The sequence below is a fragment of the Sphingobacterium daejeonense genome (genome assembly GCF_901472535.1).
Taxonomy (GTDB): domain Bacteria; phylum Bacteroidota; class Bacteroidia; order Sphingobacteriales; family Sphingobacteriaceae; genus Sphingobacterium; species Sphingobacterium daejeonense.
In genome coordinates, this window is record NZ_LR590470.1 from 344,917 (window position 1) to 460,259 (window position 115,343).

The window sequence follows — 115,343 nt, forward strand, 5'->3', positions numbered from 1 at the left end:
GAGAGATCTCATTTGCTAAAGATGGCAATATCAATATGAATCTTACAGCAGACGAGTTAGAGAAGATTCTTGCGGAAGAACTGTAGTTTACTGAATATTATTTTTAGTTATCTGTTTTTTAGTGAACAAATGTTTTTGTTTGATAAATTTTAGATAACTTTATTCAAATTATAATACTAAAATTATTGTTATGCATTTCGACGAGAAAAAACCTATAGATATAGTGTTGAATGATTTGTTTGACCATTACCGTGAGAACGTTTCAGATGTTGATAAAATAACTGCAGCTCTTTTGGAACGTGGTGTCGTTCAATCCCAATCAGATATTGTTAATGATCATATTGCATTTAGAACCCTTGGTGTACCCAATCTAGGAATCAATTCCTTCGAAAAGATATTTTTATCCTTTGGTTTCAAGAAAATGGACTATTATTATTTTGAGGGGAAGAAATTAGATGCTTATTGGTATGCTCCACCGAGTGATAACTATCCTCGAATATTCGTTTCTCAGCTTCGGGTTTCAGAATTGAGTCAAGCAGCACAAGATATTATTCTGAAATATACAGCACCTATTGTTTCAGACCCTGTTGATGATTTGGACCTGAACAATGGGCAGCAAGTTGCGGATTTTTTACAGAAGCCTTTATGGGATTTGCCGACATCGGAGGAATATGAAACTCTTTTGGCAGAAAGCGAATATGCCGCATGGGTAATCTATAATCGATATTATTTAAACCATTATACCATCTCTATCCATGAATTAAAGGATGGATATAACACCCTTGAAGAGTTCAATGCATTTTTGGAAAGCATTGGCGTCAAATTAAATACTTCTGGCGGGAAAATAAAAACGAGTGAGGACAACTTACTAAGACAGAGCAGTACTGTTTCTGCTTTGTATGAAGCAAAATTCGCTGATGGGAGGTCCTTAGAGATTGCAGGAAGTTATGTTGAATTTGCGGAACGAAGTGTATTGCCCCAATTTAAGGATATCGCAAAGGAAGATATAAAACGAGAACATCGCCGTGATGGTTTTGAAACCAACAATGCGGATAAAATATTTGAAAGTACATATACCTCACAAATTAAAGGATCATAGCTTATGGAAGAGCAGTTAACCCTGCTTTCAGAACAATTAAGTGGTGAGTTATTTTGGGATGAGAAGATGCGTCTGTTATATTCAACAGACGCTTCTGCTTATCGAGAAATGCCACTAGCAGTAGCTTATCCAAAAGATAAGCAAGATCTGTTGTTGCTTATTAAGTTTGCAAAAGAGAATAAAACGTCCTTAATACCAAGAACTGCGGGCACTTCTCTTGCTGGGCAAGTGGTAGGTAAGGGTATTGTTGTTGATGTCTCAAAATACTTCACTGAGATTTTGGAGGTCAACGAATCCGAGTCCTGGGTTCGCGTGCAACCTGGTGTTATTCGCGATGAACTTAATATGTACCTAAAGCCTTATCAATTGTACTTTGGGCCAGAAACTTCCACAGCTAATCGCGCAATGATTGGCGGAATGGTTGGGAACAATTCCTGTGGCTCCAATTCTTTAATCTATGGAAGTGCAAGAGAGCATACCTTAAAAGTGCAAGCTTTGTTAAGCGATGGATCTGAGGTGGTTTTTAAAGCATTGAGTTTTGATGAATTTGATTTCAAATGTCGCCAACAGGATTTAGAGGGGAAAAATATATCAGCAGATTCGAAGTATACTGAGTAATTTCCAAAATCAAGTTGAGATAAGAGAGAATTTTCCTAAACCTTCCATTCATCGACGTAATACTGGCTATGCGGTTGATATGTTGTTGGAAACAGATCCATTTACTGCAGGAACAGAACCTTTTAATTTCTGTAAGTTAATATGTGGGTCAGAAGGAACCTTAGCTTTTATAACAGAGATAAAACTTCATGTTAATCCGTTGCCAATCAATCCTAGTGGTTTATTGTGTGTACATTTTCATTCACTTGAAGATGCTTTAAAAGGGAATCTTATCATTCTAAAACATAGGCCATTGGTAAGCGAACTGATGGACCATTATATTTTGGAATGTACAAAGAATAACCTTGAGCAATCAAAAAATAGGTTTTTTGTAGATGGTGAACCAGCCGCCATATTAATTGCTGAATATGACGGTAAGGATCAGGAGGAAATATTGGCTAGAGTAAAGTTGGTTGAGGAGGATTTATTAGCCCATGGCTTGGGTTATCATTTTCCATTGGTACTTGGAGAGGATAAGAAAAAGGTTTGGAATTTGAGAAAAGCTGGATTGGGTCTATTGAGCAATGTCCCTGGAGATGATAAGCCGGTTGCAGTAATTGAGGACACAGCAGTAGATGTTGAAGATTTACCAAGCTACATCAATGATTTCAATCAAATATTAAAGAAATATAATCTGTATGCAGTTCATTATGCGCATGCTGCAACTGGAGAATTACATCTCCGTCCAATTATCAATTTAAAAACTGAAGAAGGGAATAAGCTGTTTCGAGAAATTGCAACAGAGATTGCCCATTTGGTTAAGAAATATAGAGGTTCACTGAGCGGAGAACATGGGGATGGGCGTCTACGTGGGGAGTTTATACCTTTGATGATTGGAGATCATAATTATAAATTATTAAAGGATATAAAAAACACTTGGGATCCTCAAGGGATTTTTAATCCCGGAAAGATAGTTGATACTCCTGGGATGAATACTTTTTTGCGGTATGAACCAGGACAAAAGGAAAGGCAAATAAAAACTGTTTTCCGGTATCCCAATCAAACTGTTCTTCAGCATGCAGAACAATGTAATGGATCTGGCGATTGCAGGAAGACTCATTTGTCTGGAGGGACCATGTGCCCTTCTTATATGGCAACAAAAAACGAAAAGGATACTACCAGAGCTCGAGCGAATATTTTAAGGGAAATGCTGACGCACTCAGATAAAGCGAATCCATTTGACCATGAAGAGATCAAAGAAGTTATGGATTTGTGTTTGAGTTGTAAAGCCTGCAAATCAGAATGTCCATCGAGTGTTGACATGGCAAAGTTAAAGGCTGAGTTTTTACAAGGCTATTATGACAGCCATGGAGTTCCTTTTAGATCCAGGATGATTGGGCATGTAGATTCAATGACTGAGTTGATGCAACCTATCGCTGGATTGTACAATTTAGTAGTTGGGAATAAGTTCACAGGGGACATCGTCAAGAATATTTTAGGATTTGCTCCAAATAGGAATATCCCGAAAATTTCATCTACTACACTAAGGAAATGGTTCCAACAAAAAGATAAGCCGTTTTCTGGAAATAAAAACCGCTGTAAAGTCAGTTTATTTTTTCTGTGATGAATTCACGAATTTCAATGATGTTGAAATAGGGAAAAAAGCCATTCTTTTATTGGAAAAGCTAGGTTATGAGGTCTTAATGGTGCCGCATGCATTTTCAGGAAGAGCTTTATTGTCAAAAGGTTTGTTGCGGGATGCCAAAAAATTGGCCAACAAGAATGTAGAGATTTTCAAAAATCGATTGAATGCTGATACTAAACTTGTGTCCGTAGAACCATCTACCATCTTGACATTTCGTGACGAGTATGTTGATTTAGTAGATGAACATTTGCTTGCGGATGCTGAAAGGATTGCCCCCCTGGCATTGACCATTGAAGAATTTATCTGGGAAGAATATTTATCTGGCAATATTTCTTCGACCCAATTTGTAAATCAGGAGGAGCAGATATTATTGCATGGACACTGTCAACAAAAAGCTTGGGGGCTTATGCCAATTGTCTCTAAGGTTTTGGAGATTCCTGCTAATTATAAGGTGAAGAATATTCCATCAGGATGTTGTGGTATGGCGGGTTCTTTTGGGTATGAGAAGGAGCATTATGATATTTCGATGAAGATAGGAGAATTAGTGTTGTTCCCGACCGTTAGGGAAAAGTCCGATTCTACCCTTGTTGCAGCTCCTGGCGCAAGCTGTAGGCATCAAATTATGGATGGAACGGGTGTAGCTTCAAAACATCCGGTTGAAATCCTTTATAAGGCTTTGAAATAGGTCAATTAAAATTGTCATTCAATAAAAAACGGGCATCATTAATACAATGCCCGTTTTTTTATTATGAATGTTACTTCAATTATTTTTTAGCTGCATTTAAAGCTTGAGTATTTAGTTTTACGTATTCTTGGTTATTAGCTGCTTTAGCCATTGCTAATCCTTCTTCTGCTGCTTTAATAGCACCAGCTTTATCTCCAGCTTTAGCAAGTACTAAGGATTTCCAATATTTTACGTGTGGAGCCTTTGTGTTGCCTTTATCGGCTTCCTTCATCCATTCAACTGCCTTTTGCATATCTAAATCATTTGCAAAATAGTACATGGCAGCCTGGAAATAAGGTTTTTTCTGTCCTTTCATTGCCTCGTCGATACTTGCAAGGATTTCTTGCTTTTGATCAACAGCGATATTGAAAGACACTTTTGTTTTTTCCCAGCTCAATGAAAGATCCAATGCTTGTTCATGAACATTGTCAAATTCAATGGTAAACGTTTCTACATGAGACGGCAGAGTTTGGGGCTTTACCTTTACTCTTAATACATCATCTGCTTCTTCATAGGTATATGCACCCCCATTGTTTAGCATTGTTGTTAAAGACAATTGTCCATTCATCTTTTCCAGGGATAGTAAATAGGGCATAAGTTCCAGCAGGAAGTTTTTTGTCCTTCAATTGAAACCTCGGATTGAAAAGTAATATTCGTGGCATCGTTTGCACCAGTACGCCAGATTTGATCGTAAGGCACTAAATCACCGAATACGGTCCTGCCTTTAGCACTTGGGCGTTGATAAACAACACTTACCTGTTCTATTCCCAAATCTTGAAGGATGAATTGTGTGCTACTCGGCTGCGGTAACTTTAACTGAGCTTCTGCTTGAGAAGAAGTGAAAACAAGCCCCGCCGCAACAAGGATAGTTAATGCTAATTTTTTCATAATCATTTTAATAGAATATCCGAAGATAAGAAACTCCCCTAAAAAAACAATGGAGTTAGATAACTAACTCCATTGTTAAGCTTTATTTTAAGCATTTGTTTTCTTTCTGACTTTATGCCCTGCGACTGCATAATATAAGATGTACAGGTAACATGGTAATGCGATCCAGTATGCTTGATGAGAATTGGTTGCGTGTGCCAATTGACCGTACAACAACGGAATAACAGCACCACCGGCAATACCCATTACTAAGATTCCTGATGCAGCACTAGTGAATTTACCAACACCTTTCAATGCAAGAGGCCAAATTGCTGGCCATACTAATGAGTTTGCCAATCCTAATAGACCAACTAATGTCAATGACACCATTCCATCTGTAAAAGCAATACCCACAGTAAGGATAATTCCTAGAATAGCACAAAGTTTTAATGCAGTTTCTTTGTGCTAGGTATTTAGGGATAGCGATAATTCCGATGATATATCCGACTACCATTGCTCCCATTGTAAATGAGGTAAAGAATTTAGCAGTATTTAAAGGTATTCCCAAATAAGTTCCGTATGCAATAATAGTATCACCCGCCAAAACTTCAACTCCTACATAAGCGAATAATGCGATGAAACCAAGTAATACGTGAGGGAAATCAAATATACTATGTTTAGATTCAGTAAGATTATGGTGAGTTTCGTCTTCCTCTTCATCACCTTTCACTTCTGGAAGGTTAGATTTGGAAATCCAAAAACCCAAAAGAACTAATACCACCACTATACCGATATAAGGATTTACCACTTGGAGTGCAATTTTACCCAAAGCAAGGCTAGACTCTTCTGGTGTCATGCTTGCCAATTGGTTTTTCACGGCATCAGCTTCATCAAGTTTTAAGAAGTAACCCAAAATTATGGGAGCTAGTGCTCCTGCAAATTTGTTACATATCCCCATGATACTGATTCTTTTAGCTGCGGTTTCAACCGGCCCTAAGATTGTGATATATGGATTTGATGCTGTTTGTAGAATTGCAAGTCCACCCCCCATGATAAATAGTCCCAATAAAAATAGGATATAGGTTCTTGAATATGCAGCTGGAATAAACAAAAGTGCCCCAACAGCCATGATGCCTAAGGAAACAGCCATTCCGTTTTTGAAACCAAACTTGTTAAGTACCCAAGTAGATACTGGGGCCATAACCAAATAAGCGATGTAAAAAGCAAAAGTTACAAAATAGGATTGTACCTCAGTTAATTCACAAGCTATACGTAAATAAGGAATCAATAAAGAGTTTAACCAGGTCGCAAAACCAAAGATAAAAAACAAGGATCCAATGATGATCATAGGTCCTACGGTAGATTGATTATTTTGAGTTGTCATAAATTTGATTTACAGATTAAAAATAAGGTAGCCACAAGGCTAATAAAATAATTCGATATTTTAAAACGGAATTTGAAAGGCAATCGATTGCATTTGCTGTAAAAAAAGAGACACTACTAGCGTAATGTCTCCATAAAACCTAAACCGTATCTTAAAACCATATAGATATGATATTTGTTCAACACATGTTACAACAAATTGTTTTTAGATTTTCGGCTTTTTTATAACTGCAATGGTAAGTCTTGATATACAAACCAATTGATTTCTTTCATTGTGTATCTGAATATCCCATACATGGGTCGTTTTTCCGATATGATAAGCTTTACATGTCGCTCTAACGACCCCTTTTGTAACTGGTCTCAAATGATTGGCGTTGATTTCCAACCCTACTCCGGCGAATTCTTCAGCATCAATGACCATGTTTGATGCAATGCTACCTACCGATTCTGCCAGAACACAAGATGCTCCACCATGTAAAAGCCCGAAAGGTTGTTTTACTTTTTCGTTGACTGGCATTTCAGCAACCAAGGCATCAGGGGTGATCGACACCGCTTTTATCTCTAAAAAGCCGGTCATGTTAATTGCGAATAGACTATTGATTTCCTCTAAACTGTATTCTCTATACCACATCGTCGTTCAATTTTTGGTCTTTTAAGTAGCGTGCTTTTAAAATGATTACATGATGATTTAAATGTCCTGCGATAATATAAAGGAATGCTCTAACACTGATTAAACGGTCTGAAGCCATACCTTTTCTGTTTAATTCTGTTTCATCAAACGAATTGAACAGGTACATGTTTGCTTTGCGAAGGTGAATAAATTCTTCCGCAATATCAGCCAATTTGCGTTCATTATGTCTGCCATTGGCAACAAATTCATCTTGTTCAAATGGAGAAAGTGCCGTCATGTCATTTCTTCCAAATCTTAATGCCCTATAGGTCATGATTCTTTCACAATCAAGGATATGGCATAAAACTTCTCTGATGGTCCATTTTCCATCTGCATAGCTGAATGAACCCAATTCTTCAGGGATTGATGCAATAAATTCGGGGAATGTTTCGATTTGATCGTTTAGTTCTTCCATTACATCACCCGTTATGGTTTCGATGTAATCATTGAAAATGGCTGGATATTCGTCAGATTTGAGTGGGTTCATAGCGTAAATTACTTTTTAATACAATTCTAAATGTTGTACCTTTTCCTATTTCGGATTCTTTAACAAAAATTTGTCCTCGATGATAATATACCATTCTCTTAGTCAAACTAAGTCCTAATCCCCATCCTCTTTGTCTTGTGGTATATCCTGGTTGGAATATGGTTTCCCAATTGGACCTTGGGATTCCCTTTCCCGTATCGCTAATGTCTATAAAAATTTCTTCTTTTGCAATGTTTTCAGAAATGTTCACCGTTATCTTTCCTTCTCCTTCGATAGCATTTACGGCATTTTTCAATAGATTTTCAATGATCCAATCAAAGACTTGCACGTTCAATTTTGCCTCTACTTGTTGGTCCCCTGTTAATTCAAATGTCACTCTTTTACTTGTTCTAACTTTGAAATAGTTGACATAATCCTCGACGATCTCGTAGATCACTTGGGTAGAAAGTGATGGTGTTGATCCGATTTTTGAAAATCGGTCTGCAACAATTTCGAGACGTTTGACATCTCTTTCCATTTCATCCAATAATGAGTTGTCTCTGCCTTCATAAGTTGCCCTGGCTAACTCAAGCCAACCCATCATTGACGAAATGGGGGTACCGAGTTGATGGGCAGCTTCCTTAGCCATTCCTACCCATACAAGGTTCTGCTCTGAGTCCCTGATGGAATTGAAAACAGTATAGGCTACTATTAAGAAGACTGCAATTAATGACAATTGGATATAAGGGAAAATCCTTAATTGACTTAAGGCTTTGGAATCATGGTAATATACGAGCCATTTTTCTCCATTGTCTAATGAAATCTGAATTGGGGGATGAGATTTCTTCATCCTAGCCAGTTGTTTTTCAAAATATGGTGGATCATAAACTAGATCGCTTGTTGAATCTTGTGTGGAAGGGTGAATATTTGTTTTTGCACTGTCGAGATCACGCCAGAAAATAATATCTCCGGATTCTTTGGTAATTATGGCTGGCAAGCTTAAACTATCTCTGACTGCATAGATAAAACTGATGAATTGATCGTCCACATCAGGCATCGAAACAATACTTTGCGTGCTCATTGCCCAAACTTCGGCTTTCGTACGTTCGGATTTAGACAATGATTTAACAAGATAATTGGTATAAAGAAGCGATGCTGCGGCGATTAATGCTGCAAATAAAAACAGAAAAAATTTCCATTGTTGTTTATTGTACCTGTACGGGTGCTGCTTCATAAATATTAAAGTGAACCAAAATAATCATTTTCAGATTGCTTCGAGAAAGAAAAGTAATAAATGCTTAATTTTGTGGTTATGAGTTCACAAAAAAACGTAAGGGTCCGTTTTGCGCCAAGTCCTACAGGCGGATTACATTTGGGTGGTGTCCGTACCGCTTTATTCAATTATCTTTTTGCTAAACATAATAATGGTGAGTTTATCCTTCGGATAGAAGATACTGACCAAACTCGTTTTGGTACCGGGTGCTGAAGAATATATAATGGAATGTTTAGCATGGTGTGGGCTTAATCCTGATGAAAGTCCCAATAATCCAGGGAACTTTGGTCCTTATCGTCAAAGCGAACGTAAGCCTTCATACAGAAAATATGCTGAAGATTTGGTTGAAAAAGGATATGCTTACTATGCTTTTGATACTGCAGAAGAATTAGAAGAACAAAGAAAAATTACAGCCAAACTTTAGATATGCTCATGATAATCGCATGAGTTTAAGAAATTCACTGTCTTTAGGGAAAGAAGAAACTGATCGTTTATTAGCTGAGGGGGCACCTCATACCATACGTATCAAGATGCCTCATAATGAGGTCGTATCTTTTGAAAGACATGATTCGTGGCCGTGTAAGTTTTGAAACGAGCTTGGTTGATGATAAAGTTCTTTTAAAAGCGGATGGAATGCCAACTTATCATCTGGCGGTTGTCGTGGATGATAGAGCTATGGAAATATCCCATATTTTTAGAGGTGAAGAATGGTTGCCATCTGCTCCAGTCCATATTCTATTATGGGATTATTTGGGATGGAAAGATGAGATGCCTAATTGGGCACACTTGCCTTTAATCCTAAAACCAGATGGTAATGGTAAGCTTAGCAAACGGGATGGGGACCGATTGGGATTCCCTGTTTATGCAATGAATTGGAAGGATCCAAAAACAGGAGATTTAACTACGGGTTTTCGTGAAAGAGGCTTTTTGCCAGAGGCATTTGTGAATATGCTGGCTTTATTGGGTTGGAACGACGGAACAGAACAAGAAATCTTTGGAATGGAAGAATTGATCCAGAAATTCTCTGTTGAACGTATCAGCAAAGCTGGTGCTAAATTCGATTTCGAAAAAGCAAAATGGTATAATCAGGAATGGATCAAACAAGCTCCAAATTCAGAGTTGATGCCAGAAATAAAGTCAGTTCTAGAAAAACACAATGTAGATGTGGCTGATTTTGGTGACAATTTTATAGAAACTATTCTTGATTTAGTCAAAGAAAGATTAACTTACATTGAAGATTTTTGGGAACAAGCTTCATTCTTTTTCCAAAAGCCTGAAACCTATGATGTTGATGCGGTTAAACCTAAGTGGAACGACGATAAGACCAAATTTTTTAATGAAGTGGCCAGCCTGTTTAAAGATCAACCGGTTTGGGAAGCATCTGTGTTAGAGCCATTATTTAAAAATAAGATTACTGAATCGGGCATGAAGATGGGTGAGTTGATGATGCCTTTCAGAATTATGTTGGTGGGAGGAAAATTTGGACCTGATGTATTTAAGATCACTGAAGCTTTAGGTAAAGATGAAGTAGTTGAACGAATTAAATTGGCAGTACCAAAATTTCAGAACTAAGAATCAACTTAAATCAAATTATATGAAACAACTAACTAAATTAATGCTAGGGTGCTTAGCGATTGCTATCGTGCTTTTCACATCCTGTTCAACTAATGGAAAGGTAAGTGCTGCAGGATCAACAAAGGCCAAAGGTCCATTCCCTGAAGAGAAACTGGGTTGGAAATTGGGTTCCCAAGCATATACATTTAGGCTTTTCAGTTTCGCAGAAGCCTTAGACAAAATCGCTAGTGCCAACCTTCGTTATGTTGAAGCATTCCCAGGGCAAACAATAGGTGCCGGAAGTACCGAAAAAATGACTTATGAGTTGTCTCCAGAAGGTAGAAAAATAGTAAAACAATTATTGAAAGACAGAGGAATTACAATTCATGCATATGGTGTTGTTGGAGCAAAAGATGAAGCTGAATGGGAAAAAGTTTTTCAATTTGCAAAAGACTTTGGAGTTCAAGTGATCAATTCCGAACCTTCTGAAGAACAATTGGATTATTTGTCCAAACTATGTGACAAATACGACATCAAGTTAGCTATTCACAATCACCCTGATCCTTCTCATTATTGGAACCCTGATGTAGTTTTAAAGGCACTTGAAGGCAGAAGCCCTCGAATGGGTGCTGCAGCAGATGTAGGTCACTGGATGAGATCTGGCTTAAATCCTATTGAATCACTTAAAAAATTGGACGGAAAAATCTTCCATGTCCACTTTAAAGATTTAAATGAGTTTGGAAACAAAAAAGCCCATGATGTAGTGTGGGGAACAGGAAAACTAGGTATGAAAGACGTCATTGCTGAATTGAAACGTCAAAATTTCAAAGGAATGCTTTCAGCAGAATATGAATATAATTGGGAAAACAGCCTTCCTGAGGTAACAGAAAGTGTAGTGAATTTTAGAGCAGCGCTTTAATAAGATTTAAAATTTGGAGAAGGGTGCTAATGGAAATTAGTGCCCTTTTTTCTTGAGTATTATTTTTCTGTTAATAATTTGAAATCCATTGTTTCAAGACTTTATTAGCTGAAAATGATTCTTTCCAGATTTCAATACGATATCTGTCGATAGGCATTTGATCATCAACACCTTGGTAAGCTTCATCAAGATTGTAAGAGGATGCCCTAACCCTATAACTGCCATTTTCTAGAGCTACGGTCTGGATAACAGAACTTAAAGGACAATCTTGAATTTCTAAAGTACCTGATTTAATTTCAATACTAGCTTCTACGATATGATCAGCATTTGGATCTTCGTTCACTGGTGGACTGTTTAATATTTCCAAATCCCCCATCACCGTGCAATAATCATTTTCAATTGAAATACCTAAAATTCCATTTTCACAAGCTAATCTTTCATGAAGTGCTGCATCACTCCAGAATTCTAAGTCGTCTGTTTCTCCATCGGTACCTTTGCCCACGACATAAAATTGGCCATATTGTGTGAAAAAATTTAAGTTATATATCATTCTTATATTGGTTATTGTTTCACTAAAATAAATAAATCCTAACTAATTACATTGAGTAATTGATAAAAAAATAAATAAACCGATATATAAAAATAACCTTTATTAAAAATATTAATCTTAGATATTATAATGTTACCCTAAGTAAAAAAATAGCGTAAAAAAGATTTTGTAATAATTAAGAATAATTAAGGTGGTTTTTTAAAATTTTATAAAAGGTGAAAAGAGAATAGCTTCACTAAAATGTTGCTTATTGTAGGTAACTAAAGAAAATTATTAAATAATTGATAATCAGTCTTGAAGATTGTTTTTTATGACATTTTTAACTGAAAAGCTCACTTATATCTTCTTTACTAAGAGATTTTACAAACCCTTCTTCAGTGGTTATTAAGGAACTAGCCAATGATTTTTTCATCCCTTGCAATGCTAAGATCTTTTCTTCGATCGTATCTTTTGCAATGAATTTATAAATAAATACGTTTTTGGTTTGACCTATCCTGTGGCTTCTGTCGATAGCCTGTTGTTCAACCGCAGGATTCCACCATGGGTCTAAAATAAAGACATAGTCAGCTTCCGTAAGGTTCAAGCCAACACCTCCAGCTTTTATAGAAATTAAGAAAACTTTTGTTTGTTCATTTTCTTTAAAATCTTTCACTGCGGTGTTTCTATCTGTTGTTGATCCGTCTAAGTATGCGTATTTGATTTTGTTTTTATCGAAGTATTCTCTGAAAATTTGCAGATGTCTTACGAATTGTGAGAATATTAATACTTTATTTCCTTCTTTTAGGATCGATTGCATTGTTTCGATGGCGGCTTCAAAACTTTCCAGAACCATCGGTATATTGGCTATCAATCATTAAAGGGTGATTTGCTAACTGTCTTAATTTTGTCAATCCTTGCAGCAGTGCGATTTGGGAAGCCTTACCGGAAAAGGCACCGTCTAAAAGGGCATTCCTATATTCTGATTTTACAGTTTCATAATATTCAGATTGTTCATCTGTCATGCTACAATAAAAAATCTGCTCTGATTTTGGAGGTAATTCCGTGGCTACCTGTGACTTTGTCCTTCTTAATACAAAGGGTTTTATGATGGCCTGTAATCTGCGGGCCTTCTCCTCATCTTTTTTCTTCTCGATGCTGTGGACAAATTCCTTTTGAAAATAAGTGTAGTTTCCTAGTAAGCCGGGATTTACAAAAGACATTTGCGACCATATGTCTGCTACTGAGTTCTCTACAGGAGTACCGCTCAAGGCTAGTTTATTCTTGCCTTTGATATGTTTGATCGCAGAATAGGATTTGGACCTAGGGTTTTTTAATATTTTGGCTTTCATCTAGAATGACATAGTTGAAATAAAACCCAGATAACAACTCTTCATCTATGCGTGCAACTCCGTAAGTTGTGATAATAAGGTCGAAATGACTGAAAGCAAAGTTATCTTTACTTCGATAGGTGCCAGTATGTAATAGCACTCTCAATTTGGGTGTAAATTTCTCGGCTTCTTTCTGCCAGTTGAATATCAATGAGGTTGGAACGATCAGTAAAGATGTCTTAGGTTGGTCTGTTCCTGTTAGTTGTTCCTTTTGATGTTGTAAAAGAGCAAGCGTCTGAACTGTTTTTCCTAAACCCATATCATCAGCAAGTAATCCTCCAAAACGATATTCTCCTAGAAAATGAAACCAATTGTATCCTGCTTTTTGATAGGGTCTTAAGGACCCTTTGAAACCTACTGGAGTGTCGACATCGTTAATTTCGTCAAATTCGCCAAGTTTGTTGAGCTTGCGCTGCAGGGTTACTTGAGTGTGCTCTGAAATATCGTGTACTAAACCTATGTGAGCACGGCTTAATCTGATGCCTTCTTTTTGAGAAGAGAACTGGAATAAATGCTCATATTGAGAAAACCATTCTTGTGGAATGATTGCTATTTCTCCATTTGGTAATTCGAATTCCTGAATTTTATTTAAAATATGCTGACGTAAATTGATGAAAGGAATTTCATAATCGCCAAATCTTACAATAGCGCTGATATCAAACCAGTCATTCTTTTCTGAAACCTCAATGCTAATGCTGGTTTTTCCAATCAAGAATTTCTTGTCGCTATCGGTTTGAACAATATGAAAACCGGCATCCGTCAATTCTGATATATGATCATTTACCCATTCAATGCTAGAAGGACGCAATCCAGAAAGTGTTGATTTGGGGTGATAAGATCCAAATAGGGCATCAGCTTTTTCTAGGCCAAAATCCTCCAAAGTATCTGCTTTATTTTCTTCCCATTGTAAAGATCTTTTTATTCTAAAGAACTTGTGGGACTGATTTTCCTTGTCAAAGACATATCTGACAGTAACAGGGTGTTGAGCTCCAGCAGGGAAACAGTATTCTCCATATTGAAAAAATAACTGCAACTGCGCCTCCTGGTCTGGACTGTAAACAATTCGAAGTTGAGGAACTGCTTGCTCCCTATAATTGATAATGTCTAATCCTTCAGCATAGACATGGTGTTTTTCAATTAATGTGGTAACAAAAGTTTCGAAATATTTCTTTTCTGTATTTCGGGGAATTGAAATATATCTTTTATTTAAAAATGGAGTTAACTTTTTGCCTTCCAGCTCCTCATCAAAATGGTAAAGTACGTTTTCGAGCAATAGCCAAGCTTGTTGATTAACAATGACATCAGCATTTTTAAACATAAATTCCATTCTGTGACCATCGTATTTCAATGTTGGGAAATACCGAGTTTCATTTTCGTTCCTGCGGAAATGGAATAATATGCTGGTTGATTTTTCAGCAATCCTAAGTTCTTGCTCTGCAGGATAGCCATCTTTGCTCATTAAAAACAATGGTTTGTCACCAATGTTATTTAAGATCTTGAGAAGTCTATTTTCAATTTTAGGACGAATATGATCGAATAACTTGTCGTTGAATATTTTGCTGAAATAGTCTGCCGGTCTTACTGCTTTTTTATGAAAACGCTTGATGACTTGAGTCTGCTCAATCTCATCACATAGTCTGATTAATTCATAATCAACATCATCCAGAGCATTGGCAAATTCGTCGACTGTATTGCTAAAAACTCTTTTGTAGGAGAGGGAATAGGAGCCATTTTGATTTAAATGGACAATATGAGGTTCGATAAGATAACCCAAATAGGGATGTTTCCCTAATGAGTAGACTAAACGGTAAGAAGTTAGAGTATCGACCTGCTGCATCCTATTATTCCTGCTAAGAAAAGCTACTAATATACGTGTATTAGGTCTTTTTCTCCAAAATTAAGCAGGTTAAATTATTATGAAATATTGATTTTTCCTTCAAATACTTGAATTGCAGGTCCGGAAAGATAAACATTGCTAAAATGATGACCTTTTTTATGAAAAGAAATTTCAAGTTGGCCGCCAATAACTCGGATAGGGATTGTAAAGTCGCCGTCTTTCCCGGATTGTAGGGCAACACTCATGGCAGATGCTACAGCACCAGTTCCACAGGCATAAGTCTCATCTTCAACACCACGTTCAAAAGTTCTTACGAAATAACCCTCACCTTCTTCTTCGATGAAATTAACATTGATTCCTTTTTCACCATAGGTAGAATTGTTTCTAATAGCATAGCCATCTTGGTAAACATTTTTGCTTGCTAAATCTTTTACAAACTCTACATAGTGAGGTGATCCCGTATTTAAAACAAAGGCATCTCCGTCCATGCTATATTCTTGAACGTGTATCATGCCAAGATTTACGGTATGGTCTTCAATACTAGCTTCATGCCTTCCGTCAACTGCCAAAAAGACAGTATCGTTCGTGATGATCCCGAGGTCTCTTGCGAAAGCAACTAAGCAACGGCCTCCGTTTCCGCACATAGTACCCTCTTTTCCATCAGCATTGAAGTACAACATTTGGAAATCATAATTATTTATATTTTGAAGGAGCATCAATCCATCACCACCAATTCCAAACCGGCGGTCACACAGATTTTGAATTAAATGATGGTTATTGCTATCAAATTCAGAATTTCTGTTGTCGATTAGAATAAAATCGTTGCCTGCTCCTTGGTATTTATAAAATTTGATTTCTTTTAACATTTTGTTGGGTTTCTGCTGTAAATTTAATATTCTTGTTACAATTAACCGAGCTTTTGTTAAATCATGTTAAATGTTTGACAAAGCAGCATCCTGTTAACATTTTTTAACTGACAAAACTCGTTTCTGCAAATCGAATGGTATTACATTTGACTTAACAAACATGAATTAAAAATAGTTAGATTAATTATATATATGAAAAAAATAGGAGCAACATTATTAGCAGCCATCGTGGGAGGAGCCATAGCCGTGGGAGGGTTTAAGCTCTTTGAAAACAAACAGATGGACAACATGACGTTCGAAGAGCGTCAAAAAGTATATTATGCAAACAACCCAGGGGAGGAGATACTTTCTTCTACTGGAAATCCAGATTTTACACAAGCAGCAGCAGCAGTTACTCCCGGTGTTGTGCATATCCAAGTGACCATGACTAGTCGTGGCTCTCGTGGTGGTGGCAGCGGTTCTCCTTTCGATATGTTCGAAGAGTTCTTTGGTGTACCACAACAACGTGGACAAGCGCGTCCGCAAACTGCATCTGGATCTGGTGTAATTATCTCGCCTGACGGTTATATTGTAACAAATAACCACGTGGTTGAGGAAGCAGACAAAATCGAAGTGGTTTTGACTGACAAGCGTAAGTTTGAAGCAAAGGTGATCGGTAGAGATCCTAACTTTGACTTGGCGTTAATAAAAGTGAATGCGAACAACTTGCCTATTGTTAAACTAGGAAATTCTGACAATGTTCAGATTGGAGAGTGGGTTTTGGCAGTAGGGTATCCACTAGGATTACAGTCTACCGTGACGGCAGGTATTATCAGTGCCAAAGGACGTAGGATAGGAATTCTAGATGAGCCGACTCAAGGCCGTGGTTATGGCAATATGGGTCAACAAGAACAAATGATTAGCAACGCTGTTGAGTCGTTCTTGCAAACTGATGCTGTTATTAATAGAGGTAACTCAGGTGGTGCATTGGTAAATGCAAGAGGTGAATTGGTAGGTATTAACTCTGCTATCGCATCTCCAACCGGAACTTATGCTGGTTATGGTTTTGCAATTCCAATCAACTTGGCGAAGAAAATCGTTGACGACTTCAAAGAATTCGGTAGTGTAAAACGTGGTTATGTAGGTGTAACATTTACTGAGATCAACGATGCATTGCGTGCTGAAAAAGGAATTGATGATGTAAACGGACTTTATGTACGTGATGTGTTGAAAGGTGGAGCTGCGGAAGCTGCAGGACTTAAACCAGGTGATATCTTGACTAAAATTGAAGGACGTGTGATTTATAGTACTCCTGATCTTCAAGAATATGTGGCAAGATTGCGCCCTGGCGATAAAGTGAAAATCACCTATAAACGCGATGGCAAAGAGAAAGATGTGTCATTGACTTTGAAAGGCGAAGAAGCAAAAGCAAAAACTGAAGATGATAAACCTAGTGCATCAGCTACAGAAATCTTCAATAAATTAGGAGCTAGCTTTGTGCCTGCATCTGATGCTCGCAAAAAAGAACTTGGAATCAACTCAGGTGTTGTAGTTTCTCAAGTGCACAGAGGTGGTGTTTTTGAATACTTCGGTGTAGAAAGAGGCTTGGTAATTACTGAAGTTAATGGAAAACCAGTAAATAATGTTGATGACGTTGAGTCTGCTTTAGGAAGCACTCGAAGAGACATCGTCAGAATAACTGGAGTGCCAGAAAAAGGAAGTACAGTACAATTCAATGTTCCATTGAGGTACTAAAATAGAAATCAATAAAAAACGGACTGCCCATAGCAGTCCGTTTTTTTATTGATTGCGATATGAGTATTGAGATATGAGATATCAAAACGCTATTTGCCTTAATATCACATATCACATATCTCACATCTCAATACTAATTACTAATTCCTATATTTGAAACCATGAAAATATTAATGGTGTGTTTAGGGAATATCTGTCGTTCTCCTTTGGCTCATGGTATTATGGAGTTTATGGTTAAGGAAAATGGCCTGGATTGGGAGATAGATTCGGCAGGAACTGGAGACTGGCATGTTGGTCATGCTCCGGACAAAAGATCGGTACAAGTGGCAAAAGATAGGGGTATTGATATTTCCGGTCAACGAGCACAATTGTTTGATCCAGCATTCTTTTCAAGCTATGACCGTATCTTGGTTATGGACAGACAGAATTACAATGATGTTGTGTCAATGGCGGGTTCACAGGAAGAAAAAGAAAAGTAACATTGTTTTTGGACAATGATATTGTTCCTGATCCATATTACGATTCGAATATGTTCATTCCAGTCTTTGAATTGATAGAATCCCGTTGTAAGCAACTAATTAAAGACTGGGCATAAAAGGATAAAATCAGATGCAGGCTGCAGAAATAAATAAGAAGTGGAAAGCGTTACAGGAAGCTGTAGCAGAAAACTTTGATATGGACATCCCTGATATTAAGGTGATGCTCTTTTTAATCGGAGTTCAAGAATTGGGAAAAGGGCCAAAAGAATTTTCTAAGCGCGAGAAGGAGGAATTGATGCACATCGCAACATGCAGACTCTTCAGCAGTTTGGGTTTTTATGAACTGGAAGGACAAGATGAGCAAGGATGGCCACATTGGAAACTTGTCAAACCTATTCCAAATTATACCTTAATGGAACAGGAAATGATTATCAAATCCCTGATAATTGATTATTTTGAAGAATTAAATTTCATTTAATATATGAGAAGAATTGTATTATTGTTCGCCTTTGTGATGGGCTTGAGTTTTGTTTATGCACAAACTCCTAAAAACTATTATGTTGAAGTAAAGACCGGTAAAGGCAACGGTATCATAAAACTTTATAATGAAACAAGAAAACACAGAGACAACTTTGTCAATCTTGTAAAAGAAGGATATTTCGATTCTTTATTGTTTCACCGTGTGATCCATAATTTCATGATTCAAGGTGGTGACCCGGATTCTAGGTATGCCGCAAGCAGACAGAAATTGGGAAATGGTGGACCAGACTATAAGGTCCCAGCAGAAATTCAAACAGGATTGATCCATAAAAAAGGTGCCTTGGGTGCTGCTCGTGACAATAACCCAGCAAAAGAATCCTCAGCATCACAATTTTATTTAGTACATGGTCGTGTGTTTAGCGAAACAGCACTAGATTCTTTGGAAAGATTCAGACTAAAAGGTAAAAAACTAAGCCCTCAGCAGAGAGAAACTTATTCCACAATTGGCGGTGCTCCACATTTAGATGGAGAATACACTGTGTTTGGAGAATTAATCGAGGGTATCGGAGTAGTTGACAGTATTGCAGCAGTAAAAACTGATGACAATGACCGACCTTATAATGATGAAAGGTTTGCTATGAAACTTTTGGATAGAAGACAAGCGTTAGATCTTGAGCGCAAATTGCAAGGTCTTCCTCCTAAAAAAGGATTCTTTACCAAGCTTTTCGATTCAATGAAATCAAGAACCTATAAACTTCCATAATCATGAAGATTATAACATATAATGTAAATGGTATCCGAGCAGCCTTAAAGAAAGGGTGGTTAGATTGGTTTAAAGCTGAAAGTCCTGATGTTATTTGTATACAAGAGATCAAGGCTTCACCTGACCAAATACCGGAACTAGTCTTATTAGAAGAGATGGGTTACGAGCATTATTGGTACCCAGCTCAGAAAAAAGGCTATAGTGGAACAGCCATATTTACCAAAATTACCCCAAATCATATTGAATATGGTTGTGGCCATGAGGATTATGATTTTGAAGGGAGAGTGATTAGGGCAGATTTTGATAAGGCATCAGTGATGAGTGTGTATTTTCCTTCGGGAACTACTGGAGATGTTAGACAAGATTTCAAATATAAGTTCCTGGACGATTTTCAGCTATATAGCAATGAACTATTGAAAGAAAAGCCAAATCTTGTTGTTTGCGGCGATTTCAATATTTGCCATAGAGCAATTGATATCCATAACCCGAAATCAAATGCGAATAGTTCCGGATTTCTTCCGGCAGAAAGAGAGTGGATGGAGAATTTCATTAATTCAGGATATATAGATTCTTTCAGACATTTGAATCCTGATCCGCACCATTACACGTGGTGGTCCTACAGAGCTGGAGCTCGTGGCAGAAATCTGGGATGGCGGATTGATTACAACATGGTCTCCAACAACCTTAAAGACAATATAATTTCCTCAAGAATAATTCCCCAAGCAGTGCACTCAGATCACTGTCCTGTTGAATTGATTCTAGGATAGAGAAGAAAAGTAGACTGAATAAGTCTACTTTTCTTGTTTTATTCCTATATTTAAGTATGGGAAGGAAAACAGCAATTTTCTTATTAATAGTTACCTACTTAATGTTGGTTTGGTATGCTGTAGCTATTTTTCAAGATTATAAAACGGGGCAACTTTCCTATAAGCTTTTTTTGACACCTATTTCATTAATGCTCACAGCTTATATTTTCCATTCTCAATTGCATCGACCCACAAAGCAAGACTAGAAATCCCAATTCCAAAACAAATTTGAATTCATAATATTCAAACAAAGGTTCTGTTTATATTATTATATTTATCTTTAAATATTGTTAATAATTTTGCAATGTTTAAATCAATTTTTGATTAATTCCTAAAATGAAAAAACCTATACTCGTCATAAAGTTTGGTTCCGCTGCTATAACAACCGATGGTGAAATTGATGAAAGAATCGTTCTGGAGATAGCTAGACAATGTGCTCAGTTGCAACCTAAGTACAACATTGTAATAGTGTCTTCTGGAGCCGTCGCAGCCGGCAAAAAATATATTCCTAAATATGCAGGAACTTTGGCTCAGAAAAAAGCTGCCGCTGCAATAGGGAATCCTCTATTAGTAAGAACATATGGTACATATTTTAAACCTTTTAAAATTGCGTTAGCCCAAAGTCTTTGTGAAAGACATCACTTTGCAAATCGGGGGCAGTTTCTACAATTGAAAAGTACTTATGAAACGCTATGGAAAAATAATGTAATTCCAATTGCCAATGAGAACGATGTGGTAAGCAATAAGGAACTCAAGTTTTCTGACAACGATGAACTCGCAACATTAATTGCAGTTGGATTTGGAGCTGAACAAATCCTCTTCAGCACTTCAGTTCCTGGAGTTTTGGATGAGAATAATTCTGTGATTCCCGAACTTAAGGTCATTGATAAAAATGCATTGGCACTAGCTAGATCTGAAAAATCAACTGTGGGATTAGGTGGTATGATTTCGAAACTGAATTTTGCCAGGTTAGCAAATCAGATGGGAATTAAGGCTGTCATTTTCTCTATGAAAACAGAAGATGGAATTCTTAAAGCTGTTGCTGGAGAAACTGGTACAGTATGTCTAGCGCAAGAGAAAAAAGTATCTTCCCGAAATAAATGGCTGGCCAGTGGAAGTCTGATTACGGGTCTTGTTCAGGTTGACAAAGGTGCTATTGCTGCTTTAAACAAACGGAAAAGCCTCTTGGCAGTAGGTGTTAATAAAATAATCCAAGACTTTGAAGTAGGAGAAGTATTTCAGATTGCTGATGAAGATCACGTAATACATGCCGTGGCTAAATCCAAGATTGATTCAATATCATTAAAGTCGAAATCCGAAAAGAAGAATATTGAAATTGCACATGCAGATGATATTGTGCTATTATAATGGATAAAATGGAAAAAACAATATTACCTCAATTAGAAAACAGTAGGATAGCGAAAAGAGCGATTTCCAAGCTAAATATTTCTCAAAAGTCACAAATCCTGAATGCTATTGCAGATGCGTTGCTGAAGAATTTAGAAGAAATTCTTATCGAGAATAAAAAGGACTTAGAAAGAATGGACCCTCAAGATGCAAAGTTTGACAGATTGAAATTGACGAAAGCTAGAATTGAAGATATAGCTGAGAGTGTTCGTTCGGTGTCCAAGCTAGAAGATCCTACAGGCAAAATGTTGAATACTAAGATTTTGCCAAATGGCTTGTTGGTTGAGAAAAAGACTGTCGCATTGGGGGTAGTGGGTGTTATTTATGAATCTAGACCCAATGTAACGATTGATGTTGCGGTTCTGTGCATTCAATCTGGTAATGTCTGTTTATTGAGGGGAGGTTCAGATGCCTGGTACAGCAATACCTATTTGGTAGGATTAATCCAAGACGTATTGGAAATTTTTGGTACTGATCCTAATATCGTCCAATTGTTGCCAGCAGATCGCGAGTTGGTTACAGAATTATTAACTGCCGTTAAATACGTAGATATTATCATTCCTCGAGGTTCACAAAGTCTGATTGATTTTGTTCGTGAAAATGCTAAGGTTCCGGTAATAGAAACAGGTGCAGGAGTTTGTCATACGTATATCGATCATACCGCTGACCTTCAACAGGCAGCTAAAATAGTAGCTAACGCTAAAATATCAAGGCCCTCTGTTTGTAATGCTCTAGACAGTATTCTGGTTGATAAAGAAGTATTGGATGAATTTGTTCAAAGACTTGCCCCGTATTTTGAAGAGGCTGAAGTGAAAGTATTGGCAGATGAGAAATCTTATGCTGTATGGAAAAACCAGAACTTCAAAAATCTGGACAATGCTGAACAAGATGATTTCGGACGGGAATTTTTGGATTTAATCTGCTCAATGAAAGTGGTTAATGGGCTTGACGAAGCTTTAGACCATATAGCAAGGTATTCGTCCAAGCATTCTGAATGCATTGTTTCTTCGGATGCAGGAAATATTGCGAACTTTATGAATTCAGTGGATGCTGCTGCAGTTTATTCAAACGCTTCTACTAGATTTACTGATGGAGGTGAATTTGGGTTAGGCGCAGAGATTGGGATATCCACACAAAAATTACATGCAAGGGGACCATTTGCACTAGAAAAACTAGTCACAGAAAAATGGTTCGTCACAGGCGATGGACAAATAAGATAATTATGGGAATTAGATTTGAAAAGGATACAATACTGAATTGGGTTAATGATATGGCCAAATATTTAAGGCTAGTGGTGGATCATTATGAACATTTTGATAAAGAAAAAGAAACGCTGGATATTGAAAAGGGATATACAGAATTCTTTAAAAAAGAAAGGTCATTTTTTCAATCCTCAGATACCTCAGAGATAGAAAAATTCATTAGTTCCTTGGAGCCGGAACAGCTTAGACCTTTAGCTCAATTACTTATGTATGACGGAATAATCCATAAAGATAAAGCGCTTTTGAAAAACGCAAGGTATATTTTTGAGTGGAATATGAATAAAACCAATTCATTTTCTTTTGATGATTATGGATTTTTGGCAATGATTGATAAAGAATTGTAAATAACCCTTTGATTCAACAAAATGAAGGATACAATTAATGTATTATAAATTGAAAGAAGCAGCAGTAATACAATTTACTGCTGCTTTTTTTATGAATTTGAAATATGTCTAGTTTATATCCAATTAGGATGTGAATAAATCAATCTCATTTTTTATTGATTGATATGAAAATTTGGCAATGATTGATAATATTTAATGAAAATTATATTTATAAATCATTTATTTGTTAAATAAATGGCAATTTTTGATAAATTAAATATAGTAAAATGGAGTTTTAAGCTCCATTTTTTTTGTTTGTGGAATCTTAAAGACAAAAACACCTCCCTATGTTACACGAATTATTGAAATTCCTTAAAAATTGAATTATCTAAGTCCTTCAATTGTAATTTTTTAGCTAAAATATTATCAAAGATTAAAATTAGTTGTATAATTTATCCTGTTTTTGCAAAAAATCTGTTATTATTGAAAAATTAAGCTAATTATTATAGGTGAGCTGACCACTCACTTAGAAGTACAAAGCAATTATTCAACAAACAAACAATTTATTATGAAACACAATTTACTCAGCTTTGTTCTGCTGTTTATGCTCTCCATTGGTTTGGTAAACGCGCAGAATCGTCAATTGAGCGGAAGGGTAACAGATTCAGGAGATGGTTCTCCATTAGCAAATGTATCTGTAAGAGTGGTAGGTGCATCCACGGCAACCCAAACTAATGCTCAAGGAAATTACACCCTTACTGTAAGTGAAAACTCAAAAGTAGAATTCTCATTTATTGGTTACCAATCACAAACACAATCTGTAACAGGTAGGTCAACAATTAATGTTTCATTAGTTTCATCTTCAGATGAACTTGATGAAGTAGTTGTAGTAGCTTATGGTACAGTAAAAAAATCTGATTTTACAGGTTCTGCTACACAGATCGGGTCGAAAGAAATTGATAAAAGACCTATTTCAAACGTCTTGACCGCATTACAAGGTGCAGGTCCTGGTATTCAAACTAGTACACCTTCAGGTGCACCAGGTTCATCACCAACTATTCGTATTCGAGGTCTAGGTTCGTACTCTGCTGGACAAGGTGCATTAGTCGTTGTTGACGGAGTTCCATTTGATGGTGGAATGGCCAATATTAACCCTGCTGATGTTGAATCAGTAACTGTATTGAAAGATGCTGCTACAATTGCTATGTACGGCTCTCGTGGTGCAAATGGGGTAATCATGGTTACAACTAAAAAAAGGTAATGCCGGAAAATCAGAACTTAATGTCTCTGCACAGTATGGTTTTAACGAAAATGGTGTACCTGCATATAACACTGTAGACGCTGGCCAATATTATGAATTAATGTGGCAAGCATACACTAACAACCTTGCTTACGGATCAACTGCAATTCCGATCGATATCGCTAGACAACTTGGATCTGGTGTTCTGCCAAGAAATGATAAGGGTTTACAGTTATATAACGGTAAAACTTACCAAGATATCGTTCAATATTTAGGTAACTATAATGCATTTGATGTTAGCAATGAAACTTTAGTAGGAGTTGACGGTAAATTAAACCCGGCAGCTAAATTCAGATATGAAGGCTTTACTTCATGGGAAGATGAAGCATCTAGAAAAGGTAATCGTAATGAATACAATGTTAACTATTCAGGTGGTTTTAACTCAACAGATATCTACTCTTCATTAAACTATTTGAAAGATAATGGATGGGGATTACGTTCATCTAATGAAAGATTCCAAGGAAGACTAAACGTTAATACAAAAGTAACGGATTGGTTAAAAACTGGTATCAACATCAATGCAGCGACCATTAACTACAACTTTGCAGCTGATGGTGCTAGCAGTATCAATAACCCTTTCTATTTCTCTAGAGCAATTGCTCCAATTTATCCTGTTTATGTACATGATCCAGCTACTGGTAAATTAGTATATGATGAGTTTGGTGCAAAAAGATACGATTACGGTAACTTAGTTTCTGAATTCGGATTATCTAGACCTTTCAATAGTGGTCGTCATGCAATTGCGGAAACAATGTTTAATTCAAGCGCTGCAAATCGTGATTTCTTCGGTGCAAGAGCGTATATTGATATCAATATCCTCCCTTGGTTGACGTTTTCAACAACTTTCAGCCCAGATATTCAAAACTACAAATCTGAAGGTTATGAAAACACAATTGTAGGTGATGGTGCTCCAGCTGGTCGTTATAACCAATCTTGGAACAGACAACTTTCTTATACATTCAACCAATTGTTAAGAGCAAATAATACATTTGGAAACCATAATTTACAAACTGTATTAGGACACGAATTCTACTCTTATAAATATGAAAGTATTTATGGTATGAGAACTGGTCAAGGATTCCAAGGAGTTAATATTTTCGAAAACTTTACAGACATCAGTTCATTAACTTCTGGTATCAATGAAAATACTATTGAAAGTTATTTTGGACGTGTAAACTATAACTACAACAGCAAATACTATTTAAGTGCAATGATCAGAGCAGATGGAAACTCTAAATTCCCTTCTAACTTGCGTTGGGAAGAGTTCTGGTCATTAGGAGCTGCTTGGAGATTGGATCAAGAAGATTTCTTCAAAAACGATTATGTTAACTTGTTGAAATTAAGAGCTTCTTATGGTAAATTGGGTAACTCTGATGTGGGTTATTATCCTTACCAAAAATGGTTATGAAATCGGTTATAACAATGCTTCAACTCCAGGTTCAATCTTCGCATCTTTAGGTAGTGATAACCTAACTTGGGAAACTCAAAAACCTTTGGACTTCGGAGTAGACTTTAGCTTATTTGACAATAGATTATCAGGTAGTTTTGAATATTATTACAGAAACTCTGATGGTTTGTTATTCAGTGTAAACCAACCATATCATAATGGTGGTACTTGGGCTGGATCATTTGCTGTTCAACAGAACGTGGGTGCTATGACAAACAAAGGTATTGAAGCAACTGTAACAGGTAACTTAATAAGAAAACCTGAGTTTAACTGGAACCTTACATTCAATGTGACTACTGTAAAAAATGAAATCACTAAAATGCCAGTTGAAACTCCTGAAATTGTAAGCAGCCCATATAAACGTGCAGTTGGAAGATCATTATATGATTTCTATACTAGAACATATTATGGAGTTGATCCTGAAACAGGAGAAGCTTTGTACCTTGGTTTAGAAGATGGTGTAGAATTCGACCCTGATAACGCTACTCACCGTTTAATTGATAATGGAAATGGCAGAGTAGATACAGTTACAACTAACCAAAATGCTGCTAGACAGTCTTGGTTGAATAAATCAGCTCTTCCTCCAGTTTACGGAAGTATTATTAATGACTTCACCTACAAAAACTTCGACTTTAGATTTGTCTTAACATATAGTCTAGGTGGACATTTCTATGATGGATACTATGGAGGTTTGGTAAGTTCTGGACCAGCAAATGGTGCTAACTTACACCAAGATCTATTAAATGCTTGGAAAGAACCAGGTGATATTACAGATGTGCCAAGAATGGATGTTGGTAGAACAGCTCAACATGGTGCTACGTCTTCAAGATACTTAACAAAAGCTTCGTATTTGAATATTAGTGCAATCAACGTTGGGTATAGAATTCCTGAAGTATACTCTAATAGAATTGGAATTAAAAGAGCAAGAGTTTATGCAAGTGCTGAAAACTTGTTCTATTGGTCTGCTAAAAAAGGATTCAATCCACTAGGTGGAATTACTGGACCAACTGGTAACAGTTCATATACTCACGCAAGGACTATAAACTTTGGTATTAACTTCGGATTATAAGGAAATGAAAATATTAAATAATACAAATATAAAGCTGCCTGTTTTAGGGACAGTATTTACAGCACTCCTGTTGTTTACAGGGTGTAAAAAGGATGCTTTGCAAAAGGATCCAAGTGAAATGATTAACACTGAAATCGTATTTGCAACTACTGATAATGCATATTCAGCAATTAATGGTATGCACAGATTGATGTATTACCAATGGTATAGCAATCAAGCAGCAGGTGGACAATCAGGAAACATGATCTATATGGACGCGTTGGGTGAAGATTTTGTAATGACTGCCCAAGCTAATGGATGGTTCATTTCTGAATATAAATGGCAATCTCATAGAAGTGCAACTTCGTCGATTAACCAATTCAATTACGGCTTTTATTATGCATTAATTGGTAATGCCAATGAAATCATTAATAATATTGATAATGCAGTAGGACCAGACGAAGACAAAAACTTCATTAAAGGACAAGCTTTAACCTATAGAGCATGGTGTTATTTCCAAATGATCCAATTATTTGGAAACAGATATGTAAAAGGGGGTGATAATTCAGGGTTAGGTCTTCCCTTGATTCTGGAAAGAACAAAAGGGGCTAAACCAAGAAATACTGTAGAAGAAGTATATGGTCAAATTAACAAAGATTTGGATGATGCAATTGCATTATTTGGAAATGCAGCTTCTAGACCAAATGTATCCCACTTAAATATCGATGTTGCAAAAGGGGTAAAAGCAAGAGTTGCTTTGACTCAGCAAGATTATGTCGCTGCAGCAAAATTTGCTAAAGAAGCGCGTGCGGATTATACTTTGATGACCCAAAATCAATATCTGAATTCATTTGTTAATATTGATAATCCAGAATGGATTTGGGGTATACACCAAAGAGAAGATCAACCTACTTATTTCTATTCATTTTACGCATATGTTGGTAACTTTAGCTCAACCAATACTCGTGGTAACCCAAAAGCTATCAACTCTCTATTGTACGATAAAATCTCTAGTACAGATGTTAGAAAAAGATTATGGGACCCAACTGGAGCAGACAATAGCTTCCCATTAGCAGCAAGTGGAGTTCGTAAACCGTATATGACCAGAAAATTCACCCTTCCAAATCCTGGAAATAGTAATGGTGATTTGATGTTCATGCGTGCTTCGGAGATGTTTTTAATCGAATCTGAAGCTTTGGCAAGAACTGCAGGAATGGAAAATCAAGCAAAAGAAGTTTTGTTAGAATTAGCTAAGACTAGAGATGCTAACTACACCTTATCTACAAATACTGGTGCAAATTTAATTGAAGAGATCTTGACTCAAAGAAGAGTTGAGTTATGGGGAGAAGGTTTCAGATTTTATGATTTAAAAAGATTAAATCTGCCATTAAATAGAAATGGAGCCAACCATATCGCTTCTTTGGCAGTAGAATTCTCTGTCCCTGCTGGCGCTAAAGAATGGCAATTCTTAATCCCTCAAGGTGAAATCGACAGAACATTAGGTGTTGTTGTCCAAAATCCTTTGTAGGTAAAAATTAACAATACAATAAAAGCCGGGCAATTGGCCCGGCTTTTTGTTTTAGTCACTATTGTTTATTATTAATTATACCTTTTCTATCTCAAAAACTTCTCTTGCAATTACCAGTCTCTGAATCTCTGAAGTTCCTTCATAGATCTGTGTAATCTTAGCATCACGCATCAATCTTTCTACATGGTACTCTTTGACATATCCATAACCTCCGTGGATTTGTACTGCCTCAACCGTATGTTTCATAGCCACTTCAGAGGTATTCAGCTTGGCCATGGCAGCTACCTTTCCATAAGGTAATCCTTGGTCTTTTGTCCAAGCCGCTTTATAGGTCAGCAATCTGGCGGCCTCAATATCCACTTCCATGTCTGCCAGTTTAAATTGAATCGCTTGATGATCAGAAATGGGTTTTCCAAAAGTTTTTCTTTCTTTGGAATACGCTAATGCCAGGTCATATGCCCCAGCAGCAATCCCCAAAGCTTGTGCTGCAATTCCAATCCTTCCGCCATCCAATGTTTTCATGGCAAACTTAAATCCAAAACCATCTTCACCTATTCTATTTTCTTTAGGCACCTTGACATCAGAAAACATTAAAGAATGTGTATCCGAACTCCGGATCCCCAATTTATTTTCCTTAGGACCAATGCTGAAGCCTTCAGTTCCTTTTTCAACGATTAGGGCATTGATGCCCCGATGGCCTTTTTCTGGGTCCGTTTGTGCTATGACAATATAAATATCTGCATTCCCTCCATTGGTAATCCAGTTTTTGGTGCCGTTCAACAAATAATAATCTCCTTTATCTTCGGCCATGGTGTGTTGAGATGAAGCGTCAGATCCTGCTTCTGGCTCTGATAAAGCAAATGCGCCCAATTTCTCGCCAGAAGCTAGAGGCTTAAGGTATTTCTGCTTTTGTTCCTCAGTTCCAAATTCGTTTAATCCGTAAAGGACCAATGAATTGTGAGCTGACATAATAACTGCAGCGGAAGCATCAATCTTAGCAATTTCCTCCAACGCCAAGACATAAGCCATCGTATCCATTCCTGCACCACCATATTCCTCGGGAACCATAATCCCCATAAACCCCAATTCTCCCATCTTCTTTACAAATTCTGTGGGAAACTTAGCCGCTTCATCCCGTTCTATAACTCCAGGCTTAAGTTCTTGTGCAAATTCACGAGCAGCATCTCGAATCATTTTATGCTCTTCTGATAGTTCGAAATTCATATCATTGTTTATATGGTATAACCAAATATAATTAAATATTATTATGCAAGCATAATAAATTCAAAAAAATAAATGCTCATATCAAGAATTTTTTAAATTCTACTAAACCAATGTTCTCGCTTGAACGTTATATAGTTAAGTGTATTTTTTAGTAAAGAGAGTGTAAGATTTGAAGTTTCAAATTTTCAATTTTGCGTTTTTCAATAAAATCTACTATATTGGTAGAGTAAATAAATTTGTTCATTATAAACAATTAAGATATGAGTTTAAGATTAGGTGATGAAGCACCAAACTTTCAAGCTAAAACAACAGCAGGAGATATTGATTTCTACGATTATATAGATGGCAAATGGGCAGTGTTATATTCCCACCCTTCTGATTATACTCCTGTATGTACGACCGAACTTGGCAGAACAGCGCAATTAAAGTCTGAATTTGATAAAAGAAATGTTAAGGTTTTGGCATTAAGTGTCGATTCAGTCGAAGATCACAATGAATGGGTGAAAGATATCAATGAAACCCAAAATACAGAAGTTAATTTTCCGATCATTGCAGATGAGGATAGACATATTGCCGAATTATATGATATGATCCATCCGAATGCTTCCGCAACGGCAACAGTGCGTTCTGTATTTGTTATTGGTCCAGATAAGAAAATTAAATTATCATTGACCTATCCAGCATCAACAGGAAGAAACTTTAATGAGATTCTGCGGGTGATCGATTCTTTGCAGCTTACGGATCAATATCAAGTGGCAACACCTGCAGATTGGAATGATGGGGAGGATGTAATTGTGGTACCGGCAATCAAAACAGAAGATATTCCTGCGAAATTCCCTAAAGGATTTAAAGAAATAAAGCCTTATTTGAGAACAACGCCTCAACCCAACAAATAGTTATCCATTAAAAATCATTTAATAGAATATAATAAAGGCCAGCTGTGATCAGTTGGCTTTTTCTTTGAAGGGATTTTTCTTTTTCCGAGGTACGATGTAAGAAGTGATCAAAGCAATCAAAAATACCAATGAAACCTGTTTCAATAAAACAGAGTAATTAAGTTCAAATGTATTGTTTGATGAGAAGTATTGAAAAACCTGAATAAAAACAACCAGGGCTAAGAAAATGAAAAAATAGGTCCAGAAGGTCCTCATATATGATTTTATTAATTTTTATTAAATATACCGAATAAGTTGTTTAAAATCAAAGAGATATATTTTGTTTTGTTTAATTGTGCCGAAAACAAAAACGAGGTGCTACTTTTCGTAACACCTCGTTTGATACAAAAGTCCAATTTATTTTTAGTATACCTTCACCATGTAGATGTAGTCTTGCAACTTCTTGATCTGCTCAGTGCGCGGTAAATTTGATAGGCTGTTTTTATTGTTTAATACAATGTTTCCTTTTAAAGATTCCTCAGGGATTCTGTTCAATGTTTCGATCAGTGCTTTAGTTTTGATCGCAAAAGCTGCACCGTCTATACCTTTTTGTTTCCCGGAGATAATACCGATGATATTTCCGTTTTTATCCAATACAGGACCACCACTATTACCCGGGTTTACAGGAACAGAAATTTGATAGGCTGTGGTATCACCGCTATATCCAGTTGAAGAACTTAAATATCCCTCACCGTATACAGCTTCATCACGTGGGTAACCAATCGTATAGATTCCTTCACCTAAATCCATATTCTGCTTTTTGAATGTATATGGAATGTTTGGTGCTTGAGCTGCAAAACTAGAATCCGAAATATGTAAAATCGCTAAATCTTTTTCAGGATCTGTAAAGATTACTGAAGCTTTAAATGAATTTCCTTTACTGTTTTGTAGATGTATAGAATCCGCTCCACTAACAACGTGATAATTAGTTACTGCATAACCATCTTTCGTCAACATAAATCCTGTTGCTCCAAATTGTAAAGGATCCTTAGGCGTATTTTCTTTATTGTTGATATTGCGGATGGCATTGTTGTGAGCATTAACATTGCGTTTAACATTGTTAATCTCTCTTTTAAGCGCACTATAATCAGAATTGGTCCTACGCAGTGTCGAAAAGTATCCGGTTGAATACAGCGTAGCTAATGAAGAAAGAACAGCAACAGCCGCAGCTGCAACAGCATTTATCTTCAATTTCTTCCACATACGTACGATGATAGGGGCAGAAGGTTGTTCTTGTATAGTCGTAGCCAATTGATTCTTGAACTCAGCGCGGGCATCGTGACGCTTCATGGTCTGCACGAATTCTGCATGCGATAAGTATAAAGCATTCAATTCTTGGTCTTGATTGCACAATAATTCGAACTCCTCCCTTTCTTTAGGACTCATTTGCCCATTGAGGTAGCGGTCTGCTAATTCTAAAAATTCCTGCTGTCTCATGTCAACTATTGCTAATCAGATTTTTGATCAAAGAACAGTTTCTTCAATCGTTGTAAACATTTGTACTTCTGAGTCTTTGCATTATCAGTATTTGTGTAGCCAAATTTCGCGCAGATTTCGTTCATCGACTTATTACGAATGTAGAAATCTCTTAAGATAGTTTGGCAGGGTTCGCCTAATTGATTCATTGCAGAATCCATCTTGGCAAACTCATGTTCTTTTTGGAGATGAATCTGAACATCGCTCTCAACATCTGCAATTTCCAAACCATCGGAGTCCGAGGTACCCATTGCATTTTCTCTTTTGTTGATCTGCTTCAGCCATAATCTCCTGCTCACAGCATAAAGAAAAGTACTTAATTTGCTGCTTAATTCAAAGTTCTCATGAGTAACTTTGTCATACAATACCATAACCGCTTCTTGAAAAACATCTTTGGCTTCGTCTTCGGAACCATTGTTTCCAGTTATTAGATGCGAGACAGATGGATAACAAGTTTTGTATATGTAGGATATAACTGAGTTGTCCCCACTGCGTAAACCTTCTAGTAACTCCCTGTCATCGCGGGTTTTTGGTAATATTTGCCTTATTTTACTCACTTATTAATACCCTTATTTTCAAATAGTAACCCAAGAATCTTTATTTTTTTTCTTATTTACAATTTCGTTTCCAAACGTAAGAGATTTTTTATGGATTAACAATGCCATATGAAATCTATTAAAATTTTTTAAAAACAAAAGACACCTACCTATTCAGCGGGTGTCTTAAACAAGTTTTTATATCGTGGACTCTACAATCCTGAAAATAAACTGTTTATAATATTCCCCCAAAATTGGAACAGGCTTCTTATTTCCATTGGCAGCATTGATCACGCCAACAATCCATAATACGACCATCAAAATAACAACAACAATGGAAAGCAACCAACCTATTAGTGGGATATAGCGCAATATACCTCCTACAAATAAGGTTAAGAAGATACCCAATGACTGACGGATATGATAGGTCGCAAAATCATTACGCTTCTCGTTGTTCAATACAAAGGCAATAATAAGACCAATGATGGTGAGATAGGCGATTATGGCAATGTTTTTACCATCGTTCACAGAATTGCTCCCGCCATTCTCTAGAGGTGTTTGTGGATTTTCCATAAGATTAAGGTTATAATGTTGATTAAAATTAAGATAAAATTTTTGATTTTTCCCCAAAACCTATTTAGAAACAAAACTTAAACTATGTTTGTTGCTAATTATAAAAGGAAAATTATGGAGGAGAAAATTATTAAATACGATCACCCAAACGGGCAAATTACCGTTCTGTGGAGACCAAAAAAATGTATCCATTCTGCAGTATGTGTCAATATGTTGCCTGCAGTGTATGATCCAGGACCTAGACCTTGGGTAAAACCGGAAAATGCAACCACCCAAGAATTAGTCGATCAGATAAATCGATGTCCTTCCGGGGCATTGCAATATGAACTCCATAACAATTAAGGAGCAGCGATTTAAAAACCGATAAAACAAAAAAACCTTGAAAATTATCTTTTCAAGGTTTTTGTTTTTTGGCGGTCTGGACGGGACTCGAACCCGCGACCCCATGCGTGACAGGCATGTATTCTAACCAGCTGAACTACCAGACCAAAAAATATGTAATAAAGAACAAATTGAAGCTGTGCTTCATTTTAATTTTAGCGGTCTGGACGGGACTCGAACCCGCGACCCCATGCGTGACAGGCATGTATTCTAACCAGCTGAACTACCAGACCTAAAATCTTAAAATTAAAAAGAACTCTTTGAAGAAACGCTTCGCTTTTTCTAGCGGTCTGGACGGGACTCGAACCCGCGACCCCATGCGTGACAGGCATGTATTCTAACCAGCTGAACTACCAGACCCTTTCCCTTCTTTTTAGAAGGTGTGCAAATATAGTGTTTATTTCCTTATCTGCTAATAAATTTTTCAAAAATCTTACTCTACAGCGCCCTCTTTCATCTTTTCAGCATTCTCAGCAAACTGCAATGCATCGATAATCTCCTGAATATCACCATCCATAATAGACGGAAGGTTGTACATCGTCAATCCAATACGGTGCTCAGTCACACGTCCCTGAGGGTAGTTGTAAGTACGGATTTTTGCCGAACGGTCACCAGTCGAAACCATAGTCTTACGCTTGGCAGCAATATCCCCGTGTTTTTTCTGAACCTCAAGCTCATATAATTTGTTGCGAAGCATCTCCATCGCCAACTCACGGTTAGCAAGCTGTGAACGCTCTACTTGACAAACAACAACAATACCCGATGGCTTATGCGTCAACTGAACCTTAGTTTCTACCTTGTTCACGTTCTGACCACCAGCACCTCCCGATCGTGATGTTTGCATCTCAATATCTCCTGGGTTCAATTCTACGTCCACCTCTTCCGCTTCAGGCAAAACCGCAACAGAAGCCGCTGATGTATGAACACGACCCTGAGTCTCTGTGTCTGGAACACGTTGAACACGGTGAACTCCAGATTCATACTTTAATTGACCGTAAACATCTTCTCCAATGACCTTTAAGATGACCTCTTTATAACCGCCAGAAGTTCCTTCGGTGACATCCATAACCTCATTTCTCCAACCTTTCGTCTCGAAAAATCGAGTGTACATACGGTATAAGTCCCCAGCAAATAATGCAGCCTCATCACCTCCTGTACCTCCGCGAATCTCAATAATAGCATTCTTAGCATCCTCCGGATCCTTTGGAATCAACATTAAGCGAATCTCCTCTTCTTTCTCCTCCTTCTCAGTATATAAAATATCTAACTCCTCTTTGGCCATCTCCCTCAATTCCTGATCCTTCTCATTGATTAAAATATCCTTATTGGTGTCGATATTGCTAACCATATTCTTGTAAATATGGTATTGTTCCACAATCTTGCTCAAGTCTTTGTACTCCTTGTTCAATTTTGCAAAACGCTTCATATCGCTGATGGTATCCGGATTGCTTAACTCTCTTTCAACTTCTTCCCAGCGCTCTTTTATTGCTTGTAGTTTCTCTAACATAATTTTTGCATGTATATAGATAAACCAAAATGTGTTCGGTCACTATAATTAATCGACAAAAATAAAGATTTTTATGCGCTTTTAAAGTACTAATGCGAAGAAACTGCTTTTAACCCCACGATAGAACCAATCAAAGTCATAATAAAGAAGATACGCCAGAAATCTGTAGGCTCTTTAAAGAAGAAAATACCCATTAAAACAGTTCCTACGGCTCCAATACCAGACCATACGGCATAAGCAGTTCCTAAGGGTAATGTGCTGGTGGCTTTGATCAACAAACCCATACTAATAGTCACGCTAACCAGAAAGCCAAGGTACCAAAGATACATTTCATTGCCGGTCGAATCTTTCGCACGGCCAATACAATAAGTAAAGGCGACTTCAAATAGACCGCCTATAATCAATAAAATCCAATTCATGTTAAAAATAAATAAGAGGGGCAAATGTCCTCTTAATTTAAACAGAAACCTTTTACAAATGTTAAAAAATTATTTTTTTATCCCTCTAATTCGACTTAAGGTAACTTGAGAGATCCCTAGATAAGTGGCAATATAGCCCAATTTGATCCGATTGGTAATGTTGGGAGCCTTTTTTAACAGCTCTTCATAACTTTCAGAAGAAGATTTAAAAAGCCTTAACATCAATCTCTCCTCAATCATTAATGCTTCAATCTCTGCTAAGCGGCGACCCCAATTACAGATTTCATTATTAGATTTATATAATTCTTGAAGTTTCTGAGTTGAAATCCTGTATAATTGAGACTTCTCTAATGTTTGGATGGTCTCATAACCCGGTTTTCGATGAATATAACTGTTTAGTGAAATGAGAACTTCACCAGGGAAGGTGAAACCAAGGATAATTTCTCTTTCTTCCTTGTTATAATATATTCTGCAAATCCCTTCTTTTTGAAAATAGAGATAAGGACTTGTTTTGTCTGCATAAATAACGGTCTGTTTTTTTGGAACTTCAATAAGCTCAGAGATACCTTCCAAAAGTGAATAATGTTCATCATTCAAGGTGTAGACAGCATTTACTATTTCTCTGAATTCCATTTTTCAAGCTTTAATTCTTCACCATCCCAAACTGCATAGGTGTGAAAATTAATCCATTCTCCGAGATTAACAATCCTACTGTTGTTCTTGAGAGCTATATCATAAGGATAATGTCTATGACCAAAAATAAAATAATCATAATGCTGTTGCTCCAATATTTCTTTGGCATACACAATCAACCATTCATTTTCTTCCCCCAAAAACTGTTCTTCACTGTTGTTTGATATTCTGCTATGTTTTGACCATCGTTGGGCAATCCCAATGCCCAGGTTTGGATGTAGTCTAGCAAATAACCATTGACAGACCGGACTTCTGAAAACTTTCTTTAGAAATTTATACTTTGCATCACCAGGACCCAAACCATCACCATGATGGATATAGAATGACTTTCCGTTCAGATCTAAGATTTTTTCATTCGATACAATCTCAGCATTTAGCTCATTTTTCAGATACCCAAACATCCACATATCATGGTTACCCTTAAACAAGGTGATTTTTATCCCCAAATCAGCCAATTCAGCCAATTTTCCTAAGAATCGAATATAACCTTTCGGAACTACAGTGCTATATTCAAACCAAAAATCGAAAATATCACCTACCAAATACAGCTCAGATGCATCCTTTTTTATGAAGTCCAACCAAGAAATAATATGTTGTTCCCTAATCTTGGAATTTTCCATCGGGTAGGAACCAAGATGGAAATCAGAAGCAAAATATATTTTATTTCTTGTATTCATGCGAGTCAAAACTAACATTATAATTACTTATTAACAAGATTTGTAGATTTCGTAGAGTAAAATAATTCCTTAGTTTTGTTATGGACTAATTATATTATAATAATGATGAAATATTTAAGCCTTGGCGTGCTTGTATTCGGACTTACCGCATGTCAACAAGAAAAAGTAATTGAATCAAAAGCTGATATTAGTGTGAAACCGTATCCACAGACCAAAAAAATCGAACAAAAAGACAATTTCTTCGGAACTAATGTAGAAGACCCTTATAGATGGTTGGAAGATGATCTTTCCCAAGAAACCAAAGATTGGGTAAAAGCAGAAAATGAAGTGACGGAAGATTACCTTAGCCAAATCCCTTTCCGTGAAAAACATCAGAAAAAGACTCGAACATCTTTGGAATTATGAGAAAGTATCAGCACCATTTAAAGAAGGTGATTTTATTTATTTCTATAAAAATGATGGATTGCAGAACCAAAGTGTGCTATATCGTAAAAAAGGTGAAGAGGGAAAAGAAGAAGTATTTCTTGACCCAAATAAATTATCTAGTGATGGCACAACTTCATTAGCAGGGGTGTCCTTTAGCAAAGATGGTTCATTGGTAGCTTATCAAATTTCTGAAGGAGGTTCAGATTGGACCAAAGTCATCATCCTAAAGGCTGAAGATAAATCAATCGTTGGTGATACTTTGCAAAATGTTAAGTTCAGCGGCATGGCATGGCGTGGTAATGATGGTATCTATTATAGTTCTTATGATAAACCTAAAGAAGGGTCTGCTCTTTCTGCAATGACTGATCAACACAAACTCTTCTTCCATAAACTAAATACCCCCCAGAATACGGATGAATTAGTGTTTGGAGGGCCGGAAACACCTAGAAGATATATTGGAGCCGGATTGACAGAAGACGAACGATTCTTGGTCGTTTCTGCAGCTAACTCAACTTCCGGAAATGAACTGTATTTGAAAGACCTTTCAAAACCTGATTCAAAGTTCGTGACAGTTGTCGGTAATATGGAAAAAAAACAACTACATCTTAGATAATGATGGCGATAGATTGTTGATCTATACAGAACTGAATGCTCCTAATGGCCGTATTGTTGAAACAAATGTTGCAGCTCCAACTTCTGAAAACTGGAAAGATCTGATAGCTGAAACAGAACAGGTATTGAGCCCATCTTTAGGAGGTGGTAAGATATTCGCAAATTATCTTAAAGACGCAACTTCCCTTGTGAAACAATATGACCGAAATGGTAAACTTGAGCATGATATAGAACTGCCAGGTGTAGGTTCTGCCGGAGGGTTCGGAGCTAAGAAAGAGGATAAAGAATTGTATTATTCTTTCACAAACTATGTGAATCCTGGAACGATATATAAATATGATATTGCATCCGGAAAATCTGAAATCTACAGAAAACCAGAAGTACAATTTGATCCAACGAAATACGAATCTAAACAAGTATTCTATACTTCAAAAGATGGAACCAAAGTACCTATGATCATTACCTATAAAAAAGGAATTAAATTGGATGGTACCAATCCAACCATGCTATATGGCTACGGTGGTTTCAATATTTCTTTAACACCATCATTCAGTATCAGTAATGTTCTTTTATTGGAACAAGGTGGTGTTTATGCTGTTGCCAACTTACGTGGAGGTGGCGAATATGGTGAAAACTGGCACTTAGCAGGTACAAAACTCAAGAAACAGAATGTATTCGACGACTTCATTGCTGCCGCTGAATATCTGATTTCTGAAAAATATACATCCTCAGAAAAGTTAGCTATCTCTGGTGGTTCCAACGGAGGACTATTGGTTGGTGCATCCATGACCCAAAGACCTGAATTATTCAAAGTAGCATTCCCAGCGGTGGGTGTTTTGGACATGCTTCGTTATCATAAATTTACGGCAGGAGCTGGATGGGCATTTGACTATGGTACTGCCGATGACAATGCTGAGATGTTCAATTACCTGTTGAAATACTCACCATACCATGCACTGAAGCAAGGAACTGACTACCCAGCAACAATGGTAACAACAGCGGATCACGATGACCGTGTCGTACCAGCGCACTCATTTAAGTTCGCCGCAAGATTGCAAGAATACAATAAAGGCACAAATCCAGTCTTAATCAGAATCGATACCAAGGCTGGCCATGGCGCCGGAAAATCAACCGCAATGGTCATTGCAGAACAGACCGATAAATGGTCATTTATGTTCCAAAACATGAACGTTGGTTATAAGGAGGTGAAATAAAACAAAATGGCTCGGATGAAAATCCGAGCCATTTTGTTTTTAGACAATAGACATAAGACACAAGACATAAGAATTGGCATGGCGAAATATATTAAATAACAATTCTTAATTAGGTATGGCATGTTAGGCACAGGAAATACCCCTTCCTTCCACAATTAAATTCTATTCCATAAAATAAGGGCCATTATTGGCCCTTATTATCAATCATACAATTGTCTAATGTCTTATGTCTATTGTCTAATGTCTATATCAAACTATACCCTCCCTACCAAGTCGGTTCACCTTTTTTCATTTTTTCAAGGGTAGCTTGATATTCAGCTTTGCTAGCTTCATCAACAGCAGCAATAGCTTTTTCTTGCCATTCGATTGCTTCTTTAGTTTTACCTACTTTATGCAATAAATTAGCGTAAGTATCCATTAATGCTGGTTCTTGTTCGCCTTCCAATGATTTTTTACTCCAAGCTAGTGCAGATTCCACACATGCTGGATCATCACAGTTTTCAAAAATTGCCCATGCAAATGAGTTTAATTGACTAGGGCTAACTTTAGAAGGGTCAAGATTGATATACGCTTGAACTGCATCTCTAAATGCTGGCCAATTTTTCTTTCTAGCATAGTAGTTTGTCTTGAAACTTGCAGCAATGTTAGTAAGTTCCACGTTCGGGTATTTTTTGCTTACCTCATCGATAGTTTTATCAAAAATATCCTCTTCAGATTTTAAAACGATAGGAGCAACCTCATTGTTGATAACTGCAATAGCCAATACCTCATCAGCTTTGCCTGCACCAAGTTTTTCATCTACTTTAGCTTTGTTTTCAAGAATAGTATTGAATGCTTTAGAGCCTGGTTTGCCAATGTTTTTGGTAATTATGGCAAGCATATCATCAGCCATCAGCTCTTCAGGAGTAGAATTGTTGATCAATGATTCCACAGCTTTGGCTGTTAAGTCACGGTCATATGCTTTCACTGCTGCAGAAGCTGTTGCTTTAGCAATCGCCTTATCTCCAGGGTTTGCATTGAATTTCTTAACCAAGGTCTCATATTGAGTGTCAGGGTTTAGACCTTCTTTTGCCATAGCAATAAATTGATCGGCTTCTGCACCTCCAACAATACGGTGAACCAATTCTCCATCTGGATTGAAAATCAAGAACGTCGGATAGGCATTTACACGGTAGTCTTTAGCGAATCTCTTCGCTTCACTGCGCCATGATTTAACATCGTCATTGTCGCCTTCTGTCTCATCCATCTGGATCTTCAAGTTCACAAAATTCTCATTGAAGAAGGTACCCACTTTCTCCTGCGGAAAAATATTAGCAGCCATCCATTTACATGGACCACACCAAGTCGTAAAAGCATCAACGAAAATATGTTTGTTCTTTTTTTTAGCTTTTTCTTTAACCTTCGCCCAAGTCGTATTGTGCTCAAATGTTATTCCGGGTTCCTGAGCAACGGCCAAGAAGGGAATAGTGAATAATAATAAAAGTAGTTTTTTCATAATCAGTGTTTATAAACCAAGTATTCTAATAATACTAAGTTAATTATTTAAATGAAAAAGTCCCGATATTGTTCGGGACTTTTTAGGTTTTTTAATTAAGATTAAATTCCTAGCTGTTTTTGCATATTTTTATCCAAAGCCTTTTTGTGAAGCATTAAAGAAATGGTCTTGTATCTTACAAACTCTTTTGTAGCATACATGTAGCCTTGATAGTCATTGGATACTCCCCATGAGTTTTTCACGATATAATATTCCTTTCCAGTCTGGTCTTTTACGATTCCTACGATATGCATACCATGGTCATCAGTGGTCTCATAGTTGTCAAATGCCTCTTGTCTTTGTTCAGCAGTGACTTTAGCCTCTGGTTTTGGACCATTGAACAATACATCAATTTCTTCTTTCGTCATTTTTTCAATTGGTTTTTCTGGAACAAATGCAACTCCATTTTTCCAACTGAAGCTTTTTTCAGAAACGTCGGTTGCCCATGCTACTGTAAATCCTTTTTCTAGTGCGTGGTCAATAATATCTGTCAGATCATTGATCTTTACATTATAGAAGCTCTCAAATGACCAGTTGTCTGGAATCAAAAGCACAAATGGTTTATAGTATGCATGCTCCTCAAACGAAGAGATTCCTACATAATCATCTGGATTGATACCGATCACTTGATCAGCGAAAGTTCTTGGAGTATAAGTTTTGCCTTTGTATTCGAATGATTCTGGAACTTCACCTAAGTATGAATCCATAGCGCCGGTGAATGCTTTAAGCCAATTTTTGGTTGGTTTCTTGCTCTCGGCTACACTTTCAGTAATAGATTGCAAAATTGGGCTCATCTCGCTGAAATTATTCCTTGTCTGACCTTCCGGTAACCCAGTATAAACTTCATAAGGAACAGCACCATATTTCCTGAATATGGTCAATACATCATGTAATTGTCCGCCATCACCCTGCGCTTGCTTACCGTGCAGGCGTACGAAGTTCTTTGCTTTCTCAACATACGTGTTGCGTGCCGTATAAATCTGTGAAATCTCAACTGGCTGTTTGCCCATACGAATCATCTCTGATTCCAAAAAAGAGTTTCCTGAATATGACCAGCAAGTCCCTGATGACCCTTGGTCCTTGATTGAAGTCTTCCCTAAATTGATAACTTCTGTAAATTTGAATCCCTCTTTGCTGTTGTCGCTGGCATTGCCTTTTAGGGAGTTTATTAGGTTGTCTTGAGCTTGAACCTGTGTTGCTGCAAAGAATGCCGCAGCAATTAGAATAGATTTACTCCAATTCATATGATTTGTTTATTTTTTTTAATTGTGCACGAATTTATCAATTTATAATCTCGCACAAAGGCGGTTTGTGTAAAATTATTAGCACAAAAAAAAGAGGCCTCAACTTGAGACCTCAAAAATTTTTTGAAATTAAGCTTTGTCAAAATCCTGTTTCTTCGGAAATACCAAAGATGCGATGATACTCAAGGCCAGAATACCTACAATGACAATCAATGAGTGTGTAGTGGTGAAGCCCCAGTCTTTCAAATAACTGTGCAACAACATCTTTAATCCTATGAAAATTAATAGGAAAGCTAATCCAACTTTCAAATAATGGAATTTGTGGATAATATTGATCAATAAGAAGAACATCGACCTTAATCCCAAAATCGCAAAGATATTGGAGAAAAATACAATGTATGGGTCTTTAGTGATTGAAAATATCGCTGGAATAGAGTCTACCGCGAAAATTAAATCTGTAAACTCAATTACTAATAATACCAAGAATAATGGAGTCATGTATTTTTCACCATTCTCAATATGGAAAAATCTTCCTTGGTCAAGCTTATGGGTTACTTTAAAATGCTTGGAAGCAAACTTAACAACGGGATGGTTTTCAGGATCAACTTCTTCCTCCTTGTTGCGGTTTATGTACATGTTAAATCCTGTATACACTAAGAATGCTCCGAATACATAAAGAATCCAACCAAACTTCGTAATTAGGGCTGCACCAACGAAGATAAAGATACAACGCATGATGATAGCTCCAAGGATACCCCAAACCAACACTTTGTGATAGTATTTCTCAGGAATACCAAATGAGCTGAATAAAAGTACCATGACAAAGATATTATCCACAGAAAGCGCATATTCAACAACGTAACCTGTCAAATACTCAATGGTTAAGTTTTTGTTGTAAATCTGTAAACTGGCGGCAAGATCATTTTCATTAATGGTAATATTATGAAAATGCTTGGCGACGACTTCTTTGAGCCGAGCAATATCATGTACATTATGAAGTTCGTTTCCCCAATAATATAGCAAGAGAGCAAATAAAAGGGCAAAAGTTACCCATATTGCACTCATGATCGCGGCAACTTTTAAAGATACTGGTTTGTCACTTTTAGAAAATAGACCCAAATCTATTGCTAGCATCAGAATTATAAATATTATAAATCCGATCATAAAAAGTGCTTCGTGGCTCATGTTTTATTTTTTTCTTTCTGTAGTGTAACGTACTAATTGTTCTAATCCCTTTTTATACTCTCCCCCGTTAGGAATGGTATCTAATATATCAAATGCTTCTTGTTGATATTTCAGCATTTGCTCCGTAGCATAATCCAATCCGCCATTTATTTTGACGAAGTTGATAACCTCTGCTACTTTTTGTGAATCCTCGTTATGATTTTTAACAAGGTTGATAATCTTTCTTTTCTGACTCTTATCAACGATAGATAACGCATGGATCAATGGCAATGTCATCTTCTTTTCTTTGATGTCATTGCCTACTGGCTTGCCTACATCATCCAGACCAAAATCAAAAAGATCATCTTTAATCTGAAAAGCAATCCCCACTTTTTCACCAAACAACCTCAGTTTCTCAATAGTTTCCTGATCTGCACCTGCAGATGATGCTCCAATAGCACAACAAGAGGCTATCAAAGAAGCTGTCTTTTTCCGGATAATATCGTAGTAGATAGATTCTTCAATATCTAAATGCCTAGCTTTTTCTATTTGCAATAGCTCACCTTCACTCATCTGTTCAACCGCCTCAGATGCCAATCGCAATAAGTCATGCTCATTGTTTTTTACCGATAGAAGCAAACCCTTCGATAACAAAAAATCGCCTACCAAAACTGCAACCTTGTTTTTCCATAATGCATTGATGGAAAAGAAACCACGGCGCTCATTCGCATTGTCTACAACATCGTCATGAACCAAAGAGGCAGTATGCAATAATTCAACTAATGATGCTCCATGGTAGGTAGATTCAGTAATGGCTCCAGAAACTCCAGCTGAAAAGAAAACAAACATAGGACGCATCTGTTTTCCTTTTTGCTTAATTATATAGCGGGTAATACGATCTAATAAGGGGGCTGAACTCTGCATAGAAGCCTTGAATGTCTTTTCAAAGCGCTTGAGATGTTCTTTTATAGGCAGCTGTATTTCGTCTAATGTTAACATGTATTGGGTATAAGACCGTTAGTCCAATCTGAATCGCAATAAAAATACTAAAATTATGCTTTAGAAGCTAAGGTATTTTCAAGGTCTTGATACCATTTTTCCCCATATTCACGAATTAAGGGGTCTTTCAGAAATTTATAGACTGGAATTTTCAATTCTTGACCAAAACTGCATGCATCTTTACAGATATACCAGCGATCATAATGTAAAACATCAAACTCAGGATAATGCGTAGCTCGGATAGGATAGAGGTGACATGAAATCGGCTTCTTCCATTGAACATCGCCCATCTCATAGGCTTTTTCAATCCCACACTTGGTAATCCCATTTTCCCATGTCACATAGGCACATTCTTTATTCCCGTCAACACATGTCGTGGTTAGGTCCCCGTCTGCGTCAACGACCGAAGTACCCTGAGCCTCAATAGCCTTTATTCCAGCATCAGTCAAATATGGCTTTACCTTTGGATAGATATCAGCCAAAACCTTGGTCTCAGACTCAGTCAATGGAGCTCCAGCATCACCCTCAATGCAACAAATTCCCTTGCATTTACTCAAATTACATACAAAGTCATTGTTGATGATATCCTCATGAACAAGGACATTTCCTACTTCTATCATTTTTTATTTTGAATAACTAACTCGTTTCCCTAATGGGTATTTAAGGCCGTCGGCACTAACTAAATCCATCGTTACCGAACCAATTAAGATGTCAACCTGAGCCTTAACAGGAATACGATTGCCATCATTGGTAACCCAAAGATACAAACGACTATTCTTTTTAAAGATTCTTCCAGGAGAAATTTCTGGACTTAACTTGATACACTCCAATTCACCCAACACAGATTTTACCTTCTCAACACCAATATATTCTACGCCTAATTGTGCAACCTCATCATTTAAGAAATATGTAATCTTAAATTTATCCCCAGATTTTAAACCTGAAAAATCTAGGTTCCTAGAAAAATAATAGGCAGAAACTAAATCAAAGGTTTGCGCAGTAGGACTCTTAAAAGTTCCTTTCTTCCCCTTTACCTGTTTGATCTTATGATCAAAAGTCGCATATTCTACACGGCGATAATTGTTCTCGCGAATATTCTCCGTATATAAAATCGGCAAAAAATTTGATTGATCAATATATGAATCATACTGATTTTTAACGGTATAAAATTTTGAAAAGGCCCCAGAGGTCTGCCCAAAAGCAGATAAATGGATAGCATCGTTTACACCAAAACTATATTTGGACTTCTGTACAGAAAGAGTGCCTGTCGCAGCAGAGATAAAACCATATCTTAACTTGTATTTCAGGACCTCACCAGGTTGGAAAGTCGGATCTTTTAAATAAGGTAATGTCTGGGCAAAGCCAACCGTAGTCAGCATAATACTCAGAAGGATAAATGAAATAATTCTTTTCATACAGTTTTGACAGCAATTATAGAGGAAAGTTTAAGATTTTCGCTTGAATACTGGAACAGTGGAACATGGCTCTCCATACATCACACTTTTTGCAACTTTACTCAACTGAGTAGTAAATGTAACAAAAGCAGACTCTGGAACTGGGATATCACCACAACCTTTAACAACTATACGTTGATCTTGATATTGGCTGTAATCCAACGTCGATAGAGCATGATCGAATAAAGTCTTGCGGACATATTCTTCATCACCAAAATGAATAGATAAAGCATAATCAGCCAATTTAGTAGATAATAACATATAAGCCCAAGTAGGGACTATCGCATCAGCGGTACATACAATGCCAATGTGCTTATCCTTATATAGAGACCAATCATGGGTCTTAATAAATTCTCGGAAGTCCTTCTCCTTTAAAATCAAGCCATGAAATAAATTATCCTTGATGTCATAGATCTCAATCGGTGCCTTCGGAGCATGGTTGGCTAAATCAATAGTGATCAATCCACTTTGTGCAACCTTATTTATGATGTTTTCTTGAATGTCCATTTCTATAAAAATAAAAAAAGCTGGATAACTATTGTTACCCAGCTACAAATTTAGTGAATTCTATGTTAATAGAATTTAATGCGATTGTCAACAATCTTAGCATTGTCTTGTAGGGCTTTCAAAATTGTACCCCAAGAACGCTGAGCTTTTGCTTCTGTAATTTGCTTTTGTTGTGTCGTCAATTCCTCACCAGCTAAGGCTTTTGGATTAACAAAACCGTTTACTTGTACTGCATAAACACCTTGTTTTCCTTCAATCGTTTTTGATGGTTTGTTTGGTTGCAAACCAAATACAGTACCTACTACTGCATTTTCTACTGCAACACCTGGAATTACTGGGTTAGCTAATACAACGTTGTCTACACTTTGAACATTCTTGCCTAATTTCTGTGCTACTTGATCTATAGATCCCGCACCAGATAATGCATTGTTCATTTTCTCCTTCAACATACGCGCCTTAACCATATTCTTAACCACCGGCTCAATTAATGTCTTAACAGATTCTAATGGTTGGATACCTTTTGGTTGAACTCCTGTTACACGAGCAACAATAAAGTTATCGTTAGTTTCATAGATCTTATCGCTTACTTCTCCTTTTTCTGCTTCAAAAGCCCAACGTAATAACTCTCTTGGAACTTCAACACCACCAATCATATTGTCCATAGCAACTGTACGGTCATTTTTAAGAACCTCTACATTTTGTTGCTTAGCGATATCATTGAAATTGTCTTTGTTAACTGCTGTATAGAATTGATTTGCTTTAGAATAAGCGGCATCTGTAGTTTCTTTACCAGAGTGGATACTCTTGTCTACTATCGCCAATTTTGCAATAGGTGAGTTTCCAATTACTCTATTGATTTTTACAATATGAACGCCATAATTCGTTGAAACTACTTTTACATCGCCAGCAGCACTTTCGAATAAAGTCTCATCCAATTCTGGAACCATACCACGTGTAAGCGTTCCGATTTCACCAGCATTGTTTTTGCTGTTTGGATCTGCACTGAATTCTACAGCTAATGCCGCAAAGTTAGCACCACCTTGAATTAGGTTTTTGATAGAATCTGCTTTTGCTAAAGCTTTATCAACACCACCCTCAGTAGCTGGATTGATTACGATATGACTAGCATTTACAGAGTCAGGACTATTTTTAACAGAAATAACCTTAGCTATTTCGTAAACGTTCTGGGTAAGGAAAGGTCCTACAACTGTTCCAGGTGCAGTCTTGAAAACTACTGAATCCAATGCAGGACTCAATTGACCTTTGGTGTAATATCTTACAGGATATTTGTTCTCTGAATTGATCGTTACAAAACTTGAATCATTGGTTGAAGCCTGAAGTTCAGTTTTCAACTTCTGAATATCCCCTGATACCAATGCTGAATCTGCTGCGTTTGGTCTAGCATCAAATAAAACATACTCAATGGTGCGAATCTCTTCAGGATTTTTGAATGCGTTTTTGTTCTTGTCGTAATATTCTTTATAATCTGCGTCAGTCAATTTGATCTCTGAATCTTTAACTGATGCATAATCCAACATCACATACTTGAAGTTTGCCAGTTTGTTACGAGCGTTATAATCGTATTCAGCCTCTAATGAAGTTGTATAAATACTGTTGTTGATAAGGTTCGTATACTTTTGGTTCAAACGCTCGTTTTTCACATTTTGCAATAAACCTTCCCATTGTTGATTTACTTCTGGGTTAGTTTTTGCTTCTTGTTGTACACCTGCAAGGTAATTTCTGTCGAATTGACCCGTTTGAGGATTTGTGAAGGCTTGAACGATTTGAGGCGAAGGATTATTACCTGTCACCATGCTGTTCATCTCGTCACCACCAACTTGAAGACCAATTTTTTCAATCTCTTGGTTTAAAAGATTCTGAGTTAAAAATTGATTCCAAACTTGTTGAACTGCAAATGAACGCATTTGAGGTGAAGACTGTCCACCCATTTGTTGTTGATACATTTGGCTTGCTTGATCCACTTGACCATTGAATGTAGGGTAGTCCATGGCCTCGCCATTTACACTTCCCACCTCATTTTGGCTTCTCGCCCAAAATGGGGTACCAACATTGATGGCATCACCTAATAAAAATGCAACAATTGCTAAACCAATCACGAAAATGACTAAGCCCGCACGGTTTCGCAAAGAGGTCATTAATCCCATAACGATATTCTATAATTTTATGCTAATATTTTTAATAAATTGTTTTTTCGTAAAAACAAGGCGCAAGATACAACTTTTATAAAAAAAACAGTAAAAAATTTCTGCTAGTTCCCAAATGAAGGCAATTGTGAGTCCGAACTAGGATAATGAATTGCTGTACCATTCATAAAACGGATGTCATTAAAGTCTTCATTCGCAGTAAAGGAGGTCCCCTGTGCTGAGGTGCGACCATCGTTGTACTCCGCTGTAATTGGTTGGCTACCGTAATACTTCTTGTTGTTTTCGTCGTAAATCAACTCCTCCGTCTTAATAACAGTCCCATCAACCTTAGTGATCACAACATTGTTGCGGAATTCAGTCAATCCCTCAAGTTTCTTCTGCAAAGCATACTCCGAGGTTACCCGTTGCATCTCCTTGGCATGCTCATCAAAAAAGATGATCAAAACTCCTTTCTTAAATTCATAGTTCCCAGTGCTGTCATGATAAACACGCATCTCGGGTGCTTTCAACTCCGCCTTTACCTTCGCAGAATCACTATAAATAACAGTTACGTCCTTGGAGATATCAACAGCCTCCTCCGCCTTAATATTGGCCAAACGGTCAATATCCTTGGTGTCATTTTCACAGGCAATTGACAAGATTGCCCCTAGCAAAACAATTGTTAGGGGCAAAATTCTCGATATTTTTATGGGTGCAAAATGCATTTCTTAATCGTAACTTCTTCTGATGAACCAAGCATCATTGATCGTAAATCCTAAATTAATGTTAATATAACGTTCACGAACAAGATTGCTCTTCAAGGTTCCTTGTTGTCCAAACTCTGCCGATATGTTCACGTTAGAGAAAGTCCTGCCAAATCCTGTCTCAGGCAATGGCAACCCCAATCCAACAGTTACAGCCATATCATTTATGCGTTGTTGATTAACCGTCATGTGAGTTTTGTTGTACCTAAAACCTAAACGATAATCAATTACTTTTAAATAGTTCATCGACGTAGGGTCTGGTTTAAACTGACCACCAACGGCTACACCGATATTTTTGCCCAATGGCTCTTCATTCAATCTCACTTGGTACTTCGACCAATCAGCATATTTGAAATCCGCACCAATCATCCAGTTAACACCTTTGCTGAAAGTAAATCCAACGGCATGCTTCAATGGAAGATTTATTTTTCCATTAGAGATAATATCATTGGATGAAGTGTCAATCGGAACCTGTTCAGTAACATTGCCAGTAGGAGTTAATGTACGAGATACTATAGAAGTAATCTTACTGTTTACAGAGTTGTCCAAAGATCCCGAATAACCGATCGTCAGGTTTTTACGGTTCCCTAATGGTAAGAAATATTGAACACCATAATCATATGTAATACCTGTAACGCGTCTTGTATCTGTTTTTGCAGTATTGTAATAACCATAGCCAGATGGAAATTCGATTAATGACTTGTCATAGAGATTTCCGAATAAAAATCCAATATTGGCACCAATACTTAAGTTTCTTACAGGAGAAACTCCCCATCCTACATAAGCTTTATTCAAACCACCTTCACCAACTAAACGAGTGGTATAAGGGGTATTGCTAATATCTCTATTAGATGCGATGCTGTAACCCACATCGGAATAAGGCATTAAACCAAATGAAATACCTCCTAATTTTGGACCATTGTTTTTATTTAGTGAAAAGCCGAATGCAAAGTGGCTGAAAGCAAAATCCGCTGTATTATCTGCTCTATTGTTCTTTTCCAATTGTGTCATATTTCCATAAAGCCCAGCATCTAGAATGGTTCTGTTGAATCCAGAATAGGAAGCAGGATTGGAAATGTTTAAGATTGGAAGACCACCTTGAAATCTTACTCCAGATGAAATACCACCCATCGATCGGGTTTGAGGTAACAAATCTTCACGCATCTGGCCTAATCCAAATTGCGAATAAGGGGAATGTGATGTGGAGGATTGTGCAAATGCGCTCGTACTCGAAAGTAGGATAGAACTTATTCCAATTAAAATAAGTAAGGTCGTATTAGAGTAAAATAGTTTCAACTGTTCTAACATTTTAATTTGATTTAACTTCCTTATGATCTTAAAACCTAATCGTTGATAAATCATGCAAGTTAAATCTATTTTGATGGCTGTATTACCTGAATTTTTGCTACAAAACTATCTATTTTTTAAATATCACAAGCTTTTTAGTTGTTAAAAAAGGTTAAACACCTATTCTTCAACATCTTAGAAAAACTGAAAATAGATAATCGTTAACAAAATAACTATATATAGGGTTTCGTAAAACCATTTGAGTTTTGCATGGGTGAAAAAGTATGCTAAGTAAATCGACAACGGAGGAACACAAAGCAGAAAATGATTGACCGAACGTTCTTGATTGAGATAAAAAGAACCAAAAATCAAAACCAGCATTATAAATAATAGCTGAAAACTTTTTCTGATCTGAACAACGCTCTTAAAGAAATTGTCCTTCAGAATAAATAGGAATCCACCAATGGCAATAATAATAGGGATCAACACAAAATAATCATGGATGTCCATGTTTAATTTGGTTGGAAATGCATACGTAAATGGAAGAAAAATCTGGTAAAACTCATCCATTCTTTCTAACCAGAAATAGGCTACCGCCAATAAAAAGTAAACCGTAATAACTCCCAACAAAGGGGTTACCCATTCCCGCCAATAGAATGCCCTGAAAATGACCAAGCTGGACCAGATCAACAACAGCATAATGATAAATGGGAAATAAATAAGACTGCCTAGAGCAACTAATAACCCTAGATCAAACATGATCCCTTTAATATCAGCATGTTTGTAAATATTAAACAGCTTTGAGAGCATCCCGATGGTAATGAAATTACAGATTAACGTCGGTGACAGCACCAAGAATGGAATAAACAAGCTGACCAATGTCATAAACATCAGAGCTGTTAAAAAACTTGGTTTTCCCAATAGATTGAAATGATTGACAATCTTATTCAACGCAAAAGCTTGAATTAATGTCAAAACCAATGTAATCAATACATTGGATGAAGGAGAGAAATTTGCTCCAGGTTCTAGACCCAAAAGGCGACCCAAACCAGGCTCAAATAATACCGGAGTCAAGTTCTCCGGAAGATGCAAATAAGCACCAAGACATAATATGGTACCAACAAAAATAACAAGGAATACATTTAATCCCGATAATGATCGATGTTGGTTTATTAGCATAGAATCCTATCCTTATTTATCTTTTTCCAGTTTGTTGACCTTTTTGTCAATCGTAAATAGATAAATGGCAACAACAGTAAAGATTACCAACATAACTGCCACAACAACATATATTTTACCTTCAGCACGAAGTCCATCAGCCATTTCTACTTGGTTTTGTGCATGGGCTGATAACCCGATTATCAATGCTGCCAAGGTTAATAGAAAATTTTTCATCTTAAAAACTATTTATTTTATCTTCAATTATACGAATGCGATACCTTAATGATGCTATCCAACAGCCTATCAAGATCCAGCCAATAACAGCCGTGTAAAAAACAGGTCGCATGTAGTTGTCCATGTCCAAATCTCCAAATGTATTGTTACCACCACTGCCAGGGTGCAATGAATCATTCATTTTTGGCAAAATATAGATCAGAACAATCATTATTGGGAACGCAAAAAATATTATAGATCGCAGAGATTTTAGCACGTTTCTGCTCCTCCTCAAGAGCATTTCTTAATACCAAATAGGCTAAATACATTAACGTAGCGATCGCTGCACCATTCAATTGTGGGTCGTTGGTCCAAGGTGCTCCCCAAGTGAAATTAGCCCACAACATACCCGTCAATAATCCACAAAGACAAAATATAATACCTGTATTTACAGCCTCAACAGCCATAAAATCATATTCACGTTTGCCCGTATTCAAATATTTAATACTATAGATTAAGGAAATGAGATATAAAACCATCATCGTAAACCACATCGGAACGTGGAAGTAAACATTACGGATAGTTTCATTTAATATAGCCAATACAGGAACCGGCCCAAGAAGCCCCCCAATAATGGTAAGACCTACCATAACGACTCCTAAAATTTTCCACCAACTCTTTCTCATAAGAACAAAAAATCAATCTCGCCAAAGGTAAGGAAATAACAGCAAAGAAATGGCAACTGTAATGATATTAATTGCCAATAAAACAGCAATATCGCCCATGTTATCAACGATTGCATTGCCGTTTACAGCATTTTGTGAAAGCTTGATCAATACAATCAACAAAGGGATAATAACCGGAAAACTTAAGATCGCCATGATCGTACTATTATTGCCAGCTTTCGCACTGATAGCAGAAACCATCGTGAAAACTGTAGCAAAACTGATGCTGCCCAATAAAATCGCCAAGCAATAAACCAATAAGTTCTCAGCCTGGCTCTTAAATATTAAATTATAAATGATAAATGCGGTGCTAGACAACAAGATCATCAATCCCGAATTGTAAATAATCTTAGCAAGAATGATAGCTTTGGGGCTGACGATGGAATAGTAATAAAGGTGCCTGTGACCAGTTTCCTGAAGAAAACTTCGACTCATGGCATTTATTGCCGCAAAGAGTAAGATAATCCAGAACAAAGTGTTCCAAACGATAGTATCCACAGACTTGAATGATTGATAACATACAAATACTGTGGATACTACATAAAGTAAGATACTGTTGATGGCATATTTAGAACGCCATTCTAGGACAATATCCTTATATATTAATGTTTTTACTTGCTCTAGGAGATTCATGTCTTGCAAAGATACGAATCAATCTGTTGAGCAGGTATGCTCGCTCGAGAAATTAAGCGTTTTTAATTTCTGATTTAGCTTTATCAGCTATTTCTTCAGCTTTGTTACCTGCGCTATGTGCAGCGTCAGATGCTCTGTTAGCCCATTCGTTAGCCTTTGAAGATGCTTTGTCTAATGCATCACGGCCAGCATTTTTAGCGCGATCTTTTAAGTTCTCTAAATCTTCTTTAGCAGATTTAGCTAATTTTGATGCTCTCTTAGCTTCTTTTTTAGAAAGTTCTTTGATAGATTTTGTTAAACTTTTGATCCCGTCATTAGCACGGTCTAATTGTTTCTTTCCATCTTCAGTTCCTAATAAATAATATGCCGCTGTTCCAACTGCTAATCCTAGTAGGGCAAATGCCACTAATCCATTTCTATTTTTTTCCATGATTCTAAAAATTTTTTATCCTATTTAGTCTAATATGTTCTGTTGATTATAAACAAGGGATAAGCCAAAATGTTTTAAACCTACCTAAATTAACAAAAAATTAACTTTCAACCGCCTGGAGGGACTGCAAAGTATATAAATGACGGTACAAACCACTGTTTTTTTCCATTAATTCTTGATGGGACCCCATGTCTGAAATAATTCCATCTTCAACCACAATAATCATGTCAGCGTCTCGAATAGTGGACAGTCGGTGTGCAATTATGATCGAAGTTCTGTTCTTCATCAGTTCAACCAATGCTTGCTGAACCATCCGTTCGGATTCCGAATCCAATGATGAAGTCGCCTCATCTAAAATCAAAATAGCAGGATCTTTCAATAAAGCCCTAGCAATGGCAATCCGTTGTCGCTGACCTCCCGAGAGCTTCACGCCTCGCTCACCAACGACAGTATCATATCCCTCTGGAAAATCCATAATAAAATTATGCGCATTCGCACGTTTCGCAGCCGTGATGATATCTTCGGCTTCGGAATTCAGATTTCCATAGCTGATGTTCTCACGGATGGTTCCACCGAATAAAAGGACATCTTGAGGAACAATCGCAACCTGATTCCTGATATCTGTAAGTGCAAGCTCATTTGCGGGAATACCATCATATTTCAATTCTCCGCTCGAAGGTTGATAAAACTGAAGAATCAAAGATGCAATGGTTGACTTTCCTGTTCCACTTGGCCCAACAATCGCCAGTTTCTTGCCGGCTTCCACATGAAAGGAAATATCCTTCAAAATGGTCAGGTCAGGACGGGTAGGATAAGAAAAACTTACATGGTCAAATACAATATCACCATGCAATGCTATTTTGATCTCTTTATCTTCTTCATTGACCTGAATGTCCTCCTTAGGTTCATCTAAGATTTCCAACACACGCTCGCTGGCACCCAATGCTCGTTGCAAACTAGCATACAGTTCCGGAAAACTTCCCATAGAACCCGCAACAAACATAGAGTATAAAATATATGTCGTAAGATCACCTACTGAAATTTCATTGATGGAAACCAAAGACGCACCGTACCAGATTACAACAATCACAGCACCAAAAAATGGCAAATATGATAAAAGACGCAAAAATACCACGGTAGGTAGCTCCTTTAACCGCCAAAGCAACAGATTGATTTAATTTTTCAGCATATCGCTTGGACTCAAAAAACTCATTCACAAAGGCCTTCACATTGCTGATCCCCAACAGGGTTTCCTGAACAACAGAGTTGGATTCTGCTAGTTTGTCCTGCGATTCCTTGGATAACTTACGGATAAACTTCCCAAAAATTATAGCAATAACAATAATCACAGGAAGAATACATAAATTCATCAAGGCCAATTTTGGAGATACCCATACTAACAATACCACACCAAAAGATAGACTTATGGTCTGCCTCAGCATTTCTGCCAAGGTAGTCGTCATGGTATCTTGAATTTGGGAAAGATCAGCTGATAATCTACTGTTCAATTCGCCAACCCGACGGTTAGCAAAGAAATCGATAGGAAGAGTAATTAATCGATGATAAGTGTCTTTTCTAATATTGGCCAATGACTTTTCGGCAATCTCTACAAAAAGACGAATCCGAAAAAATGAAATAATGGATTGAAAAGAAAGGATAATTAAGGACAGGCTCCCAATAAACATGACGCTAGCTGGCAAAAATGTAAAAGTCTCTCTACCTTGGGCTGCATCGATCATAGCCCCTAAAAGAGCCGGAAATGTCAACATGCTCAAGCTGGAAAGGATCAGGAACACCATACCAATGACAAATTTCCATTTGAAAGGCTTGATGTAAGAAAAAATCTTTAATGCTTTCTTTAGAATTTCTTTATTCAGCTTCGGCTTGGGTAGATCCTCCGAATGCGCATCACCACTGTTCAATCTCGGTCTGGCCATGTATTATTTCTTTCTCTATTCGAGCAAAAGTACCAATATAAATAATCCTTCATATCACTATTCCGTCACTTTTTTGGGTTTGTGCCTGTTGTACTGATAAATTAACGCTATAATTAACCCTATAATGACTATAATGGAAATATACAGCATAATTCCACTCCCTCTATCCGTATTTTCCATGGATTTCAATTCCTCCCGGAGCTTGTCATTCTCATTTTGCAATTTGGTGATGGTCTTCATATAGGCGGATACTTGATTGTCATATTCCGCAGCCAATCGTTGATACCTTTCGCTCTGTGCATCTTTGAGGTCCAATAGCTTTCTGGTTTCTATAAATATGTTGTTGTCATTCAGCACCACCTGCCTTAAGATGTCAATTGACTTTTGCATGTCTTTTTTAGTCTTGAAAAGTCCGAAAACTCCTGTTTTCTTCTGCAATGACTCATCATATTCGCCGAATCGACGGCTGCGTTCATCCAACAAGTGGTTTACCCGCTCGCGTTGTGCCTCGAATGTCATAGAATCAGCTTTGACAATCGTACTGTCCTGCCCTTGACTAATCTTGAAAATACATAGCAAGAGGGGGATCAAAAGGATATGTTTCATCAGGTTGATGTTAAATATTTTAATAGGTGTTTTAAACATGAATATCTTTCAAGCAATTTTTCTGCCTTTTTTTGTTTTTTGATGTAGCATAATAAGAATAGTGTACGTCAATACAATAAGACCATTACACTAAATTATGAAAATTCAATTCCAAAAACTCAAAAACAGCTTACTGCTATTTCTGCCGTTGCTTTTTATGTTCGCATTCCTTGGATGCGATAAAATGGATGTTAAGGAAACTTACACCCTTAAAATCCCAATCTACAAAAAACTATGGGAAGTTCGCAAAATGGACATTGTCATGTCAAGTCCCCAACAAGTTCAAAATGCAGGAAAAATCTATCTCTACAAAGATCATCTGTTTATCAATGAACCAAACATAGGGATTCATATCTATGATAATTCCAATCCGGTTAGTCCGAAGTCATTGGGCATGCTTCCAATTATTGGGAATTTTGATCTAGGAATCCAAAACGATCTGCTCTATGCTGACAACATCGTCGACCTACTCACTTTTGACATCTCTAACTTATCAAAACCAGTATTGGTCGATAGGCAAAAAGATGTTTTCGCCATAAAATATAAATTAGGAGAAATAGAAAGATACGAATTACTAGACACCGATTTAATTCCCGTTAGTTACAGGGATTAATTGATTAACAGTGAGTATAAAGATAAATATACCCCTAAGGAGCCAGAGTTAATTTATTTAGAAAACTACAGTGCCTTAAATAATAGTGGAGGTGGCACAAACCAAGTTGGTCAAGCAGGTTCAACTGCTAGATTCGCTATCTCTAACAATGTATTGTTTGCAATCTACTTGAACAAAGTCAAAAATTTTGACCTGAACAACCCCCGTTCACCGAAAATGCTGAATGAAGTTGATCTAGGCTTCGGAATAGAAACATTGTTTCCATACAAAAAATCCTTGTTTGTCGGGGCTTTCAATGGCATGCACATCCTGGATATCACAAATCCCTATCAACCGAAACATATGACAACCTATGCTCATGTTGTTGCTTGTGACCCAGTTGTAGTTAACGATTCTTATGCATTTGTGACATTAAGAACGGGTACTATGTGTGGGGGAGTCCAAAATATTCTCGAAGTGGTGGACATCACAAACCTAAATTCACCTAAACAGGTTAAAGTATATCCTATGCAGAATCCACATGGACTTTCTCTAGCAGGCGATTATCTGTATGTCTCTGAAGGGGACTTCGGTCTGAAAAGTTTAAAGTCAATGATGTCAATGCAATTGATAAAAATATGGTGCAGCACCTCGATAAAATTAAAAGTACGGATATCATTGCTGGACCGAAATCATTGATCGTCATGGGGGAATGAAACAATCTGCCAATTTGATTATTCTAACAAAGCCAATCTGAAACAGTTGAGCTGTATAACCATAGGAAAATCCAAATAATATAGACTATGAAAAATACTTTTTTAATTATTCTAGTCTTGACTGGGATGATGTTCATCAGCGGTCATTTGTTAGCTCAACAAAACAAATTCCACTAACCACACTCAAGGCGGTCTAATAGCATATAACATCAATTTTGATGAAGTTGGTTGGTTCGTTCAGACCTTTAATGGTATGCGAATAAACTCAAACCTTGCCATCGGGGGCACGGCTGGTTTTGAGAAATTGTTTGTTAACAAGATTTTAAATATTCAATTATTCCTGTTGCAGTAGGTTTAAGGTATGATGTGCCGATTCCATCATTGCGGAGGGTCTTTGTTGGCTTGGATGCAGGATATGGATTTGCATGGGAAAAGGAACCGCCTCTTGAAGGGGAAGCAAAGGGAGGGATGCGTGTTAACCCTGAAATTGGTGTGAAGTTCGAGCTGGGTGAAGGGAAGACTTTTATGACCTTTGGACTAGGTTATCTGTTCCAGCAATTCCAAGACTGAATATACTCAAGGTTACTCTATTGGACCTGGAGAGACAGAATATATCATTTATTATCCTATTGAGGATTACCTGAATAAACAGGATATCAATGCGCATAGATTCACCCTTAAAATCGGCTTCGGGTTTTAAGAGCTGATATAAAATATTCCTAATAACCTTAAAATGGGTAAGGGTGGCAAGATAATGACTTGTCGCCCTTTTTTGATGATTGATTACGCTGATTAAATAATGAACTATAATTTTATGGAAAAACCTATCCCGTTTAATATCTCAAATCTCACATCTCATATCTCATATCTAATCACAATATCTCAAATCTCATATCTAATCACAATATCTCAAATCTCAAATCTCATATCTGTAACTCCTTCCACTCTCCTTCGTCTCTTGTTCGGACTTTGTTTGGACCTCGTTCGGAGCTTCTTCGGAAAACACCCGAACAAGGTCCGAACGAGGTCCGAATGAAAGAGGACTCAGAGTGGAACAAGAGTGGAAGGAGAGTGGAACAAGAGCAGAAAAAAATAAAAAAAGTCTCTTATCTATATGCTAAGAAATCATTGGAAAAGAAAATTGGATGATTAGAGATTTTGAGAACTAATGCTTTGGTTTCAATAATGTTGTATTTGAAAAAAAACGTGGAACATTGATAGAAAAAAGAATGGTTTCTATTTTTTATCTAGGAATTCGACAAGGATGGTTTCATCTTGATATAAACCCAGGAGTTGACTGGCGTGTCCTTTGTTGATTGCTATTTCGAGGAAATTACTGATGCCGAATAAACAGAGTTTTTTCACCTTCAGAAACTTCATTGTAATGCCAACTCAGGTTGCTGATGGTTTCGTTTCTTTTGAAGCGGAGGATAAAATCTCTTCCTTGCTGAACTTGGTTGAATAGATCCTTGCTGATGTTACTGATAACATTCCCGAAGGAATCGATAAAGGTAACATGCCCCTTGATGGTGTTGTTGTTGTAGATCGGTTGGAAGGTAACCTTTTGGACAGCGTTGTCCACCGGGATTCCGATTTCCTTTAGTTTTCCGCCGTTTGCTATATGGCAAGCTGCTTTGGTCAGGATATCAGCAAGAGGGAAATGCAGGTATCTCAAGTCTTGCATAATATTGATCTCGACCATTTCGGTGGGTTTGTCCTCGCCGGTAATAATGCTGAATATACCATTGTCTGCGCCAACGAAGAATTGACCCTTATATGCCATCGCTAGATATCTTGAGTCTTCTTGGAAAACAGTGTCGATGCCGATCAAGTGAACGGTGTTCTTCGGGAAATAAGGGTAAGCATTGTTGATAACAAAGGCAGCGTGTTGAATACTGAAGGATGGGATGTCATGTGAAATATCCACAAGTCTTACATTCGGCAACTGCGAAATGATGCTGCCCTTGAGTGCAGCTTGATAAAAATCGCGGTGACCTAAATCTGTGGTTAACGTAATTACTCCCATATTGTTCAGCAAAGCCTGAAGCTAAAAAATTTTACTGTTATTTTGTTAAGCGAATTACAAAAATAGAAAAACTAAACTGATTGCTAAATCTAATATTAATTATTACTTGCAATTGCTTTTATTTCTGCTCAATTAGTTTTGTATTTTTGATTCAACAAAGTGGATAAAAGGCATAATATTTTTGTTTTTTTGAATATCTTTATTCACACGCCACATGGACATGACGTGATTTAACAGGAAATTAATACTGAAATAATTTGAGCGAATTAGAAATCAATTTGGATGTTGTCAATTTGGTGACATTATGGGGAGCTCAGAATGAGAATTTTGAGTTTATTAAGAAAGCGTTTCCGAAGTTGCGTCTCGTAGCACGAGGAAGTACCTTGAAAGTTTTGGGTGAAGAAGGTGAAAGAACAAGGTTCCAACAGGTTTTTGATGATATTTTGGCTCATATAAATCAGTTCCAGACGTTGTCCCTATTAGAATTGGAAAGTTTGTTGGGGTCAGTGACTTCAGTGAAACCTAATCCGATTGCTGAAAAAGAGGATGGCGATCAAAAGGCGGCTGCATTTAAGGGAGAACCAATCGTTTACGGACCTAATGGTATTGTTGTCCGCGCTAGGACACCCAACCAAAGGCGAATGGTCGACAGTATCAACAAAAATGATATCCTTTTCGCTATCGGACCCGCAGGGACCGGAAAAACTTACACCGCTGTAGCATTGGCTGTAAGAGCACTCAGAAATAAAGAAATCAAACGAATCATATTGACAAGACCTGCTGTAGAAGCTGGTGAGAATTTGGGTTTTCTTCCAGGTGACCTGAAAGAGAAAGTCGATCCATATTTACGCCCATTGTATGATGCCCTAGATGATATGATCCCGGCCGAAAAACTGAAAGGTTATCTGGAGAACAGAACGATCGAAGTCGCACCATTGGCATTTATGCGCGGTAGAACCTTAGACAATTGTTTTGTGATATTGGATGAGGCTCCAAAATGCGACCGATATGCAGCTGAAAATGTTTTTGACTCGTATGGGGCCAACAGCAAAATTTATCGTCACAGGCGATATGACCCAAGTGGATTTGCCGAAAAAGACGCAGTCAGGATTGGTCAATGCTGTCAAGATACTTGATGGAATCGAAGGTATTGATATGATTTATTTAAGTGGCTCTGATGTTGTTCGCCATAAATTGGTGAAACGGATCTTGGAGGCTTACGGCGATATTTAAGAAATAAATTAGCGCGTCTCAGACGCAAACACAATGAATACAATAAAAGAAACAAATTTTAATTTTAAGGGTCAAACTGCATTTTATAGAGGAAAAGTTAGAGATGTATACAGTATCGGCGATGATTTTTTGGTCATGGTCGCTTCGGACCGTATCTCAGCATTTGATGTAGTATTGCCAAAGCCAATCCCTTACAAGGGTCAGGTTTTGAATCAAATTGCATCGAAGTTCCTTTCAGCGACTGAAGACATCCTGCCTAATTGGGTTGCCTCAGTTCCAGACCCGAATGTTACCATCGGAAAGAAATGTGAGCCTTTTAAAGTAGAAATGGTAATCCGAGGTTATGTTTCAGGACATCTTTGGAGAACTTATAGAGATGGTGGCCGTGTACTCTGCGGAGTTCAGTTGCCTGAAGGTTTAAAAGAAAACGATAAATTACCTACGCCAATCATTACTCCTTCTACAAAAGCAGATGTAGGACATGATGAAGATATTTCCAGAGAAGATATTATTGCTCGTGGAATTGTTTCAGAAGAAGATTATACGCAATTGGAGAAATATGCGCATGCTTTATTCCAAAGGGGAACTGAGATTGCTGCAGAGAGAGGGTTGATTTTGGTGGATACCAAATATGAATTTGGTAAGAAGGATGGTCAGATCTATTTGATCGATGAAATCCATACACCAGATTCTTCACGCTATTTCTATGCGGAGGGTTATGAAGACCGTCAAGCAAAAGGTGAAGCACAGAAACAGTTGTCCAAAGAATTCGTAAGACAATGGTTAATTGAGAACGGATTTCAAGGGAAAGATGGACAAAAAGTGCCAGAAATGACTGAAGAAATTGTAAAATCGATTTCGGAACGTTATATTGAGCTTTATGAACATATCACGGGTGAAAAGTTTCTTTATCCAGAAGAAGGAGATGTTTTGGAAAGGGTAGAGAAAAACGTTTCAAAAGCCTTGGATAATTTGTAGAATGTTAACACGCTATTAATCAATTTTAATATGAAATTTACGGTAGATAAGTATGATCGATATGTGGTGATAGAACCACTCAATGAAAAATTAGATGGAGAGACTGCCGCGAGTTTAAAAGGTGAGTTTATGCTCCGCAATACCGGTGGACAGCGTAATATTGTCTTGGATATGAATAATGTAATAGCGACAGATGAAACCGGTATCCGTACTGGGCTTTTGGCACGCAGATTATGTAAATCCCTAGGAGGATTGTTTATATTGACAAACCTGAATGAAGATGTTTTGAAATATATCAAGTCCCTAGGATTGGATAAATATTTTATAATTACGTCGAATATTGAGAAAGCCAAGGATTTGATTTTTGGCAATGAGATCAGATTGGATCTTAAGAAAGAAGAGCAGGCGTAATATGTTGCGGTTTGAGGTTTTAATATTAGGTAATAGCTCGGCGACACCCATGTTTGAGCGCCATCCTACATCTCAAGTTGTCAATTATAATGAGCAATTGTTCTTGATAGACTGTGGAGAGGGTACACAGATGCAACTTTCCAAATATGGTATCAAGAGCAATCGCATAGACCATATTTTTATCAGCCATTTGCATGGGGATCACTATTTAGGCTTGGTTGGTCTTGTATCTTCTATGCATTTGGTAGGTCGAAAGGCCGACTTGCATATTTACGGTCCTGCACCATTGCAGGAAATCCTCGAATTGCACTTTAAATACTCAGAAACAGTTATTCGCTATAAGATTATCTTTCATCAGACGAATCCTGACCAAGAGGAAGTATTGTTTGAGTCACGAATGTTGACGGTTCGGTCCTTTCCGTTGATTCATAGAATTCCTTGTACCGGCTTTAGATTTGATGAAGGTAAGCGTGCAGCAACCCTTATTCCAGAAAAAGTAGAAGCACTGAATATTCCTAAAGTATATTTTGCTGCGATCAAAAAAGGACTTGACTATGTCGACCCTCAAGGAAATGTATTTGCTGCCAGTGAATTAACGCTCCCGCCACCAGCCTCACGTAGTTATGCTTATTGTTCAGATACCGTTAGGCATGGGATCTACTTAAGTTCTATCGAAGGGGCAGATCTGCTCTATCATGAAAGTACTTTCTTGCATGAAATGGTAGACCGGGCAAAAGAAACTTTCCATACCACATCCATGGAAGCTGCGGAGATTGCCAAAGAAGCAAATGTAAAGAAGCTTCTGCTTGGACATTACTCCGCAAGATACCGAACACTACAACCATTGCTGGATGAAGCCCAGCTTGTTTTTCCTAACACAGAACTATCAGTAGAAGGGAAATGGTTTTTAGTTTAGTGTTTTTGTTAATTTTTAGCCATATTTACAGCTCGAAAATTTTTAGACTAATACAATGTCCTTCAACTTAACCGCACTGCTTCGAGATAACATCAAGAAACTGGTGCCGTATTCTTCGGCACGAGATGAATTCAAGGGAGAAGCATCCGTATTTTTGGATGCCAATGAGAACGCTTTTGGTTCTCCGCTTCCACATGATTACAACCGATATCCCGACCCTCTTCAGCATCGTTTAAAGGAAAAGTTATCTAAAATCAAAGGCGTTCCTGCAGAGAATATGTTCTTGGGGAACGGTTCTGATGAAGCAATCGATATTTTATATAGAGCATTTTGTACTCCAAAACTGGATAATGTCATATTAGTGCCCCCAACTTATGGAATGTATGAGGTCTCGGCTAACATAAATGATGTTGAAACCAGGAAAGTAAATCTTACTCCAGATTTTCAACTTGATTTGGACGGAATTGCTGAAGCATTGGATACTCATACAAAAATGATCTTTATATGCTCACCTAACAATCCTACCGGCAATAGCATCAATCCATTGGATATTGAAACGCTACTTGTAAATTTTAAAGGTTTGGTGATTGTAGACGAGGCATATATCAATTATTCATCTCAAAAGTCATTCACGCATTCCCTTCCAGAATTTCCAAATTTGGTGGTTTTACAAACATTGTCCAAAGCTTGGGGATTGGCAGCATTGCGTTTGGGGTTAGCATTTGCAAGCAAAGAAATCATTGAGGTGTTCAATAAAATCAAACCTCCCTATAATATTAATCAAGCGACTCAAGATTTAGTCCTTGAAGCGCTAGAAAATGTGGACGTTGTTAATGAATGGATCAAAACAACTGTAGCAGAAAGAGGAGAACTGGCGAAGAAATTAATGGCATTAGACCAGGTAGAGCATATTACTCCTTCTGACGCTAATTTTATTCTAGTAAAGTTAGATAAACCGAGAGAACTTTATGGTTATTTGGTAGAGAAAGGGATAATTGTTCGTGATAGGTCCAAAGTAGCACTTTGTGAAGGTTGTCTTCGTATTACGGTTGGGACAAAACCTGAAAACGAACGACTATTAGAAGAAATCCAACTATTTTATAAATAAGAAAAAATGGCTGATCAATTAAAAAGAATATTGTTTATTGACAGAGATGGTACTTTGATTTTGGAACCGGAAGACGAGCAGATCGATTCGTTTGCAAAATTAAAATTCTATCCTGGCGCATTACAATATCTACCTAAGATAGCAAAAGAATTAGATTTTGAATTGGTATTAGTGAGCAACCAAGATGGATTAGGGACTGCATCACATCCGGGAGGAGAACTTTTGGCCCGTTCATAAATTTGTGTTGGATACTTTCTCTGGAGAAGGTGTAACATTTGTCAAAGAGCATATTGACAAGACTTTTCCTCATGAGAATGCCGATACCCGTAAGCCAGGTATCGGGATGTTGAAGGAATACTTTGACAATGAAAAATATGACTTGGCCAATTCATTTGTGATAGGTGACCGTGTTAATGATGTGCGTCTAGCACAGAATCTGGGTGCTAAAGCAATCTGGTTGAGAAATAATGATGACCTTGGCAAACACGAAGGTGTTGAGTTTCTTGAAGATTCAATCGGTCTGGAAACCAAAGATTGGAAATCAATCTATGAATATCTAAAATTAGGAACACGCACCGGAGAACACCATCGCAAAACCAATGAAACAGATATCTATATCAAATTGAATTTGGATGGTAGTGGTGTTTCAGACATTGATACTGGTCTTCCATTTTTTGATCATATGTTGGACCAATTGGCTCGTCATGGAGCTGTGGACCTGACAATCAAAGCAAAAGGAGATTTGCATATTGATGAGCATCATACCATTGAGGATACAGGAATAGCCTTAGGGGAGATCTTTTTATCAGTATTGGGGAATAAAAGGGGAATTGAGCGTTATGCATATACTTTGCCAATGGATGATTGCTTAGCTCAGGTTGCCATTGACTTTGGTGGTAGAAACTGGATTGTTTGGGATGCTGAGTTTAAGCGTGAGAAAATAGGAGATATGCCAACAGAAATGTTCTTTCATTTCTTCAAGTCATTTTCGGATGCTTCAAAATCCAATTTGAACATTCAAGCGACTGGAGAAAACGAACATCATAAAATTGAGGCTATTTTCAAGGCATTTGCCAAAACAATTAAAAAAGCTGTTCGTAGAGATGTTGATAATATGCAACTTCCTAGTACAAAGGGATTATTGTAAAAACGAAATGGGATTTGCGGGGTTATACTATTAAGGTATTATGATTGGGATAGTAAATTACGGAGCTGGGAATATTTTTTCCATTACGGCAGCACTAAAGCGATTGAACATTGATTATGGGATGATCAATAAGCCTGAGGATTTTGATTTATATGATCGGATCATTATTCCTGGAGTAGGGCATGCTGGTGCCGCAATGCAGAAACTGGTAGAATCAGGTTTGTCGGAGACGATAAAGGGTTTGAAGAAACCAGTATTGGGGATATGTGTAGGGATGCAGTTAATGACGGATTATTCTGAAGAAGGCGATGTTGATCTGTTGGGAATTATTCCATTGAAGACGTTACATTTTAATGGTCGAGTTCAAGAAAAGGTACCACATATGGGCTGGAATAGTATTGAATTTCAAAATAACTGCCCACTTTTCAAGGATATTCCTAATAATTCCTATTTTTATTTCGTTCATTCTTATTACATTGAACACGAATTGACCTATGGGATAGCGACCTGTGCGTATGGATTGCCATTTTCGGCAGCAATATCTCGAGATAACTTCTGGGCAGTACAATTTCACCCTGAGAAATCAGGGCAAGTTGGGGAACAGTTGTTGCTGAATTTTAATGAGTTTTAATTGAATTTTTTTAGACTATGTATATTATACCTGCAATTGATGTTTTGGACAAACAGGTTGTCCGTTTAAGAGAGGGAAACTACGAAGATGTTACCACCTATCCTATTACTTTAGAGGAACAAATCGACAAGTATCATGCAAATGGTACCGAGATTGTTCATATCATTGATTTAAATGGTGCTAAAGGAGATTTCAGCAACCAAGAGTATTTGTTCGAGATCATCAGAAAAACTGAAATGAAAGTTCAGTATGGTGGCGGTGTTCGTAGCATTGAAAAAGTTAAGGAATTGGTTGATGCTGGAGTTTATCGCGTTATTGTAGGTACTCAAGCCATCACAAATCCTACATTTTTAGAGGAGCTGAGCAAATTGAACGAAGGCAGAGTAAAATATGCAGACCATATCGTGATTGCTATCGATGTACTAGATGAGGTAATCAAATATTCAGGATGGTTGGAAAGCTCGCCAATCAAATTGATTGAATATATCGACAAATGTCTAAGCCTAGGCTTCTATCGTTTCTTGTGTACAGATATCAGCAAGGATGGAAAATTAGGTGGAGCAGGCGTAGAGCTTTACAAGAAACTTTTAGATCATTCTCCAATCATCAAGTTAATCGGTTCTGGTGGAATTAGTTCTATGCAAGATATCGAGGAACTGAACAATTTAGGCAAGATGGAGTCAGTAGTTGTTGGTAAAGCTATTTACGAAAACAGAATTACTATTGAAGAGATCAAGGACTGGAATCTTAAAGCATTAATTAGTTTTTAAGGATGCTAGCGAAGCGAATTATTCCCTGTTTGGATGTTAAGGATGGTCGCACGGTAAAAGGGGTAAATTTTGTTGACCTTCGAGATGCAGGTGATCCTGTAGAATTAGCATGGCAATATTCGCAACAAGGTGCTGATGAGCTTGTCTTTCTAGACATTACAGCTACCCATGAGCGACGTAAGACAACAGTAGATCTTGTTAAAGCTGTTGCGAGCCAAATCAATATTCCCTTTACTATCGGTGGAGGCATTAATGAGCTTGCAGATGCAGATATACTATTAAATGCTGGTGCCGATAAAATTTCCATTAACTCAGCCGCGGTGCGCAATCCAAATTTATTGAATGAATTTGCAAAAGCATTTGGCGTTCAGTTTGTTGTTTTAGCGGTTGATACGCGATTGGTTGATGGAAAGAATTATGTTCACTTGCGTGGTGGCCGCGACATGACAGAAATTCAAACCGAAGATTGGATCAAGGAAGCTGAAGATCGTGGTGCAGGTGAAATATTATTGACCTCGATGGATCATGATGGGACGAAAAATGGATTTGATAATACGTTATTGAAAAAAATCAACGATTCCATCCATATACCTCTGATAGCTTCGGGGGGTGCAGGAAATCAGCAACATTTCGTTGATGTTTTTCAGCAAGCATCCGTTGATGCAGCTTTGGCGGCATCGGTCTTTCATTATGGGGAGATCTTGATCCCAGAATTAAAAGAAACATTGCACGCTAATGGTATTCCCGTTAGACGATGATAATACATATAACATGACTATTGACTTTAATAAAGGTGACGGGCTTGTTCCTGTAGTGATCCAAGATTATCAGACTCTTGAGGTTTTGATGTTGGGCTACATGAATGCAGAGGCTTGGGAGAAAACTCAAGGAGAACAGAAAGTCACTTTCTTTTCAAGAAGTAAAAACAGGCTCTGGACAAAAGGTGAAGAGAGCGGCAATTTCTTAAATGTCGTTGATACTGCTATCGACTGCGACCAGGATACTATATTAATCAAGGTTGACCCAGTTGGCCCAACTTGCCACACAGGATCCCGCAGTTGCTTTAAAACTGAATTCAATCAAAACTTCTTGTTGCAATTGGAAAGGATCGTTCAGTATAGAATAGATTTTCCGAGTGATGAATCTTATGTGAACAGACTTCGTTCAAGAGGTATCAATAAAATTGCTCAAAAAGTAGGTGAGGAAGCTGTAGAAACAGTTATTGCGGCATTGACAGAGACTGATCAAGATTTTATCAATGAGACCTCTGATCTATTATTCCACCTGATCGTTTTATTGAAAGAAAAAGGAATGAGCTTGGAAACAATCGCCAAAAACTTAGAAGGCAGACATCAATAGAAAAATTTGATATTTAAAAGATAAACTAAGGCTAATCTGAAAGGATTGGCCTTTTTATTTTGTGTTTGCAAAGGTATATTTGTAGAACATGAATCTAGAGAATAACGAAATCAACCTACTCGGTACCCTTACAGGTCATCAAAACCCAATCTTTGCTTTGGCAGTATCAAGCATCAATCCCGACACTTTATATACAGCAGGAAATGATAAAGGTGTTGTAGAATGGGATTTGAAGAGCATGAGCTTTAAACGATTATTGTGTAAGGTCGGAAGTTCTGTTTATTCTCTTCTATCTATTCCAGAAACATCTTTATTGACAATAGGTATGCGTTCTGGACAGCTGTTGGTGGTTGATACGGATACGCAAACCCTTAAGGCCAACTTAAAGACGGAGAGCGGAGCAATATTCTCAATAAAGACTATTCATGCCAAGAAAGAATTAATAGCCATTGGTGAAGAGGGAATGGCCTACGTTTGGAGCCTGGAAAATTTTGAGCTTCTTTATCGGTTTAAGGTTTCAGAAACAACGGTCAGAGTAATAGAAGTCCAACAATCAGGAAGTGTGGTAGCATTTGGGGACAAGAATGGTGAAGTTCATTTGTTCAATTCTGAGGATTTTCAGGAAATTCAACGGAAGAAAATCCATGAAATGCCAGTTACTAGCCTTCAGTTTGAACCTTCAGGCAACCTTTTTTCAGGAGGTAGAGATGCGAAATTATACAAATTGAATCCTAATCTAGACGTAGTTCAGGAAATAGTCCCCCATATGTTTACGGTCTATGGAATTGAGTTGAATAAGGAAAAGAACCTGATAGCAACAATTAGCCGCGATAAGACTTTGAAAATTTGGAACCTCGATGACCTGAAGCTGATCAAAAATATTTCAAGAGATCGAGGTTATGACAGTCATTATCTTTCTATCAATGCCTTTTTATGGGATGCTGACAGAATTATAACTGTAAGTGATGATAAATCCGTTAAGATATGGCAGGAGGTTCTTCCATAATGTTTGCTGCAATTCTTCGCCTTACCGTGCAACGATAGTAATTATAAGCGGTTAATATTCCTCCTACAGCCATGGCCATAATAAGATATGGTTTGATGTCGTAATTATCTGAAATTGGGTTTTGGCTGAACTTATAATAAACCCCATAAGATCCCCATGCTAAAACTGCAGAAACTGATGGCAAGAAATAATAATATGAATAAACAGCCATTGCAATAGTGACCAAGACTAGTATCAATACATTTAAATAGAAAAATAATTCTTCTCCAATATGCACCGAATTTTTAGATAACACCGCTGCGATATTAAATCCAAGGACAAACATTAACCATCCTGTATACACTCCAAATCCAAGACGTATAAAATATCGGGTAACGGAATTTGAGGTTAGCCTTTTGATGTTAATTCGCCTATTAATCATGAAAATAGTGACCAGGCACACTGTTGAGTAAAGTATGGACCACATAAAAAAATCATTATGTTTTAAGGTCATACTTAATCCTAATGCCATTTGATTTAATATCAATAAGTAGTCGATTTTCTCGACTTTTTTAACTGTATTTATATTGAGTTGAGTGTCTTGAGATCCTTGATACATCATATAAGCCGCCATGATCATAATAAATCCGACGAAAATCCAGATTTTGTAAGTGAATTTTGCTGGAGTTAAAAATGAAGGATAAAAAGCGATTGTATCGGTAAACGAGAAATTAAAAAAGTAACCATTCTCTAATGATGCTATCCAAACGAAGTTGAGAGCAACAATCAGTAGATTTAACAGAGAAAAAGTCCTTGGTGCCTCCATGCCTTGGTTAATAGTTAGATGTATTTGGTGGCACAAATATAATAAATTTTACTGAGATGTAAAGACTTCTAAAATGGCTATTAAGTATTTCTTGTCGATTAAGTCAAAAGAGTCCAGTTCTTGGCTATCAACATCCAATACTCCGATGCATTTGCCGTCTTTGATGATGGGAATTACGATCTCAGATTTTGATAATGAGCTGCAAGCAATATGGCCTGGGAATTCTTCCACGTTTGGTACAATAAGGGTTTCTTGCTGTGCCCACGCTGATCCACAAACACCACGATTATAAGCTATTCTAGTACAAGCAACAGGTCCTTGGAATGGTCCCAACACCAATTCATTGTTCTCCACAAGGTAAAATCCTACCCAAAAGAAGTTGAATTGCTCCTTTAACGCAGCACAGATGTTTGCCATGTTTGCAACAGCATTTGTTTCACCAGTTAATAAACCTTTAATTTGAGGCAACAGAGCTTGGTATTGCTGTTCTTTTGTTCCTTGGGATATATGTAAGTCTTCAGCCATTTTGGTAGTATTAAGTATTTGAAAAGAAGTATTTAGTATAAAGTATTTAGTATTCAGACTTGTGAAGTCTATGTAGTGCTATGATAGCATAAACCAATCTTGATACATTTAAATATTAAGTTAAAATTTATGTTTTGCTGATCGGTTTTATACCGATCTGAGCGAATTCAGAACCTCTAAATACTAACTACTAACTACTTTTTTTACAGTTTTTTCAACGCTGCTTTAATCATTTGTTCTACTGTGAGGTCAGGTTCTGTTGTGGAAATAGCTTGCAGGACTTTTTCTGCTTGAGCTTTCGGGAATCCCAACATAACAAGTGCCGTTAATGCTTCTTCTGAAGAAGAAGGTTTTGAAATCGGCAAAGGGATAAGCGCGTCTGGGCCTTGTTTTTTCAGTTTGTCTTGAAGTTCAAGGATTACTCTTTGCGCCGTTTTAGGACCGATTCCTTTTATTTTCTGGATGACATTGACCTGTCCGCTAACAATAGCCTGCTGAATTTCCTCAGGTGTAATTGACGAAAGCATCATTCGGCCTGTATTAGGTCCGATTCCTGAAACTGAGATCAAATGATGAAACAAGTGTCTTTCAGCTTCCGTAGCAAAGCCATATAAAGTTTGCGAGTCCTCACGGACCTGGAATGATGCATATAGTTTGCAGTCTTCTTGGTCTTTTATCTGACTGTAAGTTGTCAATGAAATATGTAGGTAGTAGCCGATCCCACTCACGTCTAGAACAACGTGAGTAGGAGCTTTGACTACTAATTTACCTTTAAAATATTCGTACATAAGCTAAGCTTATTTATTCTGTGATTCTTTTTCGTGTTCGATTGCATCAACTACAGCAATCGTTACCATGTTCACAATTTCACGTACCGAACTATCTAATTGTAATACGTGAACTGGTTTGTTCATACCTAAAAGTACAGGACCTACGGCCTCTGCATTTCCTACTTCTTGAAGAAGTTTGTAGGCAATGTTTCCTGACTCTAAGTTAGGGAAAACCAATGTATTTGCTGGTTCACCATTTAAAGTAGAGAATGGGAAGTTGTCTGCCAATAGATTTTTGTTGAGGGCAAAGTTGGCTTGGATTTCTCCATCAGCAACGATTTCTGGATGTTCTTTGTGAAGAATCTTTACCGCATCTCTCACTTTGTCAGAGATGTCTCCATCATTCGAACCGAAGTTTGAATATGATAACATCGCTAATCTAGGCTTAATATTGAAACGCTTCACTGCAGCATCCAATAGCACTGATATATCAGCAAGTTCCTGCGCATTAGGGTTTGCATTTACAGTCGTATCACCAAAGAACAAAGGTCCTTGACTAGTCAACATGATATACATACCTGCTACTCTGCTTCCTGGTTTTGCACCAATTACCTGTAATGCCGGGCGGATGGTAGAAGCATAATTACGCGTAAGACCTGAAATCAAGGTATCAGCTTCGCCGAATTCAACCATACTTGCTGCAAAGTAGTTACGGTTGGTCATTAACTTGCGAGAATCAAGTTTGTTGATCCCTCTACGCTGTCTTTTGTTATAAAGGTGGTCTGCATATTTTTCAAATCTGTCAGATTTGATTTCTGCTTGAGGATCAATAATTTGAACGCCGTCCAGCTCGAAACCATATTCTTTGATTAATCCATTGATTTTCTCTTGGTTACCCAAAAGGATAGGGAATGCGATGCCTTCTTCTTTAACGATTTGTGCAGCACGAAGGGTTTTATAGTTGTCAGCTTCAGCAAAAACAACACGCTTAGGGTTTGATTTAGCTTTAGCCGTCATTGTACGAACTAATCTGTCATCTTTACCCAATCTTTTGCGAAGTTCATCACGGTAAGCATCCCAATCTTCGATTACTTTACGAGCAACACCTGATTCAATTGCAGCTTTTGCAACAGCAACAGATACTTCAGTGATCAAACGTGGATCCGTAGGTTTTGGAATGACGTAGTCGATACCAAAACGTAGGTTATTTGTGTTGTATGCAATATTTACTTCTTCAGGGACAGGTTGTTTTGCAAGTTCAGCAATAGCTTTAACAGCTGCGATTTTCATTTCTTCGTTGATTGCTGTCGCTCTTACGTCCAAAGCACCGCGGAAGATATAAGGGAAGCCTAATACGTTATTAACTTGGTTAGGGAAATCCGAACGTCCTGTACCCATAATGATATCATCGCGAGTATCAACAGCTAATTCATAAGCGATTTCAGGATTAGGGTTTGCCATTGCCAAAACGATAGGTTTTGGAGCCATTGTTTTCAACATTTCAGGCGTCAATACGTCTGCTGCTGAAAGGCCGATAAATACGTCGGCACCATTTACAGCATCTGCCAAGGTATGGATATCTCTATTAGTCGCCCATTCTGCTTTAGTTGGGTCAAGGCTTTCTCTATCATTGCGAATAACACCTTTGCTATCTAACATCACGATGTTTTCTTTGCTCGCACCAACGGCCACATACATAGCAGTACATGAGATTGCTGCAGCCCCTGCACCATTAACAACGATTTTAACATCAGCGATGTTTTTTCCTTGCAATTCACAAGCATTGATTAAAGCAGCTCCTGAGATAATAGCAGTACCGTGTTGGTCATCGTGCATGACAGGGATGTTCATTTCTGCTTTTAATCGGCGTTCGATTTCAAAACATTCTGGAGCTTTGATGTCTTCTAGGTTCACACCTCCGAAAGTAGGCTCCAATGCTTTTACGATATTTACAAATTCATCAACATTTTTGGTATCCAATTCAATGTCAAACACATCGATGTCGGCAAATATTTTGAACAATAATCCTTTACCTTCCATCACTGGTTTACCAGCTTGCGCACCGATATCTCCAAGTCCCAATACCGCAGTACCATTACTGATTACGGCTACTAAATTTCCTTTAGCAGTATATTTATAAGCGTCTTCGTTGTTTTCTGCAATAGCCAAGCAAGGTTCAGCCACACCTGGAGAGTACGCTAAAGAAAGATCTCTTTGCGAACTGTGCGGTTTTGTAGGAACCACTGCTATTTTACCCGGACGCCCCATAGCATGGTAGTTTAAAGCGTCTTTTTTTCTGTTGATGTTACTCATTACAATTTAGTTTATACTTATTTTTCACGATTATCACCTAGTAATAATCTACTTTAATACATTTAATAATTTGAACATGCGCTGGCGCATCTCGCCCGCAGGTCCTTGATAATTGTTGACAAGCAAAGCAAAAGTATACTCTTGTCCATCACTTGATTTTTGATAACCCGTATAGCCCAATACTCCTCCAATAGTGCCGCTTTTCATGGAAGTTCCATTAATCGTAGGTAATGATTTCAGGAATTCATCGTACCAAGGTCTCGTTTTGGCATATTGCATGATCTTGCCCATTGCCAAAGTCGTAACTCTGTTTTGTGGAGAAAGTCCAGAACCATCAAAGGTGTTAATGGCACTTGGATCAATGGATAATTTGTTCTGCCAATATTTAGAAACCAAATCTGCAGCATCTTCAGTGTCAAAATCCATCGCTGAAATTCCGCCAATGATTTTCAAAAGTGACTCACCATAAAGGTTGATACTCTTTTGATTGAACCAGTGTACAATCTGACCTAAGGTTGGCGATTTTGTTGAAAGGATAATATTTCTATTTCCATTCATCAAAGATAATGAATCCATATTCATCAATCTTTTAGCTGTAATAATTGTATCAGCAATTAGGATAGAATCTTTGTTCAATGTTTCTGCCAATGCATATGCTAAATCCAGAGCTGGGTCTGGCACTGATATTTCAATTGTTTTCTTCAAGTCGGCTCCATAAGTTCCTCTTAGGAATACTTCTGTGGAGTAGGGTGCCGAGTATGCGTAAACGTTATCTCCGGAACCAACACTTCCAGTTTTCACTTCATTGATAAGCTTAAAGAAAGGAGGTGTGTTGACTGGGTTTAAGGTTGCAGGTTGGCCAGATTTTCCAACCGTGAAATTAACGCCCAATTTATTCTCTTTCCAATTCAATGCTGATGTGCCAGCTCCATAGTAGTTTCCAATATCAGTCCACATCCATGTACCTGGTACATCATAGCCATTGAACAGTTTATCATCAGCAATGATTTTCCCGTTGATGTTTTTGATTCCTGCTTTTTTAATAGCATCAGCCCACTTTGTAAGCATTACTTCAGGTTTTGTTTCAGCATATCTGTCGCTGCCTAAGGTAGGGTCACCTTTACCTTCAATGATAATGTTGCCATTCAATGTTCCCAAAGAATCAATTTCTCCAGTGTAAGAAAGGTCCGTTTGAAATGTGAAATCCGCACCTAGGAGGTCCAGCGCTGTGATTGAAGTGATTACTTTCAGGGTAGAAGCCGTTGGCATTCCAATCTGATTGTTACTGTCAAAAACGACTTCACCAGTTTTAGAGTTAATTACCGTCAAAGAAGCCATTCCGTTCTTAAGGGATGGGTTCTTACGAAAAGTTTCAAATGCCGTTTGAACTTTTGATTTTATTTCTTGTGCTTGAAGATTGTTAATGCCGGCTAGGCTTATAACAGCTATGAAATAAAAAAATGAAAAAAATCTTCCCATAGGTAGCAAATATCGTAATCTACTGCACAAGTAGTACATTAAAATTGTAAAATTTCAAATGTATGATGAAGTAAATGTATTAATTGTGAGAGTTTTTATAACTTGCGCGTATTATTAAAAATAACATAATGAAATACATCGAGAAATTAGCTTCCATCCGCCAAGAGATGAAAGAAAAGGGTGTAGATGCCTATATAATTCCTTCCTCAGACCCTCATATCAGCGAATATTTACCGGATAGATACAAATGTATAGCTTGGACTTCTGGCTTTACTGGTTCAGCTGGAACTTTGGCAATTACCCAAGATTTTGCTGGTTATGGACAGATTCTAGATATTTTGTTCAAGCTGCTGAACAATTGGAAGGAACTGGATTTGAACTGGTAAAATTGCAAGTTCAAGGAAGAGCAGAATATGCCACATGGTTGGCAAAGAACCTGGAAAAAGGTAATACCGTTGCTTTTGATGGCAATTTAGCTTCTGTTGCGGTAGCACAAGCCGTAAAGAATGAACTAGAACCCCTAGGAATAAATGTGAATGGTCATCTTGATCTATTAGACCCTATTTGGGAAGGTAGACCGGATTTGCCAAAAGATAAAGCCTATCTAATTGATGAAAAAACTACCGGTCAATCTACAACAGATAAGATCGCTGCCATCAAGAACATACTCAAAGATAAAAGAACAGACACACATTTTGTATCATCATTGGATGATCTTGCTTGGATTTTGAACATCCGTGGAAATGACGTAAACTGTAATCCTGTTGTTCTAGGTTTTCTTATGATTCAAGGTGATAAAAACACCTTGTTTATACAAGATGGGAAACTTTCCGCTGCGGATATTGCAACATTAAATGCTGCAGGTGTTGAGGTTGCTGATTATAGCAAAGCATTTGATGCTGTTAAGGGAATCTCCACTGAAAGAATTCTTCTGGATCCTAAAAAGACCTGTTTTGCAATTTATGATTCTGTGCCTGAAGGTGTGAAAATTGTCGAAGACATGAACCCTTCAACCGCCTTGAAAGCCATAAAAAATGAAGTGGAAATCGAACATACAAGGAATGCAATGGTGAAAGATGGTGTGGCTTTGACCAAATTCTTTAAGTGGGTAGAAGAGAACGTTTCTTCTGGTAACCTATCAGAAATTTCAATCGCTGAAAAACTTCAAGAATTGAGAGCTTCATCGGAAGGTTTTGTTGACATTTCGTTTGATACCATAGCAGGTTATAGAGAACATGGTGCATTGCCTCATTATAAAGCTACCGATTCAAGCAACTCGGCCTTAAAACCGGAAGGTTTGCTTTTGGTAGATTCTGGTGGTCAATACACTGATGGAACTACTGATATAACACGTGTTATCTCTTTGGGTAATATTACTGCAGAAGAGAAGAAAGATTATACCATTGTATTGAAAGGTACTATCGAAGGCTCTCAGGCAGTATTCCCAAAAAGGGACTAAAGGATATTCTATTGATGCTATTACGAGAAGGCCTATCTGGGAAACTTTCAGAAACTATGGTCATGGGACCGGGCATGGTGTTGGCTTCTTCCTGAATGTTCATGAAGGACCGCAAGTATTTAATATGGCCGCAATCGATATCCCTGTAGAAGAAGGGATGATTACTTCAATCGAGCCTGGACTTTACAGAGAAGGTGAATATGGTATCCGAATTGAAAACTTGGTGCTTTCCAAAGTTGTTGAAAGCAATCAGTTTGGTGAGTTTATGGACTTTGAAACCTTAACCATCTGTTATATTGCTACGGATTTGGTAGATAAGTCGGTGTTGGATAACAAGCATGTAGAATGGTTAAATAACTATAATGCTTGGGTATTTGAGAAACTGTCGCCGAAATTGGACGAAAACGAAAAAGCTTGGCTGAAAGAGAAGACGAAAGCGATATAAGACAATTTGGCCACTGTATAGGCAATCGCTCAACAAAAAATAGTTTCCTCATCTTGCGATGAGGAATGACACGATTTGTTGGAAAACATGGCGTTGGAGGAAAAAATAGAGGTTCGCAAAAGCGAACCTCTATTTTTCCTCCAACGCCTCTCATCTCCTAAGGGACGTGTTATTCCTTAGCTTTAGCTAAGGAAACCATTTTTTGTCGTAATTCAATTATGTATGTAGATCGACATTCCTTAGCTATTGCTTGTTAACCAATGCTTAATTCTACCTAGTTTCCTACCTTAGCCACCTTACTTCCTTTCCAACCAAAATTCTATTAAACAATATCGCCTGATCTGCTGAAAACTCAATTACTATTTCCTTTGGATTTGAAATTGTTATCTTTCCGTTGGTCACATCCAGAAACTCTTCTACATACCAGTTTCGTTTGGCTCAACAGTGACTTTTCCATTTGGTTTTGCCATGCTGGACAGAGAATTGTCCCCTTCTTTTATGGTCAGTTTAACGTCCTTTCCTGTCCCCATTATGGATGGAAGATTCTACTGTGTATTTTCCAGCTTCTGGGAGGTAGACTTTCCATTGTACTTTTCATTTGGTTTAAGGACAAGGTGGTCAGGTTTGTTCCGTCGAATGCTTTGAACTCGAGATTTTTTGTGGTTGTATTTTTGGCGTTTAATGAAAAACCACCAAAAGTAGATTCCGCAACGACTTCTTTATCTAATTGCAGATCGTTTAAGGTTACTTTTAGCACTGAAACATAGGGATCTGGCTGTTTTTCTGGAACTTTGATATGAAGGATTGGTCTGAATTGTTCAAACTTTACCTCTTGGGCATTATCTCCGTTCAAGACTTCGATCTTTTTGGGCTTACTGCTAATACCCGTAACGCGAAGGATTTTATCCAATGGCCAGTTGTAAACATGGAGAAAGAGTTCCTTTGTGTCATCATTGATCGTCATTTTCCCCCAATCATGTTGTGAGAAACGTATTGGCAACCCTTTATTTTTATACACTGACTTTCCATATTTCTGCAACCACTCGCCCATGTCTTCCAATCTTTGAACTCCTTCATAGGGGACAGATCCATCCGCCCTTGGACCGATATTCAAGGTATAAGACCCATTTAAGCTGACATTATTGATTAATGATTGAAAGAGTTGATTGGTGGATTTCCATTCATTTTCCAATGCATTGAATCCCCAAGAATGCGCGATGGTACCTGGAGTTTCCCAAATATGGTCTGTATATGCTGACCCGAATTGATTGTCGCCCAAAGTTTCGAAATCCACATGTTCATTTTCAATAGGAAACCCGAGTCTGGAGTTTATTAAACAATTGGATTGTAATTGGTGAATCATCGTTGCCAACTGATCCAATTGTTCTTTTTTGATAATGCTTTGTTGGTAAGGAATCCACATATCAAACCACATCATAGCGATATCACCATAGTTGGTTAAGAGTTCACGAACCTGTGGTATCACTTTTTCTTGCCAATATTGGTTGTATTGTTGGTCAGTGACACGACCGGTCACTTCTTGATTATGGCTCCAACCGTATGGATGTTGCCAATCAATCCAATGTGAATAATAGAAACACAGTTTTATTTGATGTTTTTTACAAGCATCGGCAATTTCTTTAATAACATCACGATTAGAACCACTCAGTTTTGGCAATGAATAATCTCCAACCTTAGTGTCCCAAAGAGCAACACCGTCATGATGCTTGGAGGTGATGATAATGTATTTCATGCCAGCTTTTTTGGCTAGTAATACCCACTCTTCAGGGTTTATTTTTGTCCCAGTCAAATCTTTTTGCCAATTCGCCATATTCTGCTTCTCCGATGCGGTTTCTATAGCGGATCCATTCTGCATAATTGTTGGGATGTCTTAAACGCTCGCCTTTCCATATTCCTTCTGTGGCACTGTACAAGCCCCAGTGAATAAACATGCCGAAACGATCGTCTTCAAGCCATTGGGCTCTGTTTGTTTGGGCAAAAGAAAATACGCAGCTAAAGAACATAAGTATAGCTATGAGAAGGTGCTTCATGATAATTTTATCTGATTTTTAACAATTAAATTGGGTTCACCCAAAGATAAGATTTTAGTTTAAGGCTCAAGGATTACATGCTTTATATTCTTTCGGTCGAAAGTATAAGTAATGTGTACTTTTCCTTTAGAATCCTGAAAGATGGTAGGATAGCTGTATTCCCCTTTATCTTCATTTTCAAGTTCCATAAATTTTCTCCCCAATCCATTCCGTCTGTTGAAGCTGCAATATTGAGTTTTGCTCTTCCTTCCCACCATTCCTTACCCGGAATGTCAGGGTTATAAACAATCCAATAATCTTTGCCAACGGCAATAGCATCTGTACCTGAATTTGGATTGACAAGATTCGTTTTCTCGAGATTAGACCATGTTTCTCCGTTATCCTTTGACCAAGATGAAATCACCGAACCCTCTCTGCTGCGGCATAATACTTGCAGACTATTATCTGGGTGAATCAACACACTTGGCTGAATTACATTGAATGAAGATTCATGGTTGATTGGGTATTTTTTCCAATTATTCATGTCCAGATCAGCGATTTCAACGTGAGCAATCCAACGGGTTTCAGATATTTCCTCACTCGAAGGAGCTATAATGGTTCCATTTGCCAATTGTTTAGGTTTGTTTTTGATTGGTCCTAAGATTCCTTCAGGAAGTTTCTTCGCCTCAGACCAGGTTTTACCATTATCGTCCGATTCCTTGACCATTCCCCACCATTCCCTAGGATTAGGCCCAACTTTATAGAAAAGATAGACTTTGGAATCTCCATTTTTTCTGAATAAGACCGGGTTCCAACACGGATAGGTTTTATCTGAAATTCCATCCGCCCAGATCTTTGGTTCGGACCATGAATCGCCATCATATACGGATCCCCAAATCTTAACATCTGGATTCCCTTCACGAGAACCAGCAAACCATGTAGCCAAAAGCTTTCCATCCTTCGTTTCTTCAATACTGGATGCATGGCATTGAGCGAAATGTTTACCTGTCTCGAAGATAAATTCTGATCTCAGAATTTTTGGAATAACAGATTGAGCAAACGAATTTGCCGTGACAGTGAGAAGGAAGAGGAGGCAAGTGACGGTTTTCATTTTTAATGACTTAGGGTTAGGAAACTATTGAGACTTTAAGATAAGAAAAAATGATTCTTTGGTTAATAACATTATAAAAAAAACGACCGAAATTACTTCGGCCGTTTTTTTTATTTGTTAGTGATTATTGTTTTTTAGCCCACCATAATGGAGTAAATATTTGATCTTCACCTCCTAAGAAAGTCACTGCCTTATCATAGTTTGCTTGATCAGCATTTTTAAATGAAGATGGATATCTTAATCTTTGTGGGAAGAAATTCAATTGATTTTTGGAATAATTTCCTGATGTAATTTGCGGCATTGTTGCAATAGGCTGTTCAACCGCTGGATTTTCAAAGAAAGGTAATCCTAATCTTCTATGATCGCTCCAAGCCTCTAAAGGTAAATAAGGAAAAGATGCAATGTATTTCTGGGTAATGATCTTTGTTAATTTGTCATTTTTAACTGTACCGTTTTTGTAAATTGTATTTGATGGATAAGCAATTTGAGCGGTACCATTAGCTCCAGTATATGCATCTTTGTATTTTACTGAAAAAGTTGCTGAAGGTTCAGTCGTATGATCGTATTTTACAGATGTTCCTACTCTATTGTAATTAGAAGAGGATAAATATTCTGCCAAATGAGCCTCAGCTCCCCAATATTCAAAATTCTGTTCTATTCCTTTTTCATAAGCTTGTTTGTCAGACATTGGAGTTGCCCAACCTTTCAAACCAGCTTCAGCAATCAAGAAATAGCTTTCCCAAGAAGCAAAAAAACAATCTTTTTTGAGTGCTAGTTCTAAATTTGTTAATCATCCCTGGTATTCTACCGTTTTGTCCTCTAAATACAATTGTTGAAGCTTTTCCGCCCCATGTTCCAGTTGAAAATGCATTCCAAGTGTATTTAGCATCGATTTCATCAGTTCTAGTATCAGAAACTTTAATGCTTGCAGCTTGATTGCTTGCTGCTGCCCAATACTGTGGATCTGATGTGTTTCCTGGTACAAAGAAAGCTTTATATGCTCTTGGATCCATTTTGTTAGGAAGACCGTCTAAATAATATCCTTGAGAAGGATCGTTAGACATTGTAGAGAAATTATTTAAATAGCGAATTCCTAAATCATTTTCATCTTTAATTTTAGCAATTAAATCAGGGTTATCAAATTGATTTTCAGTTTTTACACCACCTAATCCTATAAAAATATTATTTAGTGTTGCAGATAGAAGTTGAGTATTCCATCCTCTTGACATTACTCCAGTTAAAGGATCCCAACCATCCTTTTTCTTGAACACCAAAATTATGATCTTTATTTTCAATGAACTTATTAGTTGCTACGGCAGCTTCAAATTCAGATTTTGCTTTTGCGGCATCTACTTCTTGACATTCTCATAGATAATCTCATTCTCATAGAATTGGCATATCTTATCCAGTTTTCCCAATTAAATTTATACGCTGCGTCATAAGCTACAATATCTGTTGATGAGATTTTTTTCATCAATTTAGAAGTTGCATCTTTAAGTTCATCAAGCATAAAGTAAATACACATCTTTAACTGAATTAAACTCAGGATTTTTTCCCTGAAATGCAGCAACTGGAGCTGGTCCAAAATTGTCTGTTAATTCACTCATTAAATAAACTCGCCAAATTCTTGCTACTTGTTTTATGTTTTCATTATAAGGCTGAGCAGTTCCGTTTGCTGTTTGTTTATCTGCAATTTCAATTGCAGCATTAGCATTATTAAGCCATTCTGAAAGGTATCTCCAGTAATCGCCTGTATAGGAATCATCGTCAATTCCCATATTAAGGGAATTCAAGTAGTGTTGTCTAGCAGCCGTTTTCCAATAGATTACAAATACGCGTTCTGCTACATGAGGGTCTTGTTGGGAACCAATAATAGAATTATTTAGGAAATATTCAGGTTTTACCTGATTTTTCAGTCGCTGCCAGTAGGGCTAGTATTAATTTCTTCGAATTTACTGCATGATACTGAAAGTGTACCAATTAATAATCCTACTGTTATTTTAGATAATATATTTTTCATGATTTTCAGGATTAAAAGCCAACAGCTATATTAAAGAAATAAGATCTGGAGGTAGGGAAAGAAAGATATTCAAAACCAACTGCATTGGTGCTCAGAGCAAATGTCGACTCTGGGTCTACACCTTTTCCCATAGCTTTTCAACATTGCAAGATTGTTTAACTGAGAAACCAATTTTAGCACTCTTCACAACAGAAGATTTTAAAATATGAGATGGCAAACTATAATTAACCATTAGATTCCTGATACGAATATTTGTAGCGCTTAATAAATTTTGTTCAGTAATACCAAGATTCCCGTTTCCTGCTACTGCAGACCAATAGTCTTCTGGTGAAACTTCTTTGGAATTATATTTGAATAACCATTATTTTCTTGAATCACACCATCTACAACAAAGTTATTTCTTTCGCCATTTACGACAGTTTCAGCAGAATTACCATTTAATTGAATAGCACGATGTGTTCCCGCGAAAAATTTACCTCCAAAACGTCCATCAATTTGAAAGCTCAATCCGATGTTTTTTGTAAGAAAATGAATTCGTTTAATCCTACTAAGGCCCTAGCAGTTTGGTCCCCCAAAAAATAAGGGCCTCCGTCCGCTTTTTGAGGAAGTCCTGTTTGAGATGCAAGGATTAATTTCCCGAAATGTTTCAGAATTTTCATCCTCAACTCTTAAAAAATTTAGTTCCGTATATTGCACCGTATCTTTTACCAGCTTCAGCAAAAATTCTTACATCATCATATCCACCAAGGGTAAGGCGATCCACTTCTGAGTGCAACTCAATGATTTTGTTTTCATTTTTTGAAACATTAGCTTTCATATTCCATTTAAATTCAGTGTTTCTCAAGATATCCGCATTTAATACTACTTCAAAACCTTTATTTTCAATGTTTCCAGCATTTGCTTTAAAAGCAGTGTAACCAGAAAGATTATTCATTGGAATGTCAATCAACTGATTTGTTGAATTATTTTTGTAATAAGCAAAGTCTAATCCAATTCTATCATTAAAAAATCTTGTTTCGAAACCTACCTCAAAACTTTTTTGTAATTCATTTACTACTCCAGCATCATATTTAACATTTTGTTTAGATGCTGTCGTGTTGTTGTTAGGATCTACACCAATATTATATGTGTTGTATAATTGATAAGGTCCCATATCTCTACCAGTTTCAGCATAAGATGCCCTAATTTTTGCGAAACTAAACCAAGTTGGTAATTCACCAGTGCGTCGAATCAAATCTGAGACAATCAAAGATGTACTAACTGAAGGGTAGAAATAGGAATTATTGTCTGGATGTAAAGTTGATGTCCAGTCATTTCTTCCTGTCAATGTGATGTACCAAAAATTATCGTAATTGATATCTAAACTTGAATAGATTGAATTTATTTGTTTTTCAGAAATACTTTCAGATATTCCAGGATTTCCAATACTGTTTCCTAAGGTAAATAAATTAGGCACTCTTAAATTTCCCGCAGAAGAGTTCAAGGCATTTCTGTTTGTTTCCATTATTTGGCCAAACAATGAGATAGCACCACCCCATTTACCGAATAAATTGTCTTTTCTTGCATGTAGACTTGCGATATAATTGTTTTCGTAGAATTTGTCTACACCAGTAGAGTAAGAATTATTAATATGACTACCTGTATATGTTTTTGATTCATATTTAGTATTGTACATATCTGTTCCAAAATCTAACATCGGCGCTCAACCAGCTGTTGAAATCATATTTTACTGTTGCATTCATGAGGTATCTGTCACGAGTGTCAGTGCTCAATTTATTATTTACTGCCCAGTATGGATTTATTCCAGTGTCTTCTAAATACCAAGTTTGGTCAGCACCTAAAACGTTCATTCCATTTTCAAATTGAGTGATATCCAATGATCTTGGAAACAATAAAACTTGAGCATAATAGTTGCCATCATTTTGTCCACCTACGGCTCTATTATAAGCCATATTTTTCATGTATTGAACTTTGATGTCCGTACTCCATTGGTTTCTTTCGCCGAATTTCGCATTCACTCTATTAATCAAGTTTAACCTATTTAACTTCATTCCAGGAGTTTTACTGTTGTCATGCAAATAAGTGGCAGATGAGTACAAATTAACCTTGTCAGAAATCGCTTGCTGGAAATTGATGTTTTGAGTTGTGTTAAATCCAGTTTGAAAGAAGTTCGCCATATTGTCGTGAACAGACAGATTAGTTTTTGAACCATCCCACATATCAACTGATTGACCAGAGATTTTTTCACCCCAAGAAGTAGTTGCTAACCTTCCGTAAATTCCGCCTGCACCTTGTGAAAATTGGTCTTTGCAATTCAGGGATCATAAAAATGTTCTCAAAACCAGTAATTGTTGAATAAGATATACCAACACCTTCTTTTCGCTTTTCCTGATTTAGTAGTAATTAAAATTACACCGTTAGATGCTCTAGAGCCATAAAGTGCAGATGCAGCACCACCCTTTAAAACCGACATACTTTCTATGTCTTCAGGGTTTAAATCTCCTAAACCACTCCCCATATCCGCAGTTGGGTTCCAAAAATCATTATTTGATGCACCTACAAAGTTATCCATTGGAACACCATCCACTACGATTAACGGTTGGTTGTCTCCAGTTAATGAATTAAAACCTCTAAGGATAATTTTTGAAGAGGAAGCTGGACCTCCCGATCCTTTTACCACCTGTAAATTTGAAACTTTACCTGCAAGAGCATTGGCAATATTGTTTTCCCTTGCATCGGTTAATGTTGTTCCTTGTACCTCTTGGAATGAGTATCCTAGAGATCTCTTTTCTCTTTTTATACCCATTGCTGTTACTACTACTTCGTCGATGTTACTTTCATCTTCTTGTAGATTTACATTATGAGTATTTGAGCTAACTGTAATCTCAAGAGGCTGAAGTCCAACACTTGTAAAGCGAATTGTCTGACCATTCGATGCTTCAATTGTATAGTTACCAGCAGCATCTGTTTGAGCTGCTTTGTTGGTACCTACAACTGTCACGCTAACCCCTGGAATACCTGCTCCATTGGCGCCTGTTACTCTCCCCGTAACAGATTGTTGTGCAAATAACGTGGTTATGCATAGAAGCATAACTAAGGTTATACTGCAACATTTAGAGTAAAAATTGCTCATTTGTTGATAAATTAAATTAAGTAGTTTGTTATTATTCTGATACTAGTTGTTTGTAAATATTCTTATCCGCATTTAAAATGCAGATACAAGCTGAACCTAATAATTGGATATTTGCCGAGTCTGAAAACTCGATTAGTGTGTTTTTTGATAATCTTTGAATACTGAACTCTAAAATTGCACTTTGAATTTTTGGAAGTAAAACTTCCTTAGCTTTCGAACCTCGACCACTAATGACAACCATCTCAGGGTTGATAATATGTATGAGTGTTGAGATTCCTTTTCCGAGCATATAACCGATTCGATTTATTGCCTCCATAGCTAGTTGATCTCCCTCTGTTGATGCTTCTAAAAGTTGGTCACCTGTAATGAAGCCAAATTTTTGATATTCTCTTTGTAGAGAGGATACTTCACCAGATTTTAATGCTGAGGTTGCTGAGCCAACCGCTGCTAAAATGGATGCTTCTACTTCTAGACAACCTTTCTTTCCACAAGAGCATAATTTGTTTGAGTCAGAAAGAGGTATATGACTGAATTCCCCAGCATATCCTGAATGTCCACGGTATAATTCTTTGTCTAATATCATTCCAAGGCCTACACCCCAATTTAAGTTTACCACCATGACATCGGAAGTCGCTTTCGCTTTTCCGAATTTATGTTCAGCAATAGCAATTGCTGATGAGTCGTTCTCTACAAAAGTTGGAATGTGAAACTCATTTTGAAGGTTGGTTTTTAAATCGTAAAAATGAGAAGATTGATTGTAAGAATTATTGCGGCCAGTTTTGCTGTCCACAAAAACCTGGAATGGTAACGCCTATGCCATATATTTGGTTCACATCAATTTCCTTAATGGTTCTTTTAATCAATTCAATCACCATTTGAAATGAGCCATCCTGTTTTATGTCTATACTTTCTGTATTAATAGGAGATTTAAATTGATTTTTAAAATCAATTACAGCGACAGAGGTATAAAATTGATCGATAGCCACAGATAGGATGAATGGTAGTTGGTTTGGGTTTGGCACGAATTGAGCCGCACGCCTTCCTCCAGTTGAGGGAGCAAGACCATCTTGTTCCACAAGGTTTAGCTGTACCAATTTATTTACTGCGTTCGTAATATTGGGCACACTTTTTCCGATTGAAGAACTGAGTTCGGCAATCGATTGCGGATTTGTAAAATATAATCGCTTAAGTATCGATAATTTAAGGCTATCCAAGGCAATAAGAGTTGTTAATAATGAGGTAAAGTTATGTTAAAAATAAAGTAACATCCAAATACTTTTTAAAAAAATTAATAAGTCATGCAAATCATATTTAAAAACGCATATATGTTAGACGTTTTGGTGCGGTTTTATGCCATTTTAACCATTATCAATATTCTTATTTGCATTTTTCTGACTGTTTAATTGTAACTTCGATTGAATATAAATTATGAAACAGCGATATTATTCTTTAGATGTCTTTAGGGGAGCGACAGTTGCCTTAATGATCATGGTTAATAATCCTGGTACATGGTCGCATATGTTTTCACCATTGAAACATGCGCCATGGCATGGATGTACACCGACAGATTTGGTATTTCCTTTCTTTTTGTTTGCGGTAGGTAATGCCATGTCTTTTTGTAATTCCGCGATTGCAGGAGGCTGGAGATCAGGTTTTTTGGCGTAAGGTAATCAAAAGAACGATTTTGATATTCTTAATAGGACTAGGTTTGAATTGGTTTCCATTTGTCCAGTGGTCAGATGGAGCATTGCAATTCAGGGAATGGGTGAGCAGCACAGATCCTGACAAAGGAGTTCGAATATTGGGGGTTTTACAACGGATAGCAATTGCATATTTCTTTGCGTCAATACTTGCTTATTATTTCAAACCACGGACCCTGATTTATATCTCAGCAGCCATTTTAACTGGTTATTGGGGATTGTGTGCCTGGTTGGGTACCGGAGATCCATATTCTTTAGAAGGTTGGTTTGGTACTGCGATCGACAAACAGATATTGGGAGTAGCACATATGTATAAAGGTGAGGGTGTTCCATTTGATCCGGAAGGTTTAATGAGTGCAATGCCAGCAGTAATACAAGTAGTTTTTGGATATCTGGCAGGTGTCTTTATTAAGAAGCAAGGCTCTGTTGAATGGTTATGGACAAGAGTCCCGGCAAGTCATGAGCCACATTTCAAGTTGTTGTCTGGCATGTTTGTTACAGGATTTATTTTATTGGTATTAGCCTGGACATGGTCTTTGGGCTTCCCGATCAACAAAAAAATATGGACCAGTTCATATGTTCTTTACACCACGGGATTGGGTATTTTGACAATCGGTACCATGATATGGTATATTGAAGTGCAGGGAGTGAAGAATTGGTTGACTAAATTCTTTGATGTTTTTGGAAAAAATCCCTTGTTTATTTTTGTGTTGAGTGGTTTGTTGCCGAAAACATTAGGATTGATCCGGATTCCAAATGGTGTCAATGAATTGGGTGAGGAAAAGTTCACCACACCTTTGTCTTGGTTTTACCAAAATGTTTGTGCTAAGCTTCCTGGACCTCCGGAGTTGGGATCATTTGCATATTCATTGTGTTTCTTGGCATTTATGTGGGCCATCTGTTACTGGTTGGATCAAAGAAAAATCTATATCAAGGTGTAATTTAAGGTGCTGAAATATAGATTGTTTAATATTTGCAGAATATATTTCTTGTTTTGAATATAGAATGTTAACTTTGCACGCAATTAATAAAATTTTTAACGCTTTAATATTATTCACGAAATGTATTTAAGTAAAGAGTACAAAGCTGAAATCTTCCAAGAATTTGCGGGATCAGCAGAAAACACAGGTTCTGCAGAAGGACAAGTAGCTTTATTTACAAAAAGAATTGCTCACTTAACTGGGCACTTGAAATCAAACAGAAAAGATTTTAACACACAACGTTCACTACAAAAATTAGTAGGTAAACGTCGTTCATTATTAGCTTATTTGTACAAAAAAGATATCAACAGATATCGTGCTATCATCAAAGGCTTAGGCTTACGTGATATCATCAAATAAGCATCTGTAAAGAGCTTTATCAAAAGGGTTTTGACATGGTCAAAGCCCTTTTTTATTTTTTACCTCATTTTTTTGGGTCCAAAAGAGGTTTTACATGCAGTAAAATTTTGCTGTCATGCGGTTACGCAATAAATTTTTAATTACCTTTGTGCGATTAAAAATGTCAAAATTAAATTGGTGCATGTTATATTAGAGGCAAATGCATCACAAAGAAAACACAATGAGTTATAACGAAAAGAAAGTTACAATTGAAATGGGTGGCGGACTGGCACCTATTGAATTGTCTACTGGTAAATTAGCAAAACAAGCTGATGGATCAGTTGTATTAAAGCAAGGAGATACGATGTTGCTAGCTACGGTAGTATCTTCAAAAGAACCAAAAGCAGGAGTGGATTTTTTACCATTATCTGTAGATTACCAAGAGAAATACGCGGCTACAGGCCGTATCCCAGGAGGATTTTTACGCCGTGAAGCAAGATTGTCAGATTATGAAGTCTTGATTTCACGTTTAATTGATAGGGCTTTACGTCCATTGTTCCCAGAAACTTACCACGCTGATACGCAAGTAATGGTAAGTTTAATTTCAGCAGACAAAGAAATTATGCCAGATGCATTGGCAGGATTAGCAGCGTCTGCAGCAATTGCTGTTTCTGATATCCCTTTCAACGGGCCTATCTCAGAAGTACGTGTTGCAAAAATTGATGGTGAATTAGTCATTAACCCAACTGTTTCTGCATTAGAAAAAGCATCATTAGAATTTATCGTTGCCGGCTCTGCACAAGATATCGTCATGGTAGAAGGTGAAGCTAAAGAAATTTCTGAGGCTGAAATGGTAGAAGCAATTGCATTTGCACACGAGGCGATCAAAAAACAAGTAGCTGGTCAGATTGAATTGGCAAACTTGGTAGGTTCTCAAGCAAAACGTGATTTCAACCACGAGCCTTCAAACCCAGAATTGAAAGATGCAATTTACGCAGCAACCTATGATCAGGTTTATGCTATTGCAAAATCAAGATCTGCAAAACATGAACGTACTGATAAATTCGCTGAAATCGGAAAAGCATTCTTTGAGACTTTAGGTGAAGAGATCGATGAAGAAACTGAATTCTTAATGAAGAAATATTACCATGATGTTCAGTATGATGCTGTTCGTAACTTGGTATTAGATGAAGGAATCCGTTTGGATGGTCGTGATGTTCGCACAGTACGTCCTATTTGGACAGAGGTAGATTACTTACCTGCTGCTCACGGTTCAGCCGTGTTTACACGTGGGGAAACACAGTCATTGACTTCAGTTACATTAGGTGCTAAGGATGATGAACAAATGATCGATGGAGCATTCTTCCATGGTTACAACAAGTTTATCTTGCACTATAACTTCCCAGGTTTCTCAACAGGTGAAGTAAGACCAAACAGAGGTCCAGGCCGTCGTGAGGTTGGTCATGGTAACTTAGCAATGCGTTCATTGAAACAAGTTCTTCCTACAGAAGACAATCCCTATACTATCCGTGTTGTATCTGATATCTTAGAATCAAATGGTTCTTCATCTATGGCAACCGTATGTGCGGGTACTTTAGCATTGATGGATGCAGGTGTTAAAATCTCAGCTCCAGTTTCTGGTATCGCAATGGGATTGATCACTGATGAGAAAACCGGAAAATATGCTATCCTTTCAGATATCTTAGGTGATGAAGATCACTTGGGTGATATGGACTTTAAAGTTACCGGTACTGAAAAAGGTATCGTAGGATGTCAGATGGACCTTAAGATCAATGGTCTTAAATGGGAAGTATTGACTCAAGCTTTAGATCAAGCTAAAGAAGCTCGTTTACATATTTTGGGAGAAATGGCTAAGACTATTTCTGCTCCTCGTGAAGATTACAAACCTCACGCTCCACGTATCATCCAAATCTTGATCGATAAAGAATTTATCGGTGCTGTGATTGGACCAGGTGGTAAAATCATCCAAGAAATGCAACGTGAAACTGGAGCTACAATTTCTATCGAAGAAGTTGATAACAAAGGTGTCGTTCAAATCTTCGCTGATAATAAAGAGTCAATCGATGCTGCATTGGCAAGAATCAAAGCAATCGTTGCTAAACCAGAAATCGGTGAGACTTACGAAGGTAAAGTTAAATCTATCATGCCGTTTGGTGCTTTCGTAGAAATTATGCCGGAAAAGATGGTTTACTACATATCTCAGAAATTGATTGGAAACGTCTAGAAACTATGGACGGTGTATTCAAAGAAGGTGATATGGTTACTGTTAAACTTCTTGACATCGATAAGCAAGGTAAAATGAAACTTTCTCGTAAAGCTTTATTGCCACGCCCTCCAAAAGAAGACAAACCTAAGGAAGGATAATTATTTAGACACTAGACAATAGGTACTAGATATAAAAACAAAAAAGTCAGGGCATTTGCTCTGACTTTTTTGTTTTTTAAATGTTACGAGTATAGCGTGTTTATATTTTGTAACTTGATTAGATGAAAAACCTAATAAACCTATTCCTAATTATATTTCCTGTATTTGTATATGGTCAAAAGGAGGATATAAAACTTTGGTATCAACAGCCTGCAGCAAAATGGACAGAAGCACTGCCGCTTGGAAATGGGCGACTTGGAGCAATGGTTCATGGGCGAGTTGATCAAGAATTATTTCAATTAAACGAGGAGAGTGTATGGGCGGGCAGCAAAATCAACAATAACAATAAACAATCAGCTGCTCATCTCAAGGAAATCCAAGATGCCATTTTTGAAAGCAGATTCGATGATGCCAAGGAATTGGCAACAAAATATATGGTAGGAACTCCAGCAAGGATTCGATCTTACCAACCAATGGGAAACCTTAGAGTGATATATCCTTGGAGTAAATCAGATTCAAAGGATTATTCACGTACGTTGCTTTTGAATGAAGGTTTGCATACAACTTCTTTTAACATCAATGGCAATAAAATAGATCAAACTTCTTTTATCTCGGCTGTTGATGATGCCCTTTTTTTAGATTGGAAATCTGATGAGCCTATTTCATTTAGTATAGAATTAGATAGAGCGAGGGATGTAAAGGAATATGGAGCTTGGCAAGACGGTGCTTATTATGTAGGGCAGATACAGGATTCGGTCAAAAAAGACAGTGGTCCTGCTGGAAATCATATGAGATTCAGTGCGGGATTTAAAGTAATATCAATTGATGGAGAATTTGAGGTATTCAAGGATGAGGGTAAATCTGGAATTAAGGTTAAAAATATTAAGAATTTGAAGTTAGCTTTCACAGGTGCAACGGACTATAATCTAGATAAACTTGATTTTGATCCTTCAATTGATCCTTTAAAGAATATCGAAAGACAGCTAAGCGGATTGAAAAGCAATTCAAATAGAGATTTCTATGCTTTGCATGTAAATGAACACAGATCAATGTTTGACCGAGTTTCTATTTCCTTAAATGCTGTTGGAGAATCTGAACTCCCAACAGATCAGCGTTTAAAGGCGTTCTCCGAAGGGACAGAGGATTTTGGTCTACCTGTTCTATTTTATCAGTATGGCCGATATTTATTAATGTCATCCAGCAGATCTCCGGGTCGACTTCCTGCAAATTTACAGGGTATTTGGAACCAAGAGTATGAAGCTCCTTGGAATTCAGACTTTCATACCAACATTAACTTGCAGATGAACTATTGGCCTGCGGAATCAGGTGATTTGGGTGAGACAAGTCTGATATTGGCAAATTTTATGAAGGAAATCGTTAAACCAGGTTCAGAAACTGCTAAGGAAATGTATGATGCTAATGGTTGGACGATCCATCATCTCACCGATCCTTTCGGCCGAACCGGGGTAGCTGACGGAGTATGGGGAGTATCGCCAATGGCGGGACCTTGGATGACATTTCCAATTTATAGACACTATGCCTTTTCAAAAGATGAGAAATACCTTCGAGAAATAGCCTATCCTATATTAAAAGGTTCTTTGCTATGGGTTTTGGATTTCTTGGTTAAATCACCGGAAGGATATTTGGTAACTAATCCTTCACATTCTCCAGAAAATGAGTTTGAGACCGATGTAAATGGGAAAACAGTTAAATCTCAACTCTCTTATGCAAGTACTATCGATATTCAGATTATCCATGAATTGTTTGATAATTTTGAGCAGGCGGCGAAAAAACTTAAAGTAGATCAGGATTTAGTTGAAAAAATTGTTGCCGTTAGATTGCAAATGCCTCCAATTCGAGTAGGCAAATCTGGTGCTATTCAAGAATGGATTCATGATTATAAAGAAGTAGAACCGGGACATCGGCATATGTCGCACCTTTTGGGCCTGTATCCGGGTAATTCTATCAATCCAAATACAGTAGAATTATTTTCAGCAGCTAAAAAAACGATAGAAAACCGTTTGTCTGCAGGTGGTGGACACACAGGCTGGAGTAAGGCATGGATCGTTAATTTTTTATGCTCGGTTGTTAGATGGAGAGAAAGCTAATGCGCATTTAAAGGAATTGATTGGCAAGACCTGTTTGCCGAATCTGTTCAGCACGCATCCCCCATTTCAAATTGATGGTAATTTTGGAGGTGCTGCGGGATTTGCTGAAATGTTGATCCAATCTCAAAATGAAGATATTGTATTATTGCCTGCTATTCCATCAAGCTGGAAAAGCGGTTCAGTACATGGTTTAAAAGCTCGTGGTAATTATAAATTTAACTTTAATTGGTCTGAAGGCAAGATTCGAGATTTAGTAGTGAATTCAGATCAAACAGCTAATATTTCTATTAAATTCAAAGGCAATAGTAAGCGGTTTGAGCTTAAGAAGGGTGAAAATAGGTTAAGTTTTGATTAATTATTTAGGTGACTAAGTAGGTGTAAGGTCAAAAATATTTACTCATTGTATTTATAGGTTCACTCAATTTTCATAGGTTTTCACTCGTTTTGCTTGAACAAGTCTTTCATAATCAATTAGCTTAGTTTCATTAAATGATTTTATGAAATAAAACTAAAGATTATGAAAACGAAGATTTTAATGATTTTGTTGGCTTTAATTATTTTTGGAGCGGGTTCTTGTAAAAAGGGTGACACTGGCCCGATAGGTCCCGAAGGGGAAAAAGGAGATAAAGGAGATAAAGGGGATGTTGGTGATACGGGTCAAAAAGGTGCTGATGGTTCGATGTTTTACAGCGGTACAGTTGTTCCGGCAGCAACATTAGGAAAAGTCGGGGATTTCTACTTCAGAACCAATACTTATGATTTATACGGTCCCAAATCAGTAGCAGGATGGGGAAAAGCAACAAATATCAAAGGTGAAGACGGGAAAGATGGCAGAAACGGAACAAACGGAACAAATGGCACCAATGGTAAAGATGGATCACAATTTTTATCTGGTACTTCTATTCCTGCAGCTACGTTAGGTAAGGTTGGGGATTTCTATTTCAATACTGCTCAGATGGTTCTTTATGGACCAAAATCAGCAACCGGTTGGGGAGTGGGGACAAATCTCAAAGCTGAGGCTCGGGTTATGTATTCGGGATGGAAAACTGCCGTTCGTACAAAGGATTCCATCATGGATGGAACAGTCGTTCGTATCGCACATATCTATGCTCCTCAAATCACTGATGCTGTTATTGCTAATTCAGTTGTTATGATGTATCTAGATTATGGTGGTGGATTATTCCCATTGCCATATACAAGTAGAGCAGGAGGTAGAATGAGTACCATAACATTTAAGCTTAAGAAGAGCGAACTTGTTGTTTACAGAATGGTTTATGACGGAGGAGCTTTATTGAATTTAGGATCTTTCATAAAATATAGGTATGTTATCATTCCAGGGAATCTTTATATGGGAATGAAAGATCGGAATGTCGATTTAAGAGATCCAGTAGCCGTGGAAAAAGCACTTAAGGAAATGAATGAATAAAATAAGAGGGATGTCAATTTGGCATCCCTCTTATTTTTTTAAAGCATCATTACACCTGGTATTTCACCTACTTTTTTGTAGTAGTCTACTACCTCATCTGCACTGTTTACATAGTTCTCGATGGAGATAGATGTATACTTGCCACCTGAAGATTTTTTCTCAGAAAACTTAGCAGAAGCATGTGTAAATAAAGCTTTTACTTGCTCAGCTTGGTCAGAATCAGTTTTTACAATAAACTTGAACGTGTAGATTGTTGGAAACTGTTCTACTTCAATCAATTTCTCTTTAAAGTTTTTGTAGAAATCTTGATTGTTGCTGTCGTCTTGTATGTCTTTAATATTGATGTTATTGTTTAATTCACTCATTTTTATTTCTCTCCTTTCCCTTAGATATCAATAAGTGTACCCAAGGCCAATATATGACAAAACGCTATATTTTCAGATTTGTTTAGTTTTCCATGGAAGTTGGCAAAGATTTTTTCTGAGTTCCCAATTTCATGTTAGGCTTATCGCTCATTTGAAATTCCAGGGTTCCACCCTTCAACATATCCGCGTGCGTGATAAAAGACTTATTGTATTTTTCCCCATTTAGGGTTATGGAATTAATATATTTATTTGTCTTAGAATTGTTTTTGGCTACAATGGTAAATGATTTCCCGTTTGGCATGGTAATTTCCGCTTTATCGAGTACAGGGCTACCAAAAACATACTCTCCATTAACTGGAGAAGCCGGGTAAAGTCCCATCATTGACCATACTGCCCAGGCACTCATTTGGCCAGCATCTTCATTACCCGCATAACCATCTGGTCTTTCATGATACATGGAGTCAATAATTGCTCTCACTTTTTCTTGAGTTTTCCATGGTTTGCCTAAATATGAATACATATAAGCTATATGGTGGCTAGGTTCATTTCCATGCGCATATTGACCAATAAATCCACTAGCATCCGGTGATTTGTTCTCGCCAGTCATATACGATGGAGCTGTAAATAAAGTGTCCAACATTTTTTCCAAGCCATCTTTTTTAGGGAATTGCTTCGCAAGTCCCCTAACATCGTGAGGGACGAAGAATGAATGTTGCCAAGCATTACCTTCTATGTATTGACTTTTTGCAAAATCATGCTCAGAATAGAAAGGATCAAAAGGTTCTACAAAATTTCCGTTCTTTAACTTTGCACGCATAAAACCTGAATTAGGATCGAATAAATGGATGTAATTTTTAGCTCTTTTTGTAAATTCATCATATTCCTTTTTCTTGCCTAATTTCTTGGCTACTAAAGAAATGCAGTAATCATCAAATGCATATTCAAGTGTTGAGGTTACTGATCCTCCATAGACATCTTGAGGGACATATCCATACTCGATATAATCCGGAACTTGCCTGATCTGTTGATTTGCACTGGCCAACATCGCTTTGAAAGCTTTTTCTTGATCAATTCCTGGATCATCTTTTAATACTGCATCAGCCAATACCGCGATAGCATGATAGCCAGTCATCGTATTGGTTTCAAAAGTACTTAAATCCCAAACTGGCAAAAGGCCGTTCTCATCATAAAAAGCCAGCATGCTATTCATCATGTCTGTATAACGTTCTGGCTGCGTAATGGTGAACAATGGTTTCAATGCTCTAAATGTATCCCAAAGTGAGAAAAGGGTATAACGTTGGCCATTATTTGGCATTTTATGAAGCTCTCCTTTATAATTTTTATATCCACCATCTGCATCTGAATAAAGAGTGGGTGAAACAGCGGTATGATATAGCGCCGAATAGAATATTTTCTTTAGACTTTCATCTGATGATTCAACTTTGATCTTTCCTAATTCCTTATCCCATTTGCTTTCAGCTTGCTGCTTTACCTCGTTGAAATTCCAATGTGGAATCTCGTTTAAAGCTTCTAATGCTTTATCTGTAGAGGTGGTCGACAAGGCTACTTTTAAATCTACGGGAGAAGTGTGGGGAAATATAAATTGGGCATTGACTGCTTTAACCGGCCCTTTAGTATCTTGATTGACCTGATTTACTTGTTTGTCAAAGGTTTTTTGACCATTCAATAGATAAGATTTAAAAGATTGTTTAAATCGGATGGCAAAATAAATATGTTGTTTATTTGCCCAACCATATGAATACCTTTTCCCCACGACGGTGCTGTCATTTACAATTTGTATTTCTGTATCCATTGGTCTATCCCAATTATAGGCATGTGCGAGGTCCAAACGGATAGTAGGCGTAGAGTTTTTGGAAAATAGATATTGGTGGAGACCGACTCTTTCGGTCGCAGTTAAGCGGGCAAATATTCCATTATCTAATCTCACGTCATAATATCCCGGGCTAGCATTTTCATTGTTGTGCGAAAATTTAACTTTGGTGTCAAAGTCTTTCTTTGCAATAGGTTCATTAAGAGGCATGATGGCAATATCCAGCCAATCACCGATTCCAGTTCCACTCAGGTGCATATGGCTAAATCCTGCGATTGAATCCGCAGAAATATGATATCCACTGACCCAATCCCAGCCATTTTTCCCATTGTCAGGAGACAATTGAACCAGAGAAAATGGAACTGTGGCGCCAGGATAAGTGTGTCCATGACCACCGGTACCGATAAAAGGATCAACAAATTTCGTATATTGTTGGGCGGCAACTTCTGAAGTGTTACAAAACATCAATCCTGTTGCTGCAAAAATTATTGCAAGTGATTTATAATGTAAGTTCATAAATGTCGTTATAAATAGTGTACTTATACAAATGTACATTTTTAAACCTAATAAACCCTTTTAGCCAAATTTTTAGCATTATATTTAGCAAAGATTTGCTAAAATTTAGCCGAGTTTATATATTTGATAGATTTTGAATAGCAGTTTTATTAACCTAAGATGAGAAAACGTATATTAATTAGTGATATTGCCAAAAACCTAGGGGTCTCAGTAACTACAGTATCTTTTATTTTAAATGGAAAAGCAAAAGAGAAAAGAATTAGTGAGGGGTTGACTAAGCGTGTGCTAGATTATGTAAAAAAAGTGGGCTACAAGCCAAATCAATTAGCACAGAGTTTAAGAACAGGCCAATCGAAAATCTTAGGACTTATTGTCGAAGATATTTCAAATCCATTCTTTTCAAATGTTGCCAAATATATCGAGCGTATAGCATATGATAATGGTTACCATATTATTTATTGCAGTATGGATAACGATGAAACTAAAGCTCGTGAATTGATCCAATTATTTTATGACAGACAAGTGGATGGCTATATCATTACACTCCTGAAGGCTTGGATGACACGCTGGCCAATCTGATTAAAAATAATGTCCCATTGGTATTGTTTGACAGATACATACCACAATTTGGAAACCCATTATGTGGTGTTGGACAACTTTAACGGAGCATTCGAAGCAACAAAACATCTGCTTGAAAATCCGAACAACAAAAAAGTTGGCTTTGTTTCCTTGTATTCAAACCAAACTCAGATGCGCGACCGTCTTGAAGGTTATATGAAAGCAATCGATGATTTTCAGCAACAGGCTTTTATTAAGAAAGTGAAAATTGATGAAAATGAGGATTCCTCGATAGATCAAATCCATGAATTTATCAATGCCAATAATCTGGATGCTGTTTTATTTGCAACCAACTATTTGGCTATTGATGGACTGAAAGCGGTAAAGAAGTTTAAAATGAAATTACCTCAAATGGTAGCCTTTGATGACCATACCCTGTTTAAGCTTTATGAACCTGGGATCAGTGTAGTTACGCAAGATACATCGGCGATCGCAAATGAATTGATTCATACTTTGCTGAATGAGATAAAGGGTAAAAACAAGGAATTACAAAAGATTGTAATTCCAAGTGAGTTATTAGTTCGCGGTTCGTCAGTTATTTCTGAGGAGTCGCTGGAACAAACTTCATAGATATTGAATTGACACAATGCCTTGTGTTTTTTGGAGGTGAATCCTTCGCCTTCAAAAACATGCCCAAGGTGGGCCCCACATGCCGCACATAGAATCTCTGTTCTTCTTCCATCTGCATCAGTTTCTCTTTTTACAGCTCCCGGAATCTCATCGTCAAAGCTCGGCCATCCACAATGCGATTCAAATTTATCTTCCGATTTGTATAATGGTGCATCACATTGCTTACAAACATAAGTTCCTTTTTCTTTGTTATTCAAGAGTTGACCTGTAAATGGCCTTTCTGTTCCTTTATGTAAGATTACGTATTGTTCTTCCGCCGTTAATTTGTTGTATTTTTTGTCTTGTTCCATCTTATTATCAGTTGAGTTTGATTGTGAATGAGCACATCCAGATAAAATAATTAAAAATAATATGCAATAGATCGCTTTCATAGTGATGCTAATTTACGAAAAATAGATTGTTAAAAAATCAGGCTAATGTTAATTTGTAACGTGGTAGAGGCTCGATAACGGAGCTATTTAGAATGATTATAAATTGATAAATTAGGTCATCAAATTGTCAGGGATTGCTTAATAAGTTATACTTTTGTGCATTGTTTTGTACGGTATTGTGTACATGTACTGGAGAGTCAACAATTAATTATTACACATAAAATAGTATAAAGTGCTAAATATGAGAAATATCTCATCCGTTTTGGGAAGACTTGCGAAGTCAATATCAATCAGTTTGGTATTGTTATTTGCCGTTACTACTACCACGCAGGCGCAGGATGCTGCGAATGGTGCAGCGCTATTCAAGTCCAACGCTTGTAATTCATGTCACGCTGTAGGTAAAAAATTAACCGGTCCAGATTTGGCTGGCTTAGCAGAACGCCGTGATGAGGCATGGATTGTAAAATGGATCCACAACCCGCAAGGGATGATCGATTCAGGAGATGAGCAAGCTGTTGCTTTGAAAGCTGAGTATGCTACAACCATGGCTCCTTATGCAAACCTTTCAGAAGGTGACATTAAAGACATCATCGCTTATTTACAAGCTGAAGAGGTTAAATTAGCTGAAAAGAAGGCTGCAGGTGGTGCTGCTGGCGGAGGTGCTGGAGCTGCTAGTTCTGATGCAAATACCCTAATGATTATCGGGTTAGTTGCATTGTTCGTAGTTGCTGTTGCAGTTATCTTTGCTCTAAACAGAGTTACTAAAACTTTGGAACGCGTAATTGCAAACAACCACGCCGCGATTGCTGAAGCTCAAGCTAGAAATGATGAAGAAACAGAAAATGGTTCCGTAAAATTTGCTAAGGCATTCTTGAAGAACAAAAAACTGGTTTTCTTCGTAGTATTGATGTTTGTAGGTTTATTAGGTGTTGCTGGTTGGAAAACCATGTGGAACGTTGGTGTCCATGAAGGTTACAAACCTGTTCAACCTATTAAATTCTCTCACCAGATTCACGCGGGTGTTAACCAAATCGAGTGTCAATATTGTCACGGTGGCGCGTTCAAATCTAAGAATGCTTCTATTCCATCTGCTAACGTATGTATGAACTGTCACAACACAGTAACAGCATCTGATCACTACGATGGAAATATCTCACCAGAAATCGCAAAATTATATCGTGCGGTAGATTGGGATCCAGAGTCTAGAACTTACGGTACCAATACAAGACCAATCGAGTGGGTTAGGATTCACAACTTGCCTGACTTCGCTTACTTCAACCACTCACAACACGTTGTGGTTGCAGGAGTTGAATGTCAAACTTGTCACGGTCCTATCCAAGATATGGAAGAGGTTTATCAATACTCACCACTTACGATGAAATGGTGTATTGACTGTCACAAAGAGACATCTGTAAATACAGATAATGCTTATTACGATCAATTGATCGAAGCTCACGACAAATTGAAAAAAGGTGAGAAGATGACAGCAGCTATGATCGGTGGATTAGAGTGTGGTAAGTGTCACTATTAATAAATTAATTTAGAATAACGGAATCTTATATATAGCTTAAATGGAAAGCAATAAAAAATATTGGAAAGGTTTAGAGGAATTGAATCAAACTCCTGCTTTTGTTGACGGAAGCAAGAGTGAGTTTGCTGAGCCTATTCCCGTAGAAGATGTCTTAAATGAAGCTGGTTTAAGTACCAAGACACCTCGTCGTGACTTTTTGAAAGCTTTAGGTTTTGGTTTAGGAGCTGTAACATTGGCAGCTTGTAACCGTACGCCAATTCACAAGGCGGTACCTTATGTTATCAAACCAGAAGAAGTAACTCCAGGTGTTCCTAACTTTTACGCTTCATCTTTCAATGGTCAAAGTGTAATCGTAAGAACAAGAGAAGGTAGACCAATCTCATTGGAGGCAAACCCTAATGCAATCGGATTAAACCAAGGTACTGATGCTTCAACAGCAGCTTCAGTTCTTGATCTTTATGATATGTCTAAACTACAAAATCCACAAATCGGTGGTAAAGATGTAGATTGGGCAAAATTAGACCAAGCAGTAGTTGATGCATTGAATAAAGCGCAAGCAGCAGGAAAACAAATCACAATTGTTTCTAATACAATCAACAGCCCATCATCATTGGCTGCGATCGCTGCTCTAGCAACTAAATATCCTGCAACTCAACATATCCAAGTTGATGCAGTATCTTACAGCGGTATCATCGAAGCTAACAGAGCTTCATTCGGTAAAGCTGTTATTCCTTCATACCATTTTGACAAAGCGCAAGTAGTAGTGTCAGTAGCAGCTGATTTCTTGGGAACTTGGTTAGCTGGTGAAGAACATACACAAGATTATATTAAAAACCGTGACCATAAATCACTAAAAGGTGGTAAGATGTCACGTCATATTCAATTTGAATCTGGTCTTTCCATGACTGGTTCAAATGCTGACGTTCGTATTGCGATCAAACCTTCAGAAGAAGGAGCCGTATTGATCAGTTTGTACAATGCTATTACTGGACAATCAGTAGCTGGTGGTACAAACAATGCAAAAGCTAAAACAGCAATTGCATTGGCAGCAAAAGAACTAGTAAATGCTAGAGGTACTTCAGTAGTTGTTTCTGGATCGAACGATACAAACGTTCAAGCATTGACAAATGCTATCAACACAGCTCTTGGCGCTTACGGTTCTATCATTGATTTAGATAATTTCTCAAAACAATATCAAGGTTCGGATTCAGCATTCCAAGCTTTCTTGACTGCAGCGAAAGCTGGTCAAGTAGGTGTGGCAATTTTCTGGAACACAAACCCTGTTTATGATTACTTCAAAGCTGACGACGTAAAAGCTGCTATCGCAAAAATCGATTATACCGTATCTTTTGCTGATCGCGCTGATGAGACTTCTTCTGAGTTGAAGGCAATCGCTACAAACAGCACTTTCCTTGAGTCTTGGGGTGATGCTTCGGCTAAAGAAGGATTGTTCACAATCGTTCAACCGACTATCAATCCAGTGTTCAATACACGTCAAGCAGAGCAAAGTTTAATCAATTGGGCTGGTGTTAACAAACCAATCCATGACTTTGTGAAAGAAAACTGGGAAACAAACATCTTGGCAGGAACTGGAAAAGTTTGGAAAGATGTTTTACAACAAGGTTTCGTATTCAAAGGTTCAGCTACAGGATCGGCATATGCTGCAAACGTTGATGTGAATGCTGCAGCTGCGGCAATTGCAAACGACGCGAAGCGTGTTGCTGGTGGTGTTGAATTGAAAATCTATGAGTCTCCAAACTTAAGAGACGGACGTTGGGCAAACAATGCTTATCTACAAGAATTGCCTGACCCAGTTTCAAAAGTAACTTGGGATAACTATGCAGCTATCAACCCAGCAGATGCTGAAGAGCTAGGTGTTAAAGAAACAGGAAAAGTTACAGTAGAGGCAAACGGATATAAAGTTGATTTTACCAGTGTTGTTACAACCAGGTCAAGCAAGAGGAACTGTTTCTGTTGCAGTTGGATATGGTCGTACGAAAGTTGGTAAAGCAGGTAATAATGTAGGTGTTAATGCTTATCCATTTGCAAGTTTAGTGAATGGTACAATTCAGTTCGCATCAAAAGCTTTCAGTTTCTAAAGCTTCTGGTATCTACGAATTAGCTCAAACACAAACTCACCACACTATTGAAGGTCGTAACATTATTCGCGAAACTTCATTTGCAAATTATTTAAAAGATCCTAACTCTGAGTCTGGTCGTTTCGCTGATACGCACCAAACTTATGACTTGTGGAATAAATTTGAACAACCTGGTCACCGTTGGGTGATGGCAATCGATTTGAATGCTTGTACAGGTTGTGGTGCTTGTATCGTAGCATGTAACGTTGAAAACAACGTTCCGGTTGTAGGACGTGATGAGGTTCGCCGTCGTCGTGAAATGCACTGGTTGCGTATCGACCGTTACTACACACTAAATACAGGTGAAGGTAAATTAACAGAAGAGAAAGAGATTGCTAAGGCAGAAGGATTAGATTACGAAGATGTAACGGTTGTTCACCAACCAATGTTGTGTCAACACTGTGAGCACGCTCCATGTGAGACTGTTTGTCCAGTGTTAGCGACAGTTCACTCATCTGAAGGTCTTAACCACATGGCTTATAACCGTTGTTTCGGTACTCGTTACTGTGCAAACAACTGTCCATATAAAGTACGTCGTTTCAACTGGTTTAACTACTGGAATGATTCTCGTTTCGACAATTACTTGAACAACGAGTTCACTCAATTAGTATTGAATCCGGATGTGACTACACGTTCTCGTGGGGTTATGGAGAAATGTTCAATGTGTATCCAACGTATCCAAGCTGGTAAATTGCAAGCTAAGGTTGAAAACCGTAGAGTTAAGGATGGCGACATCCAAATGGCTTGTCAAGCAGCTTGTTCAGCAAATGCAATCATCTTTGGAGATGCTAACGATCCTGAATCAGAAGTTTCAAAAGCATTGCGCAATGAGCGTATATACTATGTTCTTGAAGAGATCAATGTTCAACCGAATATTGGTTACATGACGAAGGTAAGAAACACATTTGAAGCATAATTTATTCTAGACTGAAATAAAATAACTATGTCATCGCATAACGAATCAATATTAAGAGAACCATTAATCACCGGCAAGGATATCACCTATGCAAAGATTACAGATGATATCTTACTTCCGGTTGAAAATAAACCCAACAAAGCATGGTGGATCGGCTTCACCGTTGCCGCATTAGGCGCTATGTTATGGGTAATAAGTGTTGGATACACGTTCTGGACGGGTATCGGCGCTTGGGGATTAAACAAGACAGTAGGTTGGGCATGGGATATCACCGACTTCGTATGGTGGGTTGGTATTGGTCACGCTGGTACTTTGATCTCCGCAGTATTATTAATCTTCCGCCAGAACTGGCGTAACTCCATCAACAGATCGGCTGAGGCGATGACTATCTTTGCCGTTATCTTGTGCTGCGACTTACGTTGTTGCTCACATGGGTCGTCCTTGGTTAGCATACTGGATTTTCCCATTGCCAAATCAATTTGGATCATTATGGGTAAACTTTAACTCTCCACTTGTATGGGATGCGTTCGCGATCTCAACATATTTCACTGTATCATTAGTATTCTGGTACTGTGGTCTATTGCCAGATATCGCATCGGTTCGTGACCGCGCTTCTGGAGTTAAGAAAAGAGTATATTCAATTTTATCATTCGGTTGGAATGGTTCCGTTAAAACTTGGCAACGTTTTGAGATTGTTTCCTTGATTTTAGCAGGTATTTCAACTCCACTAGTACTTTCAGTACACACTATCGTATCCATGGACTTTGCAACTTCGGTAATCCCTGGATGGCACACGACGATCTTCCCTCCATACTTCGTTGCTGGAGCGATTTTCTCAGGATTTGCGATGGTACAGACCTTATTGTTGATCTTACGTAAAGTAATGAACTTCGAGGACTATATCACGATGTTCCACATCGAAGCAATGAACAAGATCATCATGGTAACTGGATCGATCGTAGGTATTGCTTATTTAACTGAGTTGTTTATTGCATGGTACTCAGGTTCAGAATATGAAATGTATGCATTTGCTAACCGTATCGCGGGACCTTACGCATGGGCATACTGGGCGATGATGACCTGTAACGTAATCTCACCACAGTTATTCTGGTTCAAGAAAATCCGTACAAGTATTCCTATCTCTTGGGTATTGTCAATTGTCGTGAACATCGGTATGTGGTTTGAGCGTTTTGTAATTATCGTTACTTCATTGCACCGTGACTACCTACCATCATCATGGGCGATGTTCTATCCTACTTGGGTGGATGTAGGTATTTTCGTAGGTTCAATTGGATTGTTCTTTACATTGTTCTTATTGTTCCTTCGTTTCTTACCAGGTATTGCGATCGCAGAGGTTAAATTGTTGTTGAAGAGCTCAAGCTTACAGCACAAAACTAAAACAGTTCAAGAAGGAGCTTTCCCTGAGGAGCAAGTTGAATTCTTCAGAAACTCTTTGGAGAAATATGATACAGTAACAGAAACGGATATTAAAGCATTACGTCAAAAATAAAAGCAATGAGCAATACAAAATATATAGTAGGTAGTTTTGCTGATCCTGATGATATGATGCACGGGATTGACAAGTTGCAAGCTAACAACATCAGCATTTATGATTGTTATACACCAATGCCAATCCACGGGATCGAGGCTAAGCTAGGTGTTAGACCATCACGTTTACCGATTGCAGCATTTATTTTTGGTGCTTTGGGTACAATTTTAGGATTCAGTCTATTGTTCTATACCATGTCATATGATTGGCCGATGAACATTGGTGGTAAGCCATCGATGCCATTGCCAAACTTTGTTCCAGTAACATTTGAGGTAACTATTTTATTATGTGCCTTAGGTATGGTAGCAACATTTTTCTATCGTAACCACTTATTCCCAGGACGTGCACCACGCGTTATGGATCTAAGAGCTACAGATGATCGTTTTATCATTGCTATTGATGCACAAGAAAACACAGATCATACGTTAATCGATGGTTTATTGAAAGAAGCCGGAGCAGTAGAAGTTAAATACAATGAAAGAAAATATGTTAGTTATGAATAAGAAGAATTTTCTTGGAGCTGTATGTGTTGCTGTAGCTTTAACAGCAGTTGTTTCTTCATGTGGAGATGGCACAACTCGCAGTGCAGGTTGGGAATTCTCAAGAAATATGTATGATCCGATTGCTTTTAACCCGGATCAACAAAACCCAAACTTTAAAAATAACAGTACTGCTCAAACACCTCCGCAAGGTTCAAACCCAATCGGTTTCGAACGCTTCGATTACGGAAACTCTGTAGAGGAATATGAGCGTGCAGGATTGGAAGTTAAAAATCCATTGATTGCAAATGCTGAAAACTTGAAACAAGGTGAAACCCTATTCCTTACTTACTGTGCAGTTTGTCATGGTAAAGAAGGAGCAGGAGATGGAACAATTACGAAAGATAGAGAAGTAGAGGATTCAAGAGGTAAGCGTGCATTGGAAAACTTCCCGCCGCCACCGTCATTCCAACAATCGGCAGGTACCCCTTCTTCTAGAGGTGGTCAAATGTCGCAATTGACTGATGGTAAAATTTACCACACAATCACTTATGGATACAATGCAATGGGCTCTCACGCTTCGCAGATTTCTCCAGAAGATCGTTGGAAAGTGGTAATGTATGTTCACGAATTACAAAAAAAATAATTTAACATCGATATTATAAATGGGAACTCACAATCATCATCACGATTATAATTTCAACGAGCAATTTAAATTCGCAGGTATCGCTAAGGTACTTAGTTTAGTTGCTATCGTTGTAGGAATAGCCGCAATAGCTTTTGGCTTATTATCAGGTGACCATATAATGGTTGAGCGTACATATGCCAATTTATTATTGATGGGATATTATTTTACTTGTGTATGTGCAGCTGGAGCATTCTTCGTTGCCCTACAGTTAGTAACTCAATCAGCTTGGTCTGCAGGATTAATCCGTATCCCGCAAGCAATGGCGAGCATACTTCCAATTGCATCAATCATCTTATTAGTAATTGTTGCTCTAGGTTTAACAACTCATAATTTATACCACCACTGGCATGCTGAAGGATTGACAGATCCTAACAGCCCTAACTATGATAAATTAGTTGCTGGTAAAGCAGCTTTCTTAAATGTACCAGGATTCTTGATCCGTCAAATCCTATTCATGGGAAGCTATAGCATCTTTGCTTACATCTTAGCTAAATTGTCATACAATGAAGACCTAGCAGGTGGCTTGAATTCTTACAAGAAAAGTTTTAAATTATCAGCTATATTCCTAGTAATCTTCGGATTCACTACTCCAATTTGGTCATTTGATACCATCATGTCTCTAGAGGCTCACTGGTTCTCTACTATGTTTGGATGGTACAACTTCGCAGCAATGTGGGTTAGTGGTCTTGCAGTTATTACAGTAATCCTGATCTTACTTAAGAAAGCTGGTTATATGTCATGGGTGAATGAAAACCACCTTCATGACTTAGGAAAATTAATGTTCGGTTTCTCAATTTTCTGGACTTATGTATGGTTTGCTCAATTTATGTTGATCTATTATTCAAACATTCCAGAGGAAACAGTTTACTTCTACAAACGTTGGGAACCAGAATATAAACCTTGGTTTTGGTTAAGCATTATTATTAATTTTGTAGCGCCATTATTATTATTGGTTGACCGCGATATGAAACGTAGAGAAAACCACATGTTAATCGTTGCGATCATATTATTGTTAGGTCACTGGTTAGACTATTATATCATGATTATGCCAGGTACTGTTGATACTCACAGAGGATTTGGCATTATCGAAATTGGTACTGCAATAGGATTTGCTGGATTATTCACTTTCTTGGTACTTTCGAAATTGAGCAAACACGCTCTGGTTCCGAAAAACCACCCATTCTTGGATGAAAGTTTACACCACCAGATTTAATAGAGATTAAGTTGAAAAAACGTTCAAACGTGTTATAAGAGATGAAGTTTAAATTACATAACAGATTTAAGTCCTTATTTGGAGGCTTATTAGCTATTAACCTATTGTTTGCTGCTCCTGCGATGGCGAGCATCCAGGAACAAGCGGCTGATACGGCTCAGGTTGAGCAAGCAGCACCAGCTGCAACTGCAGATTCAACTGCAGCAGTTGCTCCTGCTGACTCTGCAGCAACAACTACCGCTGCTACAGATTCTGCAACTGTATCCGAATCAGGAAATACAGGAAGTACGGTAACTCCTGCTGCTACAACAACTAAAGAAGAAAAGAAAATTGATCCTCAAGTCTATAAAAACTTGACTTATTATATCCTTCTTTTCCTAGTATTATGTACTGTTGTTGCAGTAATCGGAAAAGTACAATCAATCTATGTATTGACTAAGAAAGTAAATGGTAAATACAATCCATTGGCAAACAATACGCTTCAAGCGATTCTATTGTTCGTCTTCCTAGTTGGTTTCTTGGGATTTGTATGGTACGGATATGCTGTATGGGGAAGTTGGTCTTGGAGACCAGCTGCAACTGAGCATGGTAAAGATATTGATAGAATGTTTATCATCACTACGGTGATTATTACTATAGTATTGGTATTGGTGCATATCGCATTGCTTACCTTTACCTACATCTATAGAATGCGTGCTAAACGTAAAGCATATTTCTACCCGCACAATGATGCAATCGAAAGATTATGGACTATCGTTCCAGCGGTTGTATTAACAATTTTAGTATTATTCGGTTTCTTTACATGGCGTTCAATTACGAACATTCCTGAGGAATTGAAAAAATCAGCTTTGCAAGTTGAAGTTTTGGGTGAGCAGTTTATGTGGACTGTTCGTTACCCAGGAACAGACGGTGAATTCGGAAAACGTAATTACAAATTAACAACTCCTTTAAACTCATACGGTATTGATTACAATGATAAAAATGCTTGGGATGATGTGAAAGGTGATGAAATTGTAATTCCAGTTAATAAACCAGTTCGTTTCCACATCTTATCAAAAGATATTATTCACTCTTTTTATATTCCTGATTTCCGCGTTCAAATCAATGCTGTACCAGGTATGACAAACTACTTTCAGTTTACTCCGACTATCACTACAGATGAAATGCGTGATAAAATGAATGACCCACAATACAACTTCGTAATGTTATGTGCGAAAATCTGTGGTGAATCTCACTATAACATGCAGAAAAATGTAAGAGTAGTTACTGAAGCTGAATACAAAGAGTGGTTAAGTAAACAAGCTAAATTCTTCACTGAAGATCTTCAAAAAGAGTTCGCTCAAAACGAAGGTACCGAGAAGAATGATCGTATTGCGGCTTCAATCAATTAAATATAACAGAGAATTTTAAATAGAATATGTCAACTACAGTTATATCGCACGACGCAGCTCATCACGGTTCTCATGATCACCATCATGAAACCTTCTTGACGAAGTATATCTTCAGCCAAGATCACAAGATGATTGCTAAGCAATTCTTGATCACTGGTATCATTATGGCAGTTTTCGCCATGATCCTTTCGATCTTATTCCGTATTCAATTAGCATGGCCTGACCACGAGTTTCCAATTCTTGAGGTTTTCCTAGGAAAATGGGCTGAAGGTGGTCGTATCAGACCAGACTTCTTCCTATCATTGGTTACTATCCACGGTACGATGATGGTTTTCTTCGTACTAACAGCAGGTCTTTCTGGTACATTTAGTAACTTATTGATCCCTTATCAATTAGGTGCACGTGATATGGCATCGCCATTGATGAACATGTTATCTTACTGGTTCTTCTTTGTTGCCTGTGTTATCATGATTGCATCTTTCTTCATTGAAAGTGGCCCTGCATCTGCTGGTTGGACCATCTATCCTCCACTATCCGCAGTGCCTAAAGCTATCGCAGGATCTGGTTTGGGTATGACGCTATGGTTAATTTCCATGACTTTATTTATCGCTTCACAGGTATTGGGTGGTGTAAACTACATCTCTACCGTATTGAACATGCGTACTAAAGGTATGGACTTATGGAAAATGCCTCTGACTATCTGGGCGTTCTTCTTAACTGCAATCGTAGGTTTATTATCCTTCCCAGTATTAGTTTCTGCAGTAGTATTATTATTCTTTGACCGTTCAGTAGGAACCTCATTCTATTTGTCAGACTTAGTTGTTCAAGGTACGATCCTTCCTAATGAAGGTGGTTCTCCAATCTTGTTCCAACACTTGTTCTGGTTCTTAGGTCACCCTGAGGTATATATCGTAGTTATGCCTGCATTAGGTTTAACTTCAGAAGTAATCTCTACAAACTCACGTAAACCAATCTTTGGTTACCATGCGATGGTTTACTCATTGGTAGGTATTACTGTATTATCTTTCATCGTTTGGGGTCACCACATGTTCGTAACAGGTATGAGTCCATTCTTGGGAGGTGTGTTTATGATCACCACGTTGATTATTGCGGTTCCATCTGCAGTAAAAGCCTTCAACTATATTGCAACATTATGGAGAGGTAACATCCGTTTCACTCCAGCGATGATGTTTGCAATCGGTATGGTTTCGTTCTTCGTATCAGGTGGTTTAACAGGATTATATTTAGGGTAATGCTGCGTTAGACATCAACTTACACGATACTTATTTCGTTGTTGCCCACTTCCACTTGGTAATGGGTTCTGCATCGATCTTCGGTATGTTGTGTGGTGTTTACCATTGGTATCCTAAAAATGTTCGGCCGTATGATGGATGAGCGTTTAGGTTACTTCCACTTCTGGTTGACATTTATCGGTGCTTACTTGGTATTCTTCCCAATGCACTTTATGGGTATTGACGGTGTTCCTCGTCGTTACTATGCATTCACTGAGTTCCCTTTCATGGAGAAATGGGTATCAGTTAACTTATTGATTACTTGGGCTGCAATTGTTTCAGCAATTGGTCAAGTAGCATTCTTGTGGAACTTCTTCGCTTCAATTTGGTGCGGAAAACGTGCTCCACAAAACCCTTGGAATTCAAATACTTTGGAGTGGACTACTCCAGTAGAACATATTCACGGAAACTGGCCAGGAGAAATCCCTACAGTATACCGTTGGCCTTATGATTACAGTAAGCCAGGAAATGATGCTGACTTTATTCCTCAAAGTACACCACTTTTCACAAACAATGAGCTCAAACTTATTGCATGACTGGGATGGAAATGAAGCGGGTATTGAAGCTCAAAAGGCTTACAATCGTGAGCATAACAGAGAAGAAGAAGGGTAGGTTCATACCTACCTCTCTTTATACTTTATAAATGTAAAAGGAGAGATCTATGTATCCAGCAGCTGAAAAGCGTTTTTTACGGATAAACAAGATCACGATTATCGTTCTTTTCTTTAGTAATAACGGCAGGAGGTATTGTCCGGAGTACAGGTTCAGGAATGGGCTGCCCGGATTGGCCGAAATGTTTTCAACAGAATTATACCGCCAACAGATGTTTCGCAATTGCCGCAAGGCTATGAACAACATTATGTGGAAGGTAAGAATCAAGAAGAATGAGCGTTTTGCAAAATTGATCGAAGCCTTTGGCTATTCACATCTAGCAGACCAAATTCGTCACGATGAAACCATCGTTGAACATGAGGAATTCAATGCCGCAAAAACTTGGACTGAATATATCAATCGTCTAACTGGAGTTTTAGCCGGTTTCTGTATGCTGTTTACAGCAATATATTCTTTTACTTATTGGAAAAAGAAAAAAAGCCATAGCAATATGGAGCGTTCTTAATCTTATTGTCGTTGTGATACAAGCCTGGTTAGGGTCAATCGTAGTCTCTACGAATCTTACCCCTTGGGTGATAACCATTCACATGCTATTAGCACTGGTAATTGTTTGTATAGCTATTCAAACATATTATTGGGCAATTAAACTGAGAAACAATCAGTTCCTGAAAAATACCGATAGAAGTTTCACGTGGATAACGTTGATATCTCTCGTAATATTAGTTGTTCAGGTTGTGTTTGGTACAGATGTTCGTGAGATTATCGATCATCTCAATCAACAAGGTGTTCAACGTAGTGAATGGATTGATTCCATTGGATTACCATATCATACTCACCGAATCCTTGCATACGTTACTTTAGCTCTAGTCGTATTCTTATACTTCAAGCTGAGGTCTTCTGTTCTGGTAAATACTGTTCAGTTTAAATATGCTAAGATTTCATTGATATTGGTTTGTATTCAAATGTTATCAGGGATTATTTTGGCAAGGTTTCATGTTCCCGCTGTAGCACAAACGGTTCACTTGGTTGTAGCAAGCTTATTGGTAGGAGCGCAATATTATCTATTGTTGATCCTAAATAAACCAGAAAGCGGATTAACTCCAAAAGCTGTTTAAGGGAAATATTTTGATTATGAAGGAATTTATTTCAGATTTTAACAAACTTGTCAAGCTGAGGCTTACGCTTACAGTTGTGTTCTCCGCATCGATATCATTTTTGATAGGTGCAACACAGCAAGGTGATATCATCTGGTTTAATTGGGCGTTATTGACCATCGGAGGGTTTTTTGGTAACCGGAGCAGCAAATGGATTTAATGAGATCATCGAACGTGATCTTGATAAATTGATGAAGCGTAACCGAAGACAGACCACTTCCAGCAGGAAGAATGACCACAGGACAAGCTTTAATATTAAGCGTGTTCATGGGTATTGCAGGAACGTTGATTCTCGTAGAATTGAATTTTATAGCAGGATTACTTTCTGTATTTTCAATCTTCCTATATGCGTTTGTCCTATACTCCATTAAAACAGAAATCTCCAATTGCAGTTTGGGTTGGAGCAATCCCAGGAGCATTGCCACCACTGATCGGATATTATGCCGCTTTCCAATCCGCAGGATTTGGATTAGCATACGCCGAAGTCAGTGAAGCAGCAGTTGTTATAACTCCGCTAGTATTATTCACCATCCAATTCTTTTGGCAGTTCCCACCATTTTTGGGCTATTGCTTGGGTAACGGACGAAGATTACAAAAGAGCAGGATTTAGGTTGTTGCCAACGACGAAAACGGATAAATTATCAGCATGGTTTATTTTTATCTCATGCGTATTGATGATCCCGGTTGGTTTTCTACCGATGTACTTTGGTATAGGAGGATTGGTCTTCACGCTATTATCGTTAGCTGGAGGATTGTTGTTCACCTGGTACGGATTTCAACACTTACAGAAAATGGAAGTAAGTACAGCAAAGAAGATAATGTTTACTTCATTTGCATATTTGCCCCTTACACAATTGGTGTTGTTGTTTGATTTTATACCTTTTAAATAAAAAATGGATTTACAGATTGCAATGGATAAGCAAGAGTTGTATAATGAAGAACTACTAAAATCAAGAAAAGCAAAGAAATTTAATCTTTGGCTTGGGATGATTGGTATGTTCATGATGTTTGCAGCTTTGACGAGTGGATTTATAGTGTATACTGCAAGTGGTGTAGATAAAGGGATAAAAACTATTTTACCTCAAGTATTCATCTACAGTACAGCAGTGATAGTTTTGAGCAGCATTACCATGCATTTAGCTTATAAAGCGGTAAAATCTGCCCAATTATCAAAACAGAAAACATTTTTTACTGATTACTATTGTATTAGGTATTGTGTTTTTCTTTTTACAAGTAGAAGCGTGGTCAGTATTGTTCAACAGAGGGATTACTTTTGTCAACAGCAATGCATCACAATCGTTCATATTACGTATTTACAGGCTTACACTTGGCCCACATCATAGCCGGAGTATTGGTGTTGGTTAGATGTTATATCGGAGCGTTGAAAAACATTCCCTTGGATAACAACATTTTCCGGATGGAACTTGCCTCTATATTCTGGCATTTTCTAGATCTATTATGGATATATATTTATGTTTTCTTACTTTTGAATCAATAACAGTAAACAATGAGTACAACAGTATCGCAATTGGATAAGGTAAAAGAAGGACCTTGGAGCGGAGGTAAATCACCTTGGAACCTAGAGTATGGTAAAATCATGATGTGGTTTTTCCTAGTATCAGATGCATTTACATTCTCTGCATTCTTGATTTATTATGGTGCTCAGAAATATGCACAGCCTACTTGGATTGATGCGGATAAAATCTTCCAATCTATCCCTGGTATCGCTGAATCTGGTCAACCACTAGTTTTCGTAGGTATCATGACCTTTATTTTGATTATGTCTTCCGTTACGATGGTACTTGCCGTTGAAGCAGGACATCGAAATTCTAAACATGAAGTCGTAAAATGGATGTTATGGACAATCTTAGGTGGTTTGATGTTCGTTGGATGTCAAGCAATCGAGTGGAGCCACTTACATCATCAAGGATTTTGGTTTGGTCGTAACCCTGCAACTGGTCTGACAGATCCAAACGCAATCGTAGAGGCACTTCAACCTTACTTTACTAAAGATATTTCTTATACAGCAGCGCTTCAATTCTCCAATTTGTTCTTTACCATTACTGGTTTCCACGGATTCCACGTATCAATTGGTATCCTATTGAACATTATTGTATTGTGCATGACTTTAAATAATACCTTCGAACACAGAGGATCTTATTTAATGATTGAAAAAGTTGGTTTGTATTGGCACTTTGTGGATTTAGTGTGGGTATTCGTATTTACATTCTTCTACTTAATCTAATTATTAAGAAATTTTAAAACTATCGAACATGAGTAATCACGATCATATAGAAGGCCACGATGCGCACGCGCATGGCGAAGGAATGGATAAAAAACGTATCTGGACCGTATTTTTTATTCTATTAGCTTTAACAGCATTAGAGTTCTTAATCGCTTTAGGTTTTGTTCATCACTGGGGAATCATCCAAAAAGGAACAGTATTGAACATCATTTATATTATCCTAACGTTAATTAAAGCATATTATATTGTTGCATTCTTTATGCACTTAAAATTTGAAAAATCAGGTTTTATTTTGACCGTAGGGATTGTCTTTATCTTCATTATCTATTTCATCGTATTGATGATGATAGAAGGTGGACACCTAAACGATTCTTTTACACATCAACCGATTTTTCCTCATAAATAAACATATATGAAATGAGTAAAAATACTCGTTCAAAGAATATATCAAAATTAATAATCCTGGCACTCGTTCTATTTGTGCCAGGTTTTTTATATATACTGGTCAATAAAATGGGCTCCAATGAGTACCTTAAACTGCCAGTATTCGGCGAAAAGAAGCTGTCTGGTGAAATGAGGCGCGTGATGGGGAGAGAAATCCCCGATACGATATTTCATCAATTAAAGCCAGTAGAATTCATCAACTACGACAATAAGCCAGTAACACTTTTGGGAAATGATAGCTCGGTATCGGTAGTACATCTTTTCTATACCAGAGATCAAGGATTGTCAAAGCAATTGGTTCATGATATGAGCGCAATCGCGACGCGATTTAAAGAAAATCCCAAAGTACAGCTGTTCTCAGTGTCTGTAGACCCTCATGATACAGCTGAAGATCTCAAAAAATTCATTGAACCTTACAAAAAAGGGATGAGCTCACATTGGTATGTCGTAAACAAACCCAGTGTCGACATCTTTGAATTTGCCCGATCTTCCATGTTGATCGAAGCCATGCCTGTTGAAGGGGATAGCACCAAAATTTATCATCAGCAATCAATTTGTATTGTTAGACTCTGAAAAGAGGATTAGAGGCTTTTATGATATCAGCCTTCGTTCAGAGTTGGATAGATTGGAAGATGAAATTAAAGTACAATTAGTTGAAGAGGTTAGAAATAACCCCATTAAAAGTAGAGAGGAAGTTAACAATGGCAATGACCGAAGAAGAAAAAAAATATAAAGGGATTATCTGGACATTATCGATAATTATCCCATTAGCCGTAGCTGCATTATTTGGAATTAATTTGCCAAAAATGGGATATGATGTAGAACCATTAAGTTTTTTTACCTCCCATTTATGCCACGATCAATGGTTTGACAGCAGTTTGTTTAGTTATTGCAGTCTCAGCTATTAAAAGAGGTAATGTTAAATTGCACGAAAACCTGATTAAATTGTGCATGGTCTTCTCTTCTCTATTTCTGATTATGTATGTGGGATATCACATGACTTCAGAATCAACAAAGTTTGGAGGAGAAGGAGCCATTCGATATGTGTATTATTTCATTCTTGTGACGCATATCATTTTATCCATCATTATTATTCCATTCGTATTATTTACTTTTGTTAGAGGGATAGCAGGAGCGTATGAACGCCACAAAAAGTTAGCAAGAATAACTTATCCGATGTGGTTATATGTTGCTGTAACAGGAGTGATCGTTTATTTAATGATTTCTCCGTATTACGCTCATTAATAAATGGAGATATGAAAAAAGTATGGATTTATCAGGCTGATCGTTTTTTCACACAACCTGAACTACAAGAAGCACAAGCAAAATTAGATGCCTTTATCGAGGAATGGACTGCCCATGGAAGTCAATTGGCAGGAAAAGCTGAGATTAAATACAATCTGTTTTGTGGTATTGACAGTTGATGAAGAGGTTGCTCAAGTCACAGGATGTTCAATAGATAAATCCGTTCGCATTCTTAAAGAATTGGAAGAACAGCTGAACATAGGTTTGTTCAATCGCACATTAATCT

Annotated in this window: 122 protein-coding genes, 3 tRNA genes and 12 pseudogenes (2 of these 137 only partly in view); 72 read left to right on the plus strand and 65 right to left on the minus strand. The window is 37.5% G+C overall.

Features of this window, described 5'->3' with window-relative positions:
• From cdaA to FGL31_RS24240, 5 genes are all read left to right on the plus strand, one after another.
• Window positions 1–86: the 3' portion of a diadenylate cyclase CdaA gene (gene cdaA, locus FGL31_RS01670; RefSeq protein WP_171017517.1), read on the plus strand. The gene continues 709 nt to the left of window position 1, outside the view; 86 of the gene's 795 nt are visible here — the last part of the coding sequence; its start codon lies beyond the left edge, outside the window; it ends in the stop codon at window positions 84–86.
• 104 nt (window positions 87–190) lie between these two features.
• Complete coding sequence (locus FGL31_RS01675; RefSeq protein ID WP_138089519.1) at window positions 191–1,099, plus strand: DUF1338 domain-containing protein; 909 nt, start codon at window positions 191–193, stop codon at window positions 1,097–1,099.
• A gap of 3 nt (window positions 1,100–1,102) precedes the next feature.
• Complete coding sequence (locus FGL31_RS24230; RefSeq protein WP_232046178.1) at window positions 1,103–1,717, plus strand: FAD-binding oxidoreductase; 615 nt, start codon at window positions 1,103–1,105, stop codon at window positions 1,715–1,717.
• 79 nt (window positions 1,718–1,796) lie between these two features.
• Window positions 1,797–3,320, plus strand: a complete 1,524-nt coding sequence (locus tag FGL31_RS24235; RefSeq protein ID WP_232046179.1) for an FAD-linked oxidase C-terminal domain-containing protein — start codon at window positions 1,797–1,799, stop codon at window positions 3,318–3,320.
• 52 nt (window positions 3,321–3,372) lie between these two features.
• A complete protein-coding gene (locus FGL31_RS24240) occupies window positions 3,373–4,026 on the plus strand; it encodes a (Fe-S)-binding protein (protein ID WP_232046180.1) in 654 nt (217 codons plus the stop codon).
• A 79-nt stretch (window positions 4,027–4,105) separates the two neighbouring features.
• Here the strand turns inward: FGL31_RS24240 and FGL31_RS27340 are convergent, their stop codons facing one another.
• From FGL31_RS27340 to FGL31_RS01705, 8 genes are all read right to left on the minus strand, one after another.
• Window positions 4,106–4,606: a DUF2911 domain-containing protein gene (locus tag FGL31_RS27340; protein ID WP_262709018.1), complete on the minus strand. Its 501-nt coding sequence runs from the start codon at window positions 4,604–4,606 to the stop codon at window positions 4,106–4,108.
• Window positions 4,575–4,646, minus strand: coding sequence for a hypothetical protein (locus FGL31_RS29550; protein ID WP_394366173.1), 72 nt, complete (start codon window positions 4,644–4,646; stop codon window positions 4,575–4,577). The genes FGL31_RS27340 and FGL31_RS29550 overlap by 32 nt, the downstream gene beginning before the upstream one ends.
• Window positions 4,630–4,953, minus strand: a complete 324-nt coding sequence (locus tag FGL31_RS27350) for a DUF2911 domain-containing protein (RefSeq protein WP_394366115.1) — start codon at window positions 4,951–4,953, stop codon at window positions 4,630–4,632. The genes FGL31_RS29550 and FGL31_RS27350 overlap by 17 nt, the downstream gene beginning before the upstream one ends.
• Window positions 4,954–5,040: 87 nt before the next feature.
• Window positions 5,041–5,247 carry a hypothetical protein gene (locus FGL31_RS28675; protein WP_317130936.1) on the minus strand — a complete coding sequence of 69 codons (207 nt, stop codon included), beginning with the start codon at window positions 5,245–5,247 and terminating at the stop codon, window positions 5,041–5,043.
• Window positions 5,231–6,316, minus strand: a complete 1,086-nt coding sequence (locus FGL31_RS01690) for an MFS transporter (RefSeq protein ID WP_317130937.1) — start codon at window positions 6,314–6,316, stop codon at window positions 5,231–5,233. Before FGL31_RS01690 ends, FGL31_RS28675 begins: the two co-directional genes overlap by 17 nt.
• A 204-nt stretch (window positions 6,317–6,520) precedes the next feature.
• Window positions 6,521–6,946, minus strand: a complete 426-nt coding sequence (locus FGL31_RS01695; RefSeq protein WP_099372660.1) for a hotdog fold thioesterase — start codon at window positions 6,944–6,946, stop codon at window positions 6,521–6,523.
• Window positions 6,936–7,472, minus strand: coding sequence for a DinB family protein (locus FGL31_RS01700; RefSeq protein ID WP_099372661.1), 537 nt, complete (start codon window positions 7,470–7,472; stop codon window positions 6,936–6,938). The genes FGL31_RS01695 and FGL31_RS01700 overlap by 11 nt, the downstream gene beginning before the upstream one ends.
• Entirely contained in the window at window positions 7,453–8,685 is a 1,233-nt protein-coding gene (locus FGL31_RS01705; RefSeq protein ID WP_138089520.1) for a sensor histidine kinase, read from the minus strand. The genes FGL31_RS01700 and FGL31_RS01705 overlap by 20 nt, the downstream gene beginning before the upstream one ends.
• 78 nt (window positions 8,686–8,763) lie before the next feature.
• Between FGL31_RS01705 and gltX the strand changes: the two are divergent.
• Both gltX and FGL31_RS01715 read left to right on the plus strand, forming a co-directional pair.
• A pseudogene (gltX, locus tag FGL31_RS27355) lies at window positions 8,764–10,296 on the plus strand (glutamate--tRNA ligase).
• Between the two features lie 22 nt (window positions 10,297–10,318).
• A complete protein-coding gene (locus FGL31_RS01715) occupies window positions 10,319–11,197 on the plus strand; it encodes a sugar phosphate isomerase/epimerase family protein (RefSeq protein ID WP_138089521.1) in 879 nt (292 codons plus the stop codon).
• A 70-nt stretch (window positions 11,198–11,267) separates the two neighbouring features.
• Here FGL31_RS01715 and FGL31_RS01720 read toward each other — a convergent pair whose 3' ends face one another.
• The 5 genes from FGL31_RS01720 to dapF form a co-directional block, all read right to left on the minus strand.
• A complete protein-coding gene (locus FGL31_RS01720; RefSeq protein ID WP_138089522.1) occupies window positions 11,268–11,747 on the minus strand; it encodes a hypothetical protein in 480 nt (159 codons plus the stop codon).
• Between the two features lie 319 nt (window positions 11,748–12,066).
• On the minus strand, window positions 12,067–12,597 hold the full coding sequence (locus tag FGL31_RS28680; protein WP_317130938.1) for a DEAD/DEAH box helicase: 531 nt from the start codon (window positions 12,595–12,597) through the stop codon (window positions 12,067–12,069).
• On the minus strand, window positions 12,560–13,075 hold the full coding sequence (locus FGL31_RS28685; RefSeq protein WP_317130939.1) for a DEAD/DEAH box helicase: 516 nt from the start codon (window positions 13,073–13,075) through the stop codon (window positions 12,560–12,562). The genes FGL31_RS28680 and FGL31_RS28685 overlap by 38 nt, the downstream gene beginning before the upstream one ends.
• Window positions 13,047–14,951, minus strand: a complete 1,905-nt coding sequence (locus FGL31_RS01725; RefSeq protein WP_317130940.1) for an SNF2-related protein — start codon at window positions 14,949–14,951, stop codon at window positions 13,047–13,049. The genes FGL31_RS28685 and FGL31_RS01725 overlap by 29 nt, the downstream gene beginning before the upstream one ends.
• A gap of 77 nt (window positions 14,952–15,028) precedes the next feature.
• Window positions 15,029–15,817 (minus strand): diaminopimelate epimerase, encoded by a 789-nt coding sequence (gene dapF, locus FGL31_RS01730; protein ID WP_138089523.1) that lies wholly within the window; start codon window positions 15,815–15,817, stop codon window positions 15,029–15,031.
• Between the two features lie 192 nt (window positions 15,818–16,009).
• On the opposite strand from dapF, the gene FGL31_RS01735 reads away from it, so the two are divergent.
• The 12 genes from FGL31_RS01735 to FGL31_RS01790 all read left to right on the plus strand — a co-directional run bounded on the left by FGL31_RS01735 (window position 16,010) and on the right by FGL31_RS01790 (window position 28,394).
• Window positions 16,010–17,551 carry a Do family serine endopeptidase gene (locus FGL31_RS01735; RefSeq protein ID WP_099372667.1) on the plus strand — a complete coding sequence of 514 codons (1,542 nt, stop codon included), beginning with the start codon at window positions 16,010–16,012 and terminating at the stop codon, window positions 17,549–17,551.
• A 161-nt stretch (window positions 17,552–17,712) separates the two neighbouring features.
• Window positions 17,713–18,030, plus strand: coding sequence for a low molecular weight protein-tyrosine-phosphatase (locus FGL31_RS01740; protein ID WP_317130941.1), 318 nt, complete (start codon window positions 17,713–17,715; stop codon window positions 18,028–18,030).
• Window positions 18,031–18,160: 130 nt separating this feature from the next.
• On the plus strand, window positions 18,161–18,508 hold the full coding sequence (locus FGL31_RS01745; RefSeq protein WP_099372669.1) for a hypothetical protein: 348 nt from the start codon (window positions 18,161–18,163) through the stop codon (window positions 18,506–18,508).
• Window positions 18,509–18,511: 3 nt separating this feature from the next.
• On the plus strand, window positions 18,512–19,273 hold the full coding sequence (locus tag FGL31_RS01750) for a peptidylprolyl isomerase (protein ID WP_099372670.1): 762 nt from the start codon (window positions 18,512–18,514) through the stop codon (window positions 19,271–19,273).
• Window positions 19,274–19,275: 2 nt separating this feature from the next.
• Window positions 19,276–20,040 (plus strand): exodeoxyribonuclease III, encoded by a 765-nt coding sequence (locus FGL31_RS01755; RefSeq protein WP_138089524.1) that lies wholly within the window; start codon window positions 19,276–19,278, stop codon window positions 20,038–20,040.
• 375 nt (window positions 20,041–20,415) lie between these two features.
• Window positions 20,416–21,447, plus strand: coding sequence for a glutamate 5-kinase (gene proB / locus FGL31_RS01760; protein WP_099372673.1), 1,032 nt, complete (start codon window positions 20,416–20,418; stop codon window positions 21,445–21,447).
• Window positions 21,447–22,706, plus strand: a complete 1,260-nt coding sequence (locus FGL31_RS01765; RefSeq protein WP_138089525.1) for a glutamate-5-semialdehyde dehydrogenase — start codon at window positions 21,447–21,449, stop codon at window positions 22,704–22,706. The genes proB and FGL31_RS01765 overlap by 1 nt, the downstream gene beginning before the upstream one ends.
• Before the next feature lie 2 nt (window positions 22,707–22,708).
• Window positions 22,709–23,092 (plus strand): hypothetical protein, encoded by a 384-nt coding sequence (locus FGL31_RS01770; protein ID WP_099372675.1) that lies wholly within the window; start codon window positions 22,709–22,711, stop codon window positions 23,090–23,092.
• A 547-nt stretch (window positions 23,093–23,639) separates the two neighbouring features.
• Window positions 23,640–24,332: a TonB-dependent receptor plug domain-containing protein gene (locus FGL31_RS01775; protein ID WP_138089526.1), complete on the plus strand. Its 693-nt coding sequence runs from the start codon at window positions 23,640–23,642 to the stop codon at window positions 24,330–24,332.
• 100 nt (window positions 24,333–24,432) lie between these two features.
• The gene (locus tag FGL31_RS01780; RefSeq protein WP_138089527.1) at window positions 24,433–25,779 is read left to right on the plus strand and encodes a SusC/RagA family TonB-linked outer membrane protein; all 1,347 of its coding nucleotides are present in this window, start codon (window positions 24,433–24,435) and stop codon (window positions 25,777–25,779) included.
• Entirely contained in the window at window positions 25,724–26,887 is a 1,164-nt protein-coding gene (locus FGL31_RS01785) for a SusC/RagA family TonB-linked outer membrane protein (protein WP_138089528.1), read from the plus strand. Before FGL31_RS01780 ends, FGL31_RS01785 begins: the two co-directional genes overlap by 56 nt.
• A gap of 4 nt (window positions 26,888–26,891) precedes the next feature.
• On the plus strand, window positions 26,892–28,394 hold the full coding sequence (locus FGL31_RS01790) for a RagB/SusD family nutrient uptake outer membrane protein (protein ID WP_138089529.1): 1,503 nt from the start codon (window positions 26,892–26,894) through the stop codon (window positions 28,392–28,394).
• 75 nt (window positions 28,395–28,469) lie between these two features.
• Here the strand turns inward: FGL31_RS01790 and FGL31_RS01795 are convergent, their stop codons facing one another.
• On the minus strand, window positions 28,470–29,618 hold the full coding sequence (locus FGL31_RS01795; protein WP_138089530.1) for an acyl-CoA dehydrogenase: 1,149 nt from the start codon (window positions 29,616–29,618) through the stop codon (window positions 28,470–28,472).
• A 260-nt stretch (window positions 29,619–29,878) separates the two neighbouring features.
• Between FGL31_RS01795 and FGL31_RS01800 the strand changes: the two genes are divergently transcribed.
• Window positions 29,879–30,514 carry a peroxiredoxin gene (locus tag FGL31_RS01800; protein WP_099372679.1) on the plus strand — a complete coding sequence of 212 codons (636 nt, stop codon included), beginning with the start codon at window positions 29,879–29,881 and terminating at the stop codon, window positions 30,512–30,514.
• 402 nt (window positions 30,515–30,916) lie between these two features.
• Here the strand turns inward: FGL31_RS01800 and FGL31_RS01805 are convergent, their stop codons facing one another.
• The 3 genes from FGL31_RS01805 to FGL31_RS01815 form a co-directional block, all read right to left on the minus strand.
• On the minus strand, window positions 30,917–31,990 hold the full coding sequence (locus tag FGL31_RS01805; RefSeq protein WP_232046181.1) for a S1C family serine protease: 1,074 nt from the start codon (window positions 31,988–31,990) through the stop codon (window positions 30,917–30,919).
• Between the two features lie 11 nt (window positions 31,991–32,001).
• Window positions 32,002–32,502, minus strand: coding sequence for an RNA polymerase sigma factor (locus tag FGL31_RS01810; RefSeq protein ID WP_394366174.1), 501 nt, complete (start codon window positions 32,500–32,502; stop codon window positions 32,002–32,004).
• A gap of 261 nt (window positions 32,503–32,763) precedes the next feature.
• Complete coding sequence (locus tag FGL31_RS01815; protein WP_138089532.1) at window positions 32,764–33,138, minus strand: DUF4870 domain-containing protein; 375 nt, start codon at window positions 33,136–33,138, stop codon at window positions 32,764–32,766.
• 114 nt (window positions 33,139–33,252) lie between these two features.
• Between FGL31_RS01815 and FGL31_RS01820 the strand changes: the two genes are divergently transcribed.
• On the plus strand, window positions 33,253–33,480 hold the full coding sequence (locus tag FGL31_RS01820; RefSeq protein WP_138089533.1) for a (4Fe-4S)-binding protein: 228 nt from the start codon (window positions 33,253–33,255) through the stop codon (window positions 33,478–33,480).
• 69 nt (window positions 33,481–33,549) lie between these two features.
• Here FGL31_RS01820 and FGL31_RS01825 read toward each other — a convergent pair.
• From FGL31_RS01825 to FGL31_RS01855, 7 genes are all read right to left on the minus strand, one after another.
• A tRNA-Asp gene (locus FGL31_RS01825) sits at window positions 33,550–33,626 on the minus strand.
• A 52-nt stretch (window positions 33,627–33,678) separates the two neighbouring features.
• Window positions 33,679–33,752 (minus strand) — tRNA-Asp (locus tag FGL31_RS01830).
• 53 nt (window positions 33,753–33,805) lie between these two features.
• A tRNA-Asp gene (locus tag FGL31_RS01835) sits at window positions 33,806–33,879 on the minus strand.
• Between the two features lie 73 nt (window positions 33,880–33,952).
• Window positions 33,953–35,026 carry a peptide chain release factor 1 gene (gene prfA / locus FGL31_RS01840; RefSeq protein WP_099372685.1) on the minus strand — a complete coding sequence of 358 codons (1,074 nt, stop codon included), beginning with the start codon at window positions 35,024–35,026 and terminating at the stop codon, window positions 33,953–33,955.
• Window positions 35,027–35,115: 89 nt separating this feature from the next.
• Window positions 35,116–35,445, minus strand: a complete 330-nt coding sequence (locus FGL31_RS01845; protein ID WP_138089534.1) for a DMT family transporter — start codon at window positions 35,443–35,445, stop codon at window positions 35,116–35,118.
• A 69-nt stretch (window positions 35,446–35,514) separates the two neighbouring features.
• On the minus strand, window positions 35,515–36,078 hold the full coding sequence (locus FGL31_RS01850; RefSeq protein ID WP_138089535.1) for a Crp/Fnr family transcriptional regulator: 564 nt from the start codon (window positions 36,076–36,078) through the stop codon (window positions 35,515–35,517).
• A complete protein-coding gene (locus FGL31_RS01855; RefSeq protein ID WP_138089536.1) occupies window positions 36,060–36,815 on the minus strand; it encodes a UDP-2,3-diacylglucosamine diphosphatase in 756 nt (251 codons plus the stop codon). Before FGL31_RS01855 ends, FGL31_RS01850 begins: the two co-directional genes overlap by 19 nt.
• Before the next feature lie 102 nt (window positions 36,816–36,917).
• Between FGL31_RS01855 and FGL31_RS01860 the strand changes: the two are divergent.
• Window positions 36,918–39,067 (plus strand): annotated as a pseudogene (locus FGL31_RS01860) (prolyl oligopeptidase family serine peptidase).
• A gap of 265 nt (window positions 39,068–39,332) precedes the next feature.
• On the opposite strand, the gene FGL31_RS01865 reads toward FGL31_RS01860, so the two are convergent.
• From FGL31_RS01865 to FGL31_RS01945, 18 genes and pseudogenes are all read right to left on the minus strand, one after another.
• Window positions 39,333–40,562 (minus strand): thioredoxin family protein, encoded by a 1,230-nt coding sequence (locus FGL31_RS01865; RefSeq protein WP_232046182.1) that lies wholly within the window; start codon window positions 40,560–40,562, stop codon window positions 39,333–39,335.
• Window positions 40,563–40,663: 101 nt separating this feature from the next.
• Window positions 40,664–41,845: a C1 family peptidase gene (locus FGL31_RS01870; RefSeq protein WP_138089537.1), complete on the minus strand. Its 1,182-nt coding sequence runs from the start codon at window positions 41,843–41,845 to the stop codon at window positions 40,664–40,666.
• A gap of 129 nt (window positions 41,846–41,974) precedes the next feature.
• Window positions 41,975–43,030, minus strand: a complete 1,056-nt coding sequence (locus tag FGL31_RS01875) for a TerC/Alx family metal homeostasis membrane protein (RefSeq protein ID WP_099372691.1) — start codon at window positions 43,028–43,030, stop codon at window positions 41,975–41,977.
• 3 nt (window positions 43,031–43,033) lie between these two features.
• Window positions 43,034–44,008, minus strand: a complete 975-nt coding sequence (locus FGL31_RS01880) for a polyprenyl synthetase family protein (protein ID WP_138089538.1) — start codon at window positions 44,006–44,008, stop codon at window positions 43,034–43,036.
• A gap of 53 nt (window positions 44,009–44,061) precedes the next feature.
• Window positions 44,062–44,628, minus strand: coding sequence for a DUF3109 family protein (locus FGL31_RS01885; protein WP_099372693.1), 567 nt, complete (start codon window positions 44,626–44,628; stop codon window positions 44,062–44,064).
• Window positions 44,629–44,631: 3 nt separating this feature from the next.
• Entirely contained in the window at window positions 44,632–45,423 is a 792-nt protein-coding gene (locus FGL31_RS01890; protein WP_138089539.1) for a DUF3108 domain-containing protein, read from the minus strand.
• Between the two features lie 30 nt (window positions 45,424–45,453).
• Window positions 45,454–45,969, minus strand: a complete 516-nt coding sequence (locus FGL31_RS01895; protein WP_171017518.1) for a DUF2480 family protein — start codon at window positions 45,967–45,969, stop codon at window positions 45,454–45,456.
• Between the two features lie 65 nt (window positions 45,970–46,034).
• Window positions 46,035–48,134, minus strand: coding sequence for a peptidylprolyl isomerase (locus FGL31_RS01900; protein ID WP_138089540.1), 2,100 nt, complete (start codon window positions 48,132–48,134; stop codon window positions 46,035–46,037).
• Between the two features lie 104 nt (window positions 48,135–48,238).
• Window positions 48,239–48,838: an LPS export ABC transporter periplasmic protein LptC gene (gene lptC / locus FGL31_RS01905; protein ID WP_099372697.1), complete on the minus strand. Its 600-nt coding sequence runs from the start codon at window positions 48,836–48,838 to the stop codon at window positions 48,239–48,241.
• Window positions 48,839–48,841: 3 nt separating this feature from the next.
• Window positions 48,842–50,185 (minus strand): BamG family beta-barrel-assembly machinery protein, encoded by a 1,344-nt coding sequence (gene bamG, locus FGL31_RS01910; protein WP_138089541.1) that lies wholly within the window; start codon window positions 50,183–50,185, stop codon window positions 48,842–48,844.
• A 174-nt stretch (window positions 50,186–50,359) separates the two neighbouring features.
• The gene (locus tag FGL31_RS01915) at window positions 50,360–51,343 is read right to left on the minus strand and encodes a DUF6427 family protein (RefSeq protein WP_138089542.1); all 984 of its coding nucleotides are present in this window, start codon (window positions 51,341–51,343) and stop codon (window positions 50,360–50,362) included.
• A 12-nt stretch (window positions 51,344–51,355) separates the two neighbouring features.
• Window positions 51,356–51,559 carry a CcmD family protein gene (locus tag FGL31_RS01920; protein WP_138089543.1) on the minus strand — a complete coding sequence of 68 codons (204 nt, stop codon included), beginning with the start codon at window positions 51,557–51,559 and terminating at the stop codon, window positions 51,356–51,358.
• Between the two features lies 1 nt (window position 51,560).
• Window positions 51,561–52,224: pseudogene (ccsA, locus tag FGL31_RS01925) on the minus strand (cytochrome c biogenesis protein CcsA).
• Between the two features lie 12 nt (window positions 52,225–52,236).
• On the minus strand, window positions 52,237–52,896 hold the full coding sequence (locus tag FGL31_RS01930; RefSeq protein WP_138089544.1) for a heme exporter protein CcmB: 660 nt from the start codon (window positions 52,894–52,896) through the stop codon (window positions 52,237–52,239).
• Window positions 52,897–52,948: 52 nt separating this feature from the next.
• Window positions 52,949–53,326, minus strand: a complete 378-nt coding sequence (locus FGL31_RS01935; protein WP_099372703.1) for a YtxH domain-containing protein — start codon at window positions 53,324–53,326, stop codon at window positions 52,949–52,951.
• A gap of 100 nt (window positions 53,327–53,426) precedes the next feature.
• On the minus strand, window positions 53,427–54,416 hold the full coding sequence (locus tag FGL31_RS28690; protein WP_317130942.1) for an ABC transporter ATP-binding protein: 990 nt from the start codon (window positions 54,414–54,416) through the stop codon (window positions 53,427–53,429).
• On the minus strand, window positions 54,370–55,263 hold the full coding sequence (locus FGL31_RS28695) for an ABC transporter transmembrane domain-containing protein (RefSeq protein ID WP_317130943.1): 894 nt from the start codon (window positions 55,261–55,263) through the stop codon (window positions 54,370–54,372). The genes FGL31_RS28690 and FGL31_RS28695 overlap by 47 nt, the downstream gene beginning before the upstream one ends.
• 57 nt (window positions 55,264–55,320) lie before the next feature.
• Complete coding sequence (locus FGL31_RS01945; RefSeq protein WP_138089545.1) at window positions 55,321–55,869, minus strand: hypothetical protein; 549 nt, start codon at window positions 55,867–55,869, stop codon at window positions 55,321–55,323.
• 136 nt (window positions 55,870–56,005) lie between these two features.
• Between FGL31_RS01945 and FGL31_RS01950 the strand changes: the two genes are divergently transcribed.
• The 3 genes from FGL31_RS01950 to FGL31_RS01960 all read left to right on the plus strand — a co-directional run bounded on the left by FGL31_RS01950 (window position 56,006) and on the right by FGL31_RS01960 (window position 57,786).
• Window positions 56,006–56,521, plus strand: coding sequence for an LVIVD repeat-containing protein (locus FGL31_RS01950; protein WP_138089546.1), 516 nt, complete (start codon window positions 56,006–56,008; stop codon window positions 56,519–56,521).
• Complete coding sequence (locus FGL31_RS01955) at window positions 56,522–57,199, plus strand: LVIVD repeat-containing protein (protein WP_138089547.1); 678 nt, start codon at window positions 56,522–56,524, stop codon at window positions 57,197–57,199.
• 383 nt (window positions 57,200–57,582) lie between these two features.
• Window positions 57,583–57,786: a hypothetical protein gene (locus FGL31_RS01960; RefSeq protein ID WP_138089548.1), complete on the plus strand. Its 204-nt coding sequence runs from the start codon at window positions 57,583–57,585 to the stop codon at window positions 57,784–57,786.
• A 666-nt stretch (window positions 57,787–58,452) separates the two neighbouring features.
• On the opposite strand, the pseudogene FGL31_RS01965 reads toward FGL31_RS01960, so the two are convergent.
• A pseudogene (locus FGL31_RS01965) lies at window positions 58,453–59,242 on the minus strand (SAM hydrolase/SAM-dependent halogenase family protein).
• A gap of 257 nt (window positions 59,243–59,499) precedes the next feature.
• Between FGL31_RS01965 and FGL31_RS01970 the strand changes: the two are divergent.
• The 11 genes and pseudogenes from FGL31_RS01970 to FGL31_RS02020 all read left to right on the plus strand — a co-directional run bounded on the left by FGL31_RS01970 (window position 59,500) and on the right by FGL31_RS02020 (window position 68,801).
• A pseudogene (locus FGL31_RS01970) lies at window positions 59,500–60,475 on the plus strand (PhoH family protein).
• 33 nt (window positions 60,476–60,508) lie between these two features.
• The gene (locus FGL31_RS01975; protein ID WP_099372711.1) at window positions 60,509–61,453 is read left to right on the plus strand and encodes a phosphoribosylaminoimidazolesuccinocarboxamide synthase; all 945 of its coding nucleotides are present in this window, start codon (window positions 60,509–60,511) and stop codon (window positions 61,451–61,453) included.
• Between the two features lie 30 nt (window positions 61,454–61,483).
• Window positions 61,484–61,864, plus strand: a complete 381-nt coding sequence (locus FGL31_RS01980; RefSeq protein ID WP_099372712.1) for an STAS domain-containing protein — start codon at window positions 61,484–61,486, stop codon at window positions 61,862–61,864.
• A gap of 4 nt (window positions 61,865–61,868) precedes the next feature.
• On the plus strand, window positions 61,869–62,780 hold the full coding sequence (locus FGL31_RS01985; RefSeq protein WP_138094620.1) for a ribonuclease Z: 912 nt from the start codon (window positions 61,869–61,871) through the stop codon (window positions 62,778–62,780).
• Window positions 62,781–62,835: 55 nt separating this feature from the next.
• A complete protein-coding gene (hisC, locus tag FGL31_RS01990) occupies window positions 62,836–63,888 on the plus strand; it encodes a histidinol-phosphate transaminase (protein ID WP_099372713.1) in 1,053 nt (350 codons plus the stop codon).
• A 6-nt stretch (window positions 63,889–63,894) separates the two neighbouring features.
• Window positions 63,895–65,035: pseudogene (gene hisB / locus FGL31_RS01995) on the plus strand (bifunctional histidinol-phosphatase/imidazoleglycerol-phosphate dehydratase HisB).
• Between the two features lie 40 nt (window positions 65,036–65,075).
• The gene (hisH, locus tag FGL31_RS02000; protein WP_138089549.1) at window positions 65,076–65,666 is read left to right on the plus strand and encodes an imidazole glycerol phosphate synthase subunit HisH; all 591 of its coding nucleotides are present in this window, start codon (window positions 65,076–65,078) and stop codon (window positions 65,664–65,666) included.
• Window positions 65,667–65,683: 17 nt separating this feature from the next.
• On the plus strand, window positions 65,684–66,436 hold the full coding sequence (locus FGL31_RS02005; RefSeq protein WP_138089550.1) for a 1-(5-phosphoribosyl)-5-[(5-phosphoribosylamino)methylideneamino]imidazole-4-carboxamide isomerase: 753 nt from the start codon (window positions 65,684–65,686) through the stop codon (window positions 66,434–66,436).
• A gap of 2 nt (window positions 66,437–66,438) precedes the next feature.
• Window positions 66,439–67,194 (plus strand): imidazole glycerol phosphate synthase subunit HisF, encoded by a 756-nt coding sequence (hisF, locus tag FGL31_RS02010; protein ID WP_138089551.1) that lies wholly within the window; start codon window positions 66,439–66,441, stop codon window positions 67,192–67,194.
• Window positions 67,172–67,795, plus strand: a complete 624-nt coding sequence (hisIE, locus tag FGL31_RS02015; protein ID WP_262709020.1) for a bifunctional phosphoribosyl-AMP cyclohydrolase/phosphoribosyl-ATP diphosphatase HisIE — start codon at window positions 67,172–67,174, stop codon at window positions 67,793–67,795. The genes hisF and hisIE overlap by 23 nt, the downstream gene beginning before the upstream one ends.
• Before the next feature lie 88 nt (window positions 67,796–67,883).
• Window positions 67,884–68,801: a WD40 domain-containing protein gene (locus FGL31_RS02020; protein ID WP_138089552.1), complete on the plus strand. Its 918-nt coding sequence runs from the start codon at window positions 67,884–67,886 to the stop codon at window positions 68,799–68,801.
• Here the strand turns inward: FGL31_RS02020 and FGL31_RS02025 are convergent.
• The 5 genes from FGL31_RS02025 to dacB all read right to left on the minus strand — a co-directional run bounded on the left by FGL31_RS02025 (window position 68,773) and on the right by dacB (window position 74,693).
• On the minus strand, window positions 68,773–69,606 hold the full coding sequence (locus FGL31_RS02025; RefSeq protein WP_138089553.1) for a TspO-related membrane protein: 834 nt from the start codon (window positions 69,604–69,606) through the stop codon (window positions 68,773–68,775). The genes FGL31_RS02020 and FGL31_RS02025 overlap by 29 nt on opposite strands.
• A gap of 48 nt (window positions 69,607–69,654) precedes the next feature.
• Window positions 69,655–70,131, minus strand: coding sequence for a free L-methionine (R)-S-oxide reductase MsrC (gene msrC, locus FGL31_RS02030; RefSeq protein WP_138089554.1), 477 nt, complete (start codon window positions 70,129–70,131; stop codon window positions 69,655–69,657).
• Window positions 70,132–70,334: 203 nt separating this feature from the next.
• On the minus strand, window positions 70,335–70,919 hold the full coding sequence (ruvA, locus tag FGL31_RS02035) for a Holliday junction branch migration protein RuvA (protein ID WP_099372721.1): 585 nt from the start codon (window positions 70,917–70,919) through the stop codon (window positions 70,335–70,337).
• Between the two features lie 9 nt (window positions 70,920–70,928).
• On the minus strand, window positions 70,929–73,214 hold the full coding sequence (locus FGL31_RS02040) for an NADP-dependent malic enzyme (RefSeq protein WP_099372722.1): 2,286 nt from the start codon (window positions 73,212–73,214) through the stop codon (window positions 70,929–70,931).
• A 48-nt stretch (window positions 73,215–73,262) separates the two neighbouring features.
• The gene (gene dacB, locus FGL31_RS02045) at window positions 73,263–74,693 is read right to left on the minus strand and encodes a D-alanyl-D-alanine carboxypeptidase/D-alanyl-D-alanine endopeptidase (protein WP_232046184.1); all 1,431 of its coding nucleotides are present in this window, start codon (window positions 74,691–74,693) and stop codon (window positions 73,263–73,265) included.
• 128 nt (window positions 74,694–74,821) lie between these two features.
• On the opposite strand from dacB, the gene FGL31_RS27360 reads away from it, so the two are divergent.
• The 3 genes from FGL31_RS27360 to FGL31_RS27365 are packed head-to-tail and all read left to right on the plus strand — an operon-like array spanning window position 74,822 to window position 76,597.
• Window positions 74,822–75,079 carry an aminopeptidase P family N-terminal domain-containing protein gene (locus FGL31_RS27360; RefSeq protein WP_262709021.1) on the plus strand — a complete coding sequence of 86 codons (258 nt, stop codon included), beginning with the start codon at window positions 74,822–74,824 and terminating at the stop codon, window positions 75,077–75,079.
• Entirely contained in the window at window positions 75,052–76,152 is a 1,101-nt protein-coding gene (locus FGL31_RS02050) for an aminopeptidase P family N-terminal domain-containing protein (RefSeq protein ID WP_262709022.1), read from the plus strand. The genes FGL31_RS27360 and FGL31_RS02050 overlap by 28 nt, the downstream gene beginning before the upstream one ends.
• A gap of 19 nt (window positions 76,153–76,171) precedes the next feature.
• Entirely contained in the window at window positions 76,172–76,597 is a 426-nt protein-coding gene (locus tag FGL31_RS27365) for a M24 family metallopeptidase C-terminal domain-containing protein (protein WP_262709219.1), read from the plus strand.
• 529 nt (window positions 76,598–77,126) lie between these two features.
• Here FGL31_RS27365 and FGL31_RS02055 read toward each other — a convergent pair.
• From FGL31_RS02055 to FGL31_RS30460, 14 genes and pseudogenes are all read right to left on the minus strand, one after another.
• Window positions 77,127–78,428 carry an alpha-L-fucosidase gene (locus tag FGL31_RS02055; protein ID WP_232046185.1) on the minus strand — a complete coding sequence of 434 codons (1,302 nt, stop codon included), beginning with the start codon at window positions 78,426–78,428 and terminating at the stop codon, window positions 77,127–77,129.
• Window positions 78,382–78,648, minus strand: coding sequence for an alpha-L-fucosidase (locus tag FGL31_RS24260; protein ID WP_232046186.1), 267 nt, complete (start codon window positions 78,646–78,648; stop codon window positions 78,382–78,384). Before FGL31_RS24260 ends, FGL31_RS02055 begins: the two co-directional genes overlap by 47 nt.
• A gap of 82 nt (window positions 78,649–78,730) precedes the next feature.
• A complete protein-coding gene (locus tag FGL31_RS02060) occupies window positions 78,731–79,738 on the minus strand; it encodes a sialidase family protein (RefSeq protein ID WP_232046187.1) in 1,008 nt (335 codons plus the stop codon).
• Window positions 79,739–79,862: 124 nt separating this feature from the next.
• Window positions 79,863–80,465 (minus strand): SusD/RagB family nutrient-binding outer membrane lipoprotein, encoded by a 603-nt coding sequence (locus tag FGL31_RS24265; protein ID WP_232046188.1) that lies wholly within the window; start codon window positions 80,463–80,465, stop codon window positions 79,863–79,865.
• Complete coding sequence (locus FGL31_RS24270; protein WP_232046189.1) at window positions 80,455–81,033, minus strand: hypothetical protein; 579 nt, start codon at window positions 81,031–81,033, stop codon at window positions 80,455–80,457. Before FGL31_RS24270 ends, FGL31_RS24265 begins: the two co-directional genes overlap by 11 nt.
• 32 nt (window positions 81,034–81,065) lie before the next feature.
• Window positions 81,066–81,263: a SusD/RagB family nutrient-binding outer membrane lipoprotein gene (locus tag FGL31_RS27370; RefSeq protein ID WP_317130944.1), complete on the minus strand. Its 198-nt coding sequence runs from the start codon at window positions 81,261–81,263 to the stop codon at window positions 81,066–81,068.
• Complete coding sequence (locus FGL31_RS24275; RefSeq protein ID WP_512745605.1) at window positions 81,241–81,531, minus strand: SusD/RagB family nutrient-binding outer membrane lipoprotein; 291 nt, start codon at window positions 81,529–81,531, stop codon at window positions 81,241–81,243. The genes FGL31_RS27370 and FGL31_RS24275 overlap by 23 nt, the downstream gene beginning before the upstream one ends.
• A 530-nt stretch (window positions 81,532–82,061) precedes the next feature.
• The gene (locus FGL31_RS02070; RefSeq protein ID WP_138089555.1) at window positions 82,062–82,265 is read right to left on the minus strand and encodes a hypothetical protein; all 204 of its coding nucleotides are present in this window, start codon (window positions 82,263–82,265) and stop codon (window positions 82,062–82,064) included.
• 154 nt (window positions 82,266–82,419) lie between these two features.
• Window positions 82,420–83,454 carry a SusC/RagA family TonB-linked outer membrane protein gene (locus FGL31_RS02075; RefSeq protein WP_171017519.1) on the minus strand — a complete coding sequence of 345 codons (1,035 nt, stop codon included), beginning with the start codon at window positions 83,452–83,454 and terminating at the stop codon, window positions 82,420–82,422.
• Entirely contained in the window at window positions 83,420–83,977 is a 558-nt protein-coding gene (locus FGL31_RS02080) for a hypothetical protein (protein WP_138089557.1), read from the minus strand. The genes FGL31_RS02075 and FGL31_RS02080 overlap by 35 nt, the downstream gene beginning before the upstream one ends.
• 116 nt (window positions 83,978–84,093) lie before the next feature.
• Window positions 84,094–84,849: a TonB-dependent receptor plug domain-containing protein gene (locus tag FGL31_RS02085; RefSeq protein ID WP_171017520.1), complete on the minus strand. Its 756-nt coding sequence runs from the start codon at window positions 84,847–84,849 to the stop codon at window positions 84,094–84,096.
• Between the two features lie 73 nt (window positions 84,850–84,922).
• Window positions 84,923–85,681 carry an ROK family protein gene (locus FGL31_RS02090; RefSeq protein ID WP_138089559.1) on the minus strand — a complete coding sequence of 253 codons (759 nt, stop codon included), beginning with the start codon at window positions 85,679–85,681 and terminating at the stop codon, window positions 84,923–84,925.
• Window positions 85,656–85,967: a hypothetical protein gene (locus FGL31_RS02095; protein WP_138089560.1), complete on the minus strand. Its 312-nt coding sequence runs from the start codon at window positions 85,965–85,967 to the stop codon at window positions 85,656–85,658. The genes FGL31_RS02090 and FGL31_RS02095 overlap by 26 nt, the downstream gene beginning before the upstream one ends.
• A gap of 45 nt (window positions 85,968–86,012) precedes the next feature.
• Window positions 86,013–86,105 (minus strand): annotated as a pseudogene (locus tag FGL31_RS30460) (hypothetical protein); the annotation flags it as partial.
• A gap of 214 nt (window positions 86,106–86,319) precedes the next feature.
• Between FGL31_RS30460 and FGL31_RS24280 the strand changes: the two are divergent.
• The 7 genes and pseudogenes from FGL31_RS24280 to FGL31_RS02125 all read left to right on the plus strand — a co-directional run bounded on the left by FGL31_RS24280 (window position 86,320) and on the right by FGL31_RS02125 (window position 93,829).
• The gene (locus tag FGL31_RS24280; RefSeq protein ID WP_232046190.1) at window positions 86,320–86,556 is read left to right on the plus strand and encodes a hypothetical protein; all 237 of its coding nucleotides are present in this window, start codon (window positions 86,320–86,322) and stop codon (window positions 86,554–86,556) included.
• Between the two features lie 19 nt (window positions 86,557–86,575).
• A complete protein-coding gene (locus tag FGL31_RS02100; protein WP_232046191.1) occupies window positions 86,576–87,532 on the plus strand; it encodes an acyltransferase family protein in 957 nt (318 codons plus the stop codon).
• Between the two features lie 120 nt (window positions 87,533–87,652).
• Window positions 87,653–87,931, plus strand: a complete 279-nt coding sequence (gene rpsO / locus FGL31_RS02105; protein ID WP_099372729.1) for a 30S ribosomal protein S15 — start codon at window positions 87,653–87,655, stop codon at window positions 87,929–87,931.
• A gap of 220 nt (window positions 87,932–88,151) precedes the next feature.
• Window positions 88,152–90,295: pseudogene (gene pnp / locus FGL31_RS02110) on the plus strand (polyribonucleotide nucleotidyltransferase).
• Between the two features lie 122 nt (window positions 90,296–90,417).
• Window positions 90,418–92,403 (plus strand): glycoside hydrolase family 95 protein, encoded by a 1,986-nt coding sequence (locus tag FGL31_RS02115; RefSeq protein ID WP_138089561.1) that lies wholly within the window; start codon window positions 90,418–90,420, stop codon window positions 92,401–92,403.
• Window positions 92,381–92,758, plus strand: a complete 378-nt coding sequence (locus tag FGL31_RS02120) for a glycoside hydrolase family 95-like protein (RefSeq protein ID WP_138089562.1) — start codon at window positions 92,381–92,383, stop codon at window positions 92,756–92,758. Before FGL31_RS02115 ends, FGL31_RS02120 begins: the two co-directional genes overlap by 23 nt.
• 162 nt (window positions 92,759–92,920) lie before the next feature.
• Entirely contained in the window at window positions 92,921–93,829 is a 909-nt protein-coding gene (locus FGL31_RS02125; protein WP_138089563.1) for a collagen-like domain-containing protein, read from the plus strand.
• A gap of 38 nt (window positions 93,830–93,867) precedes the next feature.
• Here FGL31_RS02125 and FGL31_RS02130 read toward each other — a convergent pair whose 3' ends face one another.
• Window positions 93,868–94,194 (minus strand): DUF493 domain-containing protein, encoded by a 327-nt coding sequence (locus FGL31_RS02130; protein ID WP_099372732.1) that lies wholly within the window; start codon window positions 94,192–94,194, stop codon window positions 93,868–93,870.
• A gap of 82 nt (window positions 94,195–94,276) precedes the next feature.
• Complete coding sequence (locus FGL31_RS02135; protein ID WP_138089564.1) at window positions 94,277–96,541, minus strand: GH92 family glycosyl hydrolase; 2,265 nt, start codon at window positions 96,539–96,541, stop codon at window positions 94,277–94,279.
• 159 nt (window positions 96,542–96,700) lie between these two features.
• Here FGL31_RS02135 and FGL31_RS24285 point away from each other — a divergent pair, with 159 nt between their 5' ends.
• Window positions 96,701–97,120 carry a LacI family DNA-binding transcriptional regulator gene (locus tag FGL31_RS24285; protein WP_232046192.1) on the plus strand — a complete coding sequence of 140 codons (420 nt, stop codon included), beginning with the start codon at window positions 96,701–96,703 and terminating at the stop codon, window positions 97,118–97,120.
• Window positions 97,121–97,147: 27 nt separating this feature from the next.
• On the plus strand, window positions 97,148–97,729 hold the full coding sequence (locus FGL31_RS24290; protein ID WP_232046193.1) for a substrate-binding domain-containing protein: 582 nt from the start codon (window positions 97,148–97,150) through the stop codon (window positions 97,727–97,729).
• Here FGL31_RS24290 and FGL31_RS02145 read toward each other — a convergent pair.
• Window positions 97,695–98,160 (minus strand): annotated as a pseudogene (locus FGL31_RS02145) (methionine-R-sulfoxide reductase). The gene FGL31_RS24290 and the pseudogene FGL31_RS02145 overlap by 35 nt on opposite strands.
• Window positions 98,161–98,401: 241 nt before the next feature.
• On the opposite strand from FGL31_RS02145, the gene FGL31_RS02150 reads away from it, so the two are divergent.
• The 24 genes and pseudogenes from FGL31_RS02150 to FGL31_RS02225 all read left to right on the plus strand — a co-directional run.
• A complete protein-coding gene (locus FGL31_RS02150; RefSeq protein ID WP_099372736.1) occupies window positions 98,402–99,691 on the plus strand; it encodes a cytochrome c3 family protein in 1,290 nt (429 codons plus the stop codon).
• A gap of 40 nt (window positions 99,692–99,731) precedes the next feature.
• Window positions 99,732–101,699, plus strand: a complete 1,968-nt coding sequence (locus FGL31_RS02155) for a TAT-variant-translocated molybdopterin oxidoreductase (protein WP_317130945.1) — start codon at window positions 99,732–99,734, stop codon at window positions 101,697–101,699.
• Between the two features lie 50 nt (window positions 101,700–101,749).
• The gene (locus FGL31_RS28700; protein ID WP_317130946.1) at window positions 101,750–102,745 is read left to right on the plus strand and encodes a 4Fe-4S dicluster domain-containing protein; all 996 of its coding nucleotides are present in this window, start codon (window positions 101,750–101,752) and stop codon (window positions 102,743–102,745) included.
• Window positions 102,746–102,772: 27 nt separating this feature from the next.
• A pseudogene (nrfD, locus tag FGL31_RS02160) lies at window positions 102,773–104,255 on the plus strand (NrfD/PsrC family molybdoenzyme membrane anchor subunit).
• Between the two features lie 5 nt (window positions 104,256–104,260).
• Window positions 104,261–104,797 (plus strand): DUF3341 domain-containing protein, encoded by a 537-nt coding sequence (locus tag FGL31_RS02165; RefSeq protein WP_099372739.1) that lies wholly within the window; start codon window positions 104,261–104,263, stop codon window positions 104,795–104,797.
• Window positions 104,790–105,419 carry a c-type cytochrome gene (locus tag FGL31_RS02170; RefSeq protein WP_306473189.1) on the plus strand — a complete coding sequence of 210 codons (630 nt, stop codon included), beginning with the start codon at window positions 104,790–104,792 and terminating at the stop codon, window positions 105,417–105,419. The genes FGL31_RS02165 and FGL31_RS02170 overlap by 8 nt, the downstream gene beginning before the upstream one ends.
• A gap of 19 nt (window positions 105,420–105,438) precedes the next feature.
• Window positions 105,439–106,674 carry a quinol:cytochrome C oxidoreductase gene (locus FGL31_RS02175; protein ID WP_099372741.1) on the plus strand — a complete coding sequence of 412 codons (1,236 nt, stop codon included), beginning with the start codon at window positions 105,439–105,441 and terminating at the stop codon, window positions 106,672–106,674.
• A gap of 41 nt (window positions 106,675–106,715) precedes the next feature.
• Complete coding sequence (locus FGL31_RS02180) at window positions 106,716–108,065, plus strand: cytochrome c oxidase subunit II (protein WP_232046194.1); 1,350 nt, start codon at window positions 106,716–106,718, stop codon at window positions 108,063–108,065.
• Window positions 108,066–108,091: 26 nt separating this feature from the next.
• A pseudogene (locus tag FGL31_RS02185) lies at window positions 108,092–109,969 on the plus strand (cytochrome c oxidase subunit I).
• Window positions 109,970–110,018: 49 nt separating this feature from the next.
• The gene (locus FGL31_RS30235; protein WP_446677059.1) at window positions 110,019–110,474 is read left to right on the plus strand and encodes a hypothetical protein; all 456 of its coding nucleotides are present in this window, start codon (window positions 110,019–110,021) and stop codon (window positions 110,472–110,474) included.
• Window positions 110,475–110,478: 4 nt separating this feature from the next.
• The gene (locus FGL31_RS24300; protein WP_232047123.1) at window positions 110,479–111,084 is read left to right on the plus strand and encodes a COX15/CtaA family protein; all 606 of its coding nucleotides are present in this window, start codon (window positions 110,479–110,481) and stop codon (window positions 111,082–111,084) included.
• A 16-nt stretch (window positions 111,085–111,100) separates the two neighbouring features.
• On the plus strand, window positions 111,101–111,283 hold the full coding sequence (locus FGL31_RS28705; RefSeq protein WP_317130947.1) for a hypothetical protein: 183 nt from the start codon (window positions 111,101–111,103) through the stop codon (window positions 111,281–111,283).
• A gap of 71 nt (window positions 111,284–111,354) precedes the next feature.
• Window positions 111,355–111,733: pseudogene (locus FGL31_RS28710) on the plus strand (UbiA family prenyltransferase).
• 4 nt (window positions 111,734–111,737) lie between these two features.
• Window positions 111,738–112,013 carry a UbiA prenyltransferase family protein gene (locus tag FGL31_RS28715; protein ID WP_317130948.1) on the plus strand — a complete coding sequence of 92 codons (276 nt, stop codon included), beginning with the start codon at window positions 111,738–111,740 and terminating at the stop codon, window positions 112,011–112,013.
• Between the two features lie 3 nt (window positions 112,014–112,016).
• Window positions 112,017–112,466, plus strand: a complete 450-nt coding sequence (locus tag FGL31_RS02200) for a hypothetical protein (RefSeq protein ID WP_232047196.1) — start codon at window positions 112,017–112,019, stop codon at window positions 112,464–112,466.
• On the plus strand, window positions 112,409–112,621 hold the full coding sequence (locus FGL31_RS24305) for a cytochrome c oxidase subunit 3 (RefSeq protein WP_232046195.1): 213 nt from the start codon (window positions 112,409–112,411) through the stop codon (window positions 112,619–112,621). The genes FGL31_RS02200 and FGL31_RS24305 overlap by 58 nt, the downstream gene beginning before the upstream one ends.
• A 9-nt stretch (window positions 112,622–112,630) precedes the next feature.
• Window positions 112,631–113,368, plus strand: coding sequence for a cytochrome c oxidase subunit 3 (locus FGL31_RS02205; protein ID WP_099372745.1), 738 nt, complete (start codon window positions 112,631–112,633; stop codon window positions 113,366–113,368).
• Between the two features lie 28 nt (window positions 113,369–113,396).
• The gene (locus FGL31_RS02210; RefSeq protein WP_138089565.1) at window positions 113,397–113,774 is read left to right on the plus strand and encodes a cytochrome C oxidase subunit IV family protein; all 378 of its coding nucleotides are present in this window, start codon (window positions 113,397–113,399) and stop codon (window positions 113,772–113,774) included.
• A gap of 11 nt (window positions 113,775–113,785) precedes the next feature.
• A complete protein-coding gene (locus FGL31_RS02215) occupies window positions 113,786–114,385 on the plus strand; it encodes an SCO family protein (RefSeq protein ID WP_232046196.1) in 600 nt (199 codons plus the stop codon).
• Window positions 114,372–114,545, plus strand: a complete 174-nt coding sequence (locus FGL31_RS24310; RefSeq protein WP_232046197.1) for a hypothetical protein — start codon at window positions 114,372–114,374, stop codon at window positions 114,543–114,545. The genes FGL31_RS02215 and FGL31_RS24310 overlap by 14 nt, the downstream gene beginning before the upstream one ends.
• Window positions 114,466–114,720: a hypothetical protein gene (locus FGL31_RS24315; RefSeq protein WP_232047197.1), complete on the plus strand. Its 255-nt coding sequence runs from the start codon at window positions 114,466–114,468 to the stop codon at window positions 114,718–114,720. Before FGL31_RS24310 ends, FGL31_RS24315 begins: the two co-directional genes overlap by 80 nt.
• Window positions 114,680–115,057 carry a DUF420 domain-containing protein gene (locus tag FGL31_RS02220; RefSeq protein ID WP_232046198.1) on the plus strand — a complete coding sequence of 126 codons (378 nt, stop codon included), beginning with the start codon at window positions 114,680–114,682 and terminating at the stop codon, window positions 115,055–115,057. Before FGL31_RS24315 ends, FGL31_RS02220 begins: the two co-directional genes overlap by 41 nt.
• Window positions 115,058–115,068: 11 nt before the next feature.
• Entirely contained in the window at window positions 115,069–115,236 is a 168-nt protein-coding gene (locus FGL31_RS24320) for a hypothetical protein (RefSeq protein WP_232046199.1), read from the plus strand.
• Window positions 115,220–115,343, plus strand: the start of a protein-coding gene (locus tag FGL31_RS02225; RefSeq protein ID WP_232046200.1) for a hypothetical protein. The gene runs 185 nt beyond the window's last position; only the first 124 of its 309 coding nucleotides appear in the window; its start codon is at window positions 115,220–115,222; its stop codon lies off the right edge, out of view. Before FGL31_RS24320 ends, FGL31_RS02225 begins: the two co-directional genes overlap by 17 nt.

What these genes read in the sequence shown, in the direction of transcription:
- FGL31_RS01815 (WP_138089532.1), bottom strand. Translation starts at nt 33,138, where the DNA reads ATGGAAAATCCACAAACACCTCTAGAGAATGGCGGGAGCAATTCTGTG.
- FGL31_RS28705 (WP_317130947.1), top strand. Translation starts at nt 111,101, where the DNA reads ATGAAGGAATTTATTTCAGATTTTAACAAACTTGTCAAGCTGAGGCTT.
- FGL31_RS01695 (WP_099372660.1), bottom strand. Translation starts at nt 6,946, where the DNA reads ATGTGGTATAGAGAATACAGTTTAGAGGAAATCAATAGTCTATTCGCA.
- FGL31_RS02020 (WP_138089552.1), top strand. Translation starts at nt 67,884, where the DNA reads ATGAATCTAGAGAATAACGAAATCAACCTACTCGGTACCCTTACAGGT.
- FGL31_RS30235 (WP_446677059.1), top strand. Translation starts at nt 110,019, where the DNA reads ATGTATCCAGCAGCTGAAAAGCGTTTTTTACGGATAAACAAGATCACG.
- FGL31_RS01895 (WP_171017518.1), bottom strand. Translation starts at nt 45,969, where the DNA reads ATGGACATTCAAGAAAACATCATAAATAAGGTTGCACAAAGTGGATTG.
- FGL31_RS01915 (WP_138089542.1), bottom strand. Translation starts at nt 51,343, where the DNA reads ATGCTAATAAACCAACATCGATCATTATCGGGATTAAATGTATTCCTT.
- FGL31_RS01945 (WP_138089545.1), bottom strand. Translation starts at nt 55,869, where the DNA reads ATGAAACATATCCTTTTGATCCCCCTCTTGCTATGTATTTTCAAGATT.
- FGL31_RS01865 (WP_232046182.1), bottom strand. Translation starts at nt 40,562, where the DNA reads ATGAAAAAACTACTTTTATTATTATTCACTATTCCCTTCTTGGCCGTT.
- FGL31_RS01750 (WP_099372670.1), top strand. Translation starts at nt 18,512, where the DNA reads ATGAGAAGAATTGTATTATTGTTCGCCTTTGTGATGGGCTTGAGTTTT.
- FGL31_RS02155 (WP_317130945.1), top strand. Translation starts at nt 99,732, where the DNA reads ATGGAAAGCAATAAAAAATATTGGAAAGGTTTAGAGGAATTGAATCAA.
- FGL31_RS27340 (WP_262709018.1), bottom strand. Translation starts at nt 4,606, where the DNA reads ATGCTAAACAATGGGGGTGCATATACCTATGAAGAAGCAGATGATGTA.
- FGL31_RS01725 (WP_317130940.1), bottom strand. Translation starts at nt 14,951, where the DNA reads ATGCAGCAGGTCGATACTCTAACTTCTTACCGTTTAGTCTACTCATTA.
- FGL31_RS02165 (WP_099372739.1), top strand. Translation starts at nt 104,261, where the DNA reads ATGAGCAATACAAAATATATAGTAGGTAGTTTTGCTGATCCTGATGAT.
- ruvA (WP_099372721.1), bottom strand. Translation starts at nt 70,919, where the DNA reads ATGTACGAATATTTTAAAGGTAAATTAGTAGTCAAAGCTCCTACTCAC.
- FGL31_RS02180 (WP_232046194.1), top strand. Translation starts at nt 106,716, where the DNA reads ATGAAGTTTAAATTACATAACAGATTTAAGTCCTTATTTGGAGGCTTA.
- FGL31_RS01690 (WP_317130937.1), bottom strand. Translation starts at nt 6,316, where the DNA reads ATGACAACTCAAAATAATCAATCTACCGTAGGACCTATGATCATCATT.
- FGL31_RS02125 (WP_138089563.1), top strand. Translation starts at nt 92,921, where the DNA reads ATGAAAACGAAGATTTTAATGATTTTGTTGGCTTTAATTATTTTTGGA.
- FGL31_RS01880 (WP_138089538.1), bottom strand. Translation starts at nt 44,008, where the DNA reads ATGTTAACATTAGACGAAATACAGCTGCCTATAAAAGAACATCTCAAG.
- FGL31_RS01780 (WP_138089527.1), top strand. Translation starts at nt 24,433, where the DNA reads ATGTGGCAAGCATACACTAACAACCTTGCTTACGGATCAACTGCAATT.
- FGL31_RS01930 (WP_138089544.1), bottom strand. Translation starts at nt 52,896, where the DNA reads ATGAATCTCCTAGAGCAAGTAAAAACATTAATATATAAGGATATTGTC.
- FGL31_RS01975 (WP_099372711.1), top strand. Translation starts at nt 60,509, where the DNA reads ATGAATACAATAAAAGAAACAAATTTTAATTTTAAGGGTCAAACTGCA.
- FGL31_RS01870 (WP_138089537.1), bottom strand. Translation starts at nt 41,845, where the DNA reads ATGAATTGGAGTAAATCTATTCTAATTGCTGCGGCATTCTTTGCAGCA.
- FGL31_RS24320 (WP_232046199.1), top strand. Translation starts at nt 115,069, where the DNA reads ATGAAAAAAGTATGGATTTATCAGGCTGATCGTTTTTTCACACAACCT.
- FGL31_RS28685 (WP_317130939.1), bottom strand. Translation starts at nt 13,075, where the DNA reads ATGAAAGCCAAAATATTAAAAAACCCTAGGTCCAAATCCTATTCTGCG.
- FGL31_RS01885 (WP_099372693.1), bottom strand. Translation starts at nt 44,628, where the DNA reads ATGATAGAAGTAGGAAATGTCCTTGTTCATGAGGATATCATCAACAAT.
- FGL31_RS01950 (WP_138089546.1), top strand. Translation starts at nt 56,006, where the DNA reads ATGAAAATTCAATTCCAAAAACTCAAAAACAGCTTACTGCTATTTCTG.
- FGL31_RS01875 (WP_099372691.1), bottom strand. Translation starts at nt 43,030, where the DNA reads ATGAGCCACGAAGCACTTTTTATGATCGGATTTATAATATTTATAATT.
- prfA (WP_099372685.1), bottom strand. Translation starts at nt 35,026, where the DNA reads ATGTTAGAGAAACTACAAGCAATAAAAGAGCGCTGGGAAGAAGTTGAA.
- proB (WP_099372673.1), top strand. Translation starts at nt 20,416, where the DNA reads ATGAAAAAACCTATACTCGTCATAAAGTTTGGTTCCGCTGCTATAACA.
- FGL31_RS02135 (WP_138089564.1), bottom strand. Translation starts at nt 96,541, where the DNA reads ATGAACTTACATTATAAATCACTTGCAATAATTTTTGCAGCAACAGGA.
- FGL31_RS02150 (WP_099372736.1), top strand. Translation starts at nt 98,402, where the DNA reads ATGAGAAATATCTCATCCGTTTTGGGAAGACTTGCGAAGTCAATATCA.
- FGL31_RS02080 (WP_138089557.1), bottom strand. Translation starts at nt 83,977, where the DNA reads ATGTGGGATGGTTCAAAAACTAATCTGTCTGTTCACGACAATATGGCG.
- FGL31_RS01765 (WP_138089525.1), top strand. Translation starts at nt 21,447, where the DNA reads ATGGATAAAATGGAAAAAACAATATTACCTCAATTAGAAAACAGTAGG.
- FGL31_RS01820 (WP_138089533.1), top strand. Translation starts at nt 33,253, where the DNA reads ATGGAGGAGAAAATTATTAAATACGATCACCCAAACGGGCAAATTACC.
- FGL31_RS01755 (WP_138089524.1), top strand. Translation starts at nt 19,276, where the DNA reads ATGAAGATTATAACATATAATGTAAATGGTATCCGAGCAGCCTTAAAG.
- FGL31_RS02200 (WP_232047196.1), top strand. Translation starts at nt 112,017, where the DNA reads ATGGATTTACAGATTGCAATGGATAAGCAAGAGTTGTATAATGAAGAA.
- FGL31_RS01920 (WP_138089543.1), bottom strand. Translation starts at nt 51,559, where the DNA reads ATGAAAAATTTTCTATTAACCTTGGCAGCATTGATAATCGGGTTATCA.
- FGL31_RS27350 (WP_394366115.1), bottom strand. Translation starts at nt 4,953, where the DNA reads ATGAAAAAATTAGCATTAACTATCCTTGTTGCGGCGGGGCTTGTTTTC.
- FGL31_RS24285 (WP_232046192.1), top strand. Translation starts at nt 96,701, where the DNA reads ATGAGAAAACGTATATTAATTAGTGATATTGCCAAAAACCTAGGGGTC.
- FGL31_RS24235 (WP_232046179.1), top strand. Translation starts at nt 1,797, where the DNA reads ATGTTGTTGGAAACAGATCCATTTACTGCAGGAACAGAACCTTTTAAT.
- FGL31_RS01785 (WP_138089528.1), top strand. Translation starts at nt 25,724, where the DNA reads ATGGTAAATTGGGTAACTCTGATGTGGGTTATTATCCTTACCAAAAAT.
- FGL31_RS01715 (WP_138089521.1), top strand. Translation starts at nt 10,319, where the DNA reads ATGAAACAACTAACTAAATTAATGCTAGGGTGCTTAGCGATTGCTATC.
- FGL31_RS02075 (WP_171017519.1), bottom strand. Translation starts at nt 83,454, where the DNA reads ATGTTAGATTTTGGAACAGATATGTACAATACTAAATATGAATCAAAA.
- FGL31_RS01735 (WP_099372667.1), top strand. Translation starts at nt 16,010, where the DNA reads ATGAAAAAAATAGGAGCAACATTATTAGCAGCCATCGTGGGAGGAGCC.
- FGL31_RS02060 (WP_232046187.1), bottom strand. Translation starts at nt 79,738, where the DNA reads ATGAAAACCGTCACTTGCCTCCTCTTCCTTCTCACTGTCACGGCAAAT.
- FGL31_RS01740 (WP_317130941.1), top strand. Translation starts at nt 17,713, where the DNA reads ATGAAAATATTAATGGTGTGTTTAGGGAATATCTGTCGTTCTCCTTTG.
- FGL31_RS02055 (WP_232046185.1), bottom strand. Translation starts at nt 78,428, where the DNA reads ATGGCGAATTGGCAAAAAGATTTGACTGGGACAAAAATAAACCCTGAA.
- FGL31_RS27360 (WP_262709021.1), top strand. Translation starts at nt 74,822, where the DNA reads ATGAAATACATCGAGAAATTAGCTTCCATCCGCCAAGAGATGAAAGAA.
- FGL31_RS02115 (WP_138089561.1), top strand. Translation starts at nt 90,418, where the DNA reads ATGAAAAACCTAATAAACCTATTCCTAATTATATTTCCTGTATTTGTA.
- FGL31_RS02130 (WP_099372732.1), bottom strand. Translation starts at nt 94,194, where the DNA reads ATGAGTGAATTAAACAATAACATCAATATTAAAGACATACAAGACGAC.
- FGL31_RS28700 (WP_317130946.1), top strand. Translation starts at nt 101,750, where the DNA reads ATGGTACAATTCAGTTCGCATCAAAAGCTTTCAGTTTCTAAAGCTTCT.
- FGL31_RS02005 (WP_138089550.1), top strand. Translation starts at nt 65,684, where the DNA reads ATGTATATTATACCTGCAATTGATGTTTTGGACAAACAGGTTGTCCGT.
- FGL31_RS24280 (WP_232046190.1), top strand. Translation starts at nt 86,320, where the DNA reads ATGAAACAGCGATATTATTCTTTAGATGTCTTTAGGGGAGCGACAGTT.
- FGL31_RS01775 (WP_138089526.1), top strand. Translation starts at nt 23,640, where the DNA reads ATGAAACACAATTTACTCAGCTTTGTTCTGCTGTTTATGCTCTCCATT.
- FGL31_RS01770 (WP_099372675.1), top strand. Translation starts at nt 22,709, where the DNA reads ATGGGAATTAGATTTGAAAAGGATACAATACTGAATTGGGTTAATGAT.
- FGL31_RS01850 (WP_138089535.1), bottom strand. Translation starts at nt 36,078, where the DNA reads ATGGAATTCAGAGAAATAGTAAATGCTGTCTACACCTTGAATGATGAA.
- hisF (WP_138089551.1), top strand. Translation starts at nt 66,439, where the DNA reads ATGCTAGCGAAGCGAATTATTCCCTGTTTGGATGTTAAGGATGGTCGC.
- FGL31_RS01890 (WP_138089539.1), bottom strand. Translation starts at nt 45,423, where the DNA reads ATGAAAAGAATTATTTCATTTATCCTTCTGAGTATTATGCTGACTACG.
- FGL31_RS01845 (WP_138089534.1), bottom strand. Translation starts at nt 35,445, where the DNA reads ATGAATTGGATTTTATTGATTATAGGCGGTCTATTTGAAGTCGCCTTT.
- FGL31_RS01795 (WP_138089530.1), bottom strand. Translation starts at nt 29,618, where the DNA reads ATGAATTTCGAACTATCAGAAGAGCATAAAATGATTCGAGATGCTGCT.
- FGL31_RS01790 (WP_138089529.1), top strand. Translation starts at nt 26,892, where the DNA reads ATGAAAATATTAAATAATACAAATATAAAGCTGCCTGTTTTAGGGACA.
- hisIE (WP_262709020.1), top strand. Translation starts at nt 67,172, where the DNA reads ATGGTATTCCCGTTAGACGATGATAATACATATAACATGACTATTGAC.
- FGL31_RS01745 (WP_099372669.1), top strand. Translation starts at nt 18,161, where the DNA reads ATGCAGGCTGCAGAAATAAATAAGAAGTGGAAAGCGTTACAGGAAGCT.
- FGL31_RS01935 (WP_099372703.1), bottom strand. Translation starts at nt 53,326, where the DNA reads ATGGAAAAAAATAGAAATGGATTAGTGGCATTTGCCCTACTAGGATTA.
- dapF (WP_138089523.1), bottom strand. Translation starts at nt 15,817, where the DNA reads ATGTTAAAAGAAATCAAATTTTATAAATACCAAGGAGCAGGCAACGAT.
- FGL31_RS01855 (WP_138089536.1), bottom strand. Translation starts at nt 36,815, where the DNA reads ATGAATACAAGAAATAAAATATATTTTGCTTCTGATTTCCATCTTGGT.
- FGL31_RS02175 (WP_099372741.1), top strand. Translation starts at nt 105,439, where the DNA reads ATGGGAACTCACAATCATCATCACGATTATAATTTCAACGAGCAATTT.
- msrC (WP_138089554.1), bottom strand. Translation starts at nt 70,131, where the DNA reads ATGGCTGAAGACTTACATATATCCCAAGGAACAAAAGAACAGCAATAC.
- FGL31_RS02215 (WP_232046196.1), top strand. Translation starts at nt 113,786, where the DNA reads ATGAGTAAAAATACTCGTTCAAAGAATATATCAAAATTAATAATCCTG.
- hisH (WP_138089549.1), top strand. Translation starts at nt 65,076, where the DNA reads ATGATTGGGATAGTAAATTACGGAGCTGGGAATATTTTTTCCATTACG.
- FGL31_RS01675 (WP_138089519.1), top strand. Translation starts at nt 191, where the DNA reads ATGCATTTCGACGAGAAAAAACCTATAGATATAGTGTTGAATGATTTG.
- FGL31_RS01900 (WP_138089540.1), bottom strand. Translation starts at nt 48,134, where the DNA reads ATGGGATTAATGACCTCTTTGCGAAACCGTGCGGGCTTAGTCATTTTC.
- FGL31_RS01720 (WP_138089522.1), bottom strand. Translation starts at nt 11,747, where the DNA reads ATGATATATAACTTAAATTTTTTCACACAATATGGCCAATTTTATGTC.
- FGL31_RS01980 (WP_099372712.1), top strand. Translation starts at nt 61,484, where the DNA reads ATGAAATTTACGGTAGATAAGTATGATCGATATGTGGTGATAGAACCA.
- FGL31_RS02205 (WP_099372745.1), top strand. Translation starts at nt 112,631, where the DNA reads ATGAGTACAACAGTATCGCAATTGGATAAGGTAAAAGAAGGACCTTGG.
- FGL31_RS02210 (WP_138089565.1), top strand. Translation starts at nt 113,397, where the DNA reads ATGAGTAATCACGATCATATAGAAGGCCACGATGCGCACGCGCATGGC.
- FGL31_RS02040 (WP_099372722.1), bottom strand. Translation starts at nt 73,214, where the DNA reads ATGAGTAACATCAACAGAAAAAAAGACGCTTTAAACTACCATGCTATG.
- FGL31_RS24230 (WP_232046178.1), top strand. Translation starts at nt 1,103, where the DNA reads ATGGAAGAGCAGTTAACCCTGCTTTCAGAACAATTAAGTGGTGAGTTA.
- lptC (WP_099372697.1), bottom strand. Translation starts at nt 48,838, where the DNA reads ATGCATTTTGCACCCATAAAAATATCGAGAATTTTGCCCCTAACAATT.
- FGL31_RS28695 (WP_317130943.1), bottom strand. Translation starts at nt 55,263, where the DNA reads ATGGCCAGACCGAGATTGAACAGTGGTGATGCGCATTCGGAGGATCTA.
- FGL31_RS02085 (WP_171017520.1), bottom strand. Translation starts at nt 84,849, where the DNA reads ATGCTTCTATGCATAACCACGTTATTTGCACAACAATCTGTTACGGGG.
- FGL31_RS27370 (WP_317130944.1), bottom strand. Translation starts at nt 81,263, where the DNA reads ATGTGTATTTACTTTATGCTTGATGAACTTAAAGATGCAACTTCTAAA.
- FGL31_RS01805 (WP_232046181.1), bottom strand. Translation starts at nt 31,990, where the DNA reads ATGAGACAGCAGGAATTTTTAGAATTAGCAGACCGCTACCTCAATGGG.
- FGL31_RS02025 (WP_138089553.1), bottom strand. Translation starts at nt 69,606, where the DNA reads ATGGAGGCACCAAGGACTTTTTCTCTGTTAAATCTACTGATTGTTGCT.
- dacB (WP_232046184.1), bottom strand. Translation starts at nt 74,693, where the DNA reads ATGGGAAGATTTTTTTCATTTTTTTATTTCATAGCTGTTATAAGCCTA.
- FGL31_RS01705 (WP_138089520.1), bottom strand. Translation starts at nt 8,685, where the DNA reads ATGAAGCAGCACCCGTACAGGTACAATAAACAACAATGGAAATTTTTT.
- FGL31_RS02170 (WP_306473189.1), top strand. Translation starts at nt 104,790, where the DNA reads ATGAATAAGAAGAATTTTCTTGGAGCTGTATGTGTTGCTGTAGCTTTA.
- bamG (WP_138089541.1), bottom strand. Translation starts at nt 50,185, where the DNA reads ATGTTAGAACAGTTGAAACTATTTTACTCTAATACGACCTTACTTATT.
- FGL31_RS01700 (WP_099372661.1), bottom strand. Translation starts at nt 7,472, where the DNA reads ATGAACCCACTCAAATCTGACGAATATCCAGCCATTTTCAATGATTAC.
- FGL31_RS24305 (WP_232046195.1), top strand. Translation starts at nt 112,409, where the DNA reads ATGCATCACAATCGTTCATATTACGTATTTACAGGCTTACACTTGGCC.
- FGL31_RS01800 (WP_099372679.1), top strand. Translation starts at nt 29,879, where the DNA reads ATGAGTTTAAGATTAGGTGATGAAGCACCAAACTTTCAAGCTAAAACA.
- hisC (WP_099372713.1), top strand. Translation starts at nt 62,836, where the DNA reads ATGTCCTTCAACTTAACCGCACTGCTTCGAGATAACATCAAGAAACTG.
- FGL31_RS24260 (WP_232046186.1), bottom strand. Translation starts at nt 78,648, where the DNA reads ATGAAGCACCTTCTCATAGCTATACTTATGTTCTTTAGCTGCGTATTT.
- rpsO (WP_099372729.1), top strand. Translation starts at nt 87,653, where the DNA reads ATGTATTTAAGTAAAGAGTACAAAGCTGAAATCTTCCAAGAATTTGCG.